This window comes from Pseudomonas sp. P106(2024) (assembly GCF_057480815.1).
This window is the reverse complement of the sequence record NZ_JBLIYU010000015.1, coordinates 1-113118: the sequence shown is the minus strand read 5'-3', so window position 1 is coordinate 113118 and position 113118 is coordinate 1. Positions and strand designations below refer to the sequence as shown.

Here is a 113118-nt window from a genome sequence, read left to right as displayed (position 1 = left end):
CGCCATCGAGGCGCTGCGCACCATGAAGCAGCTGATCCAGCAGGAAGTGCGGCGCAAAGGCATGGCCGACAACATCAAGCTCGGTGCCGGTGGCATTCGCGAAGTGGAGTTCATCGCCCAGGCGTTCCAGCTGATTCACGGCGGTCGCGACCTGAGCCTGCAGCAGCGGCCGTTACTCAAGGTCCTGACCACCCTGGAAGGGCAGGGCTACCTGCCTACGGCCGTGGTCGCCGAGCTGCGCGACGGCTATGAATTCCTGCGTTACACCGAGCACGCGATCCAGGCCATCGCCGACCGCCAGACCCAGATGCTGCCGGACGACCCGACCGACCGCGCGCGCATCGCCTACATGCTCGGCTTCGCCGACTGGGACAGCTTCCACGGCCAATTGATGCACTGGCGTGGGCGTATCGACTGGCATTTCCGCCAGGTCATCGCCGACCCGGATGAAGATGAGGCCGAAGGCGAACTGGTGGTCGGCGGCGAGTGGTCGCCCCTGTGGGAGCAGGCCCAGGATGAAGACGCCGCCTCCCGCCAATTGGAGGAAGCGGGCTTCCGGCAGCCGGCCGAGGCCCTGCGCCGCCTGACCGCGTTGCGGGCCAGCCCGACCCTGCGCTCGATGCAGCGCATCGGTCGCGAGCGCCTGGACGCCTTCATTCCGAGGCTGCTGGCCCAGGCGGTCGAGCACGACAACCCCGACCTGGTGCTGGAGCGGGTGCTGCCATTGGTCGAGGCCGTGGCGCGGCGCTCGGCCTACCTGGTGCTGCTTACCGAAAACCCCGGCGCCCTGCGCCGCCTGCTGACCCTGTGCGCCGCCAGCCCGTGGATTGCCGAGCAGATGGCCCGTTACCCGCTGCTGCTCGACGAACTGCTCAATGAGGGCCGGTTGTTCAGCCCGCCGTTGGCGCCGGAGCTGGCCGCCGAGCTGCGCGAGCGCCTGACGCGCATTCCCGAGGATGACCTGGAACAGCAGATGGAGGCCCTGCGCCACTTCAAGCTGGCCCACAACCTGCGCGTGGCCGCCTCGGAAATCAGCGGTAACCTGCCCTTGATGAAGGTCAGCGACTACCTGACCTGGCTGGCCGAGGCGATTCTTGACCAGGTGTTGGCCCTGGCTTGGCGCCAGACCGTGGCGCGTCATGGTCAGCCCAAGCGCAGCGACGGCACCCTGTGCGACCCGGGCTTCATCATCGTCGGCTACGGCAAGGTCGGCGGCCTGGAGTTGGGCCATGGTTCTGACCTGGACCTGGTGTTCATTCATGATGGCGACCCGAATGCCGAAACCGACGGCGCCAAGCCCATCGACAGCGCGCAGTTCTACACCCGCCTGGGCCAGCGCATCATCCACCTGCTGACCACCCAGACCAACTCCGGCCAGCTCTACGACGTGGACATGCGCCTGCGTCCCTCCGGCGCCTCGGGGCTGCTGGTCAGCTCGCTGGGCGCCTTCGAGCGCTACCAGCAGAACGAGGCCTGGACCTGGGAGCACCAGGCACTGGTGCGGGCCCGCGTATTGGTGGGTTGCAAGCAGGTGGCGACGGCCTTCGAGTCGGTGCGGGCGCAGGTCCTCGGCCAGCCACGCGACCTCGACAAGCTGCGCGTCGACGTCAGCGAGATGCGCGCCAAGATGCGCAACAACCTGGGCACCAAGCTCACTGCCGCCGGCACCGCGGGCAATGCCTTCGAGGCCGGTCAGCCGTTCGATATCAAGCAGGATGCCGGCGGTATCGTGGATATCGAATTTATGGTGCAATACGCCGCTTTGGCCTGGTCCCACGACCATCCGGCCATACTGCGCTGGACCGACAACATCCGCATCCTCGAAGAGCTGGAGCAGGCCGGGCTGATGCCCGCCGCCGACGCCGTGCTGCTGCGCGAGGTGTACAAGGCGTTCCGCTCGGCGTCGCACCGCCAGGCCCTGCAGAAGCAGGCAGGGGTGATCGATGCGGCGCAGTTTGTCGATGAGCGTCGTGAGGTAAGGCGGATCTGGAGTGAGCTGGGTCTGACTTGAGGTTGTTGGGGCCGCTGTGCGGCCCTTTCGCGACACAAGGCCGCTCCTACAAGGGATTGCGTTCCCTGTAGGAGCGGCCTTGTGTCGCGAAAGGGCTGCAAAGCAGCCCCAAAGGTTCATGCCTCACCACCGGTGGTACACTGTCCGCCACATAGCCTGAATATAAAGAGGGGAGGCCAGGTTGTAGCGCAGCCTGCAGCCTCCCCGAATGTTTCTGGATAAAGCATGAGAATACTGATCATTGGCCCCAGCTGGGTCGGCGACATGGTGATGGCGCAGACCCTGTTCCAGTGCCTCAAACAGCAGCACCCCGACTGCGTGATCGACGTCCTGGCCCCTGAGTGGAGCCGACCGATCCTCGAACGCATGCCCGAGGTGCGCCAGGCCTTGAGCTTCCCGCTCGGCCACGGCGCGCTGGAGCTGGCCACGCGCCGGCGCATCGGCAAGTCGCTGGCCGGCCAGTACGACCAGGCGATCCTGCTGCCCAACTCGCTCAAGTCGGCGCTGGTGCCGTATTTCGCCGGTATCCCCAAGCGCACCGGCTGGCGCGGCGAGATGCGCTACCTGCTGCTCAACGACGTGCGCAAGCTGGACAAGGCCCGCTACCCGCTGATGATCGAGCGCTTCATGGCCCTGGCCTACGCGCCGGATGCCGAGTTGCCCAAGCCTTACCCGCGTCCGAGCCTGCAGATCGAAGCCGCGAGCCGCGAAGCGGCCCTGGCCAAGTTCGGCCTGGCGCTGGACCGCCCGGTGCTGGCGCTGTGCCCGGGCGCCGAGTTCGGCGAGGCCAAGCGCTGGCCGGCCGAGCATTACGCCGAAGTGGCTGACGCGATGATTCGCCAGGGCTGGCAGGTGTGGCTGTTCGGCTCGAAGAACGATCATCCGGTGGGCGAGCAGATTCGCGACCGGTTGATCCCCGGGCTGCGCGAGGAATCCTGCAACCTGGCGGGGGAAACCTCCCTGGCCGAGGCCATCGACCTGATGTCCTGTGCCGATGCGGTGGTGTCCAACGATTCGGGCCTGATGCATGTGGCCGCCGCCCTCAACCGCCCTCTGGTGGCGGTGTACGGCTCGACCTCGCCGGGCTTCACCCCGCCGCTGGCCGACCAGGTGGAGGTGGTGCGCACCGGCATCGAGTGCAGCCCCTGCTTCGAACGCACCTGCCGCTTCGGCCACTACAACTGCCTGCGCCTGCTGGAGCCGGCCAAGGTGATCGCCGCGCTGCAGGGCCTGGGCGGGCCGAACCTGATCGATACCGTGGCCGAGGTCGACTGAGTGCGGGTACTGATCATCAAGACCTCGTCGCTGGGCGATGTCATCCACACCCTGCCGGCCCTCACCGACGCCGCCCACGCCATCCCAGGCATCCGTTTCGACTGGGTGGTGGAAGAAGGCTTCGCCGAGATCCCCAGCTGGCATCCGGCGGTCGACCGGGTGATCCCGGTGGCGATACGCCGCTGGCGCAAGAATCTCTGGCAGACGCTCAAGAGCGGCGAATGGAAGGCGTTCAAGCAACGCCTGCGCGAACACAAGTACGACCTGGTGATCGATGCCCAGGGCCTGGTCAAGTCGGCCTGGCTGACGCGCTATGTGAAAGCGCCGGTGGCCGGCCTGGACCGTTACTCGGCCCGCGAGGGCTGGGCCAGCCGCTTCTACGACCGGCGCCTGTCGGTCGCCGTCGGCCAGCACGCCGTGGAGCGCGTGCGCCAGCTGTTCGCCCTGGCCCTGGCCTACGACCTGCCGGAAGGGCTGGGCGACTACGGCCTGGACCTCAACCGCCTGCAACTGCCGCCGGCCGCGCCCTACGTGGTGTTCCTGCACGGCACCACCTGGGCCACCAAGCACTGGCCGGAGGCCTACTGGCGCGAGCTGGCCGAGCGCATGGGCCGGCGCAAGCTGCAGGTGATGCTGCCGTGGGGCAACCCGGCGGAAAAGGCCCGCGCCGAGCGCATTGCCCAAGGCTTGAACAACTGCCAGGTGCTCCCCAAGTTGAACCTGGCCGGCGTCGCCCGCGTGCTGGCGGCGGCCAAGGCCTGCGTGGCGGTGGACACCGGCCTCGGCCACCTGGCCGCCGCGCTGGATGTGCCGACCATCTCGCTGTTCGGCCCCACCAACCCTGGTCTGACTGGCGCCTACGGACGCGCCCAGATCCACCAGGCGAGCGACTTCCCCTGCGCCCCGTGCCTGCAGAAGAAGTGCACCTACAAACCGAGCGCCGAGGACCTGCGCCGGTTCGATCTCAAACGCGAGTGGCCGCTGTGCTTCACTCGCCTGAATCCCGAGCGTGTGGCGGGCCGCTTGAGCGCGCTGCTGCTGGCTGAGGATGTTCGTTGATGCAACTGGCTTTTGTGCTCTACAAGTATTTCCCCTTTGGCGGGCTGCAGCGCGACTTCATGCGCATCGCCCTCGAGTGCCAGAAGCGGGGTCACCAGATCCGCGTGTACACGCTGATCTGGGAAGGTGACATTCCGCCGGGCTTCGAGGTGCTGGTGGCGCCGGTCAAGGCGCTGTTCAACCACCGCCGCAACGAGAAGCTCAGCGCCTGGATGGAAGCCGACCTGGCCAAGCGTCCGGTCGATCGCCTGATCGGCTTCAACAAGATGCCCGGCCTGGACGTCTACTACGCCGCCGACGGCTGTTTCGAGGACAAGGCCCAGACCCTGCGCGGCGGCCTGTACCGCCGCTGGGGCCGTTACCGCCATTTCGCTGAATACGAGCGGGCGGTGTTCGCCAAGGATGCGCATACCGAGATCCTGATGATTTCCGAGGTGCAGCAGCCGCTATTCATCAAGCACTACGGCACCCCCGAGGCGCGCTTCCACCTGCTGCCGCCGGGTATCTCCCAGGACCGCCGCCGCCCGGCCGACGCCGCGACCATTCGCGCCGACTTCCGCCAGGAGTTCGGCCTGGCCGACGATGAATTGCTGCTGGTGCAGATCGGCTCGGGCTTCAAGACCAAGGGGGTGGACCGCAGCCTCAAGGCCCTGGCGGCGTTGCCGTCGGCCCTGCGCAAGCGTACCAAGCTGATGGTCATCGGCCAGGACGACCCCAAGCTGTTTCAGGTGCAAAGCGCGGCGCTCGGCCTGGGCGAGCAGGTGCAGTTCCTCAAGGGCCGCAGCGACATTCCGCGTTTTCTGCTCGGTGCCGACCTGCTGATCCACCCGGCCTACAACGAGAACACCGGGACCGTGCTGCTCGAAGCGCTGGTCGCCGGGTTGCCGGTGCTGGTGTCCAAGGTCTGTGGCTATGCCCACTACATCGCCGAGGCCGATAGCGGCCTGGTGCTGGACGAGCCGTTCGAGCAGGAGCAGTTGAACCGCTACCTGCAACGCATGCTCGAAGACGCCGGGGCCCGCGCGGCCTGGTCGGACCACGGTGTGGCCTTCGCCGAGACCGCCGACCTGTACAGCATGCCGCAGCATGCCGCCGATGTGATCCTCGGTCAGGAGACCGCATGAAGCTGATACTGGCCGAACCGTTCAAGCGCCTGTGGGTCGGGCGCGATCCCTTCGAGGCCGTCGAGGCCCTGCAGGGCGAGGTGTACCGCGAGCTGGAAGGCCGCCGCACCCTGCGCACCGAGGTCGATGGCGCGGGCTTCTTCGTCAAGATCCACCGCGGCATCGGCTGGGGCGAGATCTTCAAGAACCTGTTCAGCGCCAAGCTGCCGGTGCTCGGCGCCGGCCAGGAATGGCGGGCCATCCAGCGCCTGCATGAAGCCGGTGTGCCGACCATGACCGCGGTGGCCTACGGCGAGCGTGGCAGCAATCCGGCCACCCAGCACTCGTTCATCGTTACCGAGGAGCTGGCGCCCACTGTCAGCCTGGAAGACTTCAGCATCGACTGGGTCAAGCAGCCGCCAGCGCCGCGCCTGAAGCGCGCGCTGATCGCCGAAGTGGCGAAGATGACCGGCGGCATGCACCGCGCCGGGGTCAACCACCGCGACTGTTACATCTGCCACTTCCTGCTGCACACCGACCGCCCGGTGACGCCGGAAGACTTCAAACTGTCGGTGATCGACCTGCACCGCGCCCAGACCCGGGCGAAGATCACCCGTCGCTGGCGCGACAAGGACCTGGCCGCCCTGTATTTCTCGGCCCTGGACATCGGCCTGACCCGCCGCGACAAGCTGCGCTTCCTGCGCGGCTACTTCCAGCGCCCGTTGCGCCAGGTGCTCAAGGACGAAGCCGCGCTGCTCGCCTGGCTGGAGCGCAAGGCGCAGAAACTCTACGACCGCAAGCAACGTTACGGGGACGCACTCTGATGGCGAGCTGGAACCTGGCGCCCGAGTATGCGCACCTGGCGGCCGATTTCGGCAGTATCGACGCGGTGTTCGCCCTCCAGGGCGAGCGCCTGACCCGCGACCCGCTGAGCGAGGTCATCCGCATCGAGCGCGATGGCGTCAACTACTACGTCAAGCGCTACACCGGCGCCGGCAAGCACATGCGCCGCTACCTGGGCCGACCCAGGGTCAAGGCCGAATGGCAGAACCTCAAGCAGTTCGCCAAGTGGGGCATCCCCACCGCCGATGTGGTCGCCTGGGGGCTCGAGCGCCAGGGCCTGGCCTTTGGCCGCGGGGCGATGATCACCCGCGAGCTGCCGCGCACCGAAGACCTCTCGGCGTTGGCCGAACGCAATGATCCGCGCCTGCGCGACGCCGCCTGGGTCGATCACGTCAGCCGCCAGCTGGCACGTCACACTCGTGTGATGCACGATCACCACTTCGCCCATAACGACCTTAAATGGCGCAACCTGCTGGTCGACGACCAGGGCACGCTATTCTTCATCGACTGCCCGACCGGCGACTTCTGGCGCGGCTTCATGCTGCGCCACAGGCTGATCAAGGACCTGGCGTGCCTGGACAAGGTGGCCAAGTACCACCTGTCGGCGACCCAGCGTCTGCGCTTCTACCTGCAGTACCGCGGACACGCGCGTCTGAACGCCCGTGACAAGAAGCGCATTCGCCAGGTGCTGGGCTTTTTCGAGGGAAGGGAATGACCGATTACCTGGCCAGTGCCGACCAGGCGCTGCTGCAACGCCACGGGCTGAGCGACTTCGAGGCGCTGTGGGCCCTGCAGCTGGATGCCGTGGACGAACCCAATACCGGCCGTGGCGGCTGGAGCAGCGTGTTCCGCCTGGAGCTCGAGGGCAAGGGTTTCTACCTCAAGCGCCAGAGCGACTACTTCACCCGCAGCCTGCAGCGGCCCTTTGGCGAGCCGACCTTCGCCCGGGAGTTTCGCAACATCAGCCGCTACCAGAAGCTCGAGATTCCCGCGCTGCAGGCGGTCTTCTATGGCGAGCGCAAGCAGGGTGGCGAGCACCGGGCGATCCTCATGACCCGGGCGCTGGACGAGTGGACCGACCTTGAGCAACTGCTCGGCCGCTGGGCGCAGATGGACGCGTCGCAGCACCAGGCGATCCTCCAGGCCTGTGGACGGCTGGCCCGCACCCTGCACGCCGCCGGGCAGATGCACGGCTGCTTCTACCCCAAGCACATCTTCCTGCGTGAGCGCCGCGAGGGCTGGCAGGCCCAGCTGATCGACCTGGAAAAGACCCGTCCGTTGCTGTTTGGCATGCGTGACCGGGTCAAGGACCTCGAGCCGTTGCTGCGCCGCGCCCGGGCCTGGGACGAGGCCGATGTGCGCATGCTGCTGGCGGCTTATCTGGAGCAGCCGGCGGACAGCGCCCCGGTATCCACCTGGCTGCAACGCCTGACCCAACGCCGTCGTCACAAAGAGGCCCGCTGATGCGCCTGTCCGAATTGAAGGCGGCCGGGCGCAGCCCGAGCCTGCCGCTGACCGTCACCCTCGCCGACGCCGCGGGCAGCGCCGACCTGCAGTTGCTCAGCCTGTTGCGCGTGCTGCCGGGCCAGCGTTATGTCGGCGCGGGTATCTGGCGTGGCACCAAGGTGCTGGCCAAGTTGCTGGTCGGTGGCAATGCCGCCCGGCATTTCCAGCGTGAGCGCGATGGCGCCCTGCTGATGGCCGAGCAAGGCCTGACCACTCCACGCCTGCTGGCCGATGGCCTCAAGGAAGGCGAGGGCGGCTGGCTGTTGTTCGAATACCTCGACCATGCCGAAAGCCTGGGCGACGCCTGGGCCCGGGTGGAGCAACTGCCGATGCTGGCCGACGAGCAGCACCTGGTGCTGGGCGAGGCCCTCACCGCCGTGGCGCAGATGCACGCCAAGGGCCTGTGGCAGGAAGACCTGCACCTGGATAACCTGCTGCGCCAGGATGGCCAGCTGTACCTGATCGACGGCGCGGGCATCAAGGCCGAGACGCCCGGCCAGCAACTGTCGCGCCAGCGCGTGCTGGAGAACCTCGGGGTGTTCTTCGCCCAGTTGCCCAAGCGCCTGGAGCCGTTCATCGAGGAAGCGCTGGTGCACTACGTGCTGGCCAATGCCGAGCACGCGCTGCCGCTGGAAGCGCTGCACAAGCAGGTGGACAAGGTGCGCGCTTGGCGCCTGAAGGACTACCTGGACAAGGCCGGCCGCGAATGCACGCTGTTCAGCGTCGAGCGCAACCTGTCCGGGCTGCGGGCGATTTGCCGCAACGAGCTCGAAGCGATGCGTCCGGTGCTGGAGCAGGCCGATGCGCTGATCGACCAGGGCCATCTGTACAAGACCGGTGGCGCGGCCAGCGTGGCGCGTATCGAGGTAGCCGGGCGCACGTTGGTGCTCAAGCGCTACAACATCAAGAACACCGCCCACTGGTTCAAGCGCTTCTGGCGCCCGAGCCGGGCTTGGCATTCGTGGATCGAAGGCCATCGCCTGACGTTTCTCGACATCGCCACGCCTCGCCCCCTGGCGGTGCTGGAGCAGCGGGTGATGGGGCTGCGCAGCACGGCCTACCTGGTGACCGAGTACGCCGATGGGCCGGACCTGATCGAATGCTTCGCACCCTACGTGGAAAGCGGCGAGGCGCCCGACGAGCAGGTCGAGGCCTTGATACGGGTGATGCAGCAGCTGATCCGCGAGCGTATCAGCCATGGCGACTTCAAGGGCCACAACCTGTTCTGGCAGGACGGCCAATGGTCGCTGATCGACCTCGACGCCATGTGCCAGCACGCCACCCAGCTCAGCTTCGCCCCGGCCTTCGCCCGGGACCGGGCGCGGCTGCTGCGCAACTGGCCGAGTGGCAGCGCGTTGCACCAGCGCCTCGATCAGTTGCTTCCAAGGCTTGGGGAGTAAACCGGGGGCAGCTCGAGCCATTCGCTGCTGCGTCCGGTCTGGCGCACGCGGATCTGCCATCGTCGCTCGTGCCAGCGCAGGATTGCCCAGGGGTTACCGCCGAGCTCGCGTTGGCCTGCGATTATCAAGTGATAGTGGTTGTCCAGCAGGTGCAGACGCAGTGGCAGCGCGTGACTGCTCAGCCGCAGGTACAGGCCGTTGCTGCCTTGGTACAACCCAAGCGCCTCGCCATGCTTGACACCAGCGGGGATTGAGCTGAGCCGGCAATTGTCGAGCAGCGCCTGCAGGTCTGGCAGGCCGTCATGCCACACTAACGGTGAGTCGACGACCCATTCGCCGTCCTTGCGTCGTTTCACTGGCACCTTGGTGTAGGCGTCCGGTTTGCGCGGATCGATCACTCGCCAGCGATAGCCATCGTACGAGACCTGGTAGGTGCGTTCTTCGCTGTTCTTTATGAAGTAGAACGTCAGCCCTGGGTAAGGCGAAGGTTGTTCATAGATGCCCTCTTTGTGAATGCCATCGACCCGGTAACGCAATGTGCTGGTATCTACAGGCTTGGCCAGTTCCAGGGGCAGTTTAAGCACGGGTGTCGGTGGCATGCCACGGATCGCCCGACGCACCACGGAAGACCCGTTTATGCTGTTGATGCCGTCGCTGGTGTGGGTAAAGGCCTCGACCATATGCTTGAGCACGCCGATGCGGTCTGCTTCACGGCAAGACTTCTCCAGGTCCAGCACCGAGAGCACTGCTCGCCCGAACGACAAGGCGGTGAGCGCGGGGTTGGGCAATACCAGGCTGAGCAGGTCGAGCGTGATCCACAGCACATGCATGCTCATCTCTCCCAACAGTTCAAGCTTGGTGTTGGTGGCTGAATCCACTGCGCTGAGTGCGGCGCTCACTTCGGCCCGATAGCGGGCCTGCTGGAAATCCCCGACGATCCGAGGTGTGTTCACCCGCGCCCCCAGCCCGCCCTTGAGCAACCAGCGCTCGATCGCATCGCGGTCGGCCAGTGGCACGCGGTCCTTCACATACTCGCGCAGAGCGGGCTGGTCGCGCAGTGTCCTGAGCAGATGCCGGGCGTTGCGAAATTCCCGCCAGGATCTTCGGTCCGGCGCGTCGGGGGTGTACACAACTAAACGATGCACGCCAGGGGTATCGGGTGTCACCAGCAAAACGCCGTGGACCGTGTGGCTGTTTATCAACCACTGACGGACACTGCCGCTCGGGCGTTGTCTACTGTCCGGATGGTCGATTGCTGTTTTCGTCCATGTGTAACCACGCTCAAAAGGGTCCTCCAGAAAGTGGCCGGCATAGCGCGCCTTGGCCGCTTCGGCACGCATGCGCGCCCTGCTTATGGCGACAAAGCACGCTTGGCGCCACTGCCCGGCGGGTGAATCGAGCAGGTGCGTGCGCAGATACTGGCTGTAGCGTTCGCCCACGTTCAGGGTGCGTATTATGTGCTTGATCTGGCGCGGCGTGATCTGCGGCACTTGGCTGCCGTCTTTGCGGTGCACGCGTGCTGTGAGCCAATAGTCCACGTCGATCCAGCCGATGTTGAGCCTGGCCAACTGGTCGAGGCGGTAGGTCCGTGATACCAGTTCCACCGTGTCGCCCACTTGCCGGCGACTGGCTACGGGTACGTAGCCGGTGGTGAGCCCAGGATGCAGCATCGGTCCCTGTTGCCGGGCCAGCGTCACGCTGACGTAGATCTCAAGTGGATCGGTATCGAACTGGTATTGATGACGCATTGCAGCGCGCAGTTGCCCGCAGGTCCAGGCGTTCAAGTCATGCTCGTCGAGAAATTGCTCATGGTTCAGAATCCCTGGTGCGGCCGCCTGGTCGATGGCTATCACCAGCTCCTGCAGGGTCTGCATGATATGCGTCAGGCCTTGCGTAGACGCGTTCTTCAGCCAGGCGGGTGAGTTTCTTTCCAGCAACAGCCCATAGCGGGTTTGCAGGGCTGACCGGCTGTCGGCCCAGGGCAACAGGTCACCAGCCTCGGCGACGCGTGCGCGCAGGGTTGGCCAGTCGACCGGGCTTTGTAGCGCCGCATTCTCCCAGACCAGGACCAGACGGGCGTGTTGTCCGTCGATGAGGGATTGCGCCTGGGCCTGCACCAGGTCGTCGTTGAACCATTCATAGCGTAAGCGCTCTGCGTTACGGGCCAGGTCGCGATCTCTTTTGCTGGTGATATGCCGCAACAGTGCGCGGCTCTGCTGCGGGTCGTCGAGCCGCTCGCACAGCTCGGCATGCAATTGCCCCAGGTCTTCGAACGCTTCTATGCCATGCGACAGGCTGCACAATAGAGCGTGGTTGCTGGTTTGCCGGGGATCGGGCGTGCCCCCCTCGGGACCGCCTTCGACGATCACGAATACGCCGGGCAGGTATTTGCGCCAGTGGGGGGGGGCGATATCCAGCAGTGGGCGATAGACCTGCGGCCGTTGAGCCTCAGGCAGGTGTTGGCGTTGCCAGGGCAACGGCATCTGCACACACGTTTCGAGCAATTCGGCATGGTTCGAGCCGAGTGTGTGGTCATCTAGACGCAAGGTGACCTGGGCAAGCAATTGCTGGCGAAGCAATGCGACCAACCGAGTCTGGCGACTCTCTGCACCGCTGCCCGTTTCGAGCCAGTAGCCGGAAAGGCTGGCAAAAAAACGCTGGCGGGCGTTAAGCCAGCCCAGCGAGGCATCAGGGTAGGGTGGCGAGGCGAGCAGGGTACCCAGCTGTTGGTCGAAAGATTGGAAATGTTGCAGGCTCATGCAGTCCGCTCCGAGGTGATGAAGCGGTGAAGCTTGGCGTGCGTGGCGGCGACGGACGTGTTAGCCGATTACCTCATCTGCGCAGGAGAGCACGAAACCCCAGCAGCGCCGGTACGCCCAACCCCAGCCATGAAAGGACGTCCCAGGCGCCGTCGCCAAGCAAGGCTGCGAACAGCCCTGCCGCGCTCAGTGCCGCGATCACGCTTGGCCATGCGAAAATACGCCCGGTAGTCTGCGACTGGTGGCTCACGGTTTGGTCCTCTGTGGTTTGCGCTGCTTGCTCCACCAGAGGTACAGGCCGCTGACGAGCACAATGATGGTCAGTGCATCGAGCAAGGCCCAGAGTATCTGCATTGGCCGGCCGCCGTAGTCACCGAAATGCAGGGGTTGGGACAGGCCCATTGCATCCATGTACCAAGGACGATCACCCACGGCCGTCACCTCGAGGGTGCGCGCGTCGATCAGGATCGGCGTGAACAGGTGCGAGGTCAGGTTCGTGGCGCCATTCATGAACACCGCATAGTGGTGCTCGCTGGAGAAGCGCGTGCCGGGGAAGGCGATGAAGTCAGGACGCATGCCGGGCGCGGCCTGTTCGGCGATCTTCAGCAACTGCGTGGCCGGGGCGCGTTCGGTGAGCGGCGGTGCGTCGCGGTAGGGCGCGACCATCGCCGCCAGGCTGTCGTTGCGCCAGGCGGCGATCACCAAGTCGGACAGGGCGCTGATCACCCCGGTGATGCCGACCACCAGGGCCCAGGTCAGGGTGACCACGCCGATCAGGTTGTGCAGGTCCAGCCAGCGCAGGCGCCGCGACTTGTCGTGGCGGACCGTGGCGAAGCGCAGGCGACGCATGAACGGCGCGTAGAGCACGGTACCGGAGACGATGGCGACAATGAACAGCACCCCCATGAACGCCAACAGCAGCTTGCCGGGCAACCCGGCGAACATATCCACGTGCAGGCGCAGCATCAGCATAATGAAGCCGCCGTTGGCCGCCGGCATGGCCACGGCCTCGCCGGAGCGCGCGTCGAGCATGAAGGTGTGCGAATCGTCGGGGTGGGTGCCGGCGGTGGCGGCCATGATCGCCACCACGCCGTTGGGCTCGTCCTCTTCGTAGCCGAAGTACTGCATCACCTCGCCGGGGCGGTGCTGTTCGGCCTTGAGCACCAGCTGCTGCAGGTCCAGGTGCGGGGTGCCTGCGGGCATCTCGCGCAGCTGCGGCGCGTCGCCAAGCAAGTGCTCCAGCTCATGGTGGAAGATCAGCGGCAGGCCGGTAAGGGCGAGCAGCAGCAGGAACAGCGTGCAGACCAGGCTGCTCCAGGTGTGGATCGCTGACCAGCGGCGGATGGTTTGGCTTTTCATCACGGTTCCTTACACGATCGCAGGTCAAGCCGCTCCCACGATCCGCAGGAACAGGCTTGACCCGTGATGGCCACTCAGAACTTGTAGGTGGCGCTGGCGACGACACTGCGTTGGTCGCCGTAGTAGCAGTAGTAGCCGTCGCAGGTGGACAGGTAGTCCTTGTTCAGCAGGTTGCTGGCGTTGATCGCCACCGAGGCGCCCTTGAGGCTGTTGTCCAGGCGGCCCAGGTCGTAGTGCACGGCGGCGTCGAACACTGTGTAGGCCTTGCTCTTGCCAAGCCAGGTGTTGGCTTCGTCACCGTAGCGGTTGCCGGTGTAGCGTGCGCCCAGGCCAATGCCGAAGCCGTCAAGCACACCGGTATGCCAGGTGTAGTCGGTCCACAGGGAGGCCTGCTGGTTGGGCATTTGTTGCAGGCGGTTGCCTTTGTACGGCCCTTTCTGGACTTCGGATTTGGCCAGGGTGTAGGCGGCGATCACTTTCAGGTTGTCGGTGACGTCGGAGACGGCTTCCAGCTCCAGGCCGTGGACTTTCACTTCGCCAGTCTGGCTGGTGACCGGTGTGCCACCGATGTTGTTGGTGACCTGGACGTTCTTCTGGGTCAGGTCGTACACCGCGGCAGAGAGCAGGGTGTTGGAGCCCGGTGGCTGGTACTTGATGCCCAGCTCCCATTGCTCGCCTTCGGTCGGCTTGAACGTCTTCTGCGGGTCCGCGTCTGCGCTGCTGGCCGGCTGGAAGGATTCTGCATAGGACAGGTAGGGCACCAGGCCGGAGTCGAAGACGTAGCTGATCGCCGCGTTGCCACTGAACTTGCTATCGCGCTGGGTGTTGGTGGCATCACCCTTGTTGAAGAACTTGGTGCCGGTGTGAACCCAGTCCTGTCGCCCGCCCAGGGTCAGGCGCCAGTTGTCGAGTGCCATCTGGTCCTGGATATAGAGGCCGGTCTGCACCGTCTTCTGGTTGTAATCGTAATAGGCAGAGGAGCGAGCGGGGCGGGTGATCGGCAGGCCATGGGCCGGGTTGTTGACGTCGATCGGCGGTAAGTCGAAACCATAGATCGCCAGGTAGTCGTGATTGGTGCGCTGGTGATCCAGGCCAATCAACACGGTATGGCTGACGGAACCGGTGGCGAAGTCGGCCTGGAAGTTGTTGTCGACCGCGAACTGGCCGATATTTTCCTCGGTGTTGGTGGACATGCGATTGGCAATGCCATCATCGGTGACCGGGGGAAAGTCTTTGTTGTAGCTGCTGACCGTGATTGTCTGGAACGAAAGCTCCGACTTGGTGTAACGCAGATTCTGGCGGAACTGCCAGACATCGTTGAAACGATGCTCGAAGGCATAGCCCAGCGCGTAATAGGTGCGGTCGTAGTAGTCGTAATCCGGGTCACCCAGGTTCTTGTGGCGGGAGACCTTGCCGAACGGCATGTCGATCTTGGTGCCTTGAATCGGGTAGAACTGGCTGGTGGCACCGGTATCGTCGCGGGTGAACTGGCTGAGGAAGGTCAGCGAGGTGTCTTCGTCGATGTTCCAGGTCAGGCTCGGGGCGATGTTGTAGCGCTTGTTGTCGATATGGTCGATCTGCGTGCCGCTGTCGCGTACCACGCCGCTGACGCCATAAAGGAACTGGCCCTGCTCGTCGAGCTTGCCGGTGCTGGCGAAGTTGATCTGGCGGTGGTTGTCGCTGCCGTACTGCAGTTGAATCTCGTGGCTGCTCTCGGTCTGGGGGCGGCGGCTGACCATGTCGAGCAAACCGCCGGGCGGGGTCTGGCCATACACGGATGAGGCTGGGCCCCGCAGCAGCGCAAGGCGGTCGAGGTTCCAGGTTTCAGCTTTCGGGTTGGCATACACGCCGCGGGGCAGGGGCAGGCCGTCGAGGAACTGGGTCGGTTCGAAGCCGCGCACGCGCATCCAGTCATAGCGGGTATCGCTGCCGAAACTGGCCGAGACGATGCCCGGCATGTACTTCACCGCGTCATCCAGGCTTTGCACGCCGCGGTCGCTCATCTGCTGGCGGGTGGCGACGGAAATGGAGCGTGGGACCTCGACCAGCGCTGTGTCGGTCTTAGTGCCGGCGGCGGTGCGCTTGGCGGTGTAGCCTTCCACCGGGCCCCAGGCGCTCTCGAAGCTGCTGCTGGCGTTGATGTTGGTCTCCGGCAGCGCCAGGCTGCCTTCGTTCACTGCCACCAGGCTGTAGCTGCCGGCGCTGCTCTGCTGCAGCTGCAGGCCGGTACCGCGCAGCGCGGCCTGCAGGGCACCGACAGCGTCGTACTGGCCACTGACGGGTGCCGAATTGCGCCCGCTGACCAGTGCCGGATCCAGCGCCAGGGCGATCCCGGCCTGGCTGGCGATCTGGTTCAGGGTGCTGGCCAGCGGCGCGCTGGGCAGGTCGTAGGCACGCGGGGCGGCCTGTTCGGCGGCGAACAGGGTGGTGCTGACCAACGGGGCGGCCAGGCCGATGGCCAGGGCCATCAGGCTGGGGCGAAGCAAAGCATCAACGGCACGGGACATGCAGCGGCTCCTCGACGAAATAGTGCTGACTGCTTCCTTGCCGAGCGAGATTGGGAAAGTGACAGGGGGCTTTGAAAAAATTTCGACTGATTTGCAGAAGCCTTTGGAAGCCGGCAAGCCGGCTTTCACAAAGGGCAGTGTGGCTGAAGCTATTTGGCGCTAACGGTGACCCACCACGGCGTACGCCGCTCGATCTTCACCGGCAGCGCCGGTTGCAGCGAGGCGAGGGCCAGGTCGGTGTCGGTCAGCGGGAAGCTGCCGCTCACGCGCAGGTCGGCGACTTCGTCGCTGACACCCAGGTGGCCGCTGCGGTACTGTCCGAGCGCTGCCACCAGGTCGGCCAGGCGCACGTTGTCCACCACCAGCATGCCGCGGGTCCAGGCATCGCTGCCGACCGCCACGGAGCCGACCCGGCCCAGGCCGTCTGCGTTCATCAGCACCTGCTGGCCTTCGCGCAGCACCTGCTCGTCGCCACTGTTCTGCGGCTTGGCGGCCACCGAGGCCTGCAGTACCTCCAGGCGCGTGCCGGCCTCCTCGCGCTTGACCAGGAAGCGCGTGCCCAGCGGGCGCAGGCGGCCATCCTCGGTGCGCACCAGCAGCGGACGGCTGTCCTTGTGGCCGGTCTCCACCGAGATCTCGCCGCGGTGCAGCACGATCAGCCGCTGCTCGCCCCGGAAGTCGATATCCACCGCGCTGCGGCTGTTCAAGCTCAGCAAGGTGCCGTCCTCCAGGCGCAGGGTGCGCATCTCGCCGGTGCCGGTGCGCTGGTCGGCCAGCCAGTAGGTCGGCGACAGGGTCGGCGCTGCGGTCCAGGCAAGTAGCCCGCCGAGCAGCAGCATGCCGGCCAGGCCGCCAAGGCGCTGGCGCAACCCGGCCCTTGATTGCAGCAGGGTGTGGCGTACCGGGCCGGCGGCGGCGTTGACGCGCCGGTCGAGCATGCCCAGTTGCAGCCAGGCGCGGGCGTGTTCCTCGTTGGCGGCGTGCCAGCGCATGAATTCGTTGCGTTCGTCCGGGGTACCGCTACCTTCGTCCAGGCACAGCTTCCAGGCGATGGCCGCTTCCAGCACCTGGCTGGAGACCGGGGCGTGGTTCATGTCGGTTCTCCGTAGAGAGCGACATAGCACTGGCGCAGGCCTTGGGCGAGGTACTGGCGCACGCGGGACACCGACACCCCGAGGCGCTCGGCGATTTCGGCGTGGCCCAGCCCGTCCAGGCGGCTGTACAGGAAGGCCGCGCGGGCCTTGCTCGACAGCTTGCCCAACAGGCGGTCGATAGCCTTGAGATCCTCGAGGATCAGGTGCTGTTGCTCGGGCGATGGGTGTTCGGCCTCGGGCAGCAGGGCCAGCTCGGCGAGGTAGGCCTGCTCGAGGGCGGCGCGGCGGAAGTGGTCGAACAACAGGCCCTTGGCCACGGCGACCAGGAAGGCGCGGGGTTCGCGGGGGGCGTCCAGGCGCTCGCGACCGAGCAGGCGCACGAAGGTGTCCTGGCTCAGGTCTTCGGCGCGCTGACGGCAGGTGGTGCTGCGCTGCAACCAGGCCAACAGCCAGGTGCGATGGTCGCGATACAGCGCTCCGACCAGCTCGGCATGTGGACTGTGCGCAGGCGTCAAGAAGCGATCCCCGAGGAAGAATGCGTTAACTAACGATAATTATTCGCGATTGTGGCAGAGGCGGGGGTGATGGCGCAATTGACGCTTATCGGATTGCCGGCAGCAATCGCAAACGTTTTGCGGTTCTCTTCAGGTGATGTGCAATTCCTGTAGGAGCGTGCATGGATCAGAGGCCGTGATGGTGCGCCTTGCGCCGCCGCCACTGGCGCACCCGCTGCTCTAGCTGCAACGGGCTGTCCAGTTGCTGGCGCCGGGCCTGGCTGAACAGGATCAGCGCCAGCTCCGCGGTCACCTGGGCATCGGCGCTGGCATGGTGGCGGGCCTGGACTTCAAGGCCGAAGCGGGCGATCCAGTCGTCCAGCCCGGCTTCACGCAACACGGTGTCGGGGTTGAGCATCGGCGCTAGCTCCGCCACATCGAGGAACGGATGCTGCAGGCGCAGGCCTAGGCTGTCCTTCAGCGCCCGGGCCAGCATGCGCTGGTCGAACGGGGCGTGGAACGCCAGCACCGGGCTGTCGCCAATGAAGTCCATCAGGTCGAGCAGCGCCTCGGCCGGGTCGCAGCCGGCGGCCAGGGCGCTGGGGCCCAGGCCGTGGATCAGCACGCTGGCGTTGGTCTTCTGCGCGGGCCGGTGCAGGGTGCGCTCGAACGGGCGACCTAGGGCGATGGCGCCGTCCTCGATGGCCACCGCGCCGATCGACAGCACCTGGTCGCGATTGAGATTCAGGCCGCTGGTCTCCAGGTCCAGCACCACCCAGCGCTGTTCACGCAACGAGCACACGCCCAGTGGCGCCGGCCCTGGCAGCAGGGCCAGACGACGACGCTGCGGGGCGGTGAGTTCGGGGGCGGCGGGGCGCCACCAGGGGAACAGGTTCACAGCTGGTACCGCAGCGCCAGGCTGCTTTGCAGGCGCTGGGCCTGGCGCAGCGACTCGCGCAGGATGCGCCGGTCCAGGTGGTTGAGGCTGTCCGGGTCGAGCCGGTTGGAGTAGGGCTGGTTCTCGCGGGTCTGGCGCTGGTGCTGCTGCATGCGGGTCTGCTGGATGAAGTGGTAGGCCTCTTCATAGGCGGCGCCGTCAAGCGGGTCGATGATGCCCTTGGCGATCAGCTGGCGCAGGCGCTCCAGGGTGTTGCAGGCGCTGATGCCATGGGCCAGGGCCAGCAGCCTGGCGCCATCGACGAACGGGGTCAGGCCTTGCACCTTGAGGTCGAGAGTGGCGGCCTTGTCGTCCCCCTGACGGGTCAGCACGAACTCGCGCAGGCGCCCGACCGGTGGTCGTTGGCGCAGGGCATTGTCGGCCATCATGCGCTGGAAGATGCGATTGTCGGCGACCTGCTCCAGCAGGCCCTGGCGCAGCTGTTCGCAGCCTTGCTCGTCGCCCCAGACCACGCGCAGGTCGAAGTAGATGCTCGAGCCCAGCAGGTTCTCGGGGCTCGCCTCGCGCACGAAACCGGCGAAGCGCCGTGTCCACTCGCTGCGCGAGAGGCACAGCTCGGGGTTGCCGGCCATCACATTGCCCTTGCACAGGGTGAATCCACACTGGGCCAGGTTGTGGTTTATCTGCTGGGCCAGCGGCAGCAGCCGGGCACGGATGGCCTCGGCCTCGGCGGCGTCGCGGGCCTCGAAGAGAATGCCGTTGTCCTGGTCGGTGTGCAGCGTCTGCTCGCGGCGGCCTTCGCTGCCGAAGCACAGCCAGCTGAATGGCACGCCCGGGTCGCCGCGCTCGGCGATGACCAGTTCGATCACCCGGCACACGGTATGGTCATTGAGCAGGGTGATGATCTGGGTGATCTGGGTCGAGGACGCGCCGTGGGCGAGCATGCGCTCGACCAGCTGGCCGATCTCGCCGCGCAGCGACACCAGGCTGTCCAGGCGTGGCGCATGGCGGATGGTGCGCGCCAGGTGCACCAGGTCGACACGCTGCAGGGAGAACAGATCGCGTTCGGAGATCACCCCGCACAGGCGCTGGTTGTCCACTAGGCAGACGTGGGCGATGTGCCGCTCGGTCATGGCCATGGCGGCATCGAAGGCGCTGGCCTGGGGGCTTAGGTGGAACGGTCGGGCGGTCATGTAGCGTTCGATCGGCGCGGTCAGCTCGGCACTGGCGTCGGCCACCACCTGGCGCAGGTCGCGCAGGGTGAAGATGCCGATGGGATGGCGCTGGTCGTCGACGATGACGATGCTGCCGACCTGCTGCTCGTGCATCAGCCCCACGGCCTCGCGCAGCGGTGTGTCCGGCGCGCACACCACCGGGTGGCGCAGCGCCAGTTCGCCCAGCGGGGTGTTCAGCGAGTACTGGGTGCCCAGGGTTTCCACGGCGCGCTGGCGCACCTGCTGGTTGACCTGGTCGAGCAGGCTGCTGACTCCTCGCAGGGCGAAGTCGCGGAACACCTCGGACATGGAGAACACGCGGATGAACGCGGCCTTGTCCAGTTGCAGGCAGAAGGTGTCCTCGCCGGCCAGGTGCTCGGTGCGGGTGGCCCGCTCGCCGAGCAACGCGGCCAGCGGGAAACATTCGCCACTGGCGATCTCGAAAGTGGTCTCGGTGCCCGGCTTGGTGACATGGTGGCGCTCGCCGACCACACGGCCCTGCTTGACGATGTAGAAGTGCTCGACCGGGCCGTCGGCAGGCTTGATGATGCTTTCGCCGGCCGCGTGGAAACGCAGCTGGCACTGCTCCACCAGGTAGGCCAGGTGGTTGTGTTCCATCTGGTTGAACGGCGGGAAACGCTGCAGGAATTGCAGGGTGCCCTGGATGTTTTGCAGCACTGCTGTCCTGCCCGCCTGGCTGTAGGCGTCCTTTTTGCTCATGGAACCGACCGCGATAAGTATGTCTGCATATGTAGCGCAGACCTTGTTGTTCTAGGGCTCCATGGTCGGACGACGGCTCTGCGGTGCCCATTGGACGTAAGTCTATAAGGCGCGACGAACGTTTCGCTGCTTGTCCCGGGTGTCAAATAGCCGACGAAAGGCAGTTTGCATGCAGGGGTTTTGCGGTCTGAACTTGAATAACGGGGTTTTTTTGACGAGACGACCATGGCAGAGCATGACGACATCCTGAGCGACGCCGAGCGAGAGGCGTTGGCCGTGGTGAGTGCACCCGTCGCGCCCAGGCCCGTGGTACTGGTGGTGGACGACAACCCGGTGAACAGCGAAGCGCTGAGCCTGTACCTGAAGAGCCGGGGTATCGCCTGCATGACGGCCGACGGTGCGCAGGAGGCGATGTTGAAGCTGCACTATGAGCCGCGTATCGCCCTGATGATCACCGACCTGCGCATGGAGCCCAAGGACGGCCTGGAGCTGATCCGCCAGGTTCGCGAATCGGAACGGGCGGCGCTGTCGATCATCGTGGTGTCGGGCGACACCGATGTGAAAGAGGCGGTGGACGTGATGCACCTGGGGGTGGTGGATTTCCTGCTCAAGCCCGTGGACCTGGGGAAGCTCCTGGAGCTGGTGCGACGTGAGTTGAGAATGGATCAGGGCTGAAAACGATCGCGGGGCCAGCCCGCTCCCACGCTGGACTGGCGTGGGAGCGGGCTGGCCCCGCGATGCGTTGCAGGTGGCTTACACCCCGTTACGCGCCTTGAACTCGCGACGACGACGGTGCAGCACCGGCTCGGTGTAGCCGTTCGGCTGCTTGGCGCCTTCGACCACCAGCTCCACGGCGGCCTGGAACGCGATGTTGTCATCGAAGTTCGGCGCCATCGGGCGGTACAGGGCGTCCCCCGCGTTCTGCTTGTCGACCACCGCGGCCATGCGCTTGAGGCTTTCCAGCACCTGATCCTGGGTGACCACGCCATGGCGCAGCCAGTTGGCCAGCAGCTGGGCCGAGATGCGCAGGGTGGCGCGGTCTTCCATCAGGCCGACATCGTTGATGTCCGGCACCTTCGAGCAACCCACGCCCTGGTCGATCCAACGCACCACGTAGCCGAGAATGCCCTGGGCATTGTTGTCCAGCTCGTTGCGGATCTCGTCGGCCGACCAGTGGGTGTCGGCGGCCAGCGGGATGGTCAGGATGTCGTCGACCGAAGCCGGGGTGCGCGAAGCCAGCTCGCGCTGGCGCGCCTGCACATCGACCTTGTGGTAGTGCAGGGCGTGCAGGGTGGCGGCGGTCGGCGACGGTACCCAGGCGGTGTTGGCGCCGGCCAGCGGGTGGGCGATCTTCTGCTCGAGCATGGCGGCCATCAGGTCGGGCATGGCCCACATGCCCTTGCCAATCTGCGCGCGGCCCTGCAGGCCAGTGGCCAGGCCCACGTCGACGTTGTTGTTCTCGTAGGCGCCGATCCACTTCTCGTTCTTCATGGCGCCCTTGCGCACCACGGCGCCGGCTTCCATGGAGGTGTGGATCTCGTCACCGGTGCGGTCGAGGAAGCCGGTGTTGATGAACACCACACGTTCGGCGGCAGCCTTGATGCAGGACTTGAGGTTGACCGTGGTGCGGCGCTCCTCGTCCATGATGCCGACCTTGACGGTGTTGCGCGGCATGCCCAGCAGGTCTTCGACGCGGCTGAAGATCTCGGCGGCGAAGGCCACTTCTTCCGGGCCGTGCATCTTCGGCTTGACGATGTACACGCTGCCGCTGCGGGTGTTCTTGCGGCTGGTGTTGCCGTTGAGGTTGTGCAGGGCGATCAGGTTGGTGAACAGGCCATCCTGGATGCCTTCGGGGATTTCGTTGCCCTGGGCGTCGAGGATCGCCGGGTTGGTCATCAGGTGACCGACGTTGCGTACGAACAGCAGCGAGCGTCCGTGCAAGGTGACGCTGCCACCGTTGGGGGCGGCGTACTCGCGGTCCGGGTTCATGGTGCGGGTGAAGGTCTTGCCGCCCTTGCTGACGCTCTCGGCCAGGTCACCTTTCATCAGGCCCAGCCAGTTGCGGTAGACGATCACCTTGTCGTCGGCGTCGACGGCGGCGACCGAGTCCTCGCAGTCCATGATGGTGGTCAGCGCCGACTCCATCAGGATGTCCTTCACGCCGGCGGCGTCGGTGCTGCCGACCGGGGTGCTGGCATCGACCTGGATTTCGAAGTGCAGGCCGTTGTGTTTGAGCAACACGGCGGTCGGTGCCTTGGCGTCGCCATGGAAGCCGATCAGCTGGGCGTCGTCGCGCAGGCCGCTGTTGCTGCCGCCCTTGAGGGCCACAACGAGCTTGCCGCCTTCGATGCGGTAGCCGGTGGAGTCGACGTGGGAGCCGGCGGCCAGTGGCGCGGCTTCGTCGAGGAAGGCACGGGCGAAGGCGATGACCTTGTCGCCGCGCAGCTTGTTGTAACCCTGGCCTTTCTCGGCGCCGCCCTCGTCGCTGATGACGTCGGTGCCGTAGAGGGCATCGTACAGCGAACCCCAGCGAGCATTGGCGGCGTTCAGGGCGAAGCGGGCGTTCATCACCGGCACCACCAGTTGCGGGCCGGCCATGACGGCAATTTCTTCATCGACGTTCTGGGTGGTGGCCTGGAAGTCCTCGGCCTGTGGCAGCAGGTAGCCGATTTCCCCGAGGAACGCCTTGTACGCCACGGCATCGTGGGCCTGGCCCTTGCGGGCCTGGTGCCAGGCGTCGATCTTCGCTTGCAGCTCGTCGCGCTTGGCGAGCAGGGCTTTGTTCTTGGGAGCGAGGTCGTTGATGATCTTCTCGGCACCGGCCCAGAACTGCTCGGCGTTGATGCCGGTCCCCGGAATGGCTTCGTTGTTGACGAAGTCGAACAGGACCTTGGCGACCTGAAGGCCACCGACTTGAACGTATCCAGTCATTGCTTGCCTCACCTCTGCTCAGCTATTTCGCTTTCGCTCTTCTGTATTAAGCCTGTAGCGCTTCTCTAAACACGGCACCAGTGCGTGCCCACGTGCTCCGGGGGCGGCTGGGTGCGGCTCGCCAGACGGGCCGGCGGGCGGTTGGCGTATTTTCACAGGCGCCTTGGCAGACATCGAAACGACGTTTTGTAGTCCGCGTCGACGCATACTACATGAAGCAGCAGGCAGGTGAACATCAGACTAAAAGCGTCGCTCTGCGACCGGTTGGTCGCATGGGGTCACGCTGGGAGACGACATGTTCGCAAAAAACAGGTGGATTGTTCCAGATAAATCTTGAAACAGTACACGATTGATTGCCATGACTGTCCTGCGGCAGGTTGCCGCGCCTTGCCTATACTGATTCGATCCCCGTATTCCGGTCGCCTGGGGCGGCCTTCGCAGACGAATGAAGGAGTGGCCCGTGGACCATCTCGTACTCACCGTGATCGCCCCGGACAAGGCCGGGCAGGTCGAGCGTATCGCCCAGTGCATCGCCGATCATAATGGCAACTGGCTGGAAAGCCGCATGTCGCGCATGGCTGGGCAGTTCGCCGGGATCCTGCGGGTGGCGGTGCCGGCGGAGAACTATGCCGAACTGGTCGAGTCGCTGCAGAAACTGGGTGACCACGGCATCCGTGTACTCATTGCCGAAAGCGGGATTGAGCCGTCCTGCACCTGGAAACCGATCGCCATGGAGCTGGTGGGCAACGACCGGCCGGGTATCGTCCGTGATATCACCCGCTTGCTGGCCGAGCAAGGGGTGAACGTCGAGCGCCTGAGTACCGAGGTCCGGCCGGCGCCGATGAGCAGCGAGCCGCTGTTTCATGCCGATGCATTGCTGGCGTTGCCGTTGACCTTGTCGCTGGAGGATCTGCAGGCGCGGCTGGAGAGCCTGGCGGATGATCTGATGGTGGAGTTGCGGTTGCGGCCGGAGGAGTGATTCGAGATCGCCGGGGCGCGAAGCGGCCCTGAGGTGGTTATCCCGATTTTGCGGGGAAGCCCCTGTGGATAAGCTGGGGGCGCTACGCTGGAGGCCAGTTACAGCAAGGCCTGGCGAGATTTGAGCAAAAAACGTCCACTATTCAGTGGCTTGTGCACAAACGGCGGGGACGAGGGTGTGGATAACCTTTGGAGCGCTTGCTGCAGGCCACGTTATCCGTGGCTTGCAGCAATATGATCATTTTTTGATCAGGCGCGCTTGCGCAAACTCAGCCAGGCATCGACGCTGTAGACAGCCAGCCCCGCCCAGATAAAGGCGAACGCCATCAATGTGCTCGACGACAGGTGTTCGTCGAACAGCAGCACCGCCTGCAGCAGCACCAGGGTCGGTGCCAGGTACTGCAGGAAGCCCAGTGTTGTGTAGGGCAGGTGGCGTGCGGCGGCGTTGAAACACACCAGCGGTACCAGTGTCACCGGGCCGGCGGCGATCAGCCACAGCGCTTCGCTGCTGCCGAAGAACTCAGGGCTGGCGCTGCTGGCCGTCGGGTGCAGCAGCAACCAGCCGATGGCAATGGGCACCAGCATCCAGGTTTCGACCACCAGCCCTGGCAGCGCCGCCACTGGTGCCTGCTTGCGGATCAAGCCATAGAAGCCAAACGACAGCGCCAGGGCCAGCGACACCCAGGGCAGGCTGCCCACCTGCCACACCTGTTGGGCGACGCCCAAGGCTGCCAAGGCGACCGCCAGCCATTGCAGGCGGCGCAGGCGCTCGCCGAGCAGCAGCATGCCCAGCAGCACGTTGATCAGCGGGTTGATGTAGTAGCCCAGGCTGGCCTCGAGCATGCGCCCGTTGTTCACCGCCCACACGTAGGTCAGCCAGTTGCCGGCGATCAGCATGCCGCTGAGGGCGAGGATCGCCAGGCGCCGCGGGTTGTCGCGCAGTTCGCGCCACCAGCCGGGGTGCTTCCACACCAGCAGCAGGAGCGAGCCGAACAGGGCCGACCAGAGCACGCGGTGGACGATGATTTCCACCGCCGGAACGCTCTGGATCGCTTTGAAGTACAGGGGGAACAGGCCCCAGATGATGTAGGCGCCAAGGCCCAGGAGGTACCCGCGGCGCGGGTTGGCGGCGTGCATGCAGAATCCTTGCTTAGGTAGCTAAATAAAGCGACGCCTATTGTAGACAGAGCGCGGCGTTGACCTAGAACAATTTCAACGGTTGTTCATCGAGCGCGGCGATCTGTTCGCGCAGGGCGAGGATCTGGTCGCCCCAGTAGCGCGGCTGGCCGAACCAGGGGAAGCTCGGCGGGAACGCCGGATCGTCCCAGCGCCGCGCCAGCCAGGCGCTGTAGTGCAACTGGCGCAGGGCGCGCAGCGGCTCGATCAGGGCCAGCTCACGCGGGTCGAAGTCGTGGAATTCGTTGTAGCCGTCGATCAGTTCGGCCAGCTGGCCGAGCCGCTCTTCGCGGCTCCCGGCGAGCATCATCCACAGGTCCTGGACGGCCGGGCCCATGCGGCAGTCGTCGAGGTCGACCACGTGGTAGACGTCGTCACGGTGCATCAGGTTGCCGGGGTGCAGGTCGCCGTGCAGGCGGATTGTCTGGTACGAGGTGCGGGCGTAGATGTCCTCGACCCGCTTGAGCAGGTCGCGGGCCACCGATTCATAAGCCGGCAGCAGCTCGCGGGGCACGAACTCGCCGTCGAGCAGGGTCTTGAGCGAGGCGTGGCCAAAGTTGTCCACAGCCAGCGCTTCGCGGTGCTCGAAGGGTTTACTCGCGCCTACCGCGTGCAGGCGCCCGAGCAACTGCCCGAGGCGATAGAGCTGGTCGAGGTTGCCCGGCTCCGGGGCATGGCCGCCACGGCGTGGGAATAGGGTAAAGCGGAATCCCTGGTGTTCGAACAGGGAGCGCCCATCGTGCAGCAACGGCGCCACCACCGGCACTTCGCACTCGGCCAGCTCACGGGTGAAGGCGTGTTCCTCGAGGATCGCCGCGTCGCTCCAGCGCCCAGGGCGATAGAACTTGGCGATCAGCGGCTGCGCGTCCTCGATGCCCACCTGGTAGACGCGATTCTCGTAGCTGTTGAGCGCCAGCACCCGTGCGTCGCTGAGAAAGCCGAGGCTTTCCACGGCGTCCAGTACGAGGTCGGGGGTGAGGGTGTCGAAGGGATGGGACATGAAAGGCTCCGGTCGCGGGGACTGCGGCCTGCATGTTACCCCAAACCCCGGGCCAAGCCGGCCTGGGCTTCGCGGCCAGGTTAGACCGGCACTCCCAGCAACACGAACGACGGATGAAACTGTACCCGCAGGGCGCTTCCTGGCTGGACCTGCCGTTGCGCCAGCCAGGCTGCCTCGGCGATGGCGCACAAGGTCTGGCCATTGCCCAGCGCCAGGCGCACTTCACCCGGCCCATCCTCTTCGATGAGTACCTCCTCCACCTTGGCCTTCAGGCAGTTGCTCCCTGGCTCCGGCGTCTCAGCCGCGTCCAGCAACCGTACCCAGCCGGCCTTGAGCAGCGCCACCACCGTCCCCCCCAACGCCAGCTCCAGCCGCTCGGTGCTGCCCCGGGTGATCAAGGCCTCGATCTCCAGCCCGCCGCCCAGGTCCAGGCTGATGCGATCATGCCGGCCTTCGCGGCGCAGCCCGCTGATCCGCCCCTGCAGTTGGTTGCGCGCACTGGTACGAAGCATCAGGCGGCCGAGCAGGTCGAGGTCGCTGCTGTCCTCGGCGGACTCGAGAATCTCCGCCTGCAGGGCCTGCAGGCGCTGGTACAGGCACAGCACCCGCTCGCCTTCTGCGGACAGCCGTGCGCCACCGCCGCCGCGGCCGCCGGTGCTGCGCTCCACCAGGGGCTGCGCCGCCAGGTTGTTGAGTTCGTCGATGGCGTCCCAGGCGGCCTTGTAGCTGATGCCCGCAGCCTTGGCGGCGCGGGTGATCGAGCCTTGTTCGGCGACATGCTGCAACAGGGCGATGCGCTGTGGGCGGCGGACGATGTGCTGGGTGAGCAGGGCAGGCAGGGACATGGGCGGGCATCGGGTGTGGTGTAGGTCCCGCGACGTTGCCGCCGTCACCGGGGCAAGTCAAGCCTGGCCCGGCCTGGGCGTGCGCGCTAGGCAGTAGATGTCGACCCGCCGGGCGCCGGCCTGGCGCAGCAGGCGGGCGATGGCCTGTGCGGTCGCCCCGGTGGTCAGTACGTCATCGACCAGTGCCAGGTGCAGGCCGTCGAGCTCGCAGCCGGGAGCAAGGGCAAAGGCCTGGCGCAGGTTGCGGTGCCGGGCCTGGGCGCCAAGGGCCTGCTGCGCCGGGGTATCGCGCACACGCTGGAGCAGGCGCTCGTCACAGGGCAGGCGCAGTTGCCCGGCGAGCCAGCGGGCGAGCATCGCCGCCTGGTTGAAGCCGCGCTGGCGCAGTCGACGCTTGGCCAGCGGCACGGGCAACAGACGGTCCGGCCGTGGCAGGCCTTCGTTGTAGCGGTACGTCAGGCTGTGGCCGAGCAATTGTGCCAACAGCCGCCCCAGCGGCCACTGGCTGCTGTGCTTGAAACGGCTGACCAGGGTGTCGATGGGAAAACCGTAATGCCAGGGCGCGATCACCCGGCTGAATGCCGGTGGGCGACGGCGGCAACCACCGCAGAGAAGGCCGTCCATGGCCAGGGGCAGCGCGCAACGGCGGCACTGCTCATCCAGCCAGGGCAGTGCCTGCTCGCAGGCAATGCACAAAGGATAGAGCTGCTCGCTAGGCTCGTCGCAGAGCAAACAGAATTGATCGGTATTTGTACATATGTAAACCAGCATGTTCTTGATTGGTTGACAGTTCATGCAGCCTTCCGTGACTATGCGAGCTATCCGTGATGCGCTGGAGGGTTTTCCTGTCCCGGCGTCAGTCAGACCATAGATAAGGAAACGCCAATGAGCGCCAGCGCAATTGCAACCACACGTCACGACTGGTCCCTGGCCGAGGTCAAGGCCCTGTTCCTGCAGCCGTTCAACGACCTGCTGTTCCAGGCCCAGACCGTCCACCGCGCGCACTTCGACCCCAATCGCGTGCAGGTTTCCACGCTGCTGTCGATCAAGACCGGCGCCTGCCCGGAAGATTGCAAATATTGTCCGCAGTCCGGTCACTACAACACCGGGCTGGAAAAACAGAAGCTGATGGAAGTGCAGAAAGTGCTGGAGGAGGCCGCCCGGGCCAAGGCCATCGGCTCGACCCGCTTCTGCATGGGCGCGGCGTGGAAGCACCCGTCGGCCAAGGACATGCCCTACGTGCTGGAGATGGTCAAAGGGGTCAAGGCCATGGGCCTGGAAACCTGCATGACCCTCGGCAAGCTCGACCAGGAGCAGACCCAGGCCCTGGCCCAGGCGGGCCTTGACTACTACAACCACAATCTCGATACCTCGCCGGAGTTCTACGCCAGCATCATCACCACCCGCACCTACAGCGAGCGCCTGCAGACTCTGGCCTACGTGCGCGATGCCGGCATGAAGATCTGCTCCGGCGGCATCCTCGGCATGGGCGAGTCGCTGGACGACCGCGCAGGCCTCTTGATCCAGCTGGCCAACCTGCCCGAGCACCCGGAGTCGGTGCCGATCAACATGCTGGTCAAGGTCGCCGGCACGCCGCTGGCCGATGAGGAGGACGTCGATCCGTTCGATTTCATCCGCATGCTGGCTGTGGCCCGGATCCTCATGCCCAAGTCCCATGTGCGCCTGTCGGCCGGTCGCGAGCAGATGAACGAGCAGATGCAGGCCCTGGCGTTCATGGCCGGCGCCAACTCGATCTTCTACGGCGAGAAACTGCTGACCACCGGCAACCCGCAGGCCGACAAGGACATGCAGCTGTTCGCCCGCCTCGGTATCCAGCCGGAAGCTCGTGAAGAACACGCCGACGAAGTGCACCAGGCCGCCATCGAGCAGGCGCTGGTCGAGCAGCGCAGCAGCGAGTTGTTCTACGACGCAGCCTCGGCCTGACTATGGCCTTCGATCTCGCCGCGCGGCTGGCCGAACGGCGTGCCGCCGACCTGTACCGCCAGCGACCACTGCTTGAAAGCCCGCAGGGGCCGCAGGTGGTGGTCGACGGCCAGCCGCTGCTGGCCTTCTGCAGTAACGACTACCTGGGCCTGGCCAATCACCCCGAGGTGATCAAGGCCTGGCGCGACGGCGCCGAACGCTGGGGGGTCGGCGGCGGTGCCTCGCACCTGGTGATCGGCCACAGCACCCCGCACCACGAGGTGGAGGAGGCGCTGGCCGAACTGACGGGCCGGCCGCGTGCGCTGCTGTTCTCCACCGGCTACATGGCCAACCTCGGCGCGATCACCGCGCTGGTCGGGCAGGGCGACACGGTGCTGCAGGACCGCCTCAACCACGCCTCCCTGCTCGACGGCGGGCTGCTCAGCGGCGCCCGCTTCAGCCGCTATCTACACAACGACCCGGCCAGCCTGGCCAGCCGCCTGGACAAAGCGACCGGCAATACCCTGGTGGTCACCGACGGTGTGTTCAGCATGGACGGCGATTGCGCCGACCTGCAGGCCCTGGCCAAGGTGGCCCGCGAGCGTGGTGCCTGGTTGATGGTCGACGATGCCCATGGCCTGGGGACCCTTGGCGCCAAGGGTGGTGGCCTGGTCGAGCATTGCGGCCTCGGCGTCGAGGACGTGCCGGTGTTGATCGGCACGCTGGGTAAGGCCTGTGGTACCTCCGGTGCTTTTGTCGCCGGCAGCGAGGAACTGATCGAGGCGCTGGTGCAGTTCGCCCGGCCCTACATCTACACCACCAGCCAGCCACCGGCGCTGGCCTGCGCCACGCTCAAGGCCCTGGACTTGCTACGCCGCGAACACTGGCGGCGCGAGCACCTGGCGGCGCTGATCCGGCAGTTCCGCACGGGTGCCGAGCAGATCGGCCTGACCCTGATGGACAGCCACACCGCAATCCAGCCGATCCTGATCGGCGATGCGGGGAGGGCGCTGGCATTGTCCCACCTGCTGCGCGAGCGCGGGTTGCTGGTCACGGCGATTCGCCCGCCCACCGTGCCCGCCGGCAGTGCCCGCCTGCGGGTGACCCTGAGCGCCGCCCACGGTGAGGCGCAGGTGCAGCTATTGTTGAATGCATTGGCCGAGTGTTATCCACAACTGGAGTCCGCCGATGCGTAACCGACTGATCCTCCTGCCCGGCTGGGGCCTGGGCACCGCTTCACTGGAGCCGCTGGCCGCCAGCCTGCGCGCCCAGGATCCACGCCTGCAGGTCGAGTTGATGGCGCTGCCGGAACTGGCTCACAGCGATGTCCAGGCCTGGGTCGACCATCTGGACCGCAGGCTGCCGACCGACGTCTGGTTGGGCGGCTGGTCGCTGGGTGGCATGCTCGCCAGCGCCCTGGCGCACAAACGGGGCGACCACTGCTGCGGCTTGCTCACCCTGGCCAGCAACCCCAGCTTCGTGGCCCTGCCCGACTGGCCGCACGGCATGCCCGCCGACACTTTCGGCACCTTCCTCGACGGCTGCCGCAGCCATACCCATGTCACCCTCAAGCGCTTCCGCACCCTGTGCAGCGAGGGCGCGCAGCAACCGCGCACCCTGCTGCGGCAGCTGGGCGTGGGCGTGCCCGACACCGATCCGCTGTACCTGGCAACCGGCCTGGAAGTGCTGGCCAGCCTCGATACCCGCACCGCCCTGGAGCAATACGGCGGCCCGCAGCTGCACCTGTTCGCTGGCAGTGACGCGCTGGTGCCGGTGGAAGCGGCCAAGGCCCTGAGCGACCTGCTGCCCGACGTGGAAGTCGGCCTGGTCGAAGACAGTTCCCACGCTTTCCTGCTGGAGTATCCCCAGGAGCTGGCGGCGGGCATCAAGAGTTTCCTGCATGAGAGTGGTGATGACTGACCTTTCCCAGCCCCCCCTGCCCGGCACCCTGCCGGACAAGCGTCAGGTGGCGGCTTCGTTTTCCCGCGCCGCGGCCAGCTACGACAGCGTCGCGGCCTTGCAGCGCGCGGTGGGCATGGCACTGCTGGAAAAGCTGCCCAGCAACCTTGCGCCTGCGCGCTGGCTGGACATGGGCAGCGGCACCGGCCACTTCAGCCGGGTGCTGGCCGAGCGCTTCGCGCAATCGAGTGGCGTGGCGGTGGATATCGCCGAAGGCATGCTGCGCCATGCCCGCGAGCAGGGCGGCGCCCGGCATCATGTGGCGGGGGACGCCGAGCACCTGCCGTTGCGCGATGGTTGCGTTGACCTTTTGTTCAGCAGCCTGGCGGTGCAGTGGTGCGGTCAGTTCGCCAGCGTGCTGGGCGAGGCGCGGCGGGTGCTGCGCCCCGGCGGCGTGCTGGCCTTCAGCAGTCTGTGCGTGGGCACGCTGGATGAATTGCGCGCCAGCTGGCAGGCCGTGGATGGCATGGTGCACGTCAATCGCTTCCGGCGTTTCGAGGATTACCAGCGTCTGTGCGGTGACAGCGGACTGGAGCTGATCGACCTGGAGCGGCGTCCCCACGTGCTGCATTATCCCGATGTGCGCAGCCTGACCCATGAGCTCAAGGCGCTGGGTGCGCACAACCTCAACCCAGGGCGTCCGTCGGGGCTCACCGGTCGGGCGCGGATGCAGGGCCTGTTGCAGGCCTACGAACAGTACCGCCAGGTGCAAGGCCTGCCGGCCACCTACCAAGTGGTCTACGGCGTCTTACACAAGCCGTCGGACGGAGAGCAGTGACATGAGCCAGGCCTATTTCATTGCTGGCACCGACACCGATGTCGGCAAGACCACCATCGCCGCAGGTTTGCTGCATGCGGCGCGGCAACTGGGATTGAGCACCCTGGCGGCCAAGCCGGTGGCGTCCGGGTGCGTGGTGACGGCCAAGGGGCTGCGTAACAGCGACGCCCTGGCGCTGATCGACGAAAGTTCGGTCAAACTGCCCTATGAAGCGGTCAATCCCTTCGCCTTCGAACCGGCCATCGCTCCGCATGTGGCAGCCCGCGAGGCCGGAGTGGTGCTGAGCGTGCCGGCGTTGCGCGATGCCATGCAGCAGGTACTGGCGCAGCACGCCGATTTCACCTTGATCGAAGGCGCCGGTGGCTGGCGCGTGCCGCTGTCCGACCATGCCAACCTGTCGGACCTGGCCATCGCCCTGAAGCTGCCGGTGATCCTGGTGGTGGGGGTGCGACTTGGGTGCATCAATCACGCCTTGCTCAGTGCCGAGGCCATTGCCCGGGACGGCCTGCAACTGGCGGGATGGGTGGCGAACATCGTCGATCCGCGAACATCGCGCCTGGAAGAAAACCTATCCAGCCTGGCCGAGCGCCTGCCCGCGCCCTGCCTGGGGCGGGTGCCCTGGTTGAAGCAGGCTGGTGCGGACGCGGTGGCTGCGCATTTGCAGCTGGACCTGCTGGATTAGGCCTTTGCCTATTAGCTGGCACTAGGCTATTAGGGATTTAAACGGGCCTTTTTCCCGCTGTGCTGCTTTAATAAGGCCTGTTCCTCATCCAGCGTCATGGAGTCCTGACATGGAAATCAATGCGAGCTCCGCCTTCTACGCGGGCCTGGGTGCCATCCAGAACGGCCAGAACCGTGTCGACCAGGCTGCCCAGCAGATCGCCAGCGGCGCTGTCGAGCGTGGCGCCAGCGGGCAGTCCACCGAATACCAGGCCGAGCGCCTGCGCGGTGTCGACCGCAGCCAGCAGCTGGATCTGGCCACCAGCACCGTGCAACTGGCCTTGGGCAAGCACGAAGTCGAACTCGGTGCCAAAGTCGCCAAGGCTTCCGATGAAATGCTCGGTCGGTTCATCGACACCTACGTCTGACCCGCTGAATTACTTTTGCTTACATCGCGGGGCAAGCCCGCTTCCATCCGTGGGAGCGGGCTTGCCCCGCGATGCGTTTGAGGGCGGTTGGCGTAAATGGCATATTCGGCGGCACAAATGCCGTCGCTAGCCCACCTTGACAGCGAGGCCACCTAAACGTAAGTTTCAAACAACTGTTTGACCGAAAGCCGCCAAGAGCTGGTCGGTATCCGCGGTCTCCCCACCGAACTCATCACAGAGGTTCATCGCAATGCCTGATTACAAAGCCCCCTTGCGTGATATCCGCTTCGTCCGCGACGAGCTGCTCGGCTATGAGGCGCACTATCAGAGCCTGCCGGGCTGCCAGGACGCCACGCCTGACATGGTCGACGCGATCCTGGAGGAAGGCGCGAAGTTCTGTGAAGAGGTGCTGGCCCCGCTGAACCGCGTCGGCGACCTCGAGGGCTGCACCTGGAGCGAGTCGGGCGTGAAGACCCCGACCGGCTTCAAGGAAGCCTACCAGCAGTTCGTCGAGGGCGGCTGGCCGAGCCTGGCCCACGATGTCGAGCACGGCGGCCAGGGCCTGCCCGAGTCGCTGGGCTTGGCCCTGAGCGAAATGGTCGGTGAGTCGAACTGGTCGTGGGGCATGTACCCGGGCCTGTCCCATGGCGCGATGAACACCATCTCCGCCCACGGCACCCCCGAGCAGCAGCACACCTACCTGACCAAGCTGGTGTCCGGCGAGTGGACCGGCACCATGTGCCTGACCGAGCCGCACTGCGGCACCGACCTGGGGATGCTGCGCACCAAGGCCGAACCTCAGGCCGACGGCAGTTACAAGGTTTCCGGCACCAAGATCTTCATCTCGGCCGGTGAGCACGACATGGCCGACAACATCGTCCACATCGTCCTGGCCCGCCTGCCCGACGCCCCGGCTGGCACCAAGGGCATCTCGCTGTTCATCGTGCCGAAGTTCCTGCCCAACGCCGAAGGCGGTGCGGGCGAGCGCAACGGCGTGAGCTGCGGCTCCCTCGAGCACAAGATGGGCATCCACGGCAACGCCACCTGCGTGATGAACTTCGACGGCGCCACCGGCTACCTGATCGGCCCGGCCAACAAAGGCCTGAACTGCATGTTCACCTTCATGAACACCGCTCGCCTGGGTACCGCGCTGCAAGGCCTGGCCCACGCCGAGGTGGCGTTCCAGGGTGGCCTGAAGTACGCCCGTGACCGCCTGCAGATGCGCTCGCTGACCGGCCCGAAAGCGCCGGACAAGGCCGCTGACCCGATCATCGTCCACCCGGACGTGCGTCGCATGCTGCTGACCATGAAGGCCTTTGCCGAAGGCAACCGCGCGATGGTGTACTTCACCGCCAAGCAGGTGGACATCGTCAAGTACAGCCAGGACGAGGAGGAGCGCAAGAAGGCCGACGCCCTGCTGGCCTTCCTGACCCCGATTGCCAAGGCATTCATGACCGAAGTTGGCTTCGAGGCCGCCAACCACGGCGTACAGATCTACGGCGGTCACGGCTTCATCGCCGAGTGGGGCATGGAGCAGAACGTGCGCGATAGCCGTATCTCCATGCTGTACGAAGGCACCACCGGCATCCAGGCCCTCGACCTGCTCGGCCGTAAAGTGCTGATGACCCAGGGCGAGGCACTCAAGGGCTTCACCAAGATCGTCCACAAGTTCTGCCAGGGTCAGGAAGGCAATGTAGCCACCAAGGAGTTCGTCGAGCCGCTGGCTGCGATCAACAAGGAGTGGGGCGAGCTGACCATGAAGATCGGCATGGCCGCGATGAAGGACCGCGAGGAAGTGGGTGCCGCTTCGGTGGACTACCTGATGTACTCGGGCTACGCGTGCCTGGCCTACTTCTGGGCCGACATCGCCCGCCTGGCCGCCGAGAAACTGGCAGCCGGTACCAGCGAAGAGGCGTTCTACACCGCCAAGCTGCAGACTGCGCGCTTCTACTTCCAGCGCATCCTGCCGCGTACCCGCAGCCACGTCGCGGCGATTCTCTCCGGCGCCGACAACCTGATGGCGATGAAGGAAGAAGACTTCGGTCTGTCCATCTAAGCCAGTTGGTTGTACGAAAAACCGCCTGCCCTCACCGGCAGGCGGTTTTTTTTCGCCTGGATTTCAGCTGCGACTTACGCGGTCGTCTGTGGGAGCGGCCTTGCGTCGCGAAAGGGCTGCAGAGCAGCCCCAGGATTCCAGCGTTGATGCAAAGATCGCCGGGGCTGCTTTGCAGCCCTTTCGCGACGCAAGGCCGCTCCCACAGGGAACGCGTAAACAGGAAAAATCCTACCGGGTGTCGCATCCCGTAACGAGAAAGTCTCAAGCTTGGCCCCTGATCTGCCGTTAAAGCGGGCATCTGTATTCATCTATTCATGTGCACTGCCGATGAAGTAGGGGCACAATGCCATTATTGATCTGCCGGGTCGGAGATTACCCTTGTTTCGTCTATCCGCTGTACGCGCGAGCCACTTCCTGCCTTCGCTTATTCTGTTGCTGGCAGGGCTTGCGGCAGCCTATGTAAGGGACCTCAGCGTCTTCTTCACATCGCTGTTCAACGTTCTACCCACCTTGGTGCTGTTGCTGGGTGGCGCCTACTGCGCCGTGTACCGCCGCCAGCGCGAGCTGTTCCTGATGGTCACGGTGTATATCGCCTATTTCCTGCTCGATACCCAGACCGATTTCTACCGCGACAACGGCCGGGTCCGCGAGGATGCGGCGGTGATCTTCCACCTGGTGTGCCTGCTGCTGCCGGCGCTGTTCGGCCTGTACGGGGCGTGGCAGGAACGCACCCACCTGGCCCAGGACCTGCTGGCGCGCTTCGCCGTGCTGTTCGCCGTGAGCAGCGTGGCGGTGGCGCTGGAGCAGAGTTTTCCCGAGGCGCTGCTGGGCTGGCTGGCCGAGATCCGCTGGCCCGCGCTGCATGGCCAGTGGATGAGCCTGATCCAGCTGGCCTACCCCTTGTTCCTGGCGGTGTTCATCCTGCTGGTGGTGCAGTACCTGCGCGAGCCAAGGCCGTTGCATGCCGCGCAGATCATCGGCCTGATCGGCATCTTCTGGATGCTGCCCAAGACCTTCATCCTGCCGTTCACCCTGAACATCATGTGCAGCCAGGTGATGCTGATGATCGCCGCTGCGGTGTCCCACGAGGCCTACCAGATGGCCTTCCGCGACGAGCTGACCGGCCTGCCCGGGCGGCGGGCCCTCAACGAGCGCATGCAGCGCCTGGGGCGCAACTATGTGATCGCCATGACCGACGTCGACCACTTCAAGAAATTCAACGACACCCACGGCCACGACGTCGGTGACCAGGTCTTGCGCCTGGTCGCCAGCCGCCTTTCCAAGGTGACCGGCGGCGGGCGCGCCTACCGTTACGGCGGCGAGGAGTTCGCCCTGGTGTTCGCCGGCAAGACCGCCGAAGAGTGCCTGCCGCACCTGGAGGCGGTGCGCGAGATGATCGCCAACTACGCCATCCAGCTGCGCGACCAGAACAGCCGGCCGCAGGATGATTCCACCGGGCGCCAGCGCCGTGGCGCAGGGGCCAACACCACGGTGTCGGTGACCATCAGCATCGGCGTCGCCGAACGCCAGGTCGAGCACCGCAATCCCGACGAAGTGCTCAAGTCTGCCGACCAGGCGTTGTACAGCGCCAAGGGCGCGGGGCGTAACTGCGTCATGACCTTCGGCCAGCAATCGAGGCGCGGCGCCGTGCGCATGGCGTGAGTTGTTGTGTGACTATGTAAGACTATTCGGTCGCATGATGACCCTATGTCTCGTAAAAGTTGTTCGGTTACACTGCGGTCATCCCAGTGCCGCGGCCCCGACGGGCCGCCCCGACCCCGATAGCGAGAGGTTGTCATGGCTGAATATAAAGCGCCCCTGCGCGATATGCGCTTCGTCCTCAATGAAGTCTTCGACGTGGCCACGCTCTGGTCGCAACTGCCCGGCCTGGCCGAGGCGGTCGATGCGGACACGGCCATGGCCGTGCTGGAGGAGGCCGGCAAGGTCACCGGCAAGACAATCGCGCCGCTGAGCCGCGCCGCCGACGAAGAGGGTTGCCACTGGGACAACGGTTCGGTGCGTACCCCGGCGGGCTTCATCGAGGCCTACCAGACTTATGCCGAAGGGGGTTGGGTCGGCGTTGGCGGAGATCCGCTCTTCGGTGGCATGGGCATGCCCAAGGTCGTCTCGGCGCAGGTCGAGGAGATGGTCAACGCCTCGAGCCTGGCCTTCGGCCTGTACCCGATGCTGACCGCCGGCGCCTGCCTGTCGATCAACGCCCACGCCAGTGAAGCGCTCAAGGAAAAGTACCTGCCGAACATGTACGCCGGCGTCTGGGCCGGTTCCATGTGCCTCACCGAGCCCCACGCCGGTACCGACCTGGGCATCATCCGCACCAAGGCCGAGCCTCAGGCCGACGGCAGCTACAAGATCAGCGGCACGAAGATCTTCATCACCGGCGGCGAGCACGACCTCACCGAGAACATCATCCACCTGGTGCTGGCCAAGCTGCCGGACGCCCCGGCAGGTCCGAAGGGCATCTCGCTGTTCCTGGTGCCCAAGTTCCTGGTCAATGAGGATGGCAGCCTCGGCGCGCGCAACCCGGCCACTTGCGGCTCGATCGAGCACAAGATGGGCATCCAGGGCTCGGCCACCTGCGTGATGAACTTCGACGAGGCGGTCGGCTACATCGTCGGTGAGCCGAACAAGGGCCTGGCGGCCATGTTCACCATGATGAACTACGAGCGCCTGGGGGTCGGTATCCAGGGCCTGGCTTCGGCCGAGCGCTCCTACCAGAACGCCGTGGAGTACGCCCGCGACCGTCTGCAGAGCCGTGCTCCGACCGGGCCACAGGCCAAGGACAAGGTGGCCGACCCGATCATCGTCCACCCGGACGTGCGCCGCATGCTGCTGACCATGAAGGCGCTGACCGAAGGCGGTCGCGCGTTCTCCACCTATGTGGCGATGCAGCTCGACAGCGCCAAGTACAGTGAAGACGCCGCGGTCCGCAAGCGCAGCGAGGAGCTGGTGGCGCTGCTGACCCCGGTGGCCAAGGCCTTCCTCACCGACCTGGGCCTGGAGTGCACCGTGCATGGCCAGCAGGTCTTCGGCGGCCATGGCTACATCCGCGAATGGGGCCAGGAGCAACTGGTGCGCGATGTGCGCATCACCCAGATCTACGAAGGCACCAACGGTATCCAGGCGCTGGACCTGGTCGGCCGCAAGGTGGTGGCCAGCGGCGGCGCCTACTACACGCTGTTCGCCGACGAGATCCGCCAGTTCATCGCCACTGCAGGCGGCGAGCTGGGTGAATTCACCAAGCCGCTGGCGGCATCCCTTGATCAGCTCGATGAGCTGACTGCCTGGGTGCTGGACCAGGCCAAGGGCAACCCCAACGAAATCGGCGCGGCCTCGGTCGAGTACCTGCACGCGTTCGGCTACGTCGCCTACGCCTACATGTGGGCATTGATGGCGCGGGCGGCCAAGGCCGGTGACGGGGATGCCGACTTCTACGGTGCCAAGTTGGGCACGGCGCGGTTCTACTTCGCACGCCTGCTGCCACGGGTTCACTCGCTGGTGGCATCGGTGAAGGCGGGGAGCGAGTCGCTCTATCTGCTGGACGCCGCGCAGTTCTAACCATTGCTGGGCTGCATAGCAGTCCGTTGCGGCTCAAGGCTGCTCTTGCAGGGGGATGCAATCCTTCTGCAGGGGCGGCCTTTTGCTTTGTCAGGGTGGTGTGTTTGTGCAAGGACTGCTTTTGTAAGCTTTGGCTTACACGACGTAGTGACGTTTCGCCTCTTTCCTAAGATTGGATCCACGGTTACTCTTTCTTACATGGACGTAGCGCAGGACGCGCAATGGACAGAGCAGGACGCCTTACACGGAAGTAGCGCAGGAAGCGCGAAAAGATAGAACAGGGACACGAAGGATTTCCTGCCAGGACGGCGGGTTGATAGGGATGTCGAAGGGAAACAGTCTGGAAAACCCCGCTTAGGCGGGGTTTTCTTTGTGCGCGTATTTTTCAGCCGAGCACATCCAGTGGCGAGGCACCCAGCTGACGTGGGTCGGCTTCCTCTTCCAGCAAGGTCCGCAGCAGCTCCACCGAAGCCTGCTGGCGCTGGGCATCGCGGAACACCAGGCCGACCTTGAGCGGCACCCGCGGCTCGCTCAGGGGCTTCCACAGCAGTTCCTGGTCGTCCTGCGCGGCATCCTTGGCCCGGCCCGGCAGGATGGTCGCCAGCGCCGTGTGCGCCAGGCTGTCGAGGATCCCCGCCATGTTGTTCATCTCGGCCTGCACCTGGGGCCTGCGACCCTGGCTGGCCAGCTGCGCCTTCCAGATCTGGCGGATCTGGAACTCCTCGCCGAGCATCAGCATCGGCAGCTCCGCCGCCTGGCGGATAGAGACCTTCTTGAAGTCTTTCAGCGGGTGGGTCCTGGGGATCACCAGCTGAAGCTCATCCTCGTACAGCAGTAAACCATGCAGCCCCGGCTGGCGCGGCGGCAGGTAGCTGATGCCGATGTCCAGGCTGCCATTGAGCAGGCGCCGCTCGATCTCCGACCCTGACAGTTCATAGATCTGCACCACCAGATGCGGCTGGGCCTTGCGCACCCTTTCCAGCAACTGTGGCACCAGGCTTGGCCGCACGGTCTGCAGCACGCCGATGGCCAGGGTGCGCAGCGACTGGCCCTTGAAGTTGCCCATGGCTTCGTGGGCCCGTTGCAGACCGTCGAGCAGGGGCACGGCGTGGTTGTACAGGGTATGGGCGGCCAGCGTGGGCAGCAGGCGCTTGTTGCTGCGTTCGAACAGGCTCAGGTCGAGGCTATGTTCCAGCTGGCGGATCTGCTGCGACAGTGCCGGCTGCGACAGTGACAGACGTTCGGCGGCGCGGCCCACATGGCCCTCTTCGTAGACCGCGACGAAGTAACGCAGTTGTCGGAAATCCATAAGTGATACTTATCGAAAAAGCTGGAAAAACGAAATGGCCGCAAATTGGCCGTAAGCCTAGTCTATCGCCGTATTCCAACGGGTTACAGCGGTCTTCAAGGCGATTGTTACCCCGAATGAAAAACACTTTTGATAGGCAAGGCAAAATATCCGATTCCGGCGCCAGACCGGAACCTTGACCGCCCACCCGTGATTGGCCGGAGCCCCGATGAACCTGTTCAACCTGCGCCGCTCGGCGCCCGCCGTCGCCGAGCCCAAGCGTGCTCCGGTGATCGAGCCGGCCGGCGCGCAGCTCTCCCGCGAGCGGCTGATGCCCAGCACCGAGCGTGCGCCGCAGGTGTTCGTGCGTGGCCAGGGTTCCTGGTTGTGGGACAGCGAGGGGCACGCCTACCTGGACTTCACCCAGGGTTGCGCGGTCAACAGCCTGGGGCACAGCCCGAGCGTGCTGGTCAAGGCGCTGGGCAACCAGGCCCAGGCGCTGATCAACCCCGGTGCGGGCTATCACAGCCGCGGTCTGCTGAGCCTGGTCGAGCTACTATGCCAGCGCACTGGCAGTGACCAGGCCTACCTGCTCAACAGCGGTGCCGAAGCCTGCGAGGGCGCGATCAAGCTGGCGCGCAAGTGGGGCCAGCTACACCGCAACGGCGCCTATCACATCATCACCGCCAGCCAGGGTTGCCATGGGCGCACCCTTGGGGCGTTGTCGGCTTCCGATCCGCTGCCGTGCAACCGCTGCGAGCCCGGCTTGCCGGGCTTCAGCAAAGTGCCGTTCAACGACTTGGCGGCGCTGCACGCGGCGGTCGACTCGCGCACCGTGGCGATCATGCTCGAGCCGATCCAGGGCGAAGCCGGCGTGATCCCGGCCACCCGTGATTACCTCCAGGGTGTCGAGCGCCTATGCCGTGAGCTTGGCATTCTGCTGATTCTCGATGAAGTGCAGACCGGTGTAGGACGCTGCGGCACCCTATTGGCAGAAGAATCCTACGGAGTGCGGGCCGACATCATCACTCTCGGCAAGGGCCTGGGCGGTGGCGTGCCGCTGGCGGCGCTACTGGCTCGTGGCCGTGCCTGCTGCGCCGAACCGGGCGAGCTGGAGGGCAGCCACCATGGCAACGCGCTGATGAGCGCCGCAGGGTTGGCCGTGTTGCAGACCGTGCTGGAGGCGGGCTTCTTCGAGCAGGTGCTGGACAGTGGCCGGCACCTGCGCGATGGCCTGAGCCGCCTGGCGGGTCGCTACGGCCAGGGCGAGGTGCGTGGCCAGGGGCTGCTGTGGGGTCTGCAACTGCGTGAAGACAGCGCGGCGCAGCTGGTCGAGGCCGCGCTGCAGGAGGGCTTGCTGCTCAATGCGCCGCAGGTCGACGTGGTGCGGTTCTCGCCGGCGCTGACCGTGAGCAAGGGCAATATCGACGAGATGCTCCTGCGCCTGGCCCGGGCGTTCGCCCGCCTGCATGCCCAGCAGCACAACCGCCGCGAAGTGCCGGCCTGACCGATTGCTCCGGCATACAGAATTTCAACGAACCGTCTGGCGTTCCTGCGCATCGCCCCTGGCCTGAAATACATGGCCCGGGGCGTTTTTTTTGCTTGGTGGAACCTCTGCGAGGCACGGCTAGTCTGTGTTGATACACCCTCAAGGAGCGCAGCACATGGACTTCATCCGCATCATCATCGCCATCATCCTGCCGCCGCTGGGCGTGTTCCTCCAGGTGGGGTTCGGCGGGGCGTTCTGGCTGAATATCCTGCTGACCTTGCTGGGCTATATCCCCGGGATCGTGCATGCGGTGTACATCATCGCCAAGCGCTGAGATCAAAGACCGCTCTGCAAGCATGATCAGCGTGGGAGCGGGCTTGCCCCGCGAACACCGGCGAAGCCGGTGCCAGGCACCGCCTCGCGGGGCAAGCCCGCTCCCACGCCGTTCCGGTTGAAGCCTGGAACGACGTTTGCCCTACCGGCCAAGCAACCGGCTGTAGAACCTCCACTCTTCCTCGAGCGCATGCGCCAGGTTCGCCGCCTGGCGCAAGCCATGCCGCTCGCCCGCGTAAAAATGCCCCTCTGCCTCGATACCATTGGCCTTGAGCGCCTCAAGCATGCTGCGGGTCTGCTCCGGCACCACTACCGCGTCCAGCTCACCCTGGAAGAAGATCACCGGCACCTTGATCCGCCCGGCGTGCAGCAGCGGCGTGCGCTGGCGATAACGCTCGGCATCGCGCCGGGGGTCGCCGATCAGCCAGTCCAGGTAGTCGCCTTCGAATTTGTGGGTGGCCCGCCCCAGCGCTTCGGGGTCGCTGACGCCGTACAGGCTGGCGCCGCCGCGGAAGACGTCCCGGAAGGCCAAGGCGCACAGGGTGGTGTAACCGCCGGCGCTACCGCCACGAATGAAGGCTTGGTCAGGGTCGATCAGGCCCTGGCCGGCAAGGTGGGCGACAGCCGCGCAGGCATCTTCCACATCACTCGCTCCCCAGTTCAGGTGCAGTGCCTGGCGGTAGGCGCGACCATAGCCGCTGCTGCCCCGGTAGTTGAGGTCGGCGACGGCAAAGCCGCGCTGGGTCCAGTACTGGATGCGCGGGTCGAGCACCGGGTAGCAGGCCGAAGTCGGACCGCCGTGAATGAACACTACCAGCGGCGATGGCCCGCCCGTGCCTTGCATGGCGGGGTAGAAGAATCCGTGGGCGGTGCCTTCGCCACTGGCGTAACGAATCGGTTGTGGAAGACTGATGTCCTCGGCGGGCAGCACCTCGGCGCCACCTGCCAGCACCTGGACTTCATGGCTGCGCCGGTCGATGGCGATTACCGCCGGTGGGCTGATCGGCGAAGCGGCTACGGCATAGAGCTGTCCGTCATCCAGCGCCAGGCCACGGAAACGCGTGTACGCACTGGCATAACGCTCCACCTCGCCATCGGCGCGGCGCAGCCCCAGTTGGCCGAAACCGTCCTCGAACCAGCTGGCCAGGTAGCTGGACGGGCCAAGGGCCAGCCAGGTGCTGGCGCCCAGTTGCCAGGGGGCGGCGGCATGATCGGCGGGCGCGGCGGGCAGGCGTTGCCAGTGTCCGTCGAGTTCGCCCCAGGGCTGCCAGAAACCGTCGCGGTCGGACAGGCAGTACAAGCGGCCTTGCTCATCGAAGCGCGGCTGTTGCAGCGATTCGTCCTGCCCGGCGATGCAGCATGCCGGGCCCCAGGCGCCAGAAGGTTCGCGTTCCCGACACATCAGGCGGGTGATGGTCCAGGGTTGGGCAGGTCGGTCCCATTCGATCCAGGCCAGTCGGCAGCCGTCGGGGCTCAGCGTGGGTGAGGCGTAGAAGTCGGCCCCTTCGGCCAGGATTTGCCGATGCTCCGTCGAGAGACTCACCAGGCGATGCACGACCTGTTCGCCATGCTGCTCTTCGACGGCCAGGACCTGGCCGGCCTGCCACTGCACATCGCCATGGCGGCAGTCGTCGGCGTGGGTAAGCGGGCGCGGTGGGCTGCCATCCAGGGCCTGCAGGTAGACCTGCTGGTCCTTTTCGTTGACGAACACCAGCCCGTCGTCGCCCAGGCAGAAGCTGCCGCCACCGTACTCATAGACCCGGCTGCGCACGCTGAACCCGTCCGGGGTCAGGCAGCGGGCCTGCCGATCGCGCCAGTGCCAGACCCGGCAGGCGCCATCGGCGGGGCGGAACTCGTTCCAGAACACCCCTTGCGCGCCGACCTTGAGCTCGGCGAAATCGGTGCCGGCGGCCACCGCCTGGGCTGCGCTGAACTCAGCCACGGGCGATGACATGGGAATTGCGCTCGTTGCGGAAGGTCATCTGTTCGATCTCCAGCGTTGCGTGTTCGGCCTCCTCGCGGGCCTTGAGGATGATGCCATGGTCCGGCGACTTGCCGCACACGGGGTCCGCCTTGCTGGCATCGCCGGTGAGCATGAAGGCCTGGCAACGGCAGCCACCGAAGTCCTTCTCCTTCTCGTCACACGAGCGGCACGGTTCGGGCATCCAGTCATAGCCGCGGAAACGGTTGAAACCGAACGAGTCGTACCAGATATGCCGCAGGTCGTGGTCGCGCACATTGGGGAACTGCACCGGTAGCTGGCGTGCGCCATGGCACGGCAGCGCGGTGCCATCCGGCGTGATGGTCAGGAACAGGCTGCCCCAGCCGTTCATGCAGGCCTTGGGGCGCTCTTCGTAGTAGTCCGGGGTGACGAAGATCAGCTTGCACGGCTTGCCTTCGGCCTTGAGCTTGTCCCGGTACTCGTTGGTGATGCGCTCGGCCCGCTCCAGCTGGGCGCGGGTCGGCAGCAGGCCCAGGCGGTTGAGGTGCGCCCAGCCGTAGAACTGGCAGGTAGCCAGTTCGACGAAGTCGGCCTCCAGGGCCAGGCACAGCTCGATGATGCGGTCGATCTTATCGATATTGTGCCGGTGGGTGACGAAGTTGAGCACCATCGGATAGCCATGGGCCTTCACTGCCCGGGCCATCTCCAGCTTTTGCGCGAAGGCTTTCTTGGAGCCGGCCAGCAGGTTGTTCACCTGCTCGTCGCTGGCCTGGAAGCTGATCTGGATATGGTCCAGCCCGGCCTGCTTGAACGCGGCGATCTTCTGCTCGGTCAGGCCGATGCCGGAGGTGATCAGGTTGGTGTAGTAGCCCAGGCGACGGGCTTCGCCGATCAGCTCGGTGAGGTCCTGGCGCACCAGCGGCTCGCCACCGGAGAAGCCGATTTGCGCGGCGCCCATCTCGCGGGCTTCGGCCATCACCTTGAACCACTGCTCGGTGCTCAGCTCCTTGCCCTGCTCGGCGAAGTCCAGCGGGTTGGAACAGTACGGGCACTGCAGCGGGCAGCGGTAGGTGAGTTCGGCCAGCAGCCACAGCGGCAGTCCTACCGGTACTTCAGGCGAGGGTGATCCAGTGTTCGGCACGGGCCACCTCCATGAATTGCTCGATGTCGTCGGCGACTTCGGGCACACCGGGGAACTGCCGCTCGAGTTCGGCGATGATCAAAGCGACACTGCGCTGGCCATCAATGAGCCCGCCGATCAGCCCGGCGCTGTCGTTGAGCTTGATCATCCCCTCGGGGTACAGCAGCACATGGCCCTTCTGCGCCGGCTCGTACTGGAAACGGTAGCCGGGGCGCCAGGCGGGCACCTGTTGACGGTCGAAACTCATAGGGCGATCCCCTTGTGCCAGACCCGCTCACTTGTGACGCTGTGATACGGCGGGCGGTTCAGTTCATAGGCCATGCTCATGGCGTCGAGCATGCTCCACAGGATATCCAGCTTGAACTGCAGGATCTCGAGCATGCGTTCCTGCCCCTCGCGGGTGGTGTAGTGCTGCAGGGTGATCGCCAGGCCGTGCTCCACATCGCGCCGGGCCTGGCCCAGGCGGGTGCGGAAGTACTGGTAGCCGGTCGGGTCGATCCACGGATAGTGCTGCGGCCAGCTGTCCAGGCGCGACTGGTGGATCTGCGGGGCGAACAGTTCGGTCAGCGAGCTGCTGGCGGCTTCCTGCCAGCTGGCGCGGCGGGCGAAGTTGACGTAGGCGTCGACCGCGAAGCGCACGCCGGGCAGCACCAGCTCCTGGCTGCGCAGTTGGTCGGGATCCAGGCCCACGGCCTGGCCGAGGCGCAGCCAGGCTTCGATGCCGCCGTCCTCGCCGGGCGCGCCATCGTGGTCGAGCAGGCGCTGGATCCACTCGCGGCGCACTTCGCGGTCCGGGCAGTTGGCCAGGATCGCGGCATCCTTCATCGGGATGTTGACCTGGTAGTAGAAGCGGTTGGCCACCCAGCCCTGGATCTGCTCGCGGGTGGCGCGGCCTTCATACATCGCCACATGGTAGGGGTGATGGATGTGGTAGTAGGCGCCCTTGGCGCGCAGGGCCTGCTCGAACTCGGCAGGGGACATCGGCGTTGCGTCGCTCACAGGGCCTCCTTACAACTCGATGTTCATGCCATCGAAGGCGACTTCCACGCCCCGGCGCTGCACTTCGGCGCGTTCCGGCGAGTCTTCGTCGAGGATCGGGTTGGTGTTGTTGATGTGGATAAGCACCTTGCGCTGGCGCGGGAAGCCATCCAGCACCTCAAGCATGCCGCCTGCGCCGTTCTGCGCCAGGTGGCCCATCTCGCGGCCGGTGCGGGTGCCGACGCCGCGGCGCTGCATTTCATCATCCTCCCACAGGGTGCCGTCGACTAGCAGGCAGTCGGCGCCGTGCATCATCTCCAGCAACTTGGCGTCGACCTGGCCCAGGCCCGGTGCGTAGAACAGCTTGCCGCCGGTGCGGGTGTCTTCCACCAGCAGCCCGAGGTTGTCGCCCGGGTGCGGATCGAAACGGTGCGGGGAATAAGGCGGCGCGGCGCTGCGCAGCGGGAAGGGGGTGAAGCGCAGGTTCGGGCAGGCGTCGATGACGAAGCTGCCTTCGAGCTCGATGCGGTTCCACACCAGGCCGCCGTTCCAGTGGCTGAGCATGTTGAACAGCGGAAAACCGGTGGTCAGGTCCTGGTGGACCATGTCGGTGCACCACACCTGGTGCGGGCAGCCCTCGCGCAGGCTGAGCAGGCCGGTGGTGTGGTCGATCTGGCTGTCGAGCAGGACGATGGCGTCGATACCGGTGTCGCGCAGGGCGCGGGCCGGCTGCATCGGCGCGAACGCCTGGAGCTGGGCGCGGATGTCCGGCGAGGCATTGCACAGGATCCAGTGCTCGCCGTCGTCGGACAGGGCGATGGACGACTGGGTGCGCGCGGTGGCGCGCAGGGTACCGTCACGGTAGCCCTTGCAATTGACGCAGTTGCAGTTCCACTGGGGGAACCCGCCACCGGCGGCGGAACCGAGGATCTGGATGTACATGGGTACTCTCTAGCCGGAAAGGTTAGCCCGAAAGCCATATCGGAAAAACACAAACGCCCCGGCGGGCCGGGGCGTCTAACTGCGCAGCCGTTTAACGGTTGGCGAAGTACATGGTCACTTCGAAGCCGATACGCAGGTCAGTGTATGCAGGTTTGGTCCACATGGGCTTGCTCCTTCCGGATGGGGTTTGGGGTGGTCGGCTCATTATTGGGTACTCCCCGCAGAGAGAGGTTCCATTGGCCGAGATTGCGCTATCTTACAAGAAAAATTTGTACCGAAAGGTTAATTCTTCGAAAAGCGCCATTGCATTTGCGGTAACAATCTCACCGTTTTTTCATAGCCATTCGGCGTCCGGGGCACTGGCATTGGCCAGGCACAACCAACCGTGCCTGGCATCGAGCAACTGCTGGAGCAACGCATCCAGCTGGCCTTGTTCGACATTGAGGATAGACCTTCGCATGCGCGACAGGTCGGCATTGTGTGTCGCGATATGTGCCTGCCAGGCCCATTGCGTGACATCGGCGTTGGTCATCGCTGTCTCGTCGAACTGATCGGCCAGCTGCGCTCGCGCCGCTGGGGCCAGCGCGACGCCCTCGCGCAGCAGGTCCAGCAGATGGCCCAGGATCTGTGCGTGGCTGGCGTGCGGCGATTGCACGCCGAACAGCAGCCCGCCGTAGCCTTCGATCTGACGAAAGGCGCTGAACACGGCGTAACCCAGCTGCAGCTCGACGCGCAGACGCTGATAGACCGGGCCTTGCAGCACGTGGGCGAGCAGTCGACCGGCGGCCTGCAGATCAGCCGGCAGCGGGAAGAACAGCAACAGCGCGGGCTCGCTGCCCGAAGTCGGGATCTGCCGCCAGTGGCGTCCGAGGATCGGGCGCGCTGGCGAGGGGGCGATCGGTTGTCCCATGAGGCCTTGCAGTGCCGTGCCCAAGGCGCCCTGTTGGGCGGGGGCGAACCCTTGCGCCAAACCCTGCCAGCGGGCTTGCTGCCAGAGTGCGTCGAGCCGCGGCTGGTCCAGGGTGCAAGCCGGCTGCGGTTGCTCTTCACCCATCAGTAAAGCGTCCGGCAGTGCCTTCAGCAGCGCACGGATCGGTATCAGCGGCGCTTCGGCTGCCGCTGGCGAGTACCAATGCTCCTGGGCTGGCGTGCGCAGCAAGGTCAGGGCCTCGTGCGTGGCATTGATCACGGCCAGCGGGTACCCCGCGAGACGCAACTGCCAGTAGTCGCCAATGGCCTCGAAGCCCAGTCGCAACGCTGCCTGGTCGGCACGCTCGCGCAGGGGTTGCAGACTATATTGCAGAACGACCTGCATGCGCTGACGCAGCGGCGAAGGAATGTGCCAACGCAGGTCGAGGCTCGCAAACTGACGAGAGGGCGGCAGGCAGCCACCGAGACCAAGTCCTGCTGGCAACGGCGTGTCGATCATGGGAAGTTCGGTTGCCAGCAGCGCTTCAACTGGGGGCAAATGCCAGTCTCCGGCATTCGAGGAAGGCAGGTCCCACAGCAGTGCAGCAAAGGCTTCCACGCCTTGTGTCCCCAGCCCTGCGAAAGGCCGGCCGGCACTGTCGCGCTGGGCCAGTTCCATTGCGCTGGCGGCCTGTTCATGGCGTTGCTGCAGGCGTGCGAAGCGGTCGTTCAGCGGCTTGTGGTCCTGTTGGCGCAGAAAACCCAGCCAGCCGTGCAGCAGCTCCCGAGTCTCGGTCAGGCAGGCCTGGTCCGACAGTTCCAGCTGAACATGCCAGAGCAACTGCCCGGCATGGGCGTGGAGTTGTTGCGCCTTGCAGCCCTGCAGCCAGCCGCGCTGGCGCAAGGCATCCAGCCAACCGCCGGGTCGGCTGTCGGTGAGCTGGGCCAGCAGCAGCTCGAGCGCCTGCTCTGCGCCATCCGGCAGTCCATCATGGGCGAACAGCAGGTCGTGGCGCTTGCCCCATGCGCCTGGTGGGTGCAATGGCGCGTCGAGCAAGGCGGGTGGCCGTTGCCGGGCGACGCTTTCGCCCTTGGCGAACAGACCACCGAACTGCCTGCCCAGGTGCGCCAGCTCATCCAGCGGCTGCGGGCCGGCCAAGCTCAGGGTGAGTTGCCCGCCCTGGTAGAAGTCGTGGTGGAACTGCCTCAGCCCTTGCTGGAAGGCCTGGCTTTCCAGCGGCAGGCTGTAACGGTTGCCGGCGTGGAAGCCGGTGAGCGGATGGCGCGCCGACACCGACTGCAACAAGGCGAACTGACGCTGGGCCTCGGGGTTGCGCGACCAGGCGATGAACTCGGCATGGATCACCTCGCGCTCGCGGCGCTGGCGTTCGATGGCGAAGTCCGGCTCGGCGAGCATCTGGCACAGACGCTCCAGCCCACCGGCCAACGCTGTGGGGGGCACGTCGAAGAAGAAGTCGGTGGTGCGTTCGCGGGTACTGGCGTTGACTTGGCCACCCAGGCCCTGGACGTAGCGCATCAGGCCGTCGTCCAGCGGAAAACGCCTGTTGCCGAGGAAGAACAGGTGTTCGAGAAAGTGCGCCAGGCCCGGCCAGCGCGCGGGTGCGTCATGGCTGCCGGCATGCACCCGCAACGCCGTCGCCGCACGCTTGAGGCGTGGCGCGTGGCGCAGGGTCAGGTGCAGGCCGTTGGCGAGGGTGAGGTGGCGAATGGCGTCGGACATGACGCCATGCTAGCGTGCAATGCCGAGGTTGTCTGTTCTGGCCCTGTCGCTGTTAATGCAGATCCCGACGCAGGTCCGCCAGGTAGGGAAACGCCTCCCGACCTCTCAATACCCGCTCGCGTTGCAGATCCGCCAGCAACAGCCCCTCTTCGTCCCCGGCCATCGCCAGCACATCACCATCCGGCCCGACGATGCTGCTCTGCCCGCAGTATTGGATCTCGCCTTCGCTGCCGCAGTAGTTGGCGTATACCAGATAACACTGGTTCTCCTGCGCCCGCGAGCGCACGGTCACCTGGCAGACGAAGTCGTAAGGCGCCATGTTCGCCGTCGGCACCAGGATCAGCTCGGCGCCGTTCAGCGCCAGGCGTCGGGCGTTCTCCGGGAATTCGATGTCGTAGCAGATCAGCAGCCCGACCTTCCAGCCGTCCAGCTCGACCACCGGAAAGTGATCGTCGCCCGGGCTGAACATCGAGCGGTCCAGCTCGCCGAACAGGTGGGTCTTGCGGTAGTTGCACAGGCTGCGGCCATGGGCGTCGATCAGTTGCACGCTGTTGTGGATCGACCCGTCCTCGGCCCGTTCCGGATAGCCGTAGACGATGGCGATCCGGTGCGCCTGGGCGATCTCGACGACACTCATGGCCGAGGGGCCGTCCTCGGCCTCGGCCAGGCGTTCCACCTGGTCCAGGCCGATGTTGTAGCCGCTGAGGAACATTTCCGGGCACACCAGCAACTGCGCACCTTGGGCGGCAGCCTGCTGGGCCTGGTGCTGCAGGCGCTCGAGATTGCCGGGCACGTCCAACGGCTTGGGCGTGCCCTGGAACAGGGCGATGCGCATGGCGCTACTCCTTCGCTCAGTCGGCCAGGGCGATCGGGCCGATCTCGTGGAACACATCGCCCGGGCCGGGGTTGTCCGGGTGGGTCTGGCCACCGAAGTGGTTCATGATACCCCACACGGCATTGAGCGAAGTCTGCACAGCGCCTTCCACCCAGGCCGGGGTCCACGACACGTCGTCACCGGCGATGAAGATGCCGCGCTGTTCGGCGGGCATATCCTGTTGCATGAAGTGCGCGTACATGCGCTGGTTGTAGCGGTAGTGGCCCGGCAGCGCGCCCTTGAAGGCGCCGAGGAAGTGCGGGTCGGCCTCCCACGAGATGGTGATCGGGTCGCCGATGATATGCCCGGCGATATCGGTCTTGGGGTAGATCTTCTTCAGCGCGTCGAGGGCCAGCTGCACGCGCTTTTCGGTCGGGTGCGGCAGCATCTTCAGGGCGTCGCTCATCCACGCGTATGACAGGCAGATCACCCCAGGCTTGTCGTCGCCGTTGTCGAACAGGTAGGTGCCACGGGTCAGGCGGTCGGTGAGGGTCATGCTCATCAGGTCGCGGCCAGTTTCCGGGTCCTTGTCCTTCCAAAACGGCCGGTCGACCATGACGAAGGTCTTCGACGACTGCATATAGCGGGTGCGGTCCAGGGCCATCCACATCTTTTGCGAGAACAGCGACTCCTCGCAGTCGATCTGGGTGGTCAGCAGCCAGCTCTGGCAGGTGGTGAGCACCGCCGCGTAGTGGCGCACGTCGCCGTAGTTGTCGGTGACCGCCAGGCGCCCGTCGCTGGCCCGGGCGATGCGCTTGACCCCGGTGCGTGGCGCGCCGCCGTGCAGGCCGCTGAGGCTGGTGCCGGCCGGCCAGTGGGCGCAACGTTCCGGCACATGGCGCCAGATGCCCTGCGGCACCTGCTCGACGCCGCCGACCACCAGGTGCTGGTGATCGTCGCAGTTGGTCATCACCACGCGGAAGATTTCCAGCATCGAGTTGGGGAAGTCCGAGTCCCAGCCGCCGGTGCCGAAGCCGACCTGGCCGAACACCTCGCGGTGCTGGAAGCTCAGCTTGGCGAACGAGCGCGAGGTGGCGACGAAGTCATAGAAGGTGCGGTCGTCCCACAGCGGCACCAGCTTGTTCCACAGGTCCTTGAGGCGCGGCACGTCGCGGTCGCGGATGGCCTGCTGGATATCGCCGAACTGCGCGCCGCTCTCCAGGGCGTCGGCCCAGGCGTCGGCCACTTCGTGGAACAGCTGCGGCAGGTCGGCGGATTTTTCGGCGTAGTAGGTCTGGCCTTCCAGGTCGATCACCGTGCTGCCCGAAGCCGGGGTCAGCGGGTTGGGGAAGGGCCTGGTCTCAAGGCCAAGCTTGTCGACGTAGTGGTAGAACGCGGTGGACGACACCGGGAAGCGCATGCCGCCCAGTTCGGCGACGATGCCGTCGGTGCCGTTGAACGCCTGCGAGCGCAGCCGGCCACCCAGCTTGGAGGCCTCGTACACCACGGGCTTGAGGCCCAGCTTCATCAGCTCGTAGGCCGCCACCAGCCCGGCGATGCCACCACCGACGATCGCCACCTCTTCGCCATGGCGCTCCTTGGGGATGCTGCCCAGGCCGGCCGGGTGCTCCAGCCAGTCGTCGAAGGCGAACGGGAAGTCGGGGCCGAAGATGGTGATGGGTTTCTTGCCGTCGGCGGGGTGGCGGTTTTTCTTGTTCATGTAATGACCTTGCCAGGGGCTGCGCAGGGGGCGGAGCCTGAGTATAGAGAATGCCTGGTGGCCATTTTATGAAGTGGGGTGTTCGTTATTAAGGTGCAGATTGGCGTCGTTATGTGATTTGTTTCGTCATAGTGTTCTATTTTTTGCAGAAAATGACGATTTTAACCCGGTATCAGCTGCTCTCTTTGTGGGAGCGGGCTTGACCCGCGATCACCGGCGAAGTCGGTGCCATACACCGCATCGCGGGGCAAGCCCGCTCCCACAAAATCTGCTTCGCGCTGGAGAGAATCAGCTTGGTCCTACAGAGACATGTAATAACAGGAAGTATCCTACGAGCCATGTAGCCTCGGTCTGGCAGTTTGGGAGAACCCTTCGCGGTTAACTTCGGCCGGTCACCGCCTATTCGGTGATCGGGCGTGAGAACCCGGCGATCAAATTGGAGGCATGCTGTCATGGCAGCTGTGCGCGGGCAGGTTCTGCCTGGCCGGAATGTAGCCTCCAACTTCGCCGGTTCTCACCCCGCGCATGGCTGCCACCCATTCCCGTGAGAAGGTTGCGTGGCGGCCTTCTTGAGCCGGTAATGGAGGCAATACCCATGAAGAAGATCGTCCCCGACCCACCCCTCGCCCTGAACCCAACCACCGAGCAGTCCTTCTGCTCCTGCCAGTCCAGTCATCCCCCCATCTTCACCGTGCGCCCCGGCGTCGATGCCGCCGACGCCCTGGTCCACGCCAGCATGCTGGCCCGGGCCATCCAGGAAATCGCCGACGACTACGCCCAGCACCATGCCCCCGAGGCGGGGCGGGCGATGATCTGGTCGATCCTGCATTCGGCGGAAACGGTGCGCGCGCTGTTGGAAGGGCTGCTCGACGCGATGGAGGCTTGATGGTTGGGGCCGTGGTCAGCCCGGCTGGCCGCGGTCTACCTTGCTGCTGAGGATGATCGACGTGGTGGTCTTCTCCACCCCATCCAGGCTGCCGATCTGGTCGAGCAACTGGTCCAGTTGCTCTGGCGAATCACTGTTCAGCCACGCCACATAGTCGAACTCGCCACTCACCGCGCACAGTTGCTGTACCTGGCCCATGGCGCCCAGGCGGCGCACGATGTCCTTGCCCGAGCGTGGCTGCGCCTTGATCCCCACGTAAGCCTGCAGCCCGCCGCCCAGCAGGCGCTGGCCCAGGCGCACGCCATAGCCGGTGATGACCTTGCTCTTCTCCAGCCGCGCCAGGCGCGAGTTCACGGTGGTGCGGGCGATGCCCAGCTGGCGGGCGAGGGTGGCGACGCTTTCGCGGGCGTTGATCTGCAACAGGGCGATCAACTGGCGGTCGATTTCGTCGAGGGTGATGGCGCGGGCGTCTGGCATGGCGAGTCTCGGCAGTGGGCCCGCTAGACTAGCCAGCACCGGCCGCGGAGGGCAAGACGCTAGATGGCAGTGTGGCTTTGAATTACCCAATCGGCCGCGCTTTCTACAGGGTGGCCCATTGCTCGGATCAAGAGTGTACCGGGTGGAGCGTGATTTCTGCGTCCAGTTTCTGGCTGGCCTCCAGGCACCAGCGGTGCAGCGCTGAGTCGATCGCTACTTTGTCCGCTAGTTGTGCCAGGGGAACTGCTTTGGCGAAGCAGCGATAGCCTGGCTTGTCTTGGTCGTTGACCTCTCCATCAGCTGGGTAGCTGATAGCCGACCAGACGTTCCAGTACCAGTTGCCCGGTGCTGGCACATCACAGATGACTACCGAAATCAGCAGCTCGCTCTCTGTTGCGACGACCGGCGTGTCACTGAACTGGCCAGTGTATTTGTTGTACCCCGTATCGCTGCGCACCCAGGCTCCGAACATCAGGTCACCCTTGAGGTGGGTGTGTGGTTTATCGGCCTGATTCTGCGGGCAGCGTAACCAGATCACCGAAAGGTCATAGAACGGCAGGTAACGCAGGCCACTGGCCGTGCGATTTTCAAGGCCGGCCACGCTTTGTGGCAGCGAGTGGACGTACGCTTGGTGATAGTCCTTGGCGCCCAGACGGTCGCGGATATAGCCCAGCAACTCGAACATCCGTTGTTGATAATCGGCGAGCAATCTATAGGCGCGACGCATGTCGAGCAGTGCGTTGTTCAGAGGATCGGTCATGCAAGGCTCCATGCCGCGAAAGCACCAGGTGGCGTTTCAATGTGAACCGGTCGCAAGGCGTCGAGCCATTGCACCGGATGGGTTTTAAGGTTGTGCCAGGCATAGCACCGTGAAAGATCGTCGAGCAAACGCTGGCCGCCTGTGGATCCTTCTGCCAGCTCGTTTTCCACCACCTGGAACAACTGCTGCCAACTGCGGCAAACCAGATTGAATGTTTTCTGGGGCTGGCCATTCAGTTCATTGTGCAGTGCATCGAGCAACAGCTGACATGTCTGTGTAGACGTATCCTCAAGCCCTCCCAGCGTCAGCAGGATGCTGGCTGCTTCCAACTGGCCGCCGTGCCAGCCGGCTCTGAGCTCGCGTGCCAACTGCTCGGGCTCCTGCTGGCGGCAGTGATCGTAGCGCTTGGCCTCAATTACAAGGGTGCGCTTACCGTCGCTCATAACCACGTCGGGCTCTACGCGTTTAGCCTCGGGTAGGTACCAGGAGGGCCAGAAGGCAATGCTTTCCAGTGGGCCGAACGGCTCACCAAGCAACGCTTCGAAGATGGCGCAGAACTGTACGTCAGGCAGGTAGGCCAAGCGTTCGAAGAGCGTGGACGTCAACACATCCTCGGCGCCTTCGCTACGTTCGATTGCAAGCGCCTGATCGAGTAGGCCGGTACCCCGTTTCTTGCCGGCTAGTACGGCGTTGAGCATGACGGTTCCTTCGTCTGGGTCGATGTGTTGGCAGGCCTCATTGCGAGATGCCGTGATGGCGGCGTCATCCTAGCAAGGACTATCGCGTAGTGCTTGTGTCCATTTGTCATTCTCGCAAACATGACAAAGCCGCGCCAATGCGCGGTTTTGTCATGTTTGCGAGAATGTAAAGGTCGTCGATGGTCACCGCGCAGCGCTGGTCTGCGCCGTGGTCGCACAAGGCGACTTCAGGCCGACAGTCATGCTCTCGACGTTGTCGAGCATCTGGTTGCCCTGGTTGACCTTCTGGGCGTTCTCCGCCAACTGCATGCGCTGGTCATAGGTGGCCGAGGTGCCATTCATGCTGTGCTTGGTTTCCAGCACCGAGTTGGCGATGCTCAGCAGGCTGCGGCCGGTGGAAATCAGGTTGTCGGTAGCGCTGGGCGTGCAGGGCGCATTGCCGCCGGCCATCTGGCTGGGCTGCTGGCCCTGGTTGTAGGAACCCGGCGCCACGCAACCGGCAAGTGTTACCAGCATGGGTGCAATGAGCAGGGCTCCAAGCGTTCCTTGGATATTCATGTGTCGTTCCCTCGATCACTGGGCTCCGACTCGGTGCCGAAGCGATGGAGGGATTCTAGAAACGTGGCATCGGCGGCGAAATAGAACGGGTGTGCTAAAGGCATTTTGCCGCTGCCACCGGTGCCTGCCTTGCCATGGGAGAAGTACGAAATTTGCGCCTGCACAAGCGGGCAAGTTGCAGGACGTCATGCAAAAAAAACCGCGCAACTGCGCGGCTTTTTCATTTCTGGTGGGCCCACACGGACTCGAACCGTGGACCAAAGGATTATGAGTCCTCTGCTCTAACCGACTGAGCTATAGGCCCTCAGCAGGAGCGCTGGATTATAACGAGGGTTTCGATAGGGTGCCATCCGAAAGATCCGTTTGTGCTATGCGAAGAAAGGTCGCCGCGAACTCGTCCGGCGGCAGCGGCAGGCTGACGATGTAGCCCTGGATCTGTTCGCAGCCTTCGGCGGCCAGGAAGCGCTGCTGCGCCTGGTTTTCCACGCCCTCGGCAATGATCGTCAGTTGCATGCTGCGGCCCAGGGCAATGATGGCGCGGGCAATGGCGGCGTCGTGGGGATCGTCGGGCAGGCCGCGGATGAACGACTGGTCGATCTTGAGGATGTCCAGCGGCAGGCGCTTGAGGTAGCTGAGTGACGAGTAGCCGGTGCCGAAGTCGTCGATGGCCAGCTGAACGCCCAGCAGCTTGAGCTGGTGCAGCACACTCAGCGCTTCCTCGGCCTGGCTCATGATGAAGTTCTCGGTGATCTCCAACTGCAGGTCGCCGGCCTTGAGCTGGTAGCTGCGCAGCAGCTGTTCGATGCGCCGGGCCAGGTTGGGCTGGCGCAACTGGGCGCCGGCCAGGTTGATCGAGAGCGGGCCGAAGGCGTGGTAGGCCTTCTTCCAGGCGTGCATCTGCCGGCAGGCCTGCTCCAGCACCCAGTCGCCGAGCTGCAGGATGGTGCCGTTCTCCTCGGCCAAGTGGATGAACTGCTCGGGCGGCACTTCGCCGAAAGTGGGATGGGACCAGCGGACCAGCGCCTCGGCGCCGACCAGGCTCTGGGTCTTGAGGCTGAACTTGGGCTGGTAGCACAGGCTCAGCTCGTTGCGCTCGATGGCGCGGCGCAGCTCGTGTTCCAGGGCAATGCGTTCGCTGGCCTGGGTGGTGAGCTCGCGGGTGTAGGCCTCGACGCGGTTGCGACCCTTGGCCTTGGAACGGTACATCGCGGCGTCGGCGTTGCGGATCAGGCTGGCGACATCGGTGCCGTCCTGCGGGTACAGGCTTATGCCGATGCTGGCGCTGGTGAAGAATTCGTGCTCGCCGGCCTGGAATGGTGCATGGAAGCCGGCCAGCAGCTTGTTGGCGATGGCGCTGGCATCGCTGGGTTTGTGCAGGCCGGGCAGGAGGATGATGAACTCGTCGCCGCCGAGGCGGGCCACGGTGTCCACGTCGCGCACCTGCTCCTTGAGGCGCTGGGCGATGCCCTTGAGCAGCAGGTCGCCCACCGGGTGGCCGAGGCTGTCGTTGATGTGCTTGAAGCGGTCGAGGTCGAGGAACAGCACCGCGCCCTGGCGGTTGGACACCTGGGCGCAGGTCAGCGCGCCCTGCAGGCGGCTTTCGAACAGGGCGCGGTTGGGCAGGCCGGTGAGCGGGTCGTGGTGGGCTTGGTAGTCAAGTTTGGCCTGGGCGTGCTTGAGGCTGGAGATATCGGCGAACACGGCGACGAAGTGGGTAATCTCGCGCTCCTGGTTGCGCACGGCGCTGATGGTCAGCCAGCCGGGGTACAGCTCGCCGTTCTTGCGCTTGTTGAAGATCTCGCCCTGCCAGTGACCCTCGGCGGTCAGCTGGTGCCACATGGCGGCGTAGAAGGCACTGTCGTGCTGGCCGGAGGCGAGCAGTCGCGGGGTCTGGCCGAGGGCCTCGATCTCGCTGTAGCCGGTGATCTCGCTGAAGGCGCGGTTGACCGCGCTGATGCGCTGGTCGGTGTCGGTGATCAGCACCCCCTCGGCGGTGTTCTCGAACACCGTGGCGGCCAGCTGCAGCTTTTCCTGCATCAGGTGGCGCTCGGTGATGTCGCGGGCGATGGTCAGCATGCAGTCGACGCCGCCGATCGGCAGTGGCCGGGCGGACAGCTCGCAGAGACGGATCTGCCCGTCGCTGCGACGGATATGGCAGCTGAAATCGCGCACGAATCCGTCGCGCTGCAGTTGGTCGACCAGGCGCTGGCGCTCGTTGAGGTCGACCCAGATGCCCAGGTCCAGCGAGGTCTGGTCGACCGTGGTGCTGATGTCGTAGCCGGTCAGGCGGCAGAAGCCTTCGTTGACCTCCAGCAGCAGGCCGTCGCTCTGGCGCGACAGCAGCAGGCCGTCGGGGGAGGCGTGGAAGGCCTTGGCGAACTTCTCTTCGGAGGTCTGCAACTGTTGCTGGGTTTCCTTGAGCTGGCTGATGTCGCGGATCGCTACCACCAGTGCCGGCATACTGTCCAGTTCGAAGGTTTCGGCCGAGGTCAGGCCGGTGAACAGTTCGCCGTTGCTGCGGCGGAAGGTCATTTCCAGGTTGCGAATGCCGCCCCGGTGCAGGCGTTCGAGCAGCGCCGGGCCGGTGCCGGCCACGCCCCACAGGCCGAGCTCGGTGGCGGTGCGACCGATCACCTGGGTGGGGCTCAGACCGATCAGCTCCTCGAAGGCTTCATTGACCTCCAGCAGGCAGCCATCGCTGTGCCGGGCTATGACCAGGATGTCCGGACACTGCTGGAACACCGAGGCGAACTTCTGCTCTGACAGGCGCAGGGCATCCTCGGTGTGCTTGGTTTCGCTGATATCGATCATCAGTCCGCGCATCAGCGGCTTGTGGCCGTGCTCGATCATGCTGACGATATTGCGTACCCACAGGGTGTGGCCGTCGGCGCGGATCACCCGGTAGTCGAGGCTGTGGTCGCGCCCGGCTGCCGTTTCGCTGTCGCAGTAGGCCTGCGCCCAAAGGGCGTCCTCCGGGTGCAGGATGCTGCGCCAGAAGCCGGGCTTGAGCCATTGCGCCGTGGGGTAGCCGAGCAGGTCTTCGGCATGGGGCGAGACATAGCTGTAGCTGAAGTCGTTGGCGTCGGCTTCCCAGGCCACCGCCGACAGGCTCTCGACCAGGCCGCGATAGTGGTACTCGCTGCTGCGTAGTTCCTGCTCCAGGGCTATGCGCCGGGAAATCTCCGAGCTCAGGCGCCGGTTGATGCGGATCACCACCGCCAGTATGGCCATCAGCACCAGCACCGCCGGCAGGCCATAGAGCAGGACATCGTGCCAGAAGGTCCGCTGATCGACGACGTTGCCCACCCAACGTTGCTGGATACGGCTGACTTCACTGCTGCTCATGTCGGCCATCACCTTGTCGAGGATGCCGACCAGCACCTTCTGCTGCCGGGGCACGGCCATGGCCAGCTGGTAGCGGTACGGTGTCTCGCCGCTGACATACAGGCCGTCCAGCTTGAGCTGGCGCAGGCTCCAGATGCTCGAGGCAAGGTCGCCGACCACCGCGTCCACTTCGTCGGTGGCCAGGGCCTGCAGGGTCGAACTGACATTGGGCATGGCCACCAGGTTGAGGTCGGGGTGGTGGGTGCGCAGCAGCTCGTGGGGGGCGTAGTTTTCCACCACGGCGATCTTCAGGCCGTAGAGGTCCTTGAGGTTGCGTGGTTGCGCGCCGCCGGAGTGGGCGAGGATGACGATCGGGAAGTCCAGGTAGGGGCGGGTGAAGGCCAGGTAGTTCTGGCGCTCCGGAGTGGACATGATCCCGGGGAGCAGGTCGAGGCGATTGCTGCGCGCCTGTTCGAGCACTTCTGTCCAGCTGCTGGGCTCGATCGGCTTGAGGGTGACCCCCAGACGTTCCTGGATCACGGCGATGTAATCGGCGGCCAATCCCTGGTAGCGACCTTCCTGGTCGCGGAATTCGAACGGCGGCCATGAAGCATCGACGCCCAGGCGCAGCTCGGGGTGGGCGCTGAGCCAGGCTTGTTCCTCGTCGGTCAGGGTCAGGGCGCCGGCCGTTGTGTTCCAGGTGAGCAGGAGCAGCAACAGGAAGGCCGGCATCATGGGCATAGCGGCCTCTCGATCAGGGGGTCTGATTCGAGTGTAGACGGGCATTCCACCCGCTGGGTAGACAGTGGCAACGACCTTCTGTCACATAAGAAAAACCCCGGCCTGGGCCGGGGTTCGTCTTTACTCGTCGAGGAAGGAGCGCAGATGCTCGCTTCGCGTCGGGTGGCGCAGCTTGCGCAGCGCCTTGGCTTCGATCTGACGGATCCGCTCGCGTGTCACGTCGAACTGCTTGCCTACCTCTTCGAGGGTGTGGTCGGTGTTCATGTCGATGCCGAAACGCATGCGCAGCACCTTGGCTTCACGTGCGGTCAGGCCCGAGAGCACGTCACGGGTCGCTTCCTTGAGGCTTTCGACCGTGGCCACGTCGATCGGGGACTGCATGGTCGAGTCCTCGATGAAGTCGCCCAGGTGCGAATCTTCGTCGTCACCGATCGGGGTTTCCATGGAGATCGGCTCCTTGGCGATCTTCAGGACCTTGCGGATCTTGTCCTCAGGCATCTCCATGCGTTCGCCCAGCTCTTCCGGGGTCGGTTCGCGACCCATTTCCTGCAGCATTTGCCGGGAAATGCGGTTGAGCTTGTTGATCGTCTCGATCATGTGCACCGGGATACGGATGGTGCGCGCCTGGTCGGCGATCGAGCGGGTGATCGCCTGGCGGATCCACCAGGTCGCATAGGTCGAGAACTTGTAGCCGCGACGGTATTCGAACTTGTCCACCGCCTTCATCAGGCCGATGTTGCCTTCCTGAATCAGGTCGAGGAACTGCAGGCCGCGGTTGGTGTACTTCTTGGCGATCGAGATCACCAGACGCAGGTTCGCCTCGACCATTTCCTTCTTGGCGCGGCGGGCCTTGGCTTCGCCGATGGACATGCGACGGTTGATGTCCTTGATCTCGGCGACGGTCAGGCCGGTCTCGGTCTCGAGGTCGATCAGTTTTTGCTGGCAGGCGACGATGGCGGCGTCTTTCTCACCCAGGGCGGCGGCCCACTTGGTGTTGCGCTTGGCCAGGTCACCGGACCAGGTCTGGTCGGTCTCGTTGCTCGGGAACAGGCGCAGGAAGTCGGCGCGCGGCATGCGGGCATCACGCACGCACAGCTGCATGATGGCGCGTTCCTGCTGGCGCAGACGGTCCAGGGCGCTGCGTACACGCTCGACCAGTGCGTCGAACTGCTTCGGCACCAGCTTGATCGGCATGAACAGGTCGGCAAGGGCCTGCATGGCGCCGATGCTGTCCTTGTGGCTACGACCGTGCTTTTTCAGCACCTTGAGGGTGTCGATCAGCTGATCCTTGACCGCACCGAAACGCTGCGCGGCAACGACCGGATCCGGACCGCTTTCGGCCTCTTCCTCGTCATCGCCGTCGGCGTTTTCTTCGTCTTCTTCGTCTTCCTCTTCCTTCGCGGCAGCGGCCTTGGCACCTGGAATCGGCACTTCTTCGGTCGGCGCGGCGATGTTGTCATCAGGGTCGATGTAACCGCTGAGAACGTCAGACAGACGGCCACCTTCGCTGGTGACGCGATCATATTCGCCGAGGATGTAGTCGACGGTGCCCGGGAAGTGAGCAATGGCGCCCATGACTTCACGGATGCCTTCCTCGATACGCTTGGCGATTTCGATCTCGCCTTCGCGGGTCAGCAGTTCGACGGTACCCATCTCGCGCATGTACATGCGCACCGGGTCGGTCGTGCGGCCGATATCGGTCTCAACTGCCGCCAACGCGGCTGCGGCTTCTTCGGCTGCGGCTTCGTCGGTGTCGGCTTCCGCCAACAACAGGGCATCCGCATCCGGAGCACTCTCGAATACGTTGATCCCCATGTCGTTGATCATGCGGATGATGTCTTCCACCTGTTCCGGATCTGAAATATCCTCAGGCAGGTGGTCGTTGACCTCCGCGTAAGTCAGGTAGCCCTGCTCACGACCGCGGGTGATCAACTCTTTGATACGAGATTGCTGTTGCGCTTTTCCGGACATAACACCCTATCCACTGAAGGTCTTGGCGGGCAAAAAACAAGCCGAGGATTATACCCGAACCTGGACCTCACGCGCCAGATGAGGTCGGGTTTTGTGCTGGAACATTGCGTCTGAGCAGTTCGCGAAGCTTGGCGGTTTCTTCCCCGTCCAACTCGATTTGACGCGATTTTCTGATCAAATGTTCCAAGATGCGCTCGCGCTGGCGAGCTGACAAACTAGTTATAGTGTCGAAAAACTGTTGTTCAAGGTTGTCGGCATCGATCAACCATTCCTTTTCCGCCAGGGCGCGCAGCAGGCGGCCCTGCTCGGTGCCGTGCCAGCGTGCGATCAGCTGCATTGAGCTTAGCTTAGGATTTTTCTGCGCGGCCTCGATCAGCGCCACCAGCAGCTGGCTGTACATCTGCTCTTCGTCGGCGAAGTGGCTGGCGTCCTCGACCTTGCCGGCCAGCAGCGGGTGGTGCAGCAAGGTGCGCAGGGCCGAGAGTGTCGGCGGTTCGACCGGCGCTGGCACCCGTGGCGGGGCTTCGCCGCGCTGGCCGTCGCGCTGCCAGGGCTTGCCGCCTTTCTTGTCCCATGGCTTGCCGTCCCACTGTTTCTTGCTACCGCCTTTGTTTGGCGTCCAGGGACGTTGCTCCTGCTGCTGCGGCGTATAGGCGGGCGGGTAGTGCATGTCGCCATGGTCAGGCGTGTAGCTGGCCATGGCGTCGTAATCGTAGCCGGGGTCGTAGTCCGGCACGCTTGGCGTTGGCGCGCTCTGCGCCAGCTGCTCCATCTGCTGCGGGTCAAGCCCGGTGATGTCCTTCAGGCGGTTGCGCATCAATTGGCGCAGGTTGGCGCCCGGCACTTTCTCGATCAGCGGCGCGGCCAGTGTGACCATGTGCGCCTTGCCTTCCAGCGAGCGCGGGTCGGCTTCGTTGCTCAACTGCTCGAAGAAGTAGTCGGCCAAAGGCTGGGCGTGCTGGTTGATGCGGGCCTGGAAGGCGTCGGTGCCTTCGGCGCGCACCAGGCTGTCCGGATCTTCACCCTCGGGCAGGAACAGGAAGCGCGCGCGGCGGCCGTCTTGCAGGCTCGACAGGGTCGCCTCCAGGGCGCGCCAGGCGGCCTTGCGGCCGGCCTGGTCGCCGTCGAAGCAGAACAGCACGCTGGGCACCACGCGGAACAGGCGCTTGAGGTGCTCCTCGCTGGTGGAGGTGCCGAGGGTGGCCACCGCGTTGCGCAGGCCTTGTTGGGCCAGGGCGATGACGTCCATGTAGCCCTCGACCACGATGATCTCGTCGAGGTTGCGGTTGTGCTTGCGCGCCTCGTACAGGCCATACAGCTCCTGGCCCTTGTGGAACACCGGGGTTTCCGGGGAGTTCAGGTACTTGGGCTTGTCGTCGCCCAGTACCCGGCCGCCGAAGGCGATGACCCGGCCACGGCTGTCACGGATCGGGAACATCACCCGATCACGGAAACGGTCGTAGCGCTTGCCGCTCTCGGCGTTCTCGATCAACAGGCCTGCGTCGATCATCACCTTTTGCTGCAACGCGTCGGCGCCCAGGTGCTTGAGCAGGTTGTCCCAGCCCGGCGGGGCGAAGCCCAGGCCGAAGTCGCGGGCGATCTCGCCGGACAGGCCGCGGCCCTTGAGGTAGTCCACTGCCGCCTTGCGAGTGGCATGGCCGCGCAGGGCCTGGCGATAGAACTCGCTGGCTGCTTCTAGCAGCGGGTACAGCGGTGAATCGGTTGGCTGGCGCGGCTTCTGTCCGCGGCGGCCCTCTTCCCGGGGTACCTCCATGCCGGCCGCGCGGGCCAGCTCCTCGACCGCCTGGGGGAAGTCCAGGTTGTCGTGGTCCATGATGAAGCCCAGCGCGTTGCCGCCGGCGCCGCAGCCGAAGCAGTAGTAGAACTGCTTGTCGGGGCTGACGGTGAAGGAGGGGCTCTTTTCCTTGTGGAACGGGCAGCAGGCGGACAGGTTCTTGCCGGTCTTCTTCAGCTGGACGCGCGAACTCACCACATCGACGATGTCGGTGCGGTTGAGAAGGTCATCGATGAAGCTCTGGGGAATCAGCCCGGCCATGGCAGTCTCGTCATCTGGCAACTGGCAAGTCTAAACGCTTGTGCGCGGGTTTGGCGTGGGGTATCTCGCAGGAAGAGGAGTGTGCTCGTCACCAGCCCATGAATGGCTCGTCAGAAAGGACGTGCACGCCTGGTCGAGGACCAGTTCTGACGCGTTGATGCGGGTTGCCCATGGCTTTTGCCGGGGCGCCCAAGGCGCATGGCCAAGGGTTTGAAGCGACCGCTGCCATCAGCCCGGCACGAGGCCGGGCATGGCAGAAGCTTTGCGTAGAACGGCTGTACTTAGTACAGACGAACGGCGCGGCGCTGTTCGCGCTGAACCTTCTTGGCGTGACGCTTTACAGCGGCAGCGGCTTTGCGCTTGCGCTCGGCGGTCGGCTTCTCGTAAAACTCGCGGCTACGAACTTCAGCCAGTACACCGGCTTTTTCGCAGGAGCGCTTGAAACGACGCAGAGCTACGTCGAAGGGTTCGTTCTCTTTAACTTTGACGGCTGGCATCCAGGGCTACCTTAATTCATTACCGGGGTAGACGTGCTCCTGGCAAAACATAAGGTGTGCTGGAGAACGTCGGTTTTCAAGGGTTGCGGATGTTAACCCTTAGCTGGCCGGAATGCAAAGCCTCTGATCGAAAACCGCTGGTCGGCACCGGACACGGGGACTATCATGCGCGCCTTCGAATTCAGCCTCAACAAGGCACGGACCCATGCTAGTACTGGGATTGGAAACATCCTGCGACGAAACTGGCGTCGCATTATACGACAGCGAGCGCGGCCTGCTGGCCGACGCGCTGTTCAGCCAGATCGACCTGCACCGCGTCTATGGCGGCGTGGTGCCCGAGCTCGCCTCGCGCGACCACGTCAAGCGCATGCTGCCGCTGATTCGCCAGGTGCTGCAGGAAGCCGACTGCGTCGCCACCGAGATCGACGCCATCGCCTACACCGCAGGTCCCGGCCTGGTCGGCGCGCTGCTGGTGGGCGCCTCCTGCGCCCAGGCGCTGGCCTTTGCCTGGGATATTCCGGCGATCGGTGTGCACCATATGGAAGGCCACCTGCTGGCGCCGATGCTCGAGGAGCAGCCGCCGGAATTTCCGTTCGTCGCTTTGTTGGTGTCCGGTGGCCACACCCAGCTGGTGCGCGTCGATGGCATCGGCCAGTACGAGCTGTTGGGCGAGAGCCTGGACGACGCCGCTGGCGAAGCCTTCGACAAGACCGCCAAGCTGATCGGCCTCAATTATCCGGGCGGCCCCGAGATCGCCCGCCTGGCCGAGCAAGGCACGCCCGGGCGCTTCGTGTTCCCGCGGCCGATGTGCGATCGGCCGGGCCTGCAGTTCAGCTTCAGCGGCCTCAAGACCTTCGCCCTGAACACCTGGCAGCAATGCCGCGACGCCGGGGACGACAACGAGCAAACCCGTTGCGACGTGTCGCTGGCGTTCCAGCAGGCGGTGGTGGAGACTCTGACCATCAAGTGCAAGCGTGCGCTCAAGCAGACTGGCCTCAAACGCCTGGTCATCGCCGGTGGCGTGAGCGCCAACAAGGCCTTGCGCGTTTCGCTGGAAGAAATGCTGGCCAGCATCAAGGGCAACGTCTATTACGCCCGTCCACGGTTCTGTACCGACAACGGCGCGATGATCGCCTATGCCGGTTGCCAGCGCCTGTTGGCCGGGCAGCGGCAGGACCTGGCCATCAGCGTGCAGGCGCGCTGGCCGATGGAGCAGTTGCCGGCGGTGTGAAAGGTGCCGGCTTGTGCGGGCGTCTCAGAAATGGCGCTCGCGCCCGGCGAACAGGTCGCGCAGGTTGCTGCGGTGGCGCCAGACGATCAGGATCGTCAGTACCGTCATCGGCAGCAGCGCTTCGGGTTCGCGCCAGGCCAGCAGCGGCAGCGTCAATGGCGTGGCGATCAACGCCGCCAGCGAGCTGGTGCGGGTGAGGTAGAAGGTCAGCAGCCAGGCGCCGATGGCCAGCAGCGCGGCGGGAAAGTACAACGCCATGAGCATGCCGGCGGCAGTGGCCACGCCCTTGCCGCCCTGGAAACGGAAGTACACCGGGAACAGATGGCCGAGCACCGCGCAGATGCCGACCCAGGCCTGCTCCTGCTGGTCGAGCCCGGCCAGGCGGGCCAGCAGTACTGGCAACATGCCCTTGCACAGGTCGCCGAGCAGCGTCAGGATCGCCAGTTTGCGGCCGGCCAGGCGTAGCATGTTGGTCGCGCCGGCATTGCCCGAGCCGCTGGAGCGCGGGTCGGGGCTGCCGCTGAGGCGGCTCAGGACGATGGCGAAGGACAGAGAGCCGAGCAGGTAGGCAAGCAGCGCCAGTGACCAAAACATGCTAACTATTCCGGGCGAGGACGCCCTGATTCTAACGGCGCCCGTCGCCCTTGTCGTGCTGTGGAGAGAAGTGCTTGGACAGAGTGTTCATCGAAGGCCTGGAAGTCGATACCGTCATCGGTGCCTATGACTGGGAGCGGGATATTCGCCAATGCCTGCGCCTTGACCTGAGTTTCGCCTGGGACAACCGCCCGGCGGCGGCCGGTGACGACCTGTCGCTGGCCCTGGACTACGCCAGTGTCTCGGCGCGCGTCCAGGCCTTCGCCGAGCAGGCGCGCTTCGAACTGGTGGAGACCTTTGCCGAGCGTCTGGTGGCCGTACTGATGGAAGAGTTCAAGATCCCGTGGGTGCGGCTGAAACTGACCAAGCCGGGTGCGGTGCCTGCGGCCCGGGGCGGCGTTGGCGTGGAGATCGAGCGCGGATGTCTCTGAGTACCGTATATCTCGGGCTGGGTAGCAACATCGACCGCGAGCGGCACCTGTGCGCCGGGCTCGATGCCCTGGCTGCGATACTCATCGACATGCGTTGCTCGCCGGCGTTCGAAAGCCAGGCAGTGGGTATCAAGAGCGGGCCATTCATCAACTTCGTGGTGACCGGCAAGACCGACCTGCCGCTGCTGGAGCTGGACCGCCGGCTGAAGTTCATCGAAGCGGAAAATGGCCGCTACGCACCCGACCGCAAGGGCCTTCCGCTGGATATCGACGTGCTGCTGTACGACGATCTGCATGGCACCTTCAACGGCTTGGTGCTGCCGCGGGCGGAGATCCTGAAGAACGCGTTCGTGCTGTGGCCCTTGTCTTTGCTGGCGCCCCAACGGGTGCACCCTGGGGTCGGCAAGCCCATGGCGCAGTTGTGGGAAGAGGCGAGCATCGATCAGGTACTGGCGCCGGTGCCGTTCGAGTGGCGTGGGCTGCAGCTCACGCAGGTCTGAGCCGCACTTGCGATCGCGGAGCAAGCCCTCTTCCACCAATCGGACTTGCTCCCTGCGATGGGCTCACTGCTGCGTGTAGGCCTTCAGCGCCTCAAGCCTTTGCGCCTTCAGCGCCTCCCCCAAGGCTTGGCCGGTCAGCCCCTGTTGCACAAGCGGCTTCACATCCACGGCCCGAGCCGCCGCAGCTGCATCGCGCAGATACCTGCCTTGTGGATAACTCGAGTCCACTGCCGCCATTTCACACGCGGCAATGAAGTCGTCGAAACGCTGCGGCCGACGATACACATCAAACTTCTGCAGCATTTCCAGCAGGCTTGTCGGCTCAAGTGCCAGAGCTTGATCGGCCTGTTCGGCGAACTCCCCCACCAGTATCGCCAGTTCCTGGCATTCGCGTGGGACCTTGAAGCGCTGGTTGAGTGCTTTGATCGCCGTTGATTCCAATCCGCGCAGCAGGCAAGCCCAACGCACAGGCAGGGATTGCTGGTGCCTGGCCGCCTGGTGCAGTGCAGTCAGTGTATCGGTGCCGTGCTCCAGCTCTGGCATCAGCTCTTTCAGTGCGCCGCAACTGCGCAGCACCTCGACGAACACCTGTGGCTCGTTTTCCATCAATGCCCGTTCGATCTCCTTCCAGCTGCGTTCGGCAGTAAGCGCCTGCAGTTCGCCCGACTCGGCGATCTGCCGCATGAGGGCAAGGGTTTCGTCGGCCACCTCGAAACCCAGAGGTGCATAGCGCGTCGCAAAGCGCGCAACACGCAACACTCGCAGTGGATCTTCTGCGAATGCCGGGGAAACATGGCGAAGGATTCGGTTATCCAGGTCTGCCTTGCCGTGGTAGGGGTCGTACAGCTGGCCGTGTTCGTCCTCGGCCATGGCGTTGATGGTCAGGTCGCGGCGAATCAGGTCTTCTTCGAGGGTGACGTCGGGGCTTGCGTGGAAGGTGAAACCGCCATAACCGCGCCCGCTCTTGCGCTCGGTGCGGGCCAGGGCGTACTCCTCACCGGACCTGGGGTGAAGAAAAACCGGAAAATCCGCGCCCACCGGGCGGTAGCCCAGGGCCTGCATCTGTTCGACGCTGGCGCCAACCACCAGCCAGTCGACGTCGCTGACCGGACGGCCGAGCAGGCGGTCACGCACAGCGCCGCCAACCTTGTAGATCTGCATGTGAAACCTCCATTTCTGCCGACAGGATACCCTGTCGGCAGAAATGGAGGTGTGTGATGGCTAGAGGTGGTGTACCACGGCCAGGTCCATGCGTCCGTAGTCGCCGGCATCGCTGTGCTCGCTGCGCGGTGGCATGTGGTGGGTCTTCATCACCTGATCGCCCTGCACGGTCTCCAGGTGAATGTCGAAGCCCCACAGGCGGTGCAGGTGCTTGAGCACCTCCTCGGTGGAGTCGCCCAGGGGTTTGCGGTTGTGCTGCTGGTGGCGCAAGGTCAGCGAGCGGTCGCCACGCCGGTCGATGCTCCAGATCTGCACGTTGGGCTCGCGGTTGCCCAGGTTGTACTGCGCGGCCAGCTGCTCGCGGATGGTGCGGTAGCCGTCCTCGTCATGGATCGCCGGCACCAGCAGGTCGTCGCGCTGGTCGTCGTCGAGGATGCTGAACAGCTTGAGGTCACGCATCACCTTGGGTGACAGGTACTGCAGGATGAAGCTCTCATCCTTGAAGCTGCTCATGGCGAACTTGATCGTCGACAGCCAGTCGCTGCCGGCGATGTCCGGGAACCAGCGGCGATCCTCCTCGGTAGGGTGCTCGCACATGCGGCGGATGTCGGTGTACATGGCAAAGCCCAGAGCATAGGGGTTGATACCGCTGTAATACGGGCTGTCGAAGCCTGGCTGGAACACCACGCTGGTGTGCGACTGCAGAAACTCCATCATGAAGCCTTCGGTGATCAGCCCCTCGTCGTAGAGGTCGTTCATCAGGGTGTAGTGCCAGAAGGTCGCCCAGCCTTCGTTCATCACCTGGGTTTGGCGCTGCGGGTAGAAATACTGGGCGATCTTGCGCACGATGCGCACCACTTCGCGCTGCCAGGGCTCCAGCAGCGGGGCGTGCTTCTCGATGAAGTAGAGGATGTTCTCCTGGGGTTCTGCCGGGAAGCGCGCGTCGTCTTTCTCGCCGCCCTTTTCGGCGCCCTTGGGGATGGTGCGCCAGAGGTCGTTGATCTGCCGTTGCAGGTGCTCTTCGCGCTCCTTCTGCCGGCGGCGTTCTTCCTCGGCGGAAATGGGGTAGGGGCGCTTGTAGCGGTCCACGCCGTAGTTCATCAGGGCATGGCAGGAGTCGATCAGGTCCTCGACGGCATCGATGCCGTGGCGCTCCTCGCATTGGGCGATGTACTGCTTGGCGAACACCAGGTAATCGATGATCGAGCTGGCGTCGGTCCAGGTGCGGAACAGGTAGTTGCCCTTGAAGAAGCTGTTGTGGCCGTAGCAGGCGTGGGCGATCACCAGTGCCTGCATGCACATGGTGTTCTCTTCCATCAGGTAGGCGATGCACGGATCGGAGTTGATCACGATCTCGTAGGCCAGGCCCATCTGGCCACGGCTGTAGGACTTCTCGGTACTGAGGAACTGCTTGCCGTAGGACCAGTGGTGATAGCCCAGCGGCATGCCCACCGAGGCGTAGGCGTCCATCATCTGCTCGGCGGTGATCACTTCGATCTGGTTGGGGTAGGTGTCCAGGGCGTAGCGGGCGGCCAGGCGACTGATCTCGCGGTCGTAGGTCTGGATCAGCTCGAACGTCCATTCGGAACCGGTGGAAATGGGCTGGCGTCTCTGCTCTCTGGCGGTCATGTGGCTAACCTGCGCTGGAAGAGTTCACGGAAGACCGGGTAGATGTCGCCGGCCGATACCAACTGCTGCTGGGCGAAGGTGTCGGGGAACGCCTCGCCGATGCGCTCGTATTCGTACCACAGCGCCTGGTGTTCGCGTGGGGTGATCTCGACATAAGTGTAGTACTGCACGTGCTGCATGATCTGATTGGCGAGAATGTCGCGGCAGATCGGCGAGTCGTCGTTCCAGTTGTCGCCGTCCGAGGCCTGGGCGGCGTAGATATTCCAGTCACTGGCCGGGTAACGCTCGGCCATGATTTCCTGCATCAGCTTGAGCGCGCTGGAGACGATGGTGCCGCCGGTCTCGCGGGAATAGAAGAACTCTTCCTCGTCCACTTCGCGGGCGCTGGTGTGATGGCGGATGAACACGACCTCGATGCGGTCGTAGTTCCGCTTGAGGAACAGGTACAGCAGGATGAAGAAGCGCTTGGCGATGTCCTTGGTGGCCTGGGTCATGGAGCCGGACACGTCCATCAGGCAGAACATCACCGCCTTGGAGCTGGGGTTGGGCTGCTTGACCAGCAGGTTGTACTTCAGGTCGAAGGTGTCGAGAAACGGCAGGCGGTTGATGCGCGCCTTTAGGCGTTCGATCTCGCTCTCGGTGTCCTGGATGTCGGTGAAGTTGTCCGGTTCCTCGACCTTGAGCCGCTCCAGTTCCTTTTGCGCCTCGCGCAACAGGGCACGGCTGCTGCCGGTCAGGGCGATGCGCCGGGCGTGGGCAGAGCGCAGGGTGCGCACGATGTTGATGCGCGACGGGTTGCCCTCGTTGGCAATGCCTGCGCGCACGGTCTTGAAGGTGTCGGCCCCGGTCAGGTGGCGCTTGACCAGGTTGGGCAGCTCCAGGTCCTCGAACATGAATTCGAGGAATTCTTCCTGGGTGATCTGGAACACGAAGTCGTCCATGCCCTCGCCGGAGTTGCCCGCCTTGCCGCGGCCACCGCCACCGCCGCCACCTTGTGGCCGGGCGATGTGTTCGCCGGCGGTGAATTCCTTGTTGCCGGGATGGACGATGGTCTGCTTGCCGCCGCGACCGTGGTGCAGCACGGGTTCATCGATGTCGCGACCCGGGATGCTGATCTGTTCGCCATGCTCCATGTCCATGATGGAGCGGCGACTCACGGCCTCTTCGACGGCCTTCTTGATGTGTTCACGGTAACGCCGCAGGAAGCGCTGGCGGTTGACCGTGCTCTTGTTCTTGCCGTTCAGGCGTCGGTCGATTACGTAGCTCATGGTCCCTCCGGTAGCTGGGAACAGCTGCACGCTTCAAGCTACGAGCTGCACGTAAAAGCAGCCGCCGCCGCCCGGGCTGGCAAGGCCAGCCTCGGACGCACGGCGTGTAGCGTGTCGCTTTATTGCGATTTCCTGACCCGCAGGTACCATTCCGACAGCAGTCGAACCTGCTTGTCGGTGTAGCCACGCTCCACCATCCGGGTGACGAAGTCGTTGTGCTTCTGTTGATCCTCCTTGCTGGCCTTGGCGTTGAAACTGATGACCGGCAGCAGGTCCTCTGTGTTGGAGAACATCTTCTTCTCGATCACCACCCGCAGCTTCTCGTAGCTGAGCCAGCTGGGGTTCTTGCCGTTGTTGTTGGCCCGGGCGCGCAGCACGAAGTTGACGATCTCGTTGCGGAAGTCCTTCGGATTGCTGATGCCGGCTGGCTTCTCGATCTTCTCCAGCTCCTCGTTGAGGGCGATGCGGTTGAGGATCTCGCCGGTTTCCGGGTCGCGGTATTCCTGGTCCTGGATCCAGAAGTCGGCGTACAGCACATAGCGGTCGAAGATGTTCTGGCCGTATTCGCTGTAGGACTCCAGGTAGGCGGTCTGGATCTCCTTGCCGATGAACTCGATGTAGCGCGGTGCCAGGTATTCCTTCAGGTAGCGCAGGTAGCGCTCGCGCACCTCGGCCGGGAACTGCTCCTGCTCGATCTGCTGCTCCAGCACATACAGCAGGTGCACCGGGTTGGCCGCCACCTCGTGAGGGTCGAAGTTGAACACCTTGGAGAGGATCTTGAAGGCGAAGCGGGTCGACAGGCCGTTCATGCCCTCGTCGACGCCCGCGGCGTCGCGGTACTCCTGGATCGACTTGGCTTTCGGGTCGGTGTCCTTGAGGTTCTCGCCGTCGTACACGCGCATCTTCGAGTAGATGTTGGAGTTCTCGGGCTCTTTCAGGCGCGAGAGCACGGTGAACTGGGCCAGCATCTTCAAAGTGTCAGGCGCGCAATGGGCCTTGGCCAGGGAGCTGTTGACCAGCAGCTTGTCGTAGATCTTGATCTCGTCACTGACGCGCAGGCAGTACGGCACCTTGACGATGTAGATCCGGTCGATGAAGGCCTCGTTGTTCTTGTTGTTGCGGAAGGTATGCCACTCCGATTCGTTGGAGTGGGCCAGCAGGATCCCGGAGTAGGGGATCGCGCCCAACCCCTCGGTGCTATTGTAGTTGCCTTCCTGGGTCGCGGTGAGCAACGGGTGCAGGACCTTGATCGGCGCCTTGAACATCTCGACGAATTCCATCAGGCCCTGGTTGGCCCGGCACAGCGCGCCCGAATAGCTGTAGGCGTCGGCGTCGTTCTGCGGGAATTCCTCGAGCTTGCGGATATCCACCTTGCCCACCAGGGCCGAGATGTCCTGGTTGTTCTCGTCGCCCGGCTCGGTCTTGGCGATGGCGATCTGGTTGAGGATGGACGGGTAGAGCTTGACCACCCTGAACTTGCTGATGTCGCCGCCGAATTCCTGCAGGCGCTTGGTGGCCCAGGGCGACATGATGGTGTTGAGGTAGCGGCGCGAGATGCCGTATTCCTCTTCGAGGATCTGGCCGTCCTCGGCGGCGTTGAACAGGCCCAGGGGCGATTCGAACACCGGCGAGCCCTTGATGGCGTAGAACGGCACCTTCTCCATCAGCTGCTTGAGTTTCTCGGCCAGCGACGATTTACCGCCGCCCACCGGGCCCAGCAGGTAGAGGATCTGTTTCTTCTCTTCCAGGCCTTGGGCGGCGTGGCGGAAGTAGGAGACGATCTGGTCGATGCACTCTTCCATGCCATGGAAGTCGGCAAAGGCCGGATAACGACGGATCACCTTGTTGGAGAAGATCCGCGACAGCCTGGAGTTGCTTGAGGTGTCGATCAGCTCTGGTTCGCCGATGGCCAGCAACAGCCGCTCGGCCGCCGAGGCATAGGCACTGCGATCCTCTTTGCACAGCTCGAGGTACTCCTGCAGCGAAAGTTCTTCCTGGCGGGTGGACTCGAAACGTTGTTGGAAGTGGCTAAAAATGCTCATGACGTCACCTCGCTCGATACGTGGAGACGACGCCGGATCAGTCAGCTGATGCTGGCATGCAACCGGGCTCGCCGATTGCTGTATACCCCCCAGAACACCTTGGAACGCTACCGATGACCCGCACGCCGGTGTACCGGCTCTCCCCTTTTTTGGATGGCCTGGGCTTAAGGATAGTTGGTTATACGCAAGGTCAAGGGCAGGGAGCCGAGAAGACGCCTGCGACCGTTCGTCAGGTCGGGCGCAAGCCCGCGCCGAGCGCGGGCTGGAGGAAAAATGAAAAAATTATTCGGCGCTGCCCTGGGCGGTTTCCGCCGGGTAGGTGTTGCGCCACAGCTCGAAGCCACCATCGATGCTGTAGACGTTGGAGAAGCCCTGGCCGACCAGGTAGGCGGCGGCGCTTTGGCTGGAATTGCCGTGGTAGCAGACAACCAGTGTAGGCGCGTCCGGGTCGGCGTTGCGGATGAAATCGGCAACCGAGTGATTATCCAGATGAGTGGCGCCGGCGATATGCCCGGCGGCAAAGGCCTGCGGGTCGCGAATGTCGACCACGACCGCGCCTTGCGCACGCAATTCGAGGGCTTGCTCGGGGGTAATGCGCTTGAATTCGCTCATGGGTGCGGTTCCTTCAGGGATGTTCATTGAGTGGCGCCGGCGGGCGCGGGGTGCCTTCGCGGGTGCAGTCGCAGCGGTGGAGTTCACCACTGTCGACATTGTACAGGGTCATCGCGCCGCCCCAGACGCAGCCGGTGTCCAGGGCGATCACGCCGGGCACGTCGACACGGCCTTCGAGGGCGGCCCAGTGGCCGAAGAGAATCTTCACATGGCGCGAGCGACGGTCCGGGTGGGCAAACCACGGCTTATAGCCCTTGGGGGCGCTGTCGGCGCCCTCCTTGGTCTTGAGGTCGAGCTTGCCGGCGGCGGTGCAGAAGCGCATGCGGGTGAAGTAGTTGGTGATCACCCGCAGGCGTTCGACGCCGGCCAGGTCCTTGCTCCACTTGTTCGGCTCGTTGCCGTACATGCCGTCCAGGTACAGCTTCAGGCGGCTGTCGTCGCGCAGCACTTCCTCGACCTCGGCCGCCAGCTCCAGCGCTTTGCCCAGGGTCCATTGCGGCGGGATGCCAGCATGGACCATGGCGATGCCACGGACTTCGTCGTAGTGCAGCAGCTTCTGTTGGCGCAGCCAGTCCAAGAGCTGGTCGGCGTCCGGGGCTTCGATGATCTCGCGCAGGGTGTCGCTTTTCTTAAGCCGCTCGACGTTGTGTCCGGCCGCCAGCAGGTGCAGGTCGTGATTGCCCAGCACGCAGACCAGCGCCTGGCGGATCGAATAGAGGTAGCGCAGGGTTTCGAGGGACTCGGGGCCGCGGTTGACCAGGTCGCCCACCAGCCAAAGACGGTCGACCGACGGGTTGAAGCGCACGCGTTCGAGCAGGCACTTGAGCGGTTGTAGGCAGCCTTGCAGGTCGCCGACGGCATAGGTGGCCATCAGTGCAGGGCCCCAGGCACGGCAAGGCGGAATGGGGCAATTGTGGCGTCGAAGCGCTTGCCGTCTTCGGCGAACATCTGGTAGCTGCCCTGCATGGTGCCGACGCGGGTGCTGATGACCGCGCCGCTGCTGTAGGTGTGGCTTTGGCCGGGCTCGATCAGCGGCTGCTGGCCAATCACGCCGGCGCCACGCACTTCCTCGACTTCGCCGTCACCGTTGGTGATCAGCCAGTGGCGGGACATCAGCTTGGCGGTGACCGTGCCGTTGTTCTGTACGGTGATGGTGTAGGCGAAGGCGAAACGGCTGCTTTCGGGGTCGGATTGTTCTTTGAGGTAGCGGGTCACGACGCTGACGTCGATCTGATAGCGGGGGTCGGACATGCAAAGGCCTTGGGCGAACTGACGCAATAACGCAGTCTAGGCCATTGGCGGGGGTGGTGGCCAGTTATCACTGACCGCGGGGCAAGCCCGCTCCCACGCAGAGAGCGGGCGCGTGGTCAGCCCTGCTGTTCGGCCAGCTTGTCGGCCAGGCGCACGAAGGCGGCCAGGTCCAGCTGTTCGGGGCGCAGGCTGCCGTCGACGCCGGCGGCTTCGATGGCCGCGCTGTCGAGCAGGCCTTTCAGGGTGTTGCGCAGGGTCTTGCGGCGCTGGTTGAACGCCTCGCGTACTACCTGTTCCAGCAGCCGTGCATCCTTGGCCGGGTGTGGCAGCACTGCGTGCGGCACCAGGCGGACGATGGCCGAGTCCACCTTCGGCGGCGGATTGAAGGCGCCAGGGCCAACGTTGAACAGGTGCTCGACCCGGCAGTGGTACTGCACCATGATCGACAAACGGCCCCAGTCACCGCCACCCGGGCCTGCAGCCATGCGCTCGACCACTTCCTTTTGCAGCATGAAGTGCATGTCGCGGATCAGCCCGGCATGGCTGAGCAGGTGGAAGATCAGCGGGGTGGAGATGTTGTAGGGCAGGTTGCCGACCACCTTGAGGCTGCGCTCAGGCACGCCCAGCTGGTTGAAGTCGAACTTCAGGGCATCGCCCTGGTGCAGGCGGAAGTTGTCGCGCCCGGCGAACTTGTGTTGCAGGATCGGCACCAGGTCTTTGTCCAGCTCCACCACGTCCAGCTGTGCGCCGCTACCCAGCAGGCCCTCGGTCAGGGCGCCCTGGCCGGGGCCGATCTCCAGCAGGTGTTCGCCGGCCTTGGCGTTGATCGCCCGCAGGATGCGATCGATGATTCCGGCGTCGTGCAGGAAGTTCTGGCCGAAGCGCTTGCGCGCCCGGTGTTGATAGTGCTCGGTCATGGTCGGTTCTCGGCCATCTGGTAGGCGGTTTCCAATGCGACGCGCAGGCTGCCGGTGTCGATCCGGCCGGTGCCGGCCAAGTCCAGGGCGGTGCCGTGGTCGACCGAGGTACGGATGATCGGCAGGCCCAGCGTCACGTTGACCGCGGCGCCAAAGCCCTTGTACTTGAGTACGGGCAGGCCTTGGTCGTGGTACATCGCCAGCACCGCGTCGCAGTGCTCCAGATATTTGGGGGTAAACAGGGTATCGGCCGGCAGCGGACCGTGCAGGTCCATGCCTTCGGCGCGCAGGCGCTGCAGCACCGGCTCGATGATGTCGATTTCTTCGCGGCCCAGGTGGCCGCCTTCTCCGGCATGCGGATTGAGCCCGCAGACCAGGATGCGTGGGTTGGCGATGCCGAACTTGTCGCGCATGTCCGCATGCAGGATGCGGGTGACGCGCTCCAGGCGTTCGCCAGTGATGGCGTCGGCGATATCGCGCAGGGGCAGGTGGGTGGTCACCAGGGCCACGCGCAATCCTCGGGTGGCCAGCATCATCACCACTTGCGCGGTGTGGGTGAGGTCGGCGAGGAATTCGGTGTGCCCGGAGAAGGCGATCCCGCTCTCGTTGATCACACCCTTGTGCACGGGGGCGGTGATCATCCCGGCGAACTGCCCGTCGAGGCAGCCCTGGCCGGCCCGGGTCAGTGTCTCCAGGACGAACGCGGCGTTGGCCTTGTCCAGCTGCCCGGCCAGCACCGGGTTGGCCAGTGGCGTGTCCCAGACGTACAGGCTGCCGGCGGGGGCTGGCAGGCTGGGGAAACTGTCGGGGGTGACGGGTCGCAGGCTGACGGCCAGCCCCAGCTGCGCGGCCCGCTCGGCGAGCAGGTCACGGCTGGTGATGGCGATCAGGGGGTGGGGCTGGGCCTCGGCGGCGAGCAGCAGGCACAGGTCGGGACCTATGCCGGCCGGCTCGCCGGGCGTGACGGCGAAGCGCTGGGGCTTCACTGGGCGGCCTGGTCAGCGCCAGGCAGCTTGATTTCAACGTAGGCTTCGTCGCGGATCTGGCGCAGCCAGTTCTGCAGCTCTTCGTCGTACTTGCGGTTGCGCAGGACGTTCATGGCCTGCTGCTCGCGCGCCTGCTCGGTGCTGTCGGTGGCGCGGCGGCCCAGCACTTCCAGCACATGCCAGCCGTATTGGGTCTTGAACGGCTTGGTCACCACGCCTTGCTGGGCGTTGGCCATCTGCTCGCGGAACTCCGGCACCAGGCTGTTCGGGTCGACCCAGTTGAGGTCGCCGCCGTTGAGCGCGGAGCCCGGGTCTTCCGAGAAGCTCTTCGCCAGTTCGGCGAAGTCTTCACCGTTCTGGATCCGGTCGTACAGACGCTCGGCCAATTGCTCGGTGGCGGCTTCGCTGCGGATCTCGCTCGGCTTGATCAGGATGTGGCGCACATGCACTTCGTCGCGCAGGATGCTCTCGCTGCCGCCACGCTTCTCCTCGAGTTTGAGGATGATGAAGCCGTTGGGGATGCGGATCGGCTGGGTAATGTCACCAATGGCCATGCTGCTGAGCATCTTGGCAAAGTCAGGTGGCAGCTGGCCGGCCTTGCGCCAGCCCATCTCGCCGCCTTCCAGGGCGTTCTCGCTGGCGGAGCGCTCAATGGCCATCTGACCGAAGTCCTTGCCCTGCCGGAGTTGCTGGTAGACATCGCCGACCTGGCGGGCGGCGGCCTGGATGGCTTCCGAGTTGGCGCCTTCCGGGGTCGGGATAAGGATGTTGGCCAGGCGGTACTCTTCCGACATCTGCATCTTGCCCAGGTCCGAGTTGAGGAAGTTCTTCACTTCCTGCTCGGACACCTGGATACGCTCGGCCACGCGACGTTGACGTACGCGGCTGATGACCATCTCGCGCTTGATCTGCTCGCGGGCATCGTCGTACGACAGGCCGTCGTGGGCCAGGGCGGCGCGGAACTGCTCCAGCGACATGCCATTGCGCTGGGCAATGGTGGCGACGGCTTGGTTCAGTTCTTCGTCGGTGATGCGGATGCCCGAGCGCTCGCCGATCTGCAGTTGCAGGTTTTCGACGATCAGGCGCTCCAGTACCTGCTGCTGCAGGGCGGCGGCAGGCGGCACGCCACCACCGCGCTTGGCGATGGTCTGCTGCACTTCGCGCACGCGCTGGTCCAGCTGGCTCTGCATGACCACGTCGTTGTCGACGGTGGCCACGATGCGGTCGATGGGCTGTACCGCGGCATGCACCGCGCCACTCAGCATTGCGGCGCCCAGCATCAGCGGGCGCAGACGATCAATAAGCTTGCTCTTCACGTGTACGGTAACCTTGAATGCCTTGGTCCAGGAACGATTCGACCTTGTTGCCGACTACACCACCGAGCCCTTTGAGCACGATCTGCAGGAAGATGCCGTGGTCGCCCTTCTCGTTGTTCGGGACGGCTTGGCTGAAGTCGTCGTAGTCGATCCAGTAGCGGTTGATCAGACGCAGTTTCCAGCAGCAGTTGTCATATTCGAAACCACCCATCGCTTCAAGGGTGCGGTTGCGGTTGTAGTCATGCTGCCAGCGACCGATCACGCTCCACTGCGGCACGATCGGCCAGATGACCGAGAAATCGTGCTGCTGGATCTTGTAGTAATCCTTGATGTAGTTCGGATCGCCAGGGGTGCCATAGTCACCACCGCCGACTTTCCAGAGGCCAGTCGCCGAATCGTAGGTGATCAGGTCGTTGCGATAGCGATAGCCAAGGTTGACGACCTTGTTCGGATTGTCTTCAGGCTGGTAGTGGAACATAGCGCTGCCCGAGCGGGTGCTGTGGCTGTCCGGATCCCAGTTGAAGTCCGAGTTGAAACGCCAGTCGCGGTTGAAGGCGTACTCGTATTCCAGTGCGTACGGCGAGACATCTGATTTGCTGTCCGCGCGGGTGCGATAGTCGATGCCAGGAAGTTGGACCTTGCGATCCTTGAAGTAGAACGCCTGGCCGATGCTGAAACGCTGGCGCTGGAAGCCATTGTCCTCGATCCAGCGGTTGGTCACGCCCAGCGACAGCTTGTTCTCGTCGCCGATGCGGTCGGTGCCACTGAAGCGGTTGTCGCGGAACAGCGAGGAATAGTTGAACGTGTTCTCGCCCGTGTCGAACAGTGGAATGTCTTTCTGGTCCTTGTACGGAACATAGAGGTAGAACAGCCGCGGTTCGAGGGTCTGGCGGTAGTTCGTACCGAACAGCTGGGTATTGCGGTCGAAGTAGAGGCCACTGTCGACACTGAAGATCGGAATGTCGCGGTTCAACGAGCTGCTGTAGCTGCCGTAGGCGGGGTTCGCTGACTGCGCGATAGCCTGAGCCTTGCCTTGGCTATCCAGGTCCAGGTCGTAGTTGGTGTAGACGTACTTCAACTTCGGCGTGACGAAGCCATAGCTGGCTTGCATCGGCAGGCTGATCGCCGGGGCGAAGTTGAGGCGGGTGCCGTTGGCGCGAGCGATACCGGAAACGTTGTCGTCCAGGCGACGGCCAGGAATACCACCTGCGGAAGTGTCCGGATTGCCGTCCTTGTCCCTTACGAAATCGTTCTTCAGGTCACGGTCGAAGCGCACGGCCTCGGTCTCGTAGCTCAGATCGAAGCCGCCCGGATGGAACGGCAGCATGCCATTGAAGGTGACCTGCGGAAGCTTGTCGTACGGGGTGATCTGCGAGATGGTCGCCATCTCGTAGGCATGCACGTTCAGGCCTGCGGTATAGCTGTCGCCCCGGTAGGTCAGTGTGCCGCGTTGGTTCAGGACGTCCCGGCTCTCTACGCCGATCTGGTCGGTTTCCAGGTCCTGGAAGTAGAACGGATCGCTGATGTCGGTGTAATCCACCTCGGTCATCAGGCGCTCGTCCAGGCCGCCCTTGTGCTGCCAGTTGACCATCCAGCGATCTTTCTTGTAATCGGTCTGCTTCTCGCGGTCGTCGTCCTGATCGCTCAGGAAACCACCGCCGAACTGGCCTTCGCTGGACTTGGTCAGGTAGCGGAACTCACCTTCCATCAGCATGCCGCGCTTGGCCATGTAGCGCGGGTACAACGTGGCGTCGTAGTTAGGCGCCAAGTTGAAGTAGTACGGGGTGACCAGCATGAAGCCGGTGTCGCTGCTGGAGCTGAACGATGGCGGCAGGAAGCCGGACTGGCGACGGTCGTCGATCGGGAAGTAGATGTACGGTGTGTAGAACACCGGGAAATCCTTGACCCGCAGCGTCACGTTGGTCGCGGTGCCGAAGCCGGTGGCCGGGTTCAGGGTGATGTTGTTGCCCTTGAGCTGCCACGCGTTGCTGCCCGGCTCACAGGTGGTATAGGTACCGTCCTTGAGGCGGATGATGGCGTTCTCGGCGCGCTTGGCGTACAGCGCGTTGCCGCGGATGTGCGACTTGTGCATCACGTATTCGGCGTTGTCGACCCGGGCTTCGCCGGTGTCGAGCTGGATCTGCGCCTCGTCACCGACCACCAGCGAGCCGTTGTCGCGGATCTTGACGTTGCCCTTGAGCTCGCCCCGGTTCTCGGCCTGATACAGGTTGGCCTCATCGGCCTCGGCCTGCATGCTGCCCTGGCGCATGACCACGTCACCGGCGAGGGTGGCGATCTGCTGCTCCTGCTGGTACTTGGAGACCTTGGCGTTGATGTAGGTGGGCGACTCGTCCTTGGGCGTGGAGTCGTTCATGCCCGGGCGGGTCGGCTCGATGTAGGCGCCGCCGCAGTACGGGCCGGTCTCGGCCAGCTGCGCAGCGGTGAGCTTCTCGCGCGGGACCCAGTCCAGGTGGCTGTAGTCTTCGCTGCGCGACTTCAGGCCGCGGCCCTTGGCCTCGGTGACCAGCATCGGCTTCTCGGCCTCGGTCGCGGCGACTTCGCCAGGCGCTTCGGCGCCCGAGCTGGCAGCGGCTGCGCCCGGATGAACCGGGCGCGGAGGCAGGTTGGCGGCGGTCTTGGGCTTGCAGTCCCAGCCACCGGCGGCGGACACTTGGCAGTCGAACTGCTCGGCCGCCACCACGTACGACGTGGCCAGGGGTTGCAGGGCCAGCAGACCGCCAGTCACCAACAACGGAAACTTCCTACGAAACGCGGGGGATTTCAATGCCATCTTATTAGTCCGGGCTTCCTGCGTGCCATCTGCCCGCGTGTGGGGGCCGCACGCCTCTCGATGGTCTGAAAAAGATGCTGGATAATAAAGCATGACCCGCTTGACGGCTAGGGCCGTCGGAGAACCCTCGTAATGCCCGATCACGATGTACGCCTGCAACAACTGACCGCCTGGCTCACCGGGCAACTGGAGAGCCTGTTCCGTAGCAACGCCTGGGGCGAAGTGCCCACCGGCAGCCTGACCGCCGCCAGCAGCGATGCGAGTTTCCGCCGTTACTTCCGCTGGGAGGGCGCCGGCCACAGCTTCGTGATCATGGATGCGCCGCCGCCGCAGGAAAATTGCCGCCCGTTCGTCGATATCGACCACCTGCTGGCCACGGCGGGCGTGAACGTGCCGGTCATTCATGCCCAGGACCTGGAACGTGGCTTCCTGCTGCTGGGCGATCTGGGCCGCCAGACATACCTGGACATCATTGATTCGGACAACGCCGACGCACTGTTCGCCGATGCCATCGATGCGCTGCTGGCGTTCCAGCGCCTGCCGATGGACGCGCCACTGCCCAGCTACGATGATGCCCTGCTGCGCCGCGAGGTGGAGCTGTTCCCCGAGTGGTACGTGGGCCGTGAGCTCGGCCTGACTTTCAGCGAAGCGCAGCAGGCCACCTGGCAACGGGTCAGCCAGGTGCTGATCGACAGCGCCCTGGCCCAGCCAAAGGTGCTGGTGCACCGCGACTACATGCCGCGCAACCTGATGCACAGCGCCCCCAACCCGGGCGTGCTGGATTTCCAGGATGCCGTCTACGGCCCGGTGACCTACGACATCACCTGCCTGTTCAAGGATGCCTTCCTCAGCTGGCCGCAGCCGCGCGTGGAGGGCTGGCTGCGTGGCTATTGGGAAAAGGCCCGCGCCGCCGGTATCCCGGTGCAGTCCGAGTTTGAAGCATTCCACCGCGCCAGCGACCTGATGGGCGTGCAGCGCCACCTCAAGGTCATCGGTATCTTTGCCCGTATCTGCCACCGTGACGGCAAGCCGCGCTATCTCACCGACGTGCCACGCTTCTTCGCCTATATAGATGAAGTGATCGCTCGTCGCCCCGAACTGGCCGAGCTGGGGCAACTGATTGCCGAGCTCAAGGGCGAGGCGCGTTCATGAAGGCAATGATCCTGGCGGCAGGCAAGGGCGAGCGCATGCGCCCGCTGACCCTGCATACGCCCAAGCCGCTGGTGCCCGCCGCCGGCAAGCCGCTGATCGAGTATCACCTCGAGGCGCTGGCCCGCGCCGGTATCCGTGAAGTGGTCATCAACCATGCCTGGCTCGGCCAGCAGATCGAGGACCATCTGGGCGATGGCAGCCGCTTCGGCCTGCGCATTCGCTACTCGCCGGAGGGCGAGCCACTGGAAACCGGTGGCGGGATCTTCAAGGCGTTGCCGTTGCTGGGGGATGCGCCATTCCTGTTGGTCAACGGTGACGTCTGGACCGACTACGATTTCGCTGGCCTGAATGCTCCCCTGCAAGGGCTGGCGCACCTGGTGCTGGTGGACAACCCCGGTCATCACGGACGTGGCGACTTCCGCCTGGCGGATGGCCAGGTGAGCGATGGTGACGACGCCCCGGGAACGCTGACCTTCAGCGGTATTTCGGTGCTGGATCCGGCCCTGTTTGACGGATGCCGGCCCGGCGCGTTCAAGTTGGCCCCGTTGCTGCGCAAGGCCATGGCCGACGGTCGAGTGAGTGGTGAGCACTACCGTGGCCACTGGATCGATGTCGGCACCCTCGAGCGCCTGGCCGATGTCGAGCGCCTGATCGGCGAGCGTGCCTGACATGTGGTGGCCGAGCACAGTGATTGGTGCCGGTGCCGGTTTCGCCGTGGCCAGCATTCCGGGTGCGTTGCTGGGGGCGTTGCTGGGACAGGCCATGGATCGGCGTCTGCGACTGCAGGGTTGGGAGGATGTGCGCGAGCGCCTGGGCGGGCGCCCGGCGCTGCGTGACGAGGAGCTGCTGTTCGTCCTGCTCGGGCGTCTGGCCAAGAGCGATGGCCGGGTGGTCGAGGGGCATATCCAGCAGGCGCGTCAGGAAATGTCGCGTCTGGACCTGGCGGAGCCTGCGCGGATGCGGGCGATTGCCGCGTTCAACCGCGGCAAGTCGGGCAAGGGGCGGCTGGGGCACTACCTGCGCCGGATCAAGCTGCAGCCTCATGGCCCCGAGGGTACCTTGCGTGCCTGCTGGCGGATGGTCTGGGCCGATGGCAAGGCAGGTCGCCAGGAGCGTGACCTGTTGCTGGGCTGGGGGCAGCAGTTGGGCCTCAGTCGCAACCAGGTGCAGGCCATGTCGCTGGAATATGAACCGCGCAAATCGGCGATCGAAGGCGGTGCCATGACCTATGCGGCGGCATTGAGGCTGCTTGGGGTGGAGCCGGACACCGAGGCGGACAAGGTCAAGCAGGCCTATCGACGTTTGCTCAGCCGGCATCACCCGGACAAGTTGGTGGGCAGCGGTGCCAGTGAGGCCAAGGTGCGCGAGGCGACCGAGCATACCCGCGAGTTGCATCAGGCCTATGCCATGATTCGCAAGCGGCGCGGGCTTTAGGTTTGCCATCGTGGGGCAGGCCCGCTCCCAGATTGTTGGAGTTGGCTTGTCCCTCGATACGCCTCACTCTTCCTTGGGCTTCAGCCAGCCGCGCACCCGGCGCAACAATTGCTCCTGCTCGGCGGCCTTGTTGCCCGGAACGACCATCAGCGACAGCTGCCGGTACTGGCTGTTTTTCTCGCGCTTGCTGGCTTGCAGGCGCTGTTGGGCGGCCAGGCGATCCTGGGTTCGGGTTGTGTAGTACAGATCCGCCGTCGGCACCTTCAAAGTCGGCGTCACGCTCAGCAGGTCGTGCTCCACCCTTGCCGGCGTCTGTGCGGCGACCATCACCAGCTTCTGTACCTGGGGCGGCTGTTTCTCGCTGAGGTAGCGTGCGGCCCAGTACGCGCCACTGCCGTTGCCCAGCAGCACGATGCTGCGCGCTTTCTGCTGCTGGGCATAGGCCACGGCGGCGTCGAGGCGTGCGAAGATGCGTTGGGCATCCTCCTCGCTGGTGTGCTCGTCGGCCTCGACCGCGTCGGTGCTGTCGGCCGCGTCCGCCTCGGGCGCAGTGGCCTGGGCGACATTGGCGTTGGCATCGGCTGGCGTGTCCTTGGCCGGGGCCGACTCGCCTTCTTCCTTTTTCGGTGCGATCACCGGCTTGGCTTCGACACGGGCCTGCGGGCGTTCTGCCAGCAGGTCGGGCAGGCTCACGCTCAGGGTGCTCCATCCGACATCGGGGAAGCCACGGCGCAGCGGGCCGACGGTGGTTGGCCAGTCGGCGCTTTCGCCGGCACCGGGCACAATGATCAGCGCGCCTTGCGGATCGCTGTCGTTGGCCGGCTTCCACAGCGCCAGGAAGTTCTCGCCATTGGCCTGCAAGGTCTGTTGCTCGGCCTTGGGCACCTGGCGCTCCAGGGCCAGGGCGTCGTCCTGGCTACGTTCGAGCAGCGGTGGACGGGGAGCAGGGGTGGCCGCTTCTGTGGCGGCCTGCGGTGCTTCGGCGTCGGCGGCCTGAGCGCCGAGCGGCAGGAGCGAAGCCAGGCAGAACATTGCCAGCGTCGTGCGATAAAGTGTGAACATCGATCAATCCAAGGCCAGAATCATACCGGCAGCCTAATGGTATTTGCCCGCGACGGCCACGCCAGGCGGCCGTCATTGCCAAGACGAGCGTAGAGATGAAGCGAGTGTGTTGCCTGTGGGTTATCGGCTGGTTGTGTCTACCCTTGATCGCCCTGGCAAAGCCGCAGGCGCCGCCACCTGTGGTGCTGGAGCCGGCCCAGCAGCAGTGGCTGGATGAGCACCGCGGCCTGCGCGTCGGCCTGGTGCTGCAGGCCCCCTATGCCCAGTTCGACCGCCGTCTGCAGCAATTCTACGGGGCCAACGTCGAACTGGTCGGTGCCCTGTCCCAGGCATTACGGCTGGATCTGACCTGGCGCGGCTTCCCGGACCAGGCCGCGCTGGAGCACGCGTTGCAGGCGGGCGAGATCGATTTCGCCCCGGGCCTGACCCAGACCCCCGCCAGCCTGCGGCTGTGGCTGTTCAGTGACCCTTATATGCGTGTGCCGCAACTGGTGGTCGGGATGCGCAGTGGCGCGGTGGCCGTGGATCTGGAGAAGCTGAACGCCAACGAGCGGGTGGCTGTGCGCATGCCAGGAGCCCTTGCGGACTACCTGCGGAGCAATTACGGCAATCTCAACCTGCAGGGCGTACCCAATGAGCGGGAGGCGCTGCAGCTGGTGCTGGGCGGGCAGGCCAGCTTCGCCGTGCTGGATGAAGCGCAGCTGAGCCGGCTTTCCCGCGAAGGCGAGTTTGCAGACCTGGCGGTGGTGGGCGATATCGGCTTGCCGCAGTTGCTGCGGGTCGGCTCGCGACGCGACTGGCCCGTGCTCGCCGATATCCTCGAACGCGCCTTGCAGGCGCTGCCGGCCAAGACCTTGGAGCAAATGCACCAGCGCTGGCTGCAGCCCAAGTACCCGCGTTTTTCCGAATCGGCCGGCTTCTGGCAGAACCTAGCCCTGCTGTTCGGCCTGCTGCTGCTGTGTGCCCTGGCCACCCTGTTCTGGCAGCGTCGCCAGCAGCGCGGCCTGGAGCGGGGCTTGCTGGCGGCCCGGGAGAGTCTGGTGGAGCGTCAGGTGCGCGAGGAGGCCTTGCGCCTGAGCCAGTTCTCCATCGACCAGAGCACGGTGGGCATCCTCTGGGTCAACTGGGACAGCCATGTGCGCTACGCCAACCATGCCGCCGAGCGTATGCTGGGCTTCGCCGAGGGGGCGTTGCTGGAGCGGCCGCTGGTCGATATCGAGCCGAATCTGAAGATGGATCGCTGGCTGGAGCTGTGGAAGCGCGCCCGCACCGGGGGCGACAGTGAGCAGCAGTTCGAAAGCCAGTGCCGGCGCGCCGATGGCAGTCTGTTTCCGGTCGAGTTGTCGTTGTCGTTCCTGCGTTTTCGCGATGCGGAGTACCTGGTGGTGTTCCTCGCCGATGTCACTGAGCGCCGGCGCGACCTGGCCGCGTTGCGCGAAAGCGAGGCAAGGCTCAAGGGTATTGCCGGCAATGTGCCGGGGCTGGTGTTCCGCCTGGAGCGTGACCCGGCCGAGGGCGACCCGGAGTTCCCCTACATCAGCGAAGGCAGCGAGGCGTTGGTCGGTTATACCCCAGCGGCGATCCAGCACCCGCAGATGGGGCTGCGCAACCTGGTCCATCCCGAGGACCGCGCCGACTATCACCGGGTCCAGGACCTGGCCCTGGCCAGCGACCGGGATTGGTCGTGGCAGGGCCGTATCCTCACTCGCCAGGGTGAGCAGCGCTGGGCCGACATCAAGGCGACCACGCGGCGCCTGGCCGATGGGCGCATGGTGTGGGATGGTGTGGTCTGGGACATCACCCAAGGCAAGCAGGCCGAGCTGGCCCTGGCCGCCTCCCAGGAGCAACTGCGTGAGTTGTCGGCGCACCTGGAAAGCGTGCGCGAGGAGGAAAAGGCCCGCATCGCCCGTGAGGTGCATGACGAACTCGGGCAGATGCTCACGGTGCTCAAGCTCGAGGTGTCGATGTGCGAGCTGGCCTACGCCGAGCTGGATGCCGGGCTGCATGAGCGCCTGGCTAGCATGAAGCGTCTGATCGCCCAACTGTTCCAGGTGGTGCGTGACGTCGCCACTGCGTTGCGCCCGCCGATTCTCGATGCCGGAATCGCCTCGGCCATCGAGTGGCAGGCACGGCGTTTCGAGGCCCGCACGCAGATCCCCTGCCTGGTCGAGGTCCCGGAGCAACTGCCGCCCTTGAGCGATGCCAAGGCCATCGGCCTGTTCCGCATCCTCCAGGAAGCGCTGACCAACGTCATGCGCCATGCCCGGGCGCACACCGTGCAGATCGCCCTGGTCGAGGAGGGCGGGCAGTTGCGCATGACGGTCATCGACGATGGCGTGGGGTTCGCCGTCGATGCGGCTCGGCCGACTTCGTTCGGCCTGGTGGGGGTGCGTGAGCGCGTGCTGATGCTGGGCGGCGACATGACCCTGGAAAGCGAGCCCGGCGAAGGCACCAGCCTGAGCGTGGCGATTCCTTTGGCGTAGGAGAGAACGATCGTGATTCGAGTGCTGGTGGCGGAAGACCACACCATCGTCCGTGAGGGCATCAAGCAGTTGATTGGCCTGGCCAAGGACATGCAGGTCGCCGGCGAGGCGGGCAATGGCGAGCAGTTGCTGGAGACTTTGCGCCATACCCCTTGCGAAGTGGTGCTGCTGGATATCTCCATGCCAGGGGTGAACGGCCTGGAGGCCATCCCGCGGATCCTGGCATTGAACAACCCGCCGGCGATCCTGATGCTGTCGATGCACGACGAGGCGCAGATGGCCGCGCGCGCGCTGAAGGCCGGGGCGGCGGGCTACGCCACCAAGGACAGCGACCCGGCGCTGCTGCTCACCGCGATTCGCCGGGTTGCCGGGGGCGGGCGCTATATCGACCCGAGCCTGGCCGACCGCATGGTCTTCGAGGTGGGGCTGACCGAAACCCGGCCGTTGCACACGCTGCTGTCCGAGCGCGAGTTCTCGGTGTTCGAGCGCCTGGCCCAGGGCGCCAACGTCAATGACATCGCCCAGCAGTTGGCGCTGTCGAACAAGACCATCAGCACCCACAAGGCGCGTTTGATGCAGAAGCTCAAGGTCAACTCGCTGGCGGAGTTGGTGAAGTATGCGATGGAGCACAAGCTGGTCTGATTGCGACATGCACCCGGCTGACACGGTTCTTTGTAGGAGCGGCCTTTCCGAGGCGTCGGACCGGTCGGAAAGGGCTGCGAAGCAGCCCCCGGGCTTCAGCTTATATGCACATATTGCCGGGGCTGCTCTGCAGCCTATCGCGACACAAGGCCGCTGCTACAACGGAATGTGTCTGTCCTGAAAGCGCCATCCTTGTAGGGCAATCCCTACAGCAAGTCCTCCATCCGGATGATGGCAATCTCTCAGCCCCCCCGATTTGCGGGCGCTTGCGCCTCTTCTACGCTGTGCCCACGCAGTCATTCCAACAAGAAGGTGCAGGGCATGAGCGAGGCGAATTCGAACGAGACGCTGGTCAGCTTCCGAGGTGTGCAGAAGAGCTACGACGGCGAATCGCTGATCGTCAAGGACCTCAACCTGGACATCCGCAAGGGCGAGTTCCTGACCCTGCTCGGCCCGTCCGGCTCGGGCAAGACCACCAGCCTGATGATGCTGGCCGGCTTCGAGACCCCCACCGCCGGAGAGATCCAACTGGCCGGGCGCTCGATCAACAACGTGCCGCCGCACAAGCGCGACATCGGCATGGTGTTCCAGAACTACGCGCTGTTCCCGCACATGACCGTGGCCGAGAACCTGGCCTTTCCGCTGAGCGTGCGCAACCTGAGCAAGACCGACATCAGCGAGCGGGTCAAGCGCGTGCTCGGCATGGTCCAGCTCGACGCCTTCGCCAAGCGCTACCCGGGCCAGCTCTCCGGCGGCCAGCAGCAGCGCGTGGCCCTGGCCCGCGCCCTGGTGTTCGAGCCGCAGCTGGTGCTGATGGACGAACCGCTCGGCGCCCTGGACAAGCAACTGCGCGAACACATGCAGATGGAGATCAAGCATATCCACCAGCGCCTGGGCGTGACCGTGGTCTACGTGACCCACGACCAGGGCGAGGCGCTGACCATGTCCGACCGGGTGGCAGTGTTCCACCAGGGCGAGATCCAGCAGATCGCCGACCCGCGCACTCTCTACGAAGAACCGCGCAACACCTTCGTCGCCAACTTCATCGGCGAGAACAACCGCCTCAGCGGCACGTTGCTGGCCAGTGACGGCAATCGTTGCCAGGTGCAGCTGGCCCGGGGCGAGCGGGTCGAGGCGCTGGCGGTGAACGTCGGCCAGGCCGGCGAGCCGGTGACCTTGTCGATCCGCCCGGAGCGCGTGCGCCTGAACGGCCACAGTGAAAGCTGCGTGAACCGCTTCTCCGGCCGGGTGGCTGAGTTCATCTACCTGGGCGACCACGTGCGGGTGCGCCTGGAGGTTTGCGGCAAGGCCGATTTCTTCGTCAAGCAGCCGATCGCCGAGCTCGATCCGGCCCTGGCCGTGGGCGATGTGGTACCGCTGGGCTGGGCGGTGGAGCACGCCCGCGCGCTCGACCCGATTGCCGAAGCCCATTGATGGTTTGCTTCACCAACCCTGAACTGTGGAGAGAATAATAATGCGCAAGCAGTTGAAACTGACCGCCCTGGCCCTTGGCCTGTTCGCAGCCGGGCAGGCCCTGGCCGCGGACCTGACGGTGGTGTCGTTCGGTGGCGCCAACAAGGCGGCCCAGGTCAAGGCGTTCTACGAGCCATGGGAGAAGGCTGGCAAGGGCAAGATCGTCGCCGGGGAGTACAACGGCGAGATGGCCAAGGTGAAGGCCATGGTCGACACCAAGAGCGTGTCGTGGAACCTGGTGGAGGTGGAGTCGCCGGAGCTGGCGCGCGGTTGCGACGAGGGCATGTTCGAGGAGCTCGATCCGGCCCTTTTCGGCAAGGAGAGCGATTACGTGAAAGGCGCCATCCAGCCGTGCGGCGTGGGCTTCTTCGTTTGGTCCACGGTCCTGGCCTACAACGCCGACAAGCTCAAGACCGCGCCCACCAGTTGGGCAGACTTCTGGGACACGAAGAAATTCCCGGGCAAGCGCGGCCTGCGCAAGGGCGCCAAGTACACCCTTGAGTTCGCCCTGATGGCCGACGGCGTCGCGCCGAAAGAGGTGTACAAGGTGCTCGGCACCAAGGAAGGCCAGGACCGCGCCTTCAAGAAGCTCGACGAACTCAAGCCGAGCATCCAGTGGTGGGAAGCCGGCGCCCAGCCGCCGCAGTACCTGGCCTCGGGTGACGTGGTCATGAGCTCGGCCTACAACGGTCGTATTGCCGCGGTGCAGAAAGAAAGCAACCTCAAGGTCGTGTGGAACGGCGGCATCTACGACTTCGACGCCTGGGCCATCCCGAAAGGCGCCAAGGATGTGGAAGAGGCGAAAAAATTCATCGCCTACACCGTCCAGCCCGAGCAGCAGAAGACTTACTCCGAGAACATTGCCTACGGCCCGGCCAATTCCAAGGCCGTCCCGCTGCTGGCCGATGCGGTGAAGAAGGACATGCCGACCACGCCTGAGAACATCGCCAACCAGGTGCAGATCGACGTGGCCTTCTGGGCCGACAACAGTGAACAGCTGGAGCAACGCTTCAACGCCTGGGCGGCGAAGAAGTAACCCTGTAGGAGCGGCCTTGTGTCGCGACGGGGCGCGTAGCGGCCCCGGGATCTTGGCATCATGCATGCCCGCCGGGGCTGCTTCGCAGCCCATCGCGACGCAAGGCCGCTCCTCCAGGGTCCGCGCCAACCCAGTCCCCACCCCTGTTTCCCCCGGAGTTCGCCATGGCCATTGCAGTGCCCCTCAACGAAGGCGCGGGTAAAAGCCTCAAGCAGCGCCTCAAGCATGCCGAGCGGGTCAACCGCTGGAAGGCCCAGGCGTTGATCGCGCCGCTGGCGCTGTTCCTCCTGCTGGTGTTCCTGGTGCCGATCGCGGCGCTGCTGTACAAGAGCGTCGGCAACCCCGAAGTGGTCGCCGGCCTGCCGCGCACCGTCGAGGCGGTGGCGCAATGGGACGGCAAGAGCCTGCCCGGCGAGGAGGTCTACAAGGCCCTGAGCCAGGACCTGGCCGAGTCGCGCAAGAACCAGACCTTGGGTGACCTCTCCAAGCGCCTGAACATGGAGCTGGCCGGCTACCGCAGCCTACTGGCCAAGACCGCGCGGGCGCTGCCGTTCAAGGAAGAGCCCGCGTCCTATAAAGATGCCCTGCAAGCGCTGGACGAGCGTTGGGGCGACCCGGCCTACTGGCAGGCGATCCGCCGCAACACCAGCACGGTCACCTCCTTCTACCTGCTGGCCTCGGTCGATCATCGCATCGACGACCTTGGCGAACTGGCCAAGGCCACGCCTGACCAGGCCATCTACCTGGATATCTTTGCCCGCACCCTGTGGATGGGCGTGGTGATCACCGCCATTTGCCTGGTGCTGGCCTATCCCTTGGCGTACTTGCTGGCCAACCTGCCGACCCGGCAAAGCAACCTGCTGATGATCCTGGTGTTGCTGCCGTTCTGGACCTCGATCCTGGTGCGGGTGGCAGCGTGGATCGTATTGCTGCAGTCGGGTGGGCTGATCAACAGCGCGCTGATGGCCATCGGCATCATCGACCAACCGCTGGAACTGGTGTTCAACCGGACCGGCGTCTACATCTCGATGGTGCACATCCTGCTGCCGTTCATGATTCTGCCGTTGTACAGTGTGATGAAGGGCATCTCGCCCAGCTACATGCGGGCGGCGATTTCCCTGGGTTGCCATCCCTTCGCCAGTTTCTGGCGGGTGTACTTCCCGCAGACCTATGCCGGTGTCGGTGCCGGTTGCCTGCTGGTGTTCATCCTGGCCATCGGCTACTACATCACCCCGGCGCTGCTGGGCAGCCCGAACGACCAGATGGTCAGCTACTTCGTCGCCTTCTACACCAACACCAGCATCAACTGGGGCATGGCCACCGCCTTGGGCGGGCTGTTGCTGCTGGCGACCGTGCTGCTGTACCTGATCTATAGCTGGCTGGTCGGCGCCAGCCGTCTGCGCCTTAGCTGAGGAGCCTTGTCATGCTGAGCCCCTACATGTCGCCCGTGGAACGGGTGTGGTTCTACAGCCTGCGCATCCTGTGCGGTCTGATCCTGTTGTTCCTGGTACTGCCGGTGCTGGTGATCATCCCGCTGTCGTTCAACAGCGGGAGCTTCCTGGTGTATCCACTGCAAGGTTTTTCGCTGCACTGGTACCAGGACTTCTTCGCCTCCGCCGAATGGATGCGCGCCCTGAAGAACAGCATCATCGTGGCTCCGGCGGCCACGGTGCTGGCCATGGTGTTCGGCACCCTGGCGGCGATCGGCCTGACTCGGGGCGACTTCCCCGGTAAGTCGCTGGTGATGGCGCTGGTGATCTCGCCGATGGTGGTACCGGTGGTGATCATCGGCGTGGCCAGCTACCTGTTCTTCGCCCCATTGGGCATGGGTAACAGCTTTACCTCGCTGATCCTGGTGCACGCGGTGCTGGGCGTGCCGTTCGTGATCATCACCGTGTCGGCGACGCTGCAGGGTTTCAACTACAACCTGGTGCGCGCGGCAGCTAGCCTGGGGGCCTCGCCATTGCTGGCCTTCCGTCGGGTGACCTTGCCGCTGATCGCCCCTGGGGTGATCTCCGGGGCGTTGTTCGCCTTCGCCACGTCGTTCGATGAGGTGGTGGTGACCCTGTTCCTCGCAGGGCCCGAGCAGGCAACCCTGCCACGGCAGATGTTCAGCGGCATACGCGAGAACCTGAGCCCGACCATCGCGGCGGCGGCCACCTTGCTGATCGCCTTCTCGGTGATCCTGCTGCTGACCCTGGAGTGGTTGCGCGGGCGCAGCGAGAAGCTCAGAACCCAGCAGCCAGCCTGACTGCCGCGAAAAGGGGCGCTTGGCGCCCCCTGTCGGGCGCCTGTTGATACCGATCAGCCCTCATCGGCTTCCCTGAGTTACAATGCGCGCCACCGTGATTCTGCCCAACAGGTGCGCCATGCAGCCCTACGCTATTGCCCCCTCCATTCTGTCCGCCGATTTCGCCCGCCTGGGCGAGGACGTCGACAAGGTCCTGGCCGCCGGGGCCGACATCGTCCACTTCGATGTCATGGACAACCACTACGTGCCCAACCTGACCATCGGCCCGATGGTCTGCAGCGCCCTGCGCAAGTACGGCGTGACCGCGCCGATTGACGTGCACCTGATGGTCAGCCCGGTCGACCGCATCATCGGCGACTTCATTGAAGCTGGCGCGACCTACATCACCTTCCACCCGGAAGCCAGCCAGCACATCGACCGCTCGCTGCAACTGATCCGCGACGGCGGCTGCAAGGCTGGCCTGGTGTTCAACCCGGCTACCGGCCTGGATGCGCTGAAGTACGTGATGGACAAGGTCGACATGGTCCTGCTGATGAGCGTCAACCCTGGCTTCGGCGGGCAGAAGTTCATCCCCGGCACCCTCGACAAGCTGCGCGAGGCCCGCGCCCTGATCGATGCCAGCGGCCGCGACATCCGCCTGGAGATCGACGGCGGCGTCAACGTGGGCAACATCCGTGAGATCACCGCCGCCGGCGCTGACACCTTCGTGGCCGGTTCGGCGATCTTCAACGCCCCGGACTACAAGGAAGTCATCGACAAGATGCGTGCCGAAATGGCGCTGGCACGCGCATGAGCGGCTTCGAGCAGCTGTTCCCGGGGACACTGCCCAGGCTGGTGATGTTCGATCTGGATGGCACCCTGATCGATTCGGTACCCGACCTGGCCGCAGCCGTCGACCGCACGCTGCTCGAACTCGGGCGACCGCCCGCAGGCCTGGAGGCGGTGCGCCACTGGGTCGGCAATGGTGCCCAGGTGCTGGTGCGCCGGGCCCTGGCCGGCGATATCGATCACGCCGCGGTGGACGACGAGCTGGCCGAGCGCGCGCTGGCGCTGTTCATGGAGGCCTATGCCGACAACCATGACCTCACCGTGGTCTACCCCGGCGTGCGCGACACCCTGCGCTGGCTGCGCAAGCAGGGCGTGGAGATGGCGCTGATCACAAACAAACCCGAACGCTTCGTCGCCCCCTTGCTCGACCAGATGAAGATCGGTCGCTACTTCCGCTGGATCATCGGCGGCGACACCCTGGCGCAGAAAAAGCCCGACCCGGCGGCGCTGCTGTTCGTCATGAAAATGGCCGGCGTCAGTGCCGAACAATCGCTGTTCGTCGGCGATTCGCGCAGCGACGTGCTGGCCGCCAAGGCCGCCGGCGTCCAGTGTGTCGGCCTGAGCTACGGCTACAACCATGGCCGGCCGATCGACGACGAGTCGCCCAGCCTGGTCATCGACGACCTGCGCCTGCTGCTGCCCGGTTGCTTAGTCACCGACACTGGGATAACGTTGGCGGACCTTCAAGCCCCGCAAAGCAGAGACAACAACGTGGTGGTTACCGGCAAATTCTGGATGAAAGTCATCAAGGCACTCGCCCGCTGGCGCTGGCGCGCCTGACTTCTGCCCACCGGCGCCTGCCGGTACATCCGTTTGCCCGCTCCCCATTGCTGCTTGCCCTGAGGCTACACATGACCCGCGAAGAATTCCTGCGCCTGGCCGCTGCCGGCTACAACCGCATTCCCCTGGCCTGCGAAACCCTGGCCGACTTCGACACCCCGCTGTCGATCTACCTGAAGCTGGCCGACCAACCCAACTCCTACCTGCTCGAGTCCGTGCAGGGCGGCGAGAAGTGGGGCCGCTATTCGATGATCGGCCTGCCGTCGCGCACCGTGCTGCGCGTGCACGGTTACCACGTCAGCATCCTGCAGGATGGCGTCGAGGTGGAAAGCCATGACGTCGAGGATCCGCTGGCCTTCGTCGAGGCGTTCAAGGATCGCTACAAGGTCGCCGACATTCCTGGATTGCCACGTTTCAACGGCGGCCTGGTGGGCTATTTCGGCTACGACTGCGTGCGTTATGTGGAAAAACGCCTGGGCGCCAGCCCCAATCCGGATCCGCTGGGGGTGCCGGATATCCTGTTGATGGTCTCCGATGCCGTGGTGGTCTTCGACAACTTGGCGGGCAAGATGCACGCCATCGTGCTGGTCGACCCGGCCGAGGCGCAGGCCTTCGAGCAAGGGCAGGCCCGCCTGCAGGGGCTTCTGGACACCCTGCGCCAACCGATCACCCCGCGCCGCGGCCTGGACCTGAGCGGGCCGATGGCCGCCGAGCCGGCATTCCGCTCCAGCTACACACAAACCGACTACGAAAATGCCGTGGGACGCATCAAGGAGTACATCCTGGCCGGCGACTGCATGCAGGTGGTGCCGTCCCAGCGCATGTCCATCGACTTCAAGGCCGCGCCCATCGACTTGTACCGGGCGCTGCGCTGCTTCAACCCGACGCCGTACATGTACTTCTTCAACTTCGGCGACTTCCACGTGGTCGGCAGCTCGCCAGAAGTGCTGGTGCGGGTCGAGGACAACCTGGTCACCGTGCGGCCGATCGCCGGCACCCGCCCGCGCGGGGCCACCGAAGAAGCCGACAGGGCGCTGGAAGACGACCTGCTGTCGGACGACAAGGAAATCGCCGAGCACCTGATGCTCATCGACTTGGGCCGCAACGACGTGGGCCGTGTGTCGGCCACCGGCAGCGTGCGCCTGACCGAGAAAATGGTAATCGAGCGTTACTCGAACGTCATGCATATCGTGTCCAACGTCACCGGCCAGCTGGATGAGGGGCTGACGGCCATGGACGCGCTGCGGGCGATCCTGCCGGCCGGTACCCTTTCCGGCGCGCCGAAGATCCGTGCCATGGAGATCATCGACGAGCTGGAGCCGGTCAAGCGCGGCGTCTACGGTGGCGCTGTGGGCTACTTTGCCTGGAACGGCAACATGGATACCGCCATCGCCATCCGTACCGCGGTGATCAAGGACGGCGAACTGCATGTGCAGGCCGGTGGTGGCATCGTCGCCGACTCGGTGCCGGCGCTGGAGTGGGAAGAAACCATCAACAAGCGCCGGGCGATGTTCCGCGCGGTGGCGCTGGCCGAGCAGACCTCCAAGTAAATGGATCGGGGCCGCAACGCGGCCCCGACAACTCAGAAGTCCAGGCTCAACGCCACGCTCACGCCCTGCTGGCGCAACTCATCACTCTTGCGCCAGTTGTAGTTCCCCCGCAGGTTCACCCCCGGCACCAGTTCATGGGTCAGCCCCAGGCTGGCGCGGGTCAGGTTGCTGTGCGGCGTATAGCCGGTCAAGGTGAAGTCGTTCGCCGGCAGGCTGGTCAGGTGCATGCGCAAGTCCTGCTGGTCGTCTTCGAACTCGTGCTCGCGGGCCACCTCGGCAAACAACCTGGTCGTCGGCAGGAGCTGCACGCTCCCCAGCAGGCCGGCCCCCAGCCGGCGTGACGTGCGCTCCTGATCGTCGAAACCGAGCGCCGTGGAGCGGCCGCTCTTCTCCTCATATCCATCGACCTTGACCCGCGCATAGTCGGCGCTGATGAACGGCGCCAGTTGCCAGCGGCTGCTCTCGGCCGCCAGGTTGTAGCCCACCCGGCCAGTGACGGCCCAGGCCTCGCCATCGCTGTCGCCTTTCTCGCTGCGCTCACCAACGCCCAGGGCGAAGGTGCGCTTGAGGTCGCGATAGTCCAGATGCCCGGCGGTCAGTACCGCATCGGCCCACCAGTGATCCTGACGGAACTGGGCGAAGGCGCTGGCCAGGTAGCTGTCGAGTTTGTAGTCGGAATCTTCCTGGCCGGCCTCGAGCTTTTGCCGGTATACGCCCGCCGCCAGCCCCACGCGCCAGGCGTCATCCAGCCGATAGCTGCCGCCGAGGGTCAGGTTGTAGCCGCGCCCGTCGCCACTGGCGGCGCTGCGCTGGCTGCCGAAGTCCAGGTCCTGGCCACCGGTGGCGACGAACGCCTGCCATTGACCGACCGCCTGCCAGGGCGTCTGCCACTGATTGCGCAGCTCATCCTGGTGGGCGCGGAGGCTGGCGTGGGCGATTTCCGGCAGCAGTGTCAGCTCCCAGGGCGCGGCGAGGATCGAATAGGCATAGTCGGCAATCAGTTGCTGGCCGGCGATGGTCGGGTGCACCGAGTCGTTGAACAGCAGCCGGGTCGGGTCCGGCGTCGTGCCGTTCGCCCCGTAGACCGGGTTGCCCACGCAGCCGTCGCCGCTGTAGCAGGTGCCGACCAGGTTCTGGTCGGCGGCCAGGCCGAACAGGGCGGGACTGGTCAGGGCCTCCCGCAGCAGTGCCGGGACATTCAGCGGGATGATCTCTGCGTCGATCTGTCCGAGCCGGTTGACCAGCGACTGGTTGAACACGCCGGACAGTTGCGACAGCGGCCCTTGCTGGGGCGTGCCGCTGAAGTTCGGCGTTTGCCCCAGGTCCGGCAGCAGCCAGACCATGATGTAACGCGCGCCGCCCTGTTGCAGCGCCTGGGCGCTGGCCGCCAGACGGGCACCGGCGGCGGCCGCGTCGGCGGGGCTGTTGACCAGGCCCTGGAGGAAGTCGTTGCCGCCACCGGTCAGGTAGTACAGGGCATTGGGATCGGCCCGCAGGCCGTTGGCCAGGTAGCCGTCACGCTCGCGCAGCACCGTGCCCGCGCCGAGACGACCGGGTGGGATGACGGCTTGCGAGGTGTCGGTGATCGAGTCGAGGATCTGCTGCGTGGTGTAGCCGCCCACGGCCCAGTTGTTGCCATCCGGCGTGCCTTGGAGCTGGTTGGTCAGCGACGTCGAAGGGCCCAGGCTGGTACCGGAGAAGCCCAGCTTGCCACCCAGGATCATTGGCGATACCGGCGCGTAGTTGCCATTGGCATCGCGGTTGGTGAAACGCATGCCTGGCGTGCCGCCGGTCAGGTCGGGAAACTGCCCGGCGTCGCTGAGGCTGTCACCGAAGACGATGAGCGACGCGTAGGGGGAGGGCGCGGCCAAGGTGGCCTGGCTGCAGGCGAGGGCGAGCATGCCGAGGGTGGCGTGCAGGAAGGGGGTCTTGCGCATGCATGAATATCCTTTTCGTTGTTTTTATGAAGGCAAGCCGCATGACCATAGCAAATCGCCGGTCTTTGCCCAGCATGGCAATGGTTTCCCGGTGTTTAGGGGGCATATTGCACCCGCCGCCCCGGTAGGTTACTGTCCCGGAACGTATGAACGAGACCTACCCTGTGTTGATCGTCAGCAAACTCTTGATGCGCGTTATCAAGGCCGTCGCCCGTTGGCGTTGGCGCGCCTGACTTTTTCTCCTGCCGGTTCGCCCGGCCCGTCCCCGTTTGCCTTCCCCACTTGTTCCGTCAACCGCCCCGTGCGGGCTCGGCCGCATTCATGAGCGGCAGCGGAAGGCTCGAATCAAAAGTCAGTATTCAAGAGGTTCGTTGCAGATGTTACTGATGATCGACAACTACGACTCCTTCACCTACAACGTCGTGCAGTACCTTGGCGAGCTGGGTGCGGAGGTCAAGGTCATTCGCAATGACGAAATGACCATCGCCCAGATCGAAGCCCTTAACCCCGAGCGCATCGTCGTCTCCCCGGGGCCGTGCACGCCGAGCGAAGCCGGGGTCTCCATCGAGGCCATCCTGCACTTCGCCGGCAAGCTGCCGATCCTGGGCGTCTGCCTGGGCCATCAGTCCATCGGCCAGGCCTTCGGCGGTGACGTGGTGCGCGCCCGCCAGGTGATGCATGGCAAGACCAGCCCGGTGCTGCACCGCGACCTGGGCGTGTTCGCCGGCCTGAACAACCCGCTCACCGTGACCCGCTACCACTCGCTGGTGGTCAAGCGTGAAACCCTGCCCGACTGCCTGGAAGTGACCGCCTGGACCGCCCACGAAGATGGCACTGTCGACGAAATCATGGGCCTGCGTCATAAAACCCTGAACGTCGAAGGGGTACAGTTCCACCCTGAATCTATCCTCACCGAGCAGGGCCACGAGCTGTTCGCCAATTTCCTCAAGCAGACCGGCGGACGCCGTTAAGGACCGATCATGGATATCAAGACCGCTTTGAGCCGTATCGTCGGCCACCTGGATTTGTCCACCGAGGAAATGCGCGACGTCATGCGCCAGATCATGACTGGCCAGTGCACTGAGGCGCAGATCGGCGCTTTCCTCATGGGCATGCGCATGAAGAGCGAGAGCATCGACGAAATCGTCGGTGCGGTGTCGGTGATGCGTGAGCTGGCCGACAAGGTCGAGCTGAAGACCCTCGACGGCGTGGTCGACATCGTCGGCACCGGTGGCGATGGCGCCAACATCTTCAACGTATCGACTGCTTCGGCCTTTGTCCTGGCCGCGGCCGGCTGCACCGTGGCCAAGCATGGTAACCGTGCCGTCTCCGGCAAGAGCGGCAGCGCCGACCTGCTGGAAGCCGCCGGTATCTACCTGAACCTGACCCCGGTGCAGGTCGCCCGCTGCATCGACAGCCTCGGCATCGGCTTCATGTTCGCCCAGACCCATCACAGTGCAATGAAGCACGCCGCCGGCCCTCGTCGCGATTTGGGGCTGCGTACCCTGTTCAACATGCTCGGCCCGCTTACGAATCCGGCCGGCGTGAAACACCAGGTGGTCGGGGTTTTCACTCAGGCCCTGTGCCGCCCGTTGGCCGAGGTGCTGCAGCGCCTGGGCAGCAAGCATGTGCTGGTGGTGCATTCGAAGGACGGCCTGGACGAATTCAGCCTGGCCGCGCCGACCTTCGTCGCCGAACTGAAGAATGACCAGATCACCGAATACTGGGTCGAGCCCGAAGACCTCGGCATGAAGAGCCAGAGCTTGCATGGCCTGGCAGTCGAGGGGCCGCAGGCTTCGCTGGAACTGATCCGTGACGCCCTGGGCCGACGCAAGACCGAGAACGGCCAGAAGGCCGCCGAGATGATCGTGCTCAACGCCGGCGCGGCGCTGTATGCCGCCGACCACGCGATGACCCTGGCCCAGGGTGTCGAACTGGCCCACGATGTGCTGCACACCGGGTTGGCCTGGGAAAAACTGCAGGAGCTGGGCGCCTTTACCGCGGTATTCAAGGTGGAGAACGAAGCATGAGCGTACCAACCGTGCTGGAAAGGATCATCGCCCGCAAATTCCAGGAAGTGGCCGAGCGCAGCGCGCGGGTCAGCCTGGGTGAACTCGAACGCCTGGCCAAGGCGGCCGATGCGCCCCGCGGCTTTGCCAGGGCACTGATCGAGCAGGCTGCGCGCAAGCAGCCGGCGGTAATCGCCGAAATCAAGAAGGCCTCGCCAAGCAAGGGCGTGATTCGCGAAAACTTCGTGCCGGCGGAGATTGCCGTCAGCTATGAGAAGGGTGGGGCGACCTGCCTGTCGGTGCTGACCGACGTGGATTACTTCCAGGGTGCCGACGTCTACCTGCAGCAGGCACGTGCCGCCGGTTCGCTGCCGGTGATCCGCAAGGACTTCATGGTCGATCCGTACCAGATCGTCGAGGCCCGTGCGCTGGGCGCCGACTGCGTGCTGCTGATCGTCTCGGCGCTGGACGACGTGAAGATGGCCGAGCTGGCCGCCACCGCCAAGGACGTCGGCCTCGACGTGCTGGTCGAAGTGCATGACGGCGATGAGCTGGAGCGTGCGTTGAAGATCCTCGACACACCGTTGGTCGGGGTCAACAACCGCAACCTGCATACCTTCGAAGTCAGTCTGGAGACGACCCTCGACTTGCTGCCGCGCATCCCCCGCGATCGCCTGGCCATCACCGAGAGCGGCATCCTCAACCGTGCCGATGTCGAGCTGATGGAAATCAACGAGGTGTATTCGTTCCTGGTCGGCGAGGCGTTCATGCGCGCCGAGCAGCCAGGGTTGGAGCTGCAGCGGCTGTTCTTCCCCGAACAGGTGAAGAAGACCGTTCAGCAACTGGACTGATCGAACAGAGAGCCGGCATCGTTTGCCGGCTTTTTTGTATTCGAGGGTTTCATCGCGAGACAGTCCCAACGTGGGAGCGGGCTTGCCCCGCGATGAGGCCGGTGAACATCACATCAAAGGTAGATCAATGACCGATCAACCCCTGGCCCTCACCGTCGAACAAGGCCTGCATGCCGAGCAGGACCTGCTGGCCGCCGTCTGCCGCGGCGAGCGCGAATGTGGCGTGCTGTTCTGGCGTCCGACCGACCATGCCCTGGTCATGCCCCGGCGCATGAGCCGCCTGGAAAACTTCGAGGCCGCCTGCGCCGAGCTGGCCATCGCTGGCTGGCCGGTGCTGCTGCGCGAAACCGGTGGCGAACCGGTGCCGCAATCCCATGCGACCGTCAATGTGGCGCTGGTCTACGTGGCCCCGCGCAGCGAGGGCGACCAGGGCCGCATCGAGAATGCCTACGAGCGCCTGTGCCTGCCGCTGTGCGATGTCCTTCGCGAATGGGGCGGTGTCGCCTCGGTGGGTGAGATTGACGGCGCCTTCTGCGATGGCCGCTACAACGTCAACCTCAATGGTCGCAAGCTGGTCGGCACCGCCCAGCGCTGGCGCCAGGGGCTGGGGGGCAAGCGCCCGGTGGTGTTGGTGCATGGCGCGCTGTTGCTGGACAACGAACGCGAATCGATGGTCGCGGCGGTCAACCGCTTTAATGAGTGCTGCGATCTGGATCAGCGTTGCCGCGCCGACAGCCATATCGCCTTGCACGAGGTGGCGCCTGCGGCTCCCTGGTTCGAGCGTCTGAGCCGGGCCTATGAGCAAGTACTGGCGGAACTGCCACAGGACTAGGGTCTGTACGAAATGTGTCTGCGCGAAGGCCAGACAAGGCGAAACGGGGGGAGGAAGCGGAGTGTACTGGAGTACATGAGCATTCCGAGCCCCGTTTCAACGCAGTATGGGCGAGTGCAGATACATTTCGTACAGAGCCTAACGGGTGCCGTAGACCACCATGGTTTTACCCTTGACCTGCACCAGGCTGCGCTCCTCGAGGTCCTTGAGGACGCGGCCGACCATCTCCCGTGAACAACCGACGATACGACCGATCTCCTGGCGTGTGATCTTGATCTGCATGCCGTCGGGGTGTGTCATGGCGTCGGGTTGCTTGCACAGGTCGAGCAGGCAACGGGCAACCCGGCCGGTCACATCGAAAAACGCCAGGTCGCCGACCTTGCGGGTGGTGTTGCGCAGGCGCTGGGCCATCTGGCTGCCCAGGGCATAGAGTATTTCCGGCTCCAGGCGTACCAGTTCACGGAATTTGTCGTAGCCGATCTCGGCCACTTCGCACTCGGTCTTGGCGCGCACCCAGGCGCTGCGCTGATGTTCCTGGCCGGCGGGCTCGAACAGCCCCAGCTCGCCGAAGAAATCACCGCTGTTGAGGTAGGCGATGATCATCTCGTGACCGTCGTCGTCCTCGATCAGGATGGTCACCGAGCCCTTGATGATGAACGACAAGGTATCGGCCCGGTCGCCGGCACAGATGATATTGCTCTTGGCGGCGTAGCGACGGCGTTGGCAGTGGGCCAGCAGCTTGTCGATGTTCTTGATCTTGGGTGGCAGGGCTGAGGAGACCATCACGAAATCCTGTTCGATGCGACGCATTGGCTTTTTATAGAGGCGCCTGGCAGCACGCGCCAGTCATTTGGCGCCAGCTTATCAGACACTTCAACTTGAATCGGCACAAAAGCGACGCGGCTTGAGCTTTTCCGACAGCCTCGCAAGGTCTAAGCTGACACCCTTTTACGAAATCGGGAGTCCGGATAGATGAAGGCACGCATCCAGTGGGCCGGTGAAGCGATGTTCCTCGGCGAGTCGGGGAGCGGCCATGTCGTGGTCATGGATGGCCCACCTGAAGCCGGAGGCCGCAACCTGGGCGTGCGCCCGATGGAGATGCTCCTGCTCGGCCTGGGTGGCTGCAGCAGTTTCGACGTGGTCAGCATCCTCAAGAAATCGCGCCAGGCCGTGGAAAGCTGCGAGGCCTTCCTGGAGGCCGAACGCGCCAGTGAAGACCCGAAGGTGTTCACCAAGATCCACCTCAACTTCGTGGTCAAGGGCCGCGGGTTGAAGGAGGCGCAGGTCAAGCGTGCGGTCGAGTTGTCGGCGGAGAAGTACTGCTCGGCCTCGATTATGCTGGATCGCGCGGGCGTCGAGATCACGCACGGTTACGAAATCGTCGAACTCGGTTGATCGAAGCCAGCGCCTGCCGGTCAGGCGCTTTGCTTGTGCAGGCGTTCGATACCTAGCAGCAATGCGAGCCCCGGGGTCAGCGCAAGCACCAGCCAGGGCGTATTCACCCCGAGCAGCGTGAGGATCTCGTTGCTGCTCCAGGTGGTGCCGAAGTGTTCGGCAAACACCTGGCACTGCAGCCACGCAGCCAAAGTGCCAGCGAGCACGAACGTGCCGACCAGCAGTTGGCGGCTGGCAAAAAACACGCTGAGCAGCAGGAACAGCAGCTGCGCGGGCAGTGTGCCGAGCATCAGCTCGGCGGTGCTATTGCTGTCAGGGTCGGTAAGTGTCGGCAGTTCCAGGCTCAAAGTGCTTTGCCCGACACTGGCGACCATCAGGCAAACGAACAGATAGGCGACCGGGATCAGGGCAAGGCCCTGCAACAGCCGGGCGAGCGATCGTCCCATGTTCAGCGACGCAATGCCGGCAGCAGCTGCAACAGGCGTTCGGGTAGCTGTGCCCGCAGTTGCTCGCTCAATGCCTCACGTCGCTTCTGGTAAAGCACGCCGAGACCGATCACGCCGAGGCCGATCAAGGTCAGTATGACCGGGAACAACAGGGAATCGGCGAACACCTCGTAGGACAGATACCCCAGGTAGGCCGCCACCCCCATCGCTCCGAACACCATGAACACCGGGCGGCGCAGCAGGACGGCCAAGCCCATCAGCCCCAGGTTGATCAGGCAGTACAGCGCCTTGCCCCATTCGCTGCCGCTGTCCATCAGCGTCAGCCCGCCCCAGAACGCCGCCAGGCCGGCGAGATAGCCCCAGAAGGCATAGTCACGGCGGGTGCGTCCGTCGATCACCAGGAATACCAACAGCAGGCCCAGGCCGAACCACAGCGAGACCGTGCGCCGTTGCTCCCAGCTGAACAGGTCGCCATGGAACCACTCGCTCAGGTCCATGGACATGAACCACAGGGCCACCGCGATTGGCATGACGATGAAAGGGAAGGGAATCAGGCGAAGCATCAGCAGCCCGGCCAGTACCGTCGCCGCCTCCATTGCCAACCAGCCACCCTGCACGTAGGTGTAGTATTGGTGGTAGTCGCCCTGGGCGTCGTCCAGCGGCCACCAGCCTGCCAGGCGCTCGATGGCGAACACCGCCAGCGGCACGATGCTGACCGCCACGGCGGCCAGCACGCCGGCCGCGACAGGCTGGTTGCGTCGCTGCAGCGACAGGGCGAGCAGGGTGATCCCGCCGATGTAGAGCAGGGCGATGGCCAGCAGTGCACCGTCGCCGATACGCATCCAGGCTTCGGTGAGCAGCCAGCCCATGGCGCCCATGATCAGCAGGGCGCCGAGGTAAAAGGCAACGTGGGCCAGCTGGAAGCTGGCGCGGCTTTCTGGCTGCTGGCGCAGGAAGGCCAGCAAGGCCTGGTCCTGACCAGGCTGCAGCACGCCGGCGCTCACGGCGCGTGCCAGGTCCCTGGCGTCGAAACGTTCCATGGTGCGCGTCTCAGATTCGGTAGGTGCTCTTGGTCATGACCTTGGCCAGCAGGCTCATGCCGAAGCGCACGGGGGCCGGGAAACGGTAGCCGCCGGCTTCCAGCGCGGACTCGGCGTGGTGCTCCTCGTCGACACGCATCTGTTCGAGGATGGCGCGGGACTTGCCGTCGTGCTCGGGGATCTGCTCCAGGTGTTCGTCCAGGTGCTTGCACACCTGATGCTCGGTGGCGGCGACGAAGCCCAGGCTGACCTTGTCGCTGACCAGCCCGGCGAGGGCGCCGATGCCGAACGACAGGCCGTAGAACACCGGATTGAGCACGCTGGGGTGGCTGTTGAGCTGGCGAATGCGCTGCTCGCACCAGGCTAGGTGGTCGATTTCTTCTTCCGCCGCATGCTCCATGGCCTTGCGTACCTGGGGCAGCTTGGCGGTCAGGGCCTGGCCCTGGTACAGCGCCTGGGCGCAGACTTCGCCGGTGTGGTTGATGCGCATCAGGCCGGCGATATGGCGGGTCTGTTGTTCATCGAGTTCGGCGTCCGGCTGGACGATCGCCGGGGAAGGGCGGGCGGGTTGGCCGCTGAAGGGCAGCAAGGTGCGCATGGCGGTATCGGCCTGCAGCAACAAGCGGTCGAGCGGCGAGTAGTGACGTTCGGTAGCCATCGGGCACCTCCGCTGAAGTGATGCCCGACAGTCTACCTCAATACTCCTGGGCAGGCTTGCCTTGGATCAGCCCGGCGGCCAGTGCATCTGGCGCTGGCCAAGCACGTGCATGTGGATGTGGTAGACGGTCTGGCCGCCCTGCTCGTTGCAGTTCATCACCACGCGGAAGCCCTCTTCGCAGCCGAGTTCCCGGGCCAGGCGCTGGGCGGTGAACAGGATGTGGCCGGCCAGGCCCTTATCTTCTTCGGTCAGGTCGTTGAGCGTACGGATGGGCTTTTTCGGAATGACCAGAAAATGCACTGGCGCTTGGGGGGCGATATCGTGGAAGGCCAGAACCTGGTCGTCCTCGTAGATGATCTTTGCCGGAATCTCCCGGTTGATGATCTTGGTGAAGATAGTCTCCACAGCACTTGCTCCATGGTGAGTGTCCGGGATGAGTGTACTGAGCCCCGCACCGCTCGCCCAGTGGCTATTCCATGCCGATCGGGCAATAGCGGCGATGGATCAGCCCAGCCAGCTTGCGCGTCAGCCAGCGCGGCAGCAGGCGCGGGACGAAGGCCAGCCAGCGGTTGCGCCGGCCGGGCAGGATCAGCGCGCGGTTGCGGTCCAGGGCGCGGACGGTGTCCAGGGCGATCTCCTCGGGGCTCAGGCAGCGGCTGTTGCCGTCGAGCCGTGGGATGCGGCGCCTGGCCGAGCGCACCGGCCCCGGGCACAGCACCGAGACCTTGATCCCGGTGCGCCCCAGTTCCTCGCGCAGGGCCTCGGAAAAACTCAGCACATAGGCCTTGCTCGCCGCGTAGGCGGCCATCCACGGGCCCGGTGCGACTCCGGCCAGCCCCGCGACGTTGAGGATCTGCCCGCCGCCCTGGATCGCCATCAGGTTGCCGATGGCGTGGCACAGGCGGCTCAGGGCGAGGATATTGACCTCCAACAGGTCCTGTTCATCGGCCCATTCATGGGCCAGGAACGGCCCGTAGGTGCGCTGCCCCGCACAATTCACCAGCAGGTCGATGCGCCGCTCGCCTTCCTCCAGCTCGAGGACGAAGCCCGACAGGCGCAGAGGCTGGCTGAGATCGCAGGCACGAAACAGCACTTCCACGCCAAAGCGTTGGGTGAGCTCGATGGCCACCGGCTCCAGCGTCTCGCGCTGGCGCGCCACCAGGATCAGGTTGCGCCCGCGCCGTGCCAGGGCTTCCGCCAGGGCCAGGCCCAGGCCGCTGGAAGCTCCGGTGATCATGGCGTAACGGGTCATGCAAGGCTCCTGGGGTGTAAGGGGCGCCTAGTGTACAGCCTGGCCAATTTGCTACAAGGCGTTGCTGCGCAGCTGCTGGCTGCGCGCCAGGGCGGCCCGGTATTCGTCCTGCAGGCGCCCGATCAGCTCGCCGACGCTGGGTAGGTCGTGGATCTCGCCGACACCCTGGCCGGCCGACCAGACTGTCTTCCAGGCCTTGGCCTCGTCATCCAGTGGCTTGAGCTTGCCGGCGTCATGGCCGCTCTTCAGCGCCGCCAGGTCGTAGCCGGCCTGCTCCAGGCTCTGGCGCAGGAAGCTGGCGGGGATGCCGGACACCGCCGGGGTATGCACGATATCGGCGGCCCCGGCGCCCAGGATCATCTGCTTGTAGGCGTCCTGGGCCTGGCTCTCGTGGGTGGCGATGAAGCGGGTGCCCATGTAGCCGAGGTCGGCCCCCAGCAATTGCGCGGCCAGCAGTTCATGGCCATGGTTCAGGCAGCCGGCCAGCAGCAGGGTCTTGTCGAAGAACTGGCGGATCTCCGCGACCAGGGCGAACGGACTCCAGGTCCCTGCATGGCCGCCGGCACCCGCCGCCACGGCGATTAGCCCGTCGACACCGGCCTCGGCGGCCTTCTCGGCGTGACGACGGGTGGTCACGTCATGGAACACCAGGCCACCATAGCTGTGCACTGCATCGACCACCTCCTTCACCGCGCCGAGGCTGGTGATGACGATGGGCACCCGATGTTCCACGCACAGGGCCAGATCGGCCTGCAGGCGCGGATTGGTCGGGTGCACGATCAAATTGACCGCGTAGGGTGCGGGCGCCTGCAGCTTGGCCAGCCCGGCCTCGATCTCATCCAGCCAGGCCTTGAACCCTGCGCTGTCACGCTGGTTCAGGGCCGGGAAGCTGCCCGCCACGCCATTGGCGCAGCAGGCGAGCACCAGCCGGGGATTGGAGATCAGGAACATAGGCGCCGCCACCAGGGGCAAGCGCAAACAGTGTTCGAGCGAGGCGGGCAGGGACATGGCGAAACTCCTGTAGGCGGGTTGATATCGTCAGAACGGCTTGACCACCACGAGAATTACGACGCCCAGCAACATCAGCACCGGTGCTTCGTTGAACCAGCGGTAGTACACATGGCTGCGGGTGTTGGTGCCGGCGGCGAAGCGTTTGCGCTGGGCGCCGCACATGTGATGGTAGACAGTGAGCAGGGCCACCAGGGTGAGCTTGGCATGCAGCCAGCCCTGGCTCAGCCAGCCGGGATTCAAGTACAGCATCCAGCCGCCGAACACGTAGGTGGCGATCATCGCCGGGTTCATGATGCCCCGGTACAGCTTGCGCTCCATGGTGATGAAGCGCTCGAGGCTGATGCTGTCCTGGCTCTGGGCGTGATAGACGAACAGGCGTGGCAGATAGAACAGGCCGGCGAACCAGCAGACCACACTGACGATATGCAGCGCCTTGATCCATAGATAGAGCATGGGGAGTTCCTTCAGGTTTTCACGGTCGTCAGATAGTAGAGGCCAAGGGCCCGAAGGGTCATCCCAAGAGTTGTTACAGGCGCCCTTGGCCCCTATTATCGTGCGCTTTCCAGTGGTCTCGTTGATAAGGGGCAAGCGTCATGATCAAGGTCGGTATCGTCGGCGGCACGGGTTACACCGGTGTCGAACTGCTGCGTCTGCTAGCGCAGCACCCACAGGCCGAAGTGGCGGTCATCACTTCGCGATCCGAGGCGGGCGTGGCGGTTGCCGACATGTACCCGAACCTGCGCGGCCACTACGACGGCCTGGCGTTCAGCGTGCCGGACAGCAAGGCCCTGGCGGCCTGCGACGTGGTGTTCTTCGCCACGCCCCACGGCGTTGCCCACGCCCTGGCCGGCGAGCTGCTGGCGGCCGGCACCAAGGTCATCGACCTTTCCGCCGACTTCCGCCTGCAGGACGCCGCCGAATGGGGCAAGTGGTACGGCCAGCCCCATGGAGCCCCTGAGCTTCTCAAGGACGCCGTCTACGGCCTGCCCGAGGTGAACCGCGAGAAGATCCGCCAGGCGCGCCTGATCGCCGTGCCGGGTTGCTATCCGACCGCCACCCAGCTGGGCTTGCTGCCGCTGCTGGAAGCCGGTCTGGCCGACCCGTCGCGGCTGATCGCCGACTGCAAGTCGGGCGTCAGTGGAGCCGGTCGTGGCGCCGCTGTAGGTTCGCTGTTCTGCGAGGCCGGGGAGAGCATGAAGGCCTACGCGGTCAAGGGCCACCGTCACCTTCCGGAGATCAGCCAGGGCCTGCGCCAGGCGGCAGGCAAGGACATTGGCCTGACCTTCGTGCCGCACCTGACCCCGATGATCCGCGGCATCCATGCCACCCTGTACGCGACGGTCGCCGATACCTCGGTCGACCTGCAGGCACTGTTCGAGAAACGCTACGCCAATGAACCGTTCGTCGACGTGATGCCGGCCGGCAGCCATCCGGAAACCCGCAGCGTGCGCGGTGCCAACGTCTGCCGCATCGCCGTGCACCGGCCTCAGGGCGGTGACCTGGTGGTGGTGCTGTCGGTAATCGACAATCTGGTCAAGGGCGCGTCGGGCCAGGCAGTGCAGAACCTCAACATCCTGTTCGGGCTCGACGAGCGCATGGGCCTGTCCCACGCCGGCCTGCTGCCGTAAGCGGCCAGTCGTTGCATGGGCCCGCCTCGCGCGGGCCTTTTTCATGGGGGCGACTAAAGCCGCACAATTCTTGACCGATTTTCTCGGACAAGCGGATAATACGCGCCATCGAGTTTTATGGCGGCACTGCGCCGGGAGAATCAACATGAGTGTCGAAACCTTCACCCCCACGGCTTTGGAATTCACCCCCGGGGCTGCGCACAAGGTCAAGACCTTGGTCAGCGAAGAGGGCAACGACCGGCTGAAGCTGCGTGTGTTCGTGACGGGCGGCGGCTGCTCGGGCTTCCAGTACGGCTTCACCTTCGATGAGGAGGTGGCCGATGACGACACCATCGTCGAGCGTGAAGGTGTCGCCCTGGTCGTCGATCCGATGAGCTTCCAGTACCTGGCCGGTGCCGAAGTCGACTACCAGGAAGGCCTGGAAGGTTCGCGCTTCGTGATCAAGAACCCGAACGCCACCACCACCTGCGGTTGCGGTTCGTCGTTCTCGATCTGATCTGGACCCTGCTGTGAAAACGCCGCGCAATTGCGCGGCGTTTTGCATTCTGCCGGTTGTTCAGGCGGGGTAGATCGCGCCGAGGATGCGCAGGCCGCGGGCGGCGGTCACGCTGGGACGATTGGCCGGGATATTCTCCAGGCAGCAATGGGCCAGCCAGGCGAAGGCCATGGCCTCGACCCAGTCGGGGTCCACACCATGTGCGGCGGTGCTGGCGACCTCGGCAGCCGGCAGCAGGGTTGCCAGGCGCGCCATCAAGGCACCGTTGCGCGCGCCCCCGCCGCAGACCAGCAGGGCCTCGGTGTCGTCCTGGGCCTGGCGCAGCGAGTCGATGATGCTGCGCGCCGTCAGCTCCAGCAGGGTGGCCTGGACATCTTCGTCACGGTAAGCCGGTAGGCGCGCCAAATGGGCGTCCAGCCAGGGCAGGTTGAATACCTCGCGCCCGGTGCTCTTCGGGCCGCTGCCGGCGAAGAACGGGTCGCTCAGCAGGGCGCTCAGCAGGTCCTGGCGGACGCTACCGCTGGCCGCCCAGGCACCGTCGGCATCGAACGCTTGACCCTGCTTGCGTTCGATCCAGGCATCCAGCAGCACATTGCCCGGGCCGCAGTCGAAGCCATGTACCGGCTGGTCGTGCTCGATCAGGCTCAGGTTGCTGAAGCCCCCCACGTTGAGGATCGCCAGGCGCTGGCCGAGATGGCCGAACAGGGCTTCGTGAAACGCTGGCACCAACGGTGCGCCCTGGCCACCCGCCGCCACGTCGCGGCGCCGGAAGTCACCCACCACGCAGATGCCAGTGAGCTCGGCCAGCAGGGCCGGGTTGCCGATCTGCACGGTAAAACCACGGGCCGGCTCATGGCGAACCGTCTGGCCGTGGCTGCCGATGGCGCGAATGGCGTCGGGGGCCAGGCCCTCGGCGGCCAGCAGGTGATTGATGCCTTGGGCCGCCAGGGTGGCCCAGCGGTTTTCCGCCAGGGCCGCGCGGGCGATCTCGTCGGGGCCGCTGGCGCAGAGGCCGAGCAGGTCCTGGCGCAGGTCGACGGGCATGGGGATGTAATGGGTGGCGAGCAGCCGCAGCTGCTCGTCTTGTTCGATCAGGGCGATGTCCAGGCCATCAAGGCTGGTGCCGGACATCACCCCCAGGTAGAGCGCCATGTCAGCGCTTGTTGGCGGCGAGCAGGGTGGCCTTTTCCTGATCCATGCGGGCGATCAGGGGCTGGCTCTGCTGGTTGAAGCGTTGGCGCTCGGCCTTGGCGATCGGGTCGGCCATCGGCACCTTCTGGCTCAGCGGGTCGACGTGGACACCGTTGACCTGGAACTCGTAGTGTAGGTGTGGGCCGGTCGACAGGCCGGTGGTGCCGATATAGCCGATGATCTGTCCCTGCTTGACGCTGGAGCCGGTCTTGATGCCCTTGGCGAAACCCTGCATGTGGCCGTAGAGCGTCTTGTAGGAATTGCCGTGGGCGATGATCACGGTGTTGCCGTAGCCGCCGCGGCGGCCGGCCAGCTCGATGCGACCGTCGCCGGCGGCCTTGATCGGCGTGCCGCGCGGTGCGGCGTAGTCGACGCCCTTGTGCGCACGGATCTTGTTGAGAATCGGGTGCTTGCGCCCTGCCGAGAAGCGCGAGCTGATGCGAGCAAAGTCCACCGGGGTGCGGATGAACGCCTTGCGCAGGCTGTTGCCGTCGGCGGTGTAGTAGTTGGTGTTGCCTTGCTTGTTGGTGTAGCGCACGGCGGTGTAGGTCTTGCCGCGGTTGGTGAAGCGGGCGGAGAGGATATTGCCGGTACCGACCACCTTGCCGTCCATCATCTTCTGCTCGTAGACCACGTCGAATTCGTCGCCAGGACGGATGTCCTGGGCGAAGTCGATGTCGTAGCCGAGGATGCGCGCCATGTCCATGGTCATGCTGTGGGACAGGCCAGCGCGCTGCGCGGAGGCGGACAACGAGCTCTTGATCACGCCATGGGCGTAGGCGGTGCGGACCACCGGCTTGCTGATCTCGCGCTCGAAGGCGAAGCCCTTGTCGGTCTTGTTCAGGCGGATGGTCTCGAGATTGCTGACCTTGCTGTGCAGGCTGGTCAGCTGTCCATCCTTGTCCAGTTCGAACTGCAGCACCTGGCCGTGCTTGAGCTGGCTGAACTGCTTGGCCTGCTTGCTGCTCGCCAGCACGTCGTGCACGACGTTGGCCGGCAGGCCGACCTTGTTGAACAGGGTCGAAAGCGTATCACCGCGGCTGACCACCACTTCACGGTGGCCTGGCGCCTTCTCTTCTGGTTTGGAGGCAGGGGCCGGCGCCGGTTCAGCCTTGGCGGTCTCGGGCTCGGCGCCGTCGATCTGGGCGAATGGCGAGTCGCTGCTCTGTCCGGCCTCTAGGAGGGAGGCGCCGCGGGATTCGTCCTTGAGCTGTTCTGTCGGGCTCTCGAGCTCCAGGCTGAGGGTGGTTTTCTTGGCTTCCACTTCGCTGGAAGGGAAGACCAGCAAGGCCAGGCTGAGGAGGGCGGCAATGCCGCTGGCGGCCAACAGATGGCTTTTCGGATAAAGCGGGGGCGCTTTAGGCGTTTCGTTGGTCATAGATAAGGTGACTTTGAAAAAGGTGAAATGGAAAAGATGAATGACATGATGAAGATGAAATAACTGTATAAAATATAACCAAATCCATTCTCACGCAAGGGCGCGTAGACGTTGCGGTGCGCCGTTCGGGTCACAATCCTTTGCGAAACTTGTATTTGATGGCCGATCTTGTATGGTTGGCTCCCCTTGAATCCTAGCGTTGCGGGTCTGTCTATGAAGTCGGTTGAAGAGCAGCTGGCGCTTATCAAGCGCGGTGCGGAAGAGGTACTGGTCGAATCGGAACTGGTGGAGAAGCTCAAGCGCGGCCAACCGCTGCGCATCAAGGCGGGCTTCGATCCAACCGCGCCCGACCTGCACCTGGGCCACACGGTGCTGATCAACAAGCTGCGCCAGTTCCAGGAGCTGGGGCATCAGGTCATCTTCCTGATCGGCGACTTCACCGGCATGATTGGTGACCCGAGCGGCAAGAGTGCCACCCGTCCGCCGCTGACCCGCGAGCAGGTGCTGGACAACGCCGAGACCTATAAACAGCAGGTGTTCAAGATCCTCGATCCGGCCAAGACCGAGGTGGCGTTCAACTCCACCTGGATGGACAAGCTCACGCCTGCCGACTTCATTCGCCTGGCCTCGCAGTACACCGTGGCGCGCATGCTCGAGCGCGACGATTTCGACAAGCGCTACACCACCAACCAGCCGATCGCGATCCATGAGTTCCTCTATCCGCTGGTGCAGGGTTACGACTCCGTCGCCTTGCAGGCCGATGTCGAGCTAGGTGGCACCGACCAGAAGTTCAACCTGCTGATGGGGCGCGAGCTGCAACGCGCCTACGGTCAGGAGGCGCAGAACATCGTCACCATGCCGCTGCTCGAAGGGCTGGATGGCGTTAAGAAGATGTCCAAGTCGCTGGGCAATTATGTCGGTATCCAGGAAGCACCCGGGGTGATGTACAGCAAGCTTGTGTCGATTCCTGACACCTTGATGTGGCGTTACTTCGAGCTGTTGAGCTTCCGTTCGATGGAAGAGATCGATCAGTTCAGAGCGGATGTAGAAAATGGCGCCAACCCGCGCGACATCAAGATCAAGCTGGCCGAGGAGATTGTGGCCCGCTTCCATGGTGAAGAGGCTGCGGCCAATGCGCACCGTGCCGCGGGCAATCGCATGAAGGAAGGCGAGTTGCCCGAGGACCTGCCGGAGATCGAAGTGGTCGCCGCTGAAGATCTGCCGATCGCCGCCGTGCTGAACCGGGCGGGCCTGGTGAAGAACTCGGCGCAGGCGCGGGATCTGCTCGGCGCTGGTGCGGTCAAGGTGGATGGCGCGGTGGTCGACCGTGATTTCATGTTCGTGATTGGTGCGACCCATGTGTGCCAGGCGGGCAAAAAGGCGTTTGCCCGGGTCAGCCTCAAGGCTGAGTGATGGCGCGGTGGTGTAGCTATATAGAAGCGGGGAGGCCGGTAGGCCTCCCCGCTTTTGTATTGGGGCTGCTTATATAGGTACCAGGGCTTCTGAGGCGATCTTTTTGATTTTTATGAAATTAACGGTTGACGGGCTTTCAGATCCCCTTATAATGCGCCCCACTTCCAGCGACATCGGGACGAAAAACTCCTTGAATATCAAAGAGTTGATTGTTGAAGAGGGTGGCGGAGGTGCTTCGGTATAACGATCGGCAGCGGTGAAAAAGGCAGTTGACAGCAGGTTGTAACGCTGTATGATTCGCCTCCCGCTACGAGAGATCGCAGCGAGTCAAGTGTTTGAAGTGA

At 64.7% G+C, this 113118-nt stretch carries 100 protein-coding genes and 1 tRNA gene (1 of these 101 only partly in view); 45 read left to right on the top strand and 56 right to left on the bottom strand.

All coding sequences use genetic code 11. From position 1 onward, the window contains the following. From glnE to AC25M7_RS21040, 8 genes are all read left to right on the top strand, one after another. Nucleotides 1-2011, top strand: partial view of a bifunctional [glutamate--ammonia ligase]-adenylyl-L-tyrosine phosphorylase/[glutamate--ammonia-ligase] adenylyltransferase gene (gene glnE, locus AC25M7_RS21075; RefSeq protein ID WP_486971419.1) — the 3' portion only. The gene continues 923 nt to the left of window position 1, outside the view; the window shows 2011 of its 2934 coding nt (coding positions 924-2934); its start codon lies off the left edge, out of view; it ends in the stop codon at nucleotides 2009-2011. Nucleotides 2012-2236: 225 nt separating this feature from the next. Next, the gene (gene waaF / locus AC25M7_RS21070; protein WP_028689091.1) at nucleotides 2237-3286 is read left to right on the top strand and encodes a lipopolysaccharide heptosyltransferase II; all 1050 of its coding nucleotides are present in this window, start codon (nucleotides 2237-2239) and stop codon (nucleotides 3284-3286) included. Beyond that, entirely contained in the window at nucleotides 3287-4345 is a 1059-nt protein-coding gene (gene waaC, locus AC25M7_RS21065) for a lipopolysaccharide heptosyltransferase I (RefSeq protein WP_486971418.1), read from the top strand. Continuing rightward, nucleotides 4345-5469: a glycosyltransferase family 4 protein gene (locus AC25M7_RS21060; RefSeq protein WP_028689089.1), complete on the top strand. Its 1125-nt coding sequence runs from the start codon at nucleotides 4345-4347 to the stop codon at nucleotides 5467-5469. Before waaC ends, AC25M7_RS21060 begins: the two co-directional genes overlap by 1 nt. Further along, the gene (rfaP, locus tag AC25M7_RS21055) at nucleotides 5466-6272 is read left to right on the top strand and encodes a lipopolysaccharide core heptose(I) kinase RfaP (RefSeq protein ID WP_028689088.1); all 807 of its coding nucleotides are present in this window, start codon (nucleotides 5466-5468) and stop codon (nucleotides 6270-6272) included. The genes AC25M7_RS21060 and rfaP overlap by 4 nt, the downstream gene beginning before the upstream one ends. Next, on the top strand, nucleotides 6272-7006 hold the full coding sequence (locus AC25M7_RS21050) for a lipopolysaccharide kinase InaA family protein (protein WP_028689087.1): 735 nt from the start codon (nucleotides 6272-6274) through the stop codon (nucleotides 7004-7006). Before rfaP ends, AC25M7_RS21050 begins: the two co-directional genes overlap by 1 nt. After that, the gene (locus AC25M7_RS21045; RefSeq protein ID WP_062362889.1) at nucleotides 7003-7755 is read left to right on the top strand and encodes a lipopolysaccharide kinase InaA family protein; all 753 of its coding nucleotides are present in this window, start codon (nucleotides 7003-7005) and stop codon (nucleotides 7753-7755) included. Before AC25M7_RS21050 ends, AC25M7_RS21045 begins: the two co-directional genes overlap by 4 nt. Beyond that, nucleotides 7755-9197, top strand: coding sequence for a lipopolysaccharide kinase InaA family protein (locus tag AC25M7_RS21040; protein ID WP_069016549.1), 1443 nt, complete (start codon nucleotides 7755-7757; stop codon nucleotides 9195-9197). Before AC25M7_RS21045 ends, AC25M7_RS21040 begins: the two co-directional genes overlap by 1 nt. On the opposite strand, the gene AC25M7_RS21035 is transcribed toward AC25M7_RS21040, so the two are convergent. From AC25M7_RS21035 to AC25M7_RS21000, 8 genes are all read right to left on the bottom strand, one after another. Then, nucleotides 9170-11956, bottom strand: coding sequence for a dermonecrotic toxin domain-containing protein (locus tag AC25M7_RS21035; RefSeq protein WP_486971417.1), 2787 nt, complete (start codon nucleotides 11954-11956; stop codon nucleotides 9170-9172). The genes AC25M7_RS21040 and AC25M7_RS21035 overlap by 28 nt on opposite strands. Nucleotides 11957-12029: 73 nt before the next feature. Further along, nucleotides 12030-12206 (bottom strand): DUF4175 domain-containing protein, encoded by a 177-nt coding sequence (locus AC25M7_RS21030; protein WP_139121049.1) that lies wholly within the window; start codon nucleotides 12204-12206, stop codon nucleotides 12030-12032. Then, complete coding sequence (locus AC25M7_RS21025) at nucleotides 12203-13315, bottom strand: PepSY-associated TM helix domain-containing protein (RefSeq protein WP_486971416.1); 1113 nt, start codon at nucleotides 13313-13315, stop codon at nucleotides 12203-12205. Before AC25M7_RS21025 ends, AC25M7_RS21030 begins: the two co-directional genes overlap by 4 nt. Before the next feature lie 74 nt (nucleotides 13316-13389). Beyond that, on the bottom strand, nucleotides 13390-15822 hold the full coding sequence (locus tag AC25M7_RS21020) for a TonB-dependent siderophore receptor (RefSeq protein WP_182322278.1): 2433 nt from the start codon (nucleotides 15820-15822) through the stop codon (nucleotides 13390-13392). 149 nt (nucleotides 15823-15971) lie between these two features. Further along, nucleotides 15972-16916 carry a FecR domain-containing protein gene (locus AC25M7_RS21015; protein WP_062362902.1) on the bottom strand — a complete coding sequence of 315 codons (945 nt, stop codon included), beginning with the start codon at nucleotides 16914-16916 and terminating at the stop codon, nucleotides 15972-15974. Beyond that, nucleotides 16913-17431 carry an RNA polymerase sigma factor gene (locus AC25M7_RS21010; protein WP_028689080.1) on the bottom strand — a complete coding sequence of 173 codons (519 nt, stop codon included), beginning with the start codon at nucleotides 17429-17431 and terminating at the stop codon, nucleotides 16913-16915. Before AC25M7_RS21010 ends, AC25M7_RS21015 begins: the two co-directional genes overlap by 4 nt. A gap of 166 nt (nucleotides 17432-17597) precedes the next feature. Beyond that, nucleotides 17598-18308 carry a 3'-5' exonuclease gene (locus AC25M7_RS21005; protein ID WP_062362907.1) on the bottom strand — a complete coding sequence of 237 codons (711 nt, stop codon included), beginning with the start codon at nucleotides 18306-18308 and terminating at the stop codon, nucleotides 17598-17600. Next, nucleotides 18305-20242 carry a putative nucleotidyltransferase substrate binding domain-containing protein gene (locus AC25M7_RS21000; protein WP_062362909.1) on the bottom strand — a complete coding sequence of 646 codons (1938 nt, stop codon included), beginning with the start codon at nucleotides 20240-20242 and terminating at the stop codon, nucleotides 18305-18307. Before AC25M7_RS21000 ends, AC25M7_RS21005 begins: the two co-directional genes overlap by 4 nt. A gap of 225 nt (nucleotides 20243-20467) precedes the next feature. On the opposite strand from AC25M7_RS21000, the gene AC25M7_RS20995 reads away from it, so the two are divergent. Beyond that, nucleotides 20468-20917, top strand: a complete 450-nt coding sequence (locus tag AC25M7_RS20995) for a response regulator (RefSeq protein WP_028689077.1) — start codon at nucleotides 20468-20470, stop codon at nucleotides 20915-20917. 78 nt (nucleotides 20918-20995) lie between these two features. Here AC25M7_RS20995 and AC25M7_RS20990 read toward each other — a convergent pair whose 3' ends face one another. Continuing rightward, the gene (locus AC25M7_RS20990) at nucleotides 20996-23173 is read right to left on the bottom strand and encodes a malate synthase G (protein ID WP_486971415.1); all 2178 of its coding nucleotides are present in this window, start codon (nucleotides 23171-23173) and stop codon (nucleotides 20996-20998) included. 460 nt (nucleotides 23174-23633) lie between these two features. On the opposite strand from AC25M7_RS20990, the gene AC25M7_RS20985 reads away from it, so the two are divergent. After that, nucleotides 23634-24152, top strand: a complete 519-nt coding sequence (locus AC25M7_RS20985; protein WP_028689075.1) for a glycine cleavage system transcriptional repressor — start codon at nucleotides 23634-23636, stop codon at nucleotides 24150-24152. A gap of 248 nt (nucleotides 24153-24400) precedes the next feature. Here AC25M7_RS20985 and rarD read toward each other — a convergent pair whose 3' ends face one another. The 4 genes from rarD to AC25M7_RS20965 all read right to left on the bottom strand — a co-directional run bounded on the left by rarD (nucleotide 24401) and on the right by AC25M7_RS20965 (nucleotide 27967). Then, nucleotides 24401-25288, bottom strand: coding sequence for an EamA family transporter RarD (gene rarD, locus AC25M7_RS20980; RefSeq protein ID WP_486971414.1), 888 nt, complete (start codon nucleotides 25286-25288; stop codon nucleotides 24401-24403). 64 nt (nucleotides 25289-25352) lie between these two features. Further along, the gene (locus AC25M7_RS20975) at nucleotides 25353-26327 is read right to left on the bottom strand and encodes a serine/threonine protein kinase (RefSeq protein ID WP_028689073.1); all 975 of its coding nucleotides are present in this window, start codon (nucleotides 26325-26327) and stop codon (nucleotides 25353-25355) included. An 80-nt stretch (nucleotides 26328-26407) separates the two neighbouring features. Then, on the bottom strand, nucleotides 26408-27172 hold the full coding sequence (locus tag AC25M7_RS20970) for a TOBE domain-containing protein (RefSeq protein ID WP_062362918.1): 765 nt from the start codon (nucleotides 27170-27172) through the stop codon (nucleotides 26408-26410). 57 nt (nucleotides 27173-27229) lie between these two features. Next, nucleotides 27230-27967, bottom strand: coding sequence for a ComFC family protein (locus tag AC25M7_RS20965; RefSeq protein ID WP_486971413.1), 738 nt, complete (start codon nucleotides 27965-27967; stop codon nucleotides 27230-27232). 90 nt (nucleotides 27968-28057) lie between these two features. On the opposite strand from AC25M7_RS20965, the gene bioB reads away from it, so the two are divergent. From bioB to AC25M7_RS20920, 9 genes are all read left to right on the top strand, one after another. Continuing rightward, complete coding sequence (gene bioB / locus AC25M7_RS20960; RefSeq protein ID WP_028689070.1) at nucleotides 28058-29116, top strand: biotin synthase BioB; 1059 nt, start codon at nucleotides 28058-28060, stop codon at nucleotides 29114-29116. Nucleotides 29117-29118: 2 nt separating this feature from the next. Continuing rightward, nucleotides 29119-30291 (top strand): 8-amino-7-oxononanoate synthase, encoded by a 1173-nt coding sequence (gene bioF / locus AC25M7_RS20955; protein WP_213882749.1) that lies wholly within the window; start codon nucleotides 29119-29121, stop codon nucleotides 30289-30291. Next, on the top strand, nucleotides 30284-31015 hold the full coding sequence (locus AC25M7_RS20950; protein WP_486971412.1) for an alpha/beta fold hydrolase: 732 nt from the start codon (nucleotides 30284-30286) through the stop codon (nucleotides 31013-31015). Before bioF ends, AC25M7_RS20950 begins: the two co-directional genes overlap by 8 nt. Further along, the gene (bioC, locus tag AC25M7_RS20945) at nucleotides 31008-31832 is read left to right on the top strand and encodes a malonyl-ACP O-methyltransferase BioC (RefSeq protein WP_028689067.1); all 825 of its coding nucleotides are present in this window, start codon (nucleotides 31008-31010) and stop codon (nucleotides 31830-31832) included. The genes AC25M7_RS20950 and bioC overlap by 8 nt, the downstream gene beginning before the upstream one ends. Before the next feature lies 1 nt (nucleotide 31833). Then, nucleotides 31834-32514, top strand: coding sequence for a dethiobiotin synthase (gene bioD / locus AC25M7_RS20940; protein ID WP_486971411.1), 681 nt, complete (start codon nucleotides 31834-31836; stop codon nucleotides 32512-32514). A gap of 109 nt (nucleotides 32515-32623) precedes the next feature. After that, nucleotides 32624-32920 (top strand): hypothetical protein, encoded by a 297-nt coding sequence (locus tag AC25M7_RS20935; RefSeq protein ID WP_028689065.1) that lies wholly within the window; start codon nucleotides 32624-32626, stop codon nucleotides 32918-32920. 250 nt (nucleotides 32921-33170) lie between these two features. Then, nucleotides 33171-34976, top strand: a complete 1806-nt coding sequence (locus AC25M7_RS20930; protein ID WP_486971410.1) for a phenylacyl-CoA dehydrogenase — start codon at nucleotides 33171-33173, stop codon at nucleotides 34974-34976. Between the two features lie 378 nt (nucleotides 34977-35354). Then, nucleotides 35355-36638, top strand: coding sequence for a GGDEF domain-containing protein (locus AC25M7_RS20925; protein ID WP_028689063.1), 1284 nt, complete (start codon nucleotides 35355-35357; stop codon nucleotides 36636-36638). A 135-nt stretch (nucleotides 36639-36773) separates the two neighbouring features. Further along, nucleotides 36774-38552, top strand: coding sequence for an acyl-CoA dehydrogenase C-terminal domain-containing protein (locus tag AC25M7_RS20920; RefSeq protein WP_062362933.1), 1779 nt, complete (start codon nucleotides 36774-36776; stop codon nucleotides 38550-38552). A gap of 385 nt (nucleotides 38553-38937) precedes the next feature. Here AC25M7_RS20920 and AC25M7_RS20915 read toward each other — a convergent pair whose 3' ends face one another. Beyond that, nucleotides 38938-39861 carry a LysR family transcriptional regulator gene (locus AC25M7_RS20915; protein ID WP_062362936.1) on the bottom strand — a complete coding sequence of 308 codons (924 nt, stop codon included), beginning with the start codon at nucleotides 39859-39861 and terminating at the stop codon, nucleotides 38938-38940. A gap of 208 nt (nucleotides 39862-40069) precedes the next feature. Between AC25M7_RS20915 and AC25M7_RS20910 the strand changes: the two genes are divergently transcribed. Both AC25M7_RS20910 and AC25M7_RS20905 read left to right on the top strand, forming a co-directional pair. After that, a complete protein-coding gene (locus AC25M7_RS20910) occupies nucleotides 40070-41347 on the top strand; it encodes an aspartate aminotransferase family protein (protein WP_088852403.1) in 1278 nt (425 codons plus the stop codon). A gap of 157 nt (nucleotides 41348-41504) precedes the next feature. After that, entirely contained in the window at nucleotides 41505-41663 is a 159-nt protein-coding gene (locus AC25M7_RS20905) for a YqaE/Pmp3 family membrane protein (RefSeq protein WP_009681539.1), read from the top strand. A gap of 141 nt (nucleotides 41664-41804) precedes the next feature. Here the strand turns inward: AC25M7_RS20905 and AC25M7_RS20900 are convergent, their stop codons facing one another. From AC25M7_RS20900 to AC25M7_RS20860, 9 genes are all read right to left on the bottom strand, one after another. Continuing rightward, complete coding sequence (locus AC25M7_RS20900; protein WP_486971409.1) at nucleotides 41805-43616, bottom strand: S9 family peptidase; 1812 nt, start codon at nucleotides 43614-43616, stop codon at nucleotides 41805-41807. Further along, nucleotides 43597-44745: a pyrroloquinoline quinone biosynthesis protein PqqE gene (gene pqqE / locus AC25M7_RS20895; protein ID WP_028689058.1), complete on the bottom strand. Its 1149-nt coding sequence runs from the start codon at nucleotides 44743-44745 to the stop codon at nucleotides 43597-43599. Before pqqE ends, AC25M7_RS20900 begins: the two co-directional genes overlap by 20 nt. Then, complete coding sequence (pqqD, locus tag AC25M7_RS20890; protein ID WP_028689057.1) at nucleotides 44717-44992, bottom strand: pyrroloquinoline quinone biosynthesis peptide chaperone PqqD; 276 nt, start codon at nucleotides 44990-44992, stop codon at nucleotides 44717-44719. Before pqqD ends, pqqE begins: the two co-directional genes overlap by 29 nt. Next, a complete protein-coding gene (pqqC, locus tag AC25M7_RS20885) occupies nucleotides 44989-45726 on the bottom strand; it encodes a pyrroloquinoline-quinone synthase PqqC (RefSeq protein WP_175406172.1) in 738 nt (245 codons plus the stop codon). Before pqqC ends, pqqD begins: the two co-directional genes overlap by 4 nt. A 27-nt stretch (nucleotides 45727-45753) precedes the next feature. Continuing rightward, nucleotides 45754-46665: a pyrroloquinoline quinone biosynthesis protein PqqB gene (pqqB, locus tag AC25M7_RS20880; protein ID WP_028689055.1), complete on the bottom strand. Its 912-nt coding sequence runs from the start codon at nucleotides 46663-46665 to the stop codon at nucleotides 45754-45756. 91 nt (nucleotides 46666-46756) lie between these two features. Beyond that, nucleotides 46757-46828: a pyrroloquinoline quinone precursor peptide PqqA gene (pqqA, locus tag AC25M7_RS20875; RefSeq protein ID WP_003243383.1), complete on the bottom strand. Its 72-nt coding sequence runs from the start codon at nucleotides 46826-46828 to the stop codon at nucleotides 46757-46759. A 171-nt stretch (nucleotides 46829-46999) separates the two neighbouring features. After that, entirely contained in the window at nucleotides 47000-49315 is a 2316-nt protein-coding gene (gene pqqF / locus AC25M7_RS20870; protein ID WP_232853228.1) for a pyrroloquinoline quinone biosynthesis protein PqqF, read from the bottom strand. A gap of 52 nt (nucleotides 49316-49367) precedes the next feature. After that, nucleotides 49368-50150 carry a carbon-nitrogen hydrolase family protein gene (locus AC25M7_RS20865; protein WP_062362948.1) on the bottom strand — a complete coding sequence of 261 codons (783 nt, stop codon included), beginning with the start codon at nucleotides 50148-50150 and terminating at the stop codon, nucleotides 49368-49370. Between the two features lie 16 nt (nucleotides 50151-50166). Further along, on the bottom strand, nucleotides 50167-51849 hold the full coding sequence (locus tag AC25M7_RS20860; protein WP_028689052.1) for a flavin monoamine oxidase family protein: 1683 nt from the start codon (nucleotides 51847-51849) through the stop codon (nucleotides 50167-50169). Nucleotides 51850-52444: 595 nt separating this feature from the next. On the opposite strand from AC25M7_RS20860, the gene AC25M7_RS20855 reads away from it, so the two are divergent. Beyond that, the gene (locus tag AC25M7_RS20855; RefSeq protein WP_028689051.1) at nucleotides 52445-52735 is read left to right on the top strand and encodes a DUF3077 domain-containing protein; all 291 of its coding nucleotides are present in this window, start codon (nucleotides 52445-52447) and stop codon (nucleotides 52733-52735) included. A 15-nt stretch (nucleotides 52736-52750) separates the two neighbouring features. On the opposite strand, the gene AC25M7_RS20850 is transcribed toward AC25M7_RS20855, so the two are convergent. The 9 genes from AC25M7_RS20850 to rpsU form a co-directional block, all read right to left on the bottom strand. After that, nucleotides 52751-53212, bottom strand: coding sequence for an Lrp/AsnC family transcriptional regulator (locus AC25M7_RS20850; RefSeq protein WP_028689050.1), 462 nt, complete (start codon nucleotides 53210-53212; stop codon nucleotides 52751-52753). A gap of 127 nt (nucleotides 53213-53339) precedes the next feature. Next, nucleotides 53340-53972, bottom strand: coding sequence for a hypothetical protein (locus tag AC25M7_RS20845; protein WP_062362951.1), 633 nt, complete (start codon nucleotides 53970-53972; stop codon nucleotides 53340-53342). Further along, on the bottom strand, nucleotides 53969-54670 hold the full coding sequence (locus tag AC25M7_RS20840) for a hypothetical protein (RefSeq protein ID WP_028689048.1): 702 nt from the start codon (nucleotides 54668-54670) through the stop codon (nucleotides 53969-53971). Before AC25M7_RS20840 ends, AC25M7_RS20845 begins: the two co-directional genes overlap by 4 nt. 183 nt (nucleotides 54671-54853) lie before the next feature. Then, nucleotides 54854-55228, bottom strand: a complete 375-nt coding sequence (locus AC25M7_RS20835) for a hypothetical protein (RefSeq protein WP_028689047.1) — start codon at nucleotides 55226-55228, stop codon at nucleotides 54854-54856. A gap of 227 nt (nucleotides 55229-55455) precedes the next feature. Further along, nucleotides 55456-55532, bottom strand: a tRNA-Ile gene (locus tag AC25M7_RS20830). Nucleotides 55533-55549: 17 nt separating this feature from the next. Further along, nucleotides 55550-59293, bottom strand: coding sequence for an EAL domain-containing protein (locus tag AC25M7_RS20825; protein ID WP_028689046.1), 3744 nt, complete (start codon nucleotides 59291-59293; stop codon nucleotides 55550-55552). A gap of 120 nt (nucleotides 59294-59413) precedes the next feature. Beyond that, nucleotides 59414-61264, bottom strand: a complete 1851-nt coding sequence (gene rpoD / locus AC25M7_RS20820; RefSeq protein ID WP_028689045.1) for an RNA polymerase sigma factor RpoD — start codon at nucleotides 61262-61264, stop codon at nucleotides 59414-59416. A 67-nt stretch (nucleotides 61265-61331) separates the two neighbouring features. Continuing rightward, nucleotides 61332-63320 (bottom strand): DNA primase, encoded by a 1989-nt coding sequence (gene dnaG, locus AC25M7_RS20815; RefSeq protein ID WP_486971408.1) that lies wholly within the window; start codon nucleotides 63318-63320, stop codon nucleotides 61332-61334. 281 nt (nucleotides 63321-63601) lie between these two features. Continuing rightward, a complete protein-coding gene (gene rpsU / locus AC25M7_RS20810; protein WP_003255575.1) occupies nucleotides 63602-63817 on the bottom strand; it encodes a 30S ribosomal protein S21 in 216 nt (71 codons plus the stop codon). Nucleotides 63818-64022: 205 nt separating this feature from the next. Between rpsU and tsaD the strand changes: the two genes are divergently transcribed. Beyond that, nucleotides 64023-65048 (top strand): tRNA (adenosine(37)-N6)-threonylcarbamoyltransferase complex transferase subunit TsaD, encoded by a 1026-nt coding sequence (tsaD, locus tag AC25M7_RS20805; protein ID WP_028689043.1) that lies wholly within the window; start codon nucleotides 64023-64025, stop codon nucleotides 65046-65048. Between the two features lie 24 nt (nucleotides 65049-65072). On the opposite strand, the gene plsY is transcribed toward tsaD, so the two are convergent. Beyond that, nucleotides 65073-65642: a glycerol-3-phosphate 1-O-acyltransferase PlsY gene (gene plsY, locus AC25M7_RS20800; RefSeq protein WP_028689042.1), complete on the bottom strand. Its 570-nt coding sequence runs from the start codon at nucleotides 65640-65642 to the stop codon at nucleotides 65073-65075. Nucleotides 65643-65716: 74 nt separating this feature from the next. Between plsY and folB the strand changes: the two genes are divergently transcribed. Both folB and folK read left to right on the top strand, forming a co-directional pair. Further along, nucleotides 65717-66073, top strand: a complete 357-nt coding sequence (gene folB / locus AC25M7_RS20795) for a dihydroneopterin aldolase (RefSeq protein ID WP_028689041.1) — start codon at nucleotides 65717-65719, stop codon at nucleotides 66071-66073. Then, on the top strand, nucleotides 66064-66573 hold the full coding sequence (gene folK, locus AC25M7_RS20790) for a 2-amino-4-hydroxy-6-hydroxymethyldihydropteridine diphosphokinase (protein ID WP_028689040.1): 510 nt from the start codon (nucleotides 66064-66066) through the stop codon (nucleotides 66571-66573). The genes folB and folK overlap by 10 nt, the downstream gene beginning before the upstream one ends. Before the next feature lie 63 nt (nucleotides 66574-66636). On the opposite strand, the gene AC25M7_RS20785 is transcribed toward folK, so the two are convergent. From AC25M7_RS20785 to AC25M7_RS20735, 11 genes are all read right to left on the bottom strand, one after another. Continuing rightward, nucleotides 66637-67734 (bottom strand): tRNA nucleotidyltransferase/poly(A) polymerase-related protein, encoded by a 1098-nt coding sequence (locus AC25M7_RS20785; RefSeq protein WP_028689039.1) that lies wholly within the window; start codon nucleotides 67732-67734, stop codon nucleotides 66637-66639. Nucleotides 67735-67794: 60 nt separating this feature from the next. Further along, nucleotides 67795-69363, bottom strand: coding sequence for a SpoVR family protein (locus tag AC25M7_RS20780; protein ID WP_028689038.1), 1569 nt, complete (start codon nucleotides 69361-69363; stop codon nucleotides 67795-67797). After that, nucleotides 69360-70631 carry a YeaH/YhbH family protein gene (locus AC25M7_RS20775; RefSeq protein WP_028689037.1) on the bottom strand — a complete coding sequence of 424 codons (1272 nt, stop codon included), beginning with the start codon at nucleotides 70629-70631 and terminating at the stop codon, nucleotides 69360-69362. The genes AC25M7_RS20780 and AC25M7_RS20775 overlap by 4 nt, the downstream gene beginning before the upstream one ends. 119 nt (nucleotides 70632-70750) lie before the next feature. Then, nucleotides 70751-72673, bottom strand: a complete 1923-nt coding sequence (locus AC25M7_RS20770; protein WP_028689036.1) for a PrkA family serine protein kinase — start codon at nucleotides 72671-72673, stop codon at nucleotides 70751-70753. A 282-nt stretch (nucleotides 72674-72955) separates the two neighbouring features. Continuing rightward, the gene (gene glpE, locus AC25M7_RS20765) at nucleotides 72956-73285 is read right to left on the bottom strand and encodes a thiosulfate sulfurtransferase GlpE (RefSeq protein ID WP_486971407.1); all 330 of its coding nucleotides are present in this window, start codon (nucleotides 73283-73285) and stop codon (nucleotides 72956-72958) included. A gap of 13 nt (nucleotides 73286-73298) precedes the next feature. Further along, nucleotides 73299-74156 carry a symmetrical bis(5'-nucleosyl)-tetraphosphatase gene (locus AC25M7_RS20760; RefSeq protein WP_069016567.1) on the bottom strand — a complete coding sequence of 286 codons (858 nt, stop codon included), beginning with the start codon at nucleotides 74154-74156 and terminating at the stop codon, nucleotides 73299-73301. Next, nucleotides 74156-74536, bottom strand: coding sequence for a Co2+/Mg2+ efflux protein ApaG (gene apaG / locus AC25M7_RS20755; protein ID WP_028689033.1), 381 nt, complete (start codon nucleotides 74534-74536; stop codon nucleotides 74156-74158). The genes AC25M7_RS20760 and apaG overlap by 1 nt, the downstream gene beginning before the upstream one ends. A 116-nt stretch (nucleotides 74537-74652) precedes the next feature. Continuing rightward, nucleotides 74653-75453 carry a 16S rRNA (adenine(1518)-N(6)/adenine(1519)-N(6))-dimethyltransferase RsmA gene (gene rsmA / locus AC25M7_RS20750; RefSeq protein ID WP_028689032.1) on the bottom strand — a complete coding sequence of 267 codons (801 nt, stop codon included), beginning with the start codon at nucleotides 75451-75453 and terminating at the stop codon, nucleotides 74653-74655. Beyond that, complete coding sequence (gene pdxA, locus AC25M7_RS20745) at nucleotides 75450-76439, bottom strand: 4-hydroxythreonine-4-phosphate dehydrogenase PdxA (RefSeq protein ID WP_486971406.1); 990 nt, start codon at nucleotides 76437-76439, stop codon at nucleotides 75450-75452. The genes rsmA and pdxA overlap by 4 nt, the downstream gene beginning before the upstream one ends. Continuing rightward, nucleotides 76436-77755 (bottom strand): peptidylprolyl isomerase, encoded by a 1320-nt coding sequence (locus tag AC25M7_RS20740; RefSeq protein WP_028689030.1) that lies wholly within the window; start codon nucleotides 77753-77755, stop codon nucleotides 76436-76438. The genes pdxA and AC25M7_RS20740 overlap by 4 nt, the downstream gene beginning before the upstream one ends. Beyond that, on the bottom strand, nucleotides 77736-80546 hold the full coding sequence (locus tag AC25M7_RS20735) for an LPS-assembly protein LptD (RefSeq protein WP_486971405.1): 2811 nt from the start codon (nucleotides 80544-80546) through the stop codon (nucleotides 77736-77738). The genes AC25M7_RS20740 and AC25M7_RS20735 overlap by 20 nt, the downstream gene beginning before the upstream one ends. Before the next feature lie 132 nt (nucleotides 80547-80678). On the opposite strand from AC25M7_RS20735, the gene AC25M7_RS20730 reads away from it, so the two are divergent. From AC25M7_RS20730 to AC25M7_RS20720, 3 genes are read left to right on the top strand one after another with little or no spacing between them, the layout of a single operon-like run. After that, nucleotides 80679-81698, top strand: coding sequence for an aminoglycoside phosphotransferase family protein (locus tag AC25M7_RS20730; RefSeq protein WP_062362974.1), 1020 nt, complete (start codon nucleotides 80679-80681; stop codon nucleotides 81696-81698). Further along, nucleotides 81695-82366 carry an N-acetylmuramate alpha-1-phosphate uridylyltransferase MurU gene (murU, locus tag AC25M7_RS20725; protein ID WP_207852231.1) on the top strand — a complete coding sequence of 224 codons (672 nt, stop codon included), beginning with the start codon at nucleotides 81695-81697 and terminating at the stop codon, nucleotides 82364-82366. The genes AC25M7_RS20730 and murU overlap by 4 nt, the downstream gene beginning before the upstream one ends. Before the next feature lies 1 nt (nucleotide 82367). Then, complete coding sequence (locus tag AC25M7_RS20720) at nucleotides 82368-83132, top strand: TerB family tellurite resistance protein (RefSeq protein ID WP_028689026.1); 765 nt, start codon at nucleotides 82368-82370, stop codon at nucleotides 83130-83132. A gap of 63 nt (nucleotides 83133-83195) precedes the next feature. Here AC25M7_RS20720 and AC25M7_RS20715 read toward each other — a convergent pair whose 3' ends face one another. Next, nucleotides 83196-84194 (bottom strand): alpha/beta hydrolase family protein, encoded by a 999-nt coding sequence (locus AC25M7_RS20715; RefSeq protein WP_186594668.1) that lies wholly within the window; start codon nucleotides 84192-84194, stop codon nucleotides 83196-83198. Between the two features lie 95 nt (nucleotides 84195-84289). Between AC25M7_RS20715 and AC25M7_RS20710 the strand changes: the two genes are divergently transcribed. From AC25M7_RS20710 to trpE, 9 genes are all read left to right on the top strand, one after another. Further along, nucleotides 84290-86677: a PAS domain-containing sensor histidine kinase gene (locus AC25M7_RS20710; protein ID WP_486971404.1), complete on the top strand. Its 2388-nt coding sequence runs from the start codon at nucleotides 84290-84292 to the stop codon at nucleotides 86675-86677. A gap of 9 nt (nucleotides 86678-86686) precedes the next feature. Then, a complete protein-coding gene (locus tag AC25M7_RS20705; RefSeq protein WP_175406173.1) occupies nucleotides 86687-87319 on the top strand; it encodes a response regulator in 633 nt (210 codons plus the stop codon). Nucleotides 87320-87640: 321 nt separating this feature from the next. After that, nucleotides 87641-88753 (top strand): ABC transporter ATP-binding protein, encoded by a 1113-nt coding sequence (locus AC25M7_RS20700; protein ID WP_028689022.1) that lies wholly within the window; start codon nucleotides 87641-87643, stop codon nucleotides 88751-88753. Nucleotides 88754-88793: 40 nt separating this feature from the next. Further along, complete coding sequence (locus AC25M7_RS20695; RefSeq protein ID WP_028689021.1) at nucleotides 88794-89828, top strand: ABC transporter substrate-binding protein; 1035 nt, start codon at nucleotides 88794-88796, stop codon at nucleotides 89826-89828. A gap of 164 nt (nucleotides 89829-89992) precedes the next feature. Then, nucleotides 89993-91240: an ABC transporter permease gene (locus AC25M7_RS20690; RefSeq protein ID WP_028689020.1), complete on the top strand. Its 1248-nt coding sequence runs from the start codon at nucleotides 89993-89995 to the stop codon at nucleotides 91238-91240. Nucleotides 91241-91251: 11 nt separating this feature from the next. Further along, nucleotides 91252-92079, top strand: coding sequence for an ABC transporter permease (locus AC25M7_RS20685; RefSeq protein WP_028689019.1), 828 nt, complete (start codon nucleotides 91252-91254; stop codon nucleotides 92077-92079). Nucleotides 92080-92197: 118 nt separating this feature from the next. Then, nucleotides 92198-92872: a ribulose-phosphate 3-epimerase gene (rpe, locus tag AC25M7_RS20680; protein WP_028689018.1), complete on the top strand. Its 675-nt coding sequence runs from the start codon at nucleotides 92198-92200 to the stop codon at nucleotides 92870-92872. Next, nucleotides 92869-93687 carry a phosphoglycolate phosphatase gene (locus tag AC25M7_RS20675; protein WP_069016572.1) on the top strand — a complete coding sequence of 273 codons (819 nt, stop codon included), beginning with the start codon at nucleotides 92869-92871 and terminating at the stop codon, nucleotides 93685-93687. Before rpe ends, AC25M7_RS20675 begins: the two co-directional genes overlap by 4 nt. Nucleotides 93688-93758: 71 nt before the next feature. Further along, the gene (trpE, locus tag AC25M7_RS20670) at nucleotides 93759-95237 is read left to right on the top strand and encodes an anthranilate synthase component I (RefSeq protein ID WP_028689016.1); all 1479 of its coding nucleotides are present in this window, start codon (nucleotides 93759-93761) and stop codon (nucleotides 95235-95237) included. A gap of 32 nt (nucleotides 95238-95269) precedes the next feature. Here trpE and estP read toward each other — a convergent pair whose 3' ends face one another. Further along, nucleotides 95270-97174 (bottom strand): esterase EstP, encoded by a 1905-nt coding sequence (gene estP, locus AC25M7_RS20665; protein ID WP_486971403.1) that lies wholly within the window; start codon nucleotides 97172-97174, stop codon nucleotides 95270-95272. A 377-nt stretch (nucleotides 97175-97551) separates the two neighbouring features. Between estP and AC25M7_RS20660 the strand changes: the two genes are divergently transcribed. From AC25M7_RS20660 to AC25M7_RS20645, 4 genes are all read left to right on the top strand, one after another. After that, entirely contained in the window at nucleotides 97552-98145 is a 594-nt protein-coding gene (locus tag AC25M7_RS20660; RefSeq protein WP_028689014.1) for an aminodeoxychorismate/anthranilate synthase component II, read from the top strand. A 9-nt stretch (nucleotides 98146-98154) separates the two neighbouring features. Next, on the top strand, nucleotides 98155-99204 hold the full coding sequence (gene trpD, locus AC25M7_RS20655; RefSeq protein ID WP_028689013.1) for an anthranilate phosphoribosyltransferase: 1050 nt from the start codon (nucleotides 98155-98157) through the stop codon (nucleotides 99202-99204). Then, nucleotides 99201-100034: an indole-3-glycerol phosphate synthase TrpC gene (trpC, locus tag AC25M7_RS20650; RefSeq protein ID WP_062362995.1), complete on the top strand. Its 834-nt coding sequence runs from the start codon at nucleotides 99201-99203 to the stop codon at nucleotides 100032-100034. The genes trpD and trpC overlap by 4 nt, the downstream gene beginning before the upstream one ends. A gap of 127 nt (nucleotides 100035-100161) precedes the next feature. Further along, nucleotides 100162-100866, top strand: a complete 705-nt coding sequence (locus AC25M7_RS20645; protein WP_062362998.1) for a lipoate--protein ligase family protein — start codon at nucleotides 100162-100164, stop codon at nucleotides 100864-100866. 138 nt (nucleotides 100867-101004) lie between these two features. Here AC25M7_RS20645 and crp read toward each other — a convergent pair whose 3' ends face one another. Then, nucleotides 101005-101649 carry a cAMP-activated global transcriptional regulator CRP gene (gene crp, locus AC25M7_RS20640; protein WP_028689010.1) on the bottom strand — a complete coding sequence of 215 codons (645 nt, stop codon included), beginning with the start codon at nucleotides 101647-101649 and terminating at the stop codon, nucleotides 101005-101007. A 189-nt stretch (nucleotides 101650-101838) separates the two neighbouring features. Between crp and AC25M7_RS20635 the strand changes: the two genes are divergently transcribed. Next, nucleotides 101839-102261, top strand: coding sequence for an OsmC family protein (locus AC25M7_RS20635; protein WP_028689009.1), 423 nt, complete (start codon nucleotides 101839-101841; stop codon nucleotides 102259-102261). Nucleotides 102262-102281: 20 nt separating this feature from the next. Here the strand turns inward: AC25M7_RS20635 and AC25M7_RS20630 are convergent, their stop codons facing one another. The 7 genes from AC25M7_RS20630 to hemJ all read right to left on the bottom strand — a co-directional run bounded on the left by AC25M7_RS20630 (nucleotide 102282) and on the right by hemJ (nucleotide 107121). After that, complete coding sequence (locus AC25M7_RS20630; RefSeq protein ID WP_062363002.1) at nucleotides 102282-102707, bottom strand: hypothetical protein; 426 nt, start codon at nucleotides 102705-102707, stop codon at nucleotides 102282-102284. A 2-nt stretch (nucleotides 102708-102709) separates the two neighbouring features. Then, nucleotides 102710-103747, bottom strand: coding sequence for a DUF2157 domain-containing protein (locus AC25M7_RS20625; protein ID WP_486971402.1), 1038 nt, complete (start codon nucleotides 103745-103747; stop codon nucleotides 102710-102712). Nucleotides 103748-103757: 10 nt separating this feature from the next. Next, nucleotides 103758-104405, bottom strand: coding sequence for a 2-polyprenyl-3-methyl-6-methoxy-1,4-benzoquinone monooxygenase (gene coq7, locus AC25M7_RS20620; protein ID WP_028689006.1), 648 nt, complete (start codon nucleotides 104403-104405; stop codon nucleotides 103758-103760). A gap of 66 nt (nucleotides 104406-104471) precedes the next feature. Further along, nucleotides 104472-104810: a histidine triad nucleotide-binding protein gene (locus AC25M7_RS20615; protein WP_028689005.1), complete on the bottom strand. Its 339-nt coding sequence runs from the start codon at nucleotides 104808-104810 to the stop codon at nucleotides 104472-104474. A 64-nt stretch (nucleotides 104811-104874) separates the two neighbouring features. Further along, nucleotides 104875-105657: an SDR family NAD(P)-dependent oxidoreductase gene (locus AC25M7_RS20610; protein ID WP_028689004.1), complete on the bottom strand. Its 783-nt coding sequence runs from the start codon at nucleotides 105655-105657 to the stop codon at nucleotides 104875-104877. 51 nt (nucleotides 105658-105708) lie between these two features. Continuing rightward, nucleotides 105709-106665, bottom strand: a complete 957-nt coding sequence (locus AC25M7_RS20605; RefSeq protein ID WP_486971401.1) for an NAD(P)H-dependent flavin oxidoreductase — start codon at nucleotides 106663-106665, stop codon at nucleotides 105709-105711. A 30-nt stretch (nucleotides 106666-106695) separates the two neighbouring features. Then, entirely contained in the window at nucleotides 106696-107121 is a 426-nt protein-coding gene (hemJ, locus tag AC25M7_RS20600) for a protoporphyrinogen oxidase HemJ (protein ID WP_028689002.1), read from the bottom strand. Between the two features lie 140 nt (nucleotides 107122-107261). Here hemJ and argC point away from each other — a divergent pair, with 140 nt between their 5' ends. After that, nucleotides 107262-108296: an N-acetyl-gamma-glutamyl-phosphate reductase gene (argC, locus tag AC25M7_RS20595; RefSeq protein WP_028689001.1), complete on the top strand. Its 1035-nt coding sequence runs from the start codon at nucleotides 107262-107264 to the stop codon at nucleotides 108294-108296. Nucleotides 108297-108441: 145 nt separating this feature from the next. Continuing rightward, nucleotides 108442-108792 (top strand): iron-sulfur cluster insertion protein ErpA, encoded by a 351-nt coding sequence (gene erpA / locus AC25M7_RS20590; protein ID WP_028689000.1) that lies wholly within the window; start codon nucleotides 108442-108444, stop codon nucleotides 108790-108792. 60 nt (nucleotides 108793-108852) lie between these two features. Here erpA and AC25M7_RS20585 read toward each other — a convergent pair whose 3' ends face one another. Continuing rightward, entirely contained in the window at nucleotides 108853-109944 is a 1092-nt protein-coding gene (locus AC25M7_RS20585; RefSeq protein WP_062363011.1) for an anhydro-N-acetylmuramic acid kinase, read from the bottom strand. A gap of 1 nt (nucleotide 109945) precedes the next feature. Next, nucleotides 109946-111361 (bottom strand): peptidoglycan DD-metalloendopeptidase family protein, encoded by a 1416-nt coding sequence (locus AC25M7_RS20580; protein ID WP_486971400.1) that lies wholly within the window; start codon nucleotides 111359-111361, stop codon nucleotides 109946-109948. Between the two features lie 213 nt (nucleotides 111362-111574). Here AC25M7_RS20580 and tyrS point away from each other — a divergent pair, with 213 nt between their 5' ends. Then, nucleotides 111575-112774 (top strand): tyrosine--tRNA ligase, encoded by a 1200-nt coding sequence (gene tyrS / locus AC25M7_RS20575; protein WP_028688997.1) that lies wholly within the window; start codon nucleotides 111575-111577, stop codon nucleotides 112772-112774. The last annotated feature ends 344 nt before the right edge of the window (nucleotides 112775-113118 follow it).

What these genes read in the sequence shown, in the direction of transcription:
- AC25M7_RS20625 (WP_486971402.1), bottom strand. Translation starts at nt 103,747, where the DNA reads ATGGAACGTTTCGACGCCAGGGACCTGGCACGCGCCGTGAGCGCCGGC.
- AC25M7_RS20840 (WP_028689048.1), bottom strand. Translation starts at nt 54,670, where the DNA reads ATGCTCAACGCCGTACTAGCCGGCAAGAAACGGGGTACCGGCCTACTC.
- hemJ (WP_028689002.1), bottom strand. Translation starts at nt 107,121, where the DNA reads ATGCTCTATCTATGGATCAAGGCGCTGCATATCGTCAGTGTGGTCTGC.
- AC25M7_RS20935 (WP_028689065.1), top strand. Translation starts at nt 32,624, where the DNA reads ATGGAAATCAATGCGAGCTCCGCCTTCTACGCGGGCCTGGGTGCCATC.
- bioB (WP_028689070.1), top strand. Translation starts at nt 28,058, where the DNA reads ATGAGCGCCAGCGCAATTGCAACCACACGTCACGACTGGTCCCTGGCC.
- bioD (WP_486971411.1), top strand. Translation starts at nt 31,834, where the DNA reads ATGAGCCAGGCCTATTTCATTGCTGGCACCGACACCGATGTCGGCAAG.
- rpoD (WP_028689045.1), bottom strand. Translation starts at nt 61,264, where the DNA reads ATGTCCGGAAAAGCGCAACAGCAATCTCGTATCAAAGAGTTGATCACC.
- AC25M7_RS20910 (WP_088852403.1), top strand. Translation starts at nt 40,070, where the DNA reads ATGAACCTGTTCAACCTGCGCCGCTCGGCGCCCGCCGTCGCCGAGCCC.
- AC25M7_RS20920 (WP_062362933.1), top strand. Translation starts at nt 36,774, where the DNA reads ATGGCTGAATATAAAGCGCCCCTGCGCGATATGCGCTTCGTCCTCAAT.
- AC25M7_RS20860 (WP_028689052.1), bottom strand. Translation starts at nt 51,849, where the DNA reads ATGAACAAGAAAAACCGCCACCCCGCCGACGGCAAGAAACCCATCACC.
- AC25M7_RS20845 (WP_062362951.1), bottom strand. Translation starts at nt 53,972, where the DNA reads ATGACCGATCCTCTGAACAACGCACTGCTCGACATGCGTCGCGCCTAT.
- AC25M7_RS20850 (WP_028689050.1), bottom strand. Translation starts at nt 53,212, where the DNA reads ATGCCAGACGCCCGCGCCATCACCCTCGACGAAATCGACCGCCAGTTG.
- AC25M7_RS20930 (WP_486971410.1), top strand. Translation starts at nt 33,171, where the DNA reads ATGCCTGATTACAAAGCCCCCTTGCGTGATATCCGCTTCGTCCGCGAC.
- dnaG (WP_486971408.1), bottom strand. Translation starts at nt 63,320, where the DNA reads ATGGCCGGGCTGATTCCCCAGAGCTTCATCGATGACCTTCTCAACCGC.
- AC25M7_RS20710 (WP_486971404.1), top strand. Translation starts at nt 84,290, where the DNA reads ATGAAGCGAGTGTGTTGCCTGTGGGTTATCGGCTGGTTGTGTCTACCC.
- bioF (WP_213882749.1), top strand. Translation starts at nt 29,119, where the DNA reads ATGGCCTTCGATCTCGCCGCGCGGCTGGCCGAACGGCGTGCCGCCGAC.
- argC (WP_028689001.1), top strand. Translation starts at nt 107,262, where the DNA reads ATGATCAAGGTCGGTATCGTCGGCGGCACGGGTTACACCGGTGTCGAA.
- AC25M7_RS20770 (WP_028689036.1), bottom strand. Translation starts at nt 72,673, where the DNA reads ATGAGCATTTTTAGCCACTTCCAACAACGTTTCGAGTCCACCCGCCAG.
- AC25M7_RS20970 (WP_062362918.1), bottom strand. Translation starts at nt 27,172, where the DNA reads ATGTCCCTGCCTGCCCTGCTCACCCAGCACATCGTCCGCCGCCCACAG.
- bioC (WP_028689067.1), top strand. Translation starts at nt 31,008, where the DNA reads ATGACTGACCTTTCCCAGCCCCCCCTGCCCGGCACCCTGCCGGACAAG.
- pqqB (WP_028689055.1), bottom strand. Translation starts at nt 46,665, where the DNA reads ATGTACATCCAGATCCTCGGTTCCGCCGCCGGTGGCGGGTTCCCCCAG.
- AC25M7_RS20610 (WP_028689004.1), bottom strand. Translation starts at nt 105,657, where the DNA reads ATGACCCGTTACGCCATGATCACCGGAGCTTCCAGCGGCCTGGGCCTG.
- rarD (WP_486971414.1), bottom strand. Translation starts at nt 25,288, where the DNA reads ATGCACGCCGCCAACCCGCGCCGCGGGTACCTCCTGGGCCTTGGCGCC.
- rfaP (WP_028689088.1), top strand. Translation starts at nt 5,466, where the DNA reads ATGAAGCTGATACTGGCCGAACCGTTCAAGCGCCTGTGGGTCGGGCGC.
- coq7 (WP_028689006.1), bottom strand. Translation starts at nt 104,405, where the DNA reads ATGGCTACCGAACGTCACTACTCGCCGCTCGACCGCTTGTTGCTGCAG.
- AC25M7_RS20835 (WP_028689047.1), bottom strand. Translation starts at nt 55,228, where the DNA reads ATGAATATCCAAGGAACGCTTGGAGCCCTGCTCATTGCACCCATGCTG.
- estP (WP_486971403.1), bottom strand. Translation starts at nt 97,174, where the DNA reads ATGCGCAAGACCCCCTTCCTGCACGCCACCCTCGGCATGCTCGCCCTC.
- murU (WP_207852231.1), top strand. Translation starts at nt 81,695, where the DNA reads ATGAAGGCAATGATCCTGGCGGCAGGCAAGGGCGAGCGCATGCGCCCG.
- AC25M7_RS20990 (WP_486971415.1), bottom strand. Translation starts at nt 23,173, where the DNA reads ATGACTGGATACGTTCAAGTCGGTGGCCTTCAGGTCGCCAAGGTCCTG.
- rpe (WP_028689018.1), top strand. Translation starts at nt 92,198, where the DNA reads ATGCAGCCCTACGCTATTGCCCCCTCCATTCTGTCCGCCGATTTCGCC.
- pqqD (WP_028689057.1), bottom strand. Translation starts at nt 44,992, where the DNA reads ATGAGTTTCGACCGTCAACAGGTGCCCGCCTGGCGCCCCGGCTACCGT.
- glpE (WP_486971407.1), bottom strand. Translation starts at nt 73,285, where the DNA reads ATGAGCGAATTCAAGCGCATTACCCCCGAGCAAGCCCTCGAATTGCGT.
- AC25M7_RS21040 (WP_069016549.1), top strand. Translation starts at nt 7,755, where the DNA reads ATGCGCCTGTCCGAATTGAAGGCGGCCGGGCGCAGCCCGAGCCTGCCG.
- AC25M7_RS21025 (WP_486971416.1), bottom strand. Translation starts at nt 13,315, where the DNA reads ATGAAAAGCCAAACCATCCGCCGCTGGTCAGCGATCCACACCTGGAGC.
- waaF (WP_028689091.1), top strand. Translation starts at nt 2,237, where the DNA reads ATGAGAATACTGATCATTGGCCCCAGCTGGGTCGGCGACATGGTGATG.
- erpA (WP_028689000.1), top strand. Translation starts at nt 108,442, where the DNA reads ATGAGTGTCGAAACCTTCACCCCCACGGCTTTGGAATTCACCCCCGGG.
- AC25M7_RS20780 (WP_028689038.1), bottom strand. Translation starts at nt 69,363, where the DNA reads ATGACCGCCAGAGAGCAGAGACGCCAGCCCATTTCCACCGGTTCCGAA.
- AC25M7_RS20915 (WP_062362936.1), bottom strand. Translation starts at nt 39,861, where the DNA reads ATGGATTTCCGACAACTGCGTTACTTCGTCGCGGTCTACGAAGAGGGC.
- AC25M7_RS20700 (WP_028689022.1), top strand. Translation starts at nt 87,641, where the DNA reads ATGAGCGAGGCGAATTCGAACGAGACGCTGGTCAGCTTCCGAGGTGTG.
- folK (WP_028689040.1), top strand. Translation starts at nt 66,064, where the DNA reads ATGTCTCTGAGTACCGTATATCTCGGGCTGGGTAGCAACATCGACCGC.
- AC25M7_RS20825 (WP_028689046.1), bottom strand. Translation starts at nt 59,293, where the DNA reads ATGCCCATGATGCCGGCCTTCCTGTTGCTGCTCCTGCTCACCTGGAAC.
- AC25M7_RS20715 (WP_186594668.1), bottom strand. Translation starts at nt 84,194, where the DNA reads ATGTTCACACTTTATCGCACGACGCTGGCAATGTTCTGCCTGGCTTCG.
- tyrS (WP_028688997.1), top strand. Translation starts at nt 111,575, where the DNA reads ATGAAGTCGGTTGAAGAGCAGCTGGCGCTTATCAAGCGCGGTGCGGAA.
- AC25M7_RS20695 (WP_028689021.1), top strand. Translation starts at nt 88,794, where the DNA reads ATGCGCAAGCAGTTGAAACTGACCGCCCTGGCCCTTGGCCTGTTCGCA.
- AC25M7_RS21020 (WP_182322278.1), bottom strand. Translation starts at nt 15,822, where the DNA reads ATGTCCCGTGCCGTTGATGCTTTGCTTCGCCCCAGCCTGATGGCCCTG.
- rsmA (WP_028689032.1), bottom strand. Translation starts at nt 75,453, where the DNA reads ATGACCGAGCACTATCAACACCGGGCGCGCAAGCGCTTCGGCCAGAAC.
- AC25M7_RS20975 (WP_028689073.1), bottom strand. Translation starts at nt 26,327, where the DNA reads ATGTCCCATCCCTTCGACACCCTCACCCCCGACCTCGTACTGGACGCC.
- AC25M7_RS21045 (WP_062362889.1), top strand. Translation starts at nt 7,003, where the DNA reads ATGACCGATTACCTGGCCAGTGCCGACCAGGCGCTGCTGCAACGCCAC.
- AC25M7_RS21050 (WP_028689087.1), top strand. Translation starts at nt 6,272, where the DNA reads ATGGCGAGCTGGAACCTGGCGCCCGAGTATGCGCACCTGGCGGCCGAT.
- AC25M7_RS20965 (WP_486971413.1), bottom strand. Translation starts at nt 27,967, where the DNA reads ATGAACTGTCAACCAATCAAGAACATGCTGGTTTACATATGTACAAAT.
- AC25M7_RS20720 (WP_028689026.1), top strand. Translation starts at nt 82,368, where the DNA reads ATGTGGTGGCCGAGCACAGTGATTGGTGCCGGTGCCGGTTTCGCCGTG.
- AC25M7_RS20735 (WP_486971405.1), bottom strand. Translation starts at nt 80,546, where the DNA reads ATGGCATTGAAATCCCCCGCGTTTCGTAGGAAGTTTCCGTTGTTGGTG.
- trpC (WP_062362995.1), top strand. Translation starts at nt 99,201, where the DNA reads ATGAGCGTACCAACCGTGCTGGAAAGGATCATCGCCCGCAAATTCCAG.
- AC25M7_RS20760 (WP_069016567.1), bottom strand. Translation starts at nt 74,156, where the DNA reads ATGGCCACCTATGCCGTCGGCGACCTGCAAGGCTGCCTACAACCGCTC.
- AC25M7_RS20605 (WP_486971401.1), bottom strand. Translation starts at nt 106,665, where the DNA reads ATGTCCCTGCCCGCCTCGCTCGAACACTGTTTGCGCTTGCCCCTGGTG.
- AC25M7_RS20630 (WP_062363002.1), bottom strand. Translation starts at nt 102,707, where the DNA reads ATGGGACGATCGCTCGCCCGGCTGTTGCAGGGCCTTGCCCTGATCCCG.
- crp (WP_028689010.1), bottom strand. Translation starts at nt 101,649, where the DNA reads ATGGTCTCCTCAGCCCTGCCACCCAAGATCAAGAACATCGACAAGCTG.
- AC25M7_RS20585 (WP_062363011.1), bottom strand. Translation starts at nt 109,944, where the DNA reads ATGGCGCTCTACCTGGGGGTGATGTCCGGCACCAGCCTTGATGGCCTG.
- AC25M7_RS20855 (WP_028689051.1), top strand. Translation starts at nt 52,445, where the DNA reads ATGAAGAAGATCGTCCCCGACCCACCCCTCGCCCTGAACCCAACCACC.
- AC25M7_RS21035 (WP_486971417.1), bottom strand. Translation starts at nt 11,956, where the DNA reads ATGAGCCTGCAACATTTCCAATCTTTCGACCAACAGCTGGGTACCCTG.
- rpsU (WP_003255575.1), bottom strand. Translation starts at nt 63,817, where the DNA reads ATGCCAGCCGTCAAAGTTAAAGAGAACGAACCCTTCGACGTAGCTCTG.
- AC25M7_RS20635 (WP_028689009.1), top strand. Translation starts at nt 101,839, where the DNA reads ATGAAGGCACGCATCCAGTGGGCCGGTGAAGCGATGTTCCTCGGCGAG.
- AC25M7_RS21060 (WP_028689089.1), top strand. Translation starts at nt 4,345, where the DNA reads ATGCAACTGGCTTTTGTGCTCTACAAGTATTTCCCCTTTGGCGGGCTG.
- AC25M7_RS20645 (WP_062362998.1), top strand. Translation starts at nt 100,162, where the DNA reads ATGACCGATCAACCCCTGGCCCTCACCGTCGAACAAGGCCTGCATGCC.
- AC25M7_RS20950 (WP_486971412.1), top strand. Translation starts at nt 30,284, where the DNA reads ATGCGTAACCGACTGATCCTCCTGCCCGGCTGGGGCCTGGGCACCGCT.
- AC25M7_RS20900 (WP_486971409.1), bottom strand. Translation starts at nt 43,616, where the DNA reads ATGTCATCGCCCGTGGCTGAGTTCAGCGCAGCCCAGGCGGTGGCCGCC.
- AC25M7_RS20580 (WP_486971400.1), bottom strand. Translation starts at nt 111,361, where the DNA reads ATGACCAACGAAACGCCTAAAGCGCCCCCGCTTTATCCGAAAAGCCAT.
- AC25M7_RS20995 (WP_028689077.1), top strand. Translation starts at nt 20,468, where the DNA reads ATGGCAGAGCATGACGACATCCTGAGCGACGCCGAGCGAGAGGCGTTG.
- AC25M7_RS20660 (WP_028689014.1), top strand. Translation starts at nt 97,552, where the DNA reads ATGTTACTGATGATCGACAACTACGACTCCTTCACCTACAACGTCGTG.
- AC25M7_RS20905 (WP_009681539.1), top strand. Translation starts at nt 41,505, where the DNA reads ATGGACTTCATCCGCATCATCATCGCCATCATCCTGCCGCCGCTGGGC.
- AC25M7_RS20730 (WP_062362974.1), top strand. Translation starts at nt 80,679, where the DNA reads ATGCCCGATCACGATGTACGCCTGCAACAACTGACCGCCTGGCTCACC.
- AC25M7_RS20785 (WP_028689039.1), bottom strand. Translation starts at nt 67,734, where the DNA reads ATGCAGATCTACAAGGTTGGCGGCGCTGTGCGTGACCGCCTGCTCGGC.
- AC25M7_RS21000 (WP_062362909.1), bottom strand. Translation starts at nt 20,242, where the DNA reads ATGAGCAAAAAGGACGCCTACAGCCAGGCGGGCAGGACAGCAGTGCTG.
- AC25M7_RS20685 (WP_028689019.1), top strand. Translation starts at nt 91,252, where the DNA reads ATGCTGAGCCCCTACATGTCGCCCGTGGAACGGGTGTGGTTCTACAGC.
- apaG (WP_028689033.1), bottom strand. Translation starts at nt 74,536, where the DNA reads ATGTCCGACCCCCGCTATCAGATCGACGTCAGCGTCGTGACCCGCTAC.
- trpD (WP_028689013.1), top strand. Translation starts at nt 98,155, where the DNA reads ATGGATATCAAGACCGCTTTGAGCCGTATCGTCGGCCACCTGGATTTG.
- AC25M7_RS20865 (WP_062362948.1), bottom strand. Translation starts at nt 50,150, where the DNA reads ATGCGCATCGCCCTGTTCCAGGGCACGCCCAAGCCGTTGGACGTGCCC.
- tsaD (WP_028689043.1), top strand. Translation starts at nt 64,023, where the DNA reads ATGCTAGTACTGGGATTGGAAACATCCTGCGACGAAACTGGCGTCGCA.
- AC25M7_RS20675 (WP_069016572.1), top strand. Translation starts at nt 92,869, where the DNA reads ATGAGCGGCTTCGAGCAGCTGTTCCCGGGGACACTGCCCAGGCTGGTG.
- plsY (WP_028689042.1), bottom strand. Translation starts at nt 65,642, where the DNA reads ATGTTTTGGTCACTGGCGCTGCTTGCCTACCTGCTCGGCTCTCTGTCC.
- AC25M7_RS20775 (WP_028689037.1), bottom strand. Translation starts at nt 70,631, where the DNA reads ATGAGCTACGTAATCGACCGACGCCTGAACGGCAAGAACAAGAGCACG.
- trpE (WP_028689016.1), top strand. Translation starts at nt 93,759, where the DNA reads ATGACCCGCGAAGAATTCCTGCGCCTGGCCGCTGCCGGCTACAACCGC.
- pqqC (WP_175406172.1), bottom strand. Translation starts at nt 45,726, where the DNA reads ATGTCCCCTGCCGAGTTCGAGCAGGCCCTGCGCGCCAAGGGCGCCTAC.
- AC25M7_RS20690 (WP_028689020.1), top strand. Translation starts at nt 89,993, where the DNA reads ATGGCCATTGCAGTGCCCCTCAACGAAGGCGCGGGTAAAAGCCTCAAG.
- AC25M7_RS21015 (WP_062362902.1), bottom strand. Translation starts at nt 16,916, where the DNA reads ATGAACCACGCCCCGGTCTCCAGCCAGGTGCTGGAAGCGGCCATCGCC.
- pqqF (WP_232853228.1), bottom strand. Translation starts at nt 49,315, where the DNA reads ATGTCCGACGCCATTCGCCACCTCACCCTCGCCAACGGCCTGCACCTG.